This is a genomic window from Quadrisphaera sp. INWT6, assembly GCF_015390235.1.
Taxonomy (GTDB): Bacteria; Actinomycetota; Actinomycetes; order Actinomycetales; family Quadrisphaeraceae; genus Quadrisphaera.
The window spans coordinates 1-110,976 of the sequence record NZ_VUOH01000006.1; the positions used below are offsets into that span (position 1 = coordinate 1).

Below are 110,976 nucleotides of genomic sequence, written 5' to 3' on the forward strand. Positions count from 1 at the left end.
CACCGGGGAGCACCCCGGGATCGGCGGCTCGACCGGCCGGCCGATCCGCACGCGCGACTCGGTGGTCGCGCTGTGGGAGGACGCGCGCCGCCGCCTGGAGGCGGCCGGCGCCACCACCGTCGTCGTGGACCTCCCCGTGGTCTCGAACTACGAGGGAGACCGCCCCGGCGCCCCCACGATCGCCACCCGCGGCCTGGTCTCCCCCGCCTACCTGCGCCAGGAGATCGTCGACCTGTGCGCCTGGGCGTGGGACGAGTTCCTGCGCGCCAACGGCGACCCGGCGCTGGGCACGCTCGCCGACGTCGACGGCGCGACGGTCTTCCCCCACCCCGAGGGCGCCCTGCCCGACCGCTACAACCGGCTTCGACGACGACGTCGCCGAGTACCCCGAGTGGGTGCGCACCCACCCCGGCACGCGCCTCGAGGACCTCACCGAGCTGCCCGCCGGGCTGCGGGGCCTGGACGAGACGCGCCGCCTCGACCTCGACGAGTGGATGGCGGCCCACGACCTCGACGCCGTCGTCATGCCGACCGTCGCCGACGTCGGGCCCGCCGACGCCGACGTCGACCCGGCCTCGGCCGACGCCGCGTGGCGCAACGGGGTGTGGGTGGCCAACGGCAACCTCGCGGTCCGGCACCTGGGCATCCCGACCGTCACCGTGCCGATGGGCGTCATGGCCGACACCGGCGTGCCGGTGGGCCTGACGTTCGCGGGGCGCGCGCACGACGACGCCGCGCTTGCTCGTCCTCGGCTCGGCCTTCGAGGCGCTCGGACCGCTCCGCGTCGCCCCGCCCCGCACCCCGCGCCTGGGCTGAGGCTCCCGCGTCGTCGCGGGCCCGACGGCCTGAGGGGTCGCGGGCGTCGCCCCAGCACCGCTCACCGGGTGCGACGGACCCGGCGACCCCAGACTCGACCGGTGAGCGTCCCGGGAGACACCGCCCCGCCCGAGCCCACCTCGCGCCTGGGCGGCGCCCTCTTCCGCTTCGGACGCGCACGGCGCGACGTCCTCGCCTCCGTCCTGCAGCGCTGGGGCTGGAGCTGCGCCGTCCTCCCGTACCCGGGGTACGGCGCGGGCGGGAGCACGCGGGTGCTGGCCCGCGTCGTCCTCGCCCCGCCCGGGCGCGAGCCGAGCGAGGTCCGGGGCGTCGCCGCGTGGCGCCGCCTGGTGACGCTGCAGCGCTCCCGCGTCGACGTCGAGGTCACCGCTGCGGGCCAGGGCGAGGGGCACCGGGTCCGCAGCGGCCCGGGCGGGTTCGTCGACGCGACCCTCCCCTGGGCCCTGGAGCCCGGCGAGCGCACCGTGCTCCTGCGGGTCGGCCGCAGGCCCCCCGTGGAGGCGACCGTGCACGTCGCCGACCCGGCGGCCCGCACGGGGATCGTCTGCGACGTCGACGACACCGCCCTGGTCACGGGCCTGGCGCACCCGCTGCGCGCGGCCTGGCAGACGATGAGCCGCGCCTTCGCCCAGCGGGTCCCCGTGGAGGGGATGGCCGACCTGCTCAGCGCCGCGCACGCGCAGCTGGGCGGGACCGGCACCCCGGTCGTCTACCTGAGCAACGGTCCGTGGAACTTCAACGGCCCGCTGGTCCGCTTCCTCGCGCGCTGCGGGTTCCCCGCCGGCCCGCTGCTGCTGACGCAGTGGAGCCCCACCGACCAGGGGTTCTTCCGCGACGGCCGCGCCCACAAGCGCCGCAGCCTGCGGCGGCTGCACGCGGACCTCCCCGACGTCCGCTGGCTCCTCGTGGGCGACGACGGCGAGCACGACCCCGCGATCTATGAGGAGTTCGCCCGCGAGCACCCGGACCACGTGGTCGCCGTCGCCCTGCGGCAGGTCGCCGTCGGAGCGGCCTCAGCCCCGGTGGCCGAGCACCACGGCCCGGTGCCGGTCGTGCGCGGACCCGACGGGCACGCGCTGCTGGAGCGCCTCCGCCCCGTCCTCCCGTCGCCCGCCCCCTGAGGGACCACCCGCGCGGGGCTGCTCGAGCGCTGCGACGTCGTCGACGCCCCGCGCGGCTCGTCCGGTGGCCGCCGTCCAGCGCAGGTGCAGGAAGTTCGCGGCCCCGACCAGCGCGGTGACCGCCCACGACAGCACGAGCTGGGTGGTGGTCGAGGTCCCCGGCGCGAGCACGTCCGCCAGGGCCAGGACCGCCGCCGTCAGCGCGGTGCCGACCACCGCGGAGGCCGCCCCGGACAGGTGCGCGTCGCGCAGCGACGGGCGCCCCGTGCCCCGGAACGTCCAGAGGCGGTGGGTCTCGTTGACCGCGAGGGTCGAGACGGCGCTGGCCACGACGCTGGGGACGACGACGGCGCCGCCCGACTGCGCCAGCGCCAGGTACACGAGGGAGTAGACGGCGTTGCCCGCGCCGCCCGCGGCGACGAACCTCACGAGGGCCACCACGTCCCGCCGGGCCGGCGCCGTCTGCATCACGGTCCGAGCGTGGGGTCGGGGCCGGCGCCGCCCCTGGACGGACCCTGTGCGCCGCTCGTGGACCGCGACGGTCACGACCGACCCGTGCACCTCGGGGCCGGTGGCGCGCAGGCGCGTGGTCGTCGAGGGGGTGCAGGGCGGGTCGTACCGTCGTGAGGTGCCCGCCTCCTCCCCCAGCACCACCGGCCGGGCCGTCGACAGCTCCGTGCGGGGGCTGCGGGCCCTGCTGCGGTGGACGCCGCAGACCGGGACCGGCCCCGCGGCGGTCCGCGCCGGCGTCACGGTCGCCGTCCCGCTGGTGCTGCTCGCCGCGGCGGGGGCGCGTCGACCTGGCGCTCTACGCCACCTTCGGCGCCTTCACCGCGGTGTACGGGCGCCGGCCCGACGGCAGCGCCGACGTCCGCGTGCAGGCGCGTCACGCCGTGGTGCTGGTCGCGGCGGTGGCCACCGGGTGCGCCGTCGCCCTCAGCGACCACCGCGCCCTGCTCGCGGTGCCCGTCGCGGCGGCGTGGGCGGCGGGCGCTGCGGCGCTCTCGGAGCGCCAGCACTGGCGCCCGCCGGGCCCGCTGTTCCCGGTGTTCGCGGTGGGTGCCTGCTCGGCGGTGGCCCGGGCCGACCCGGGCCAGGCGGCCGCGTCGGTGGGCGTCGGCGTCGGGGCCGCGGTCCTCGCGCTGGTGGTCAGCGCGGTGAGCGGGGTGGTTCCCGTCCGGCGCGCAGCACCGGCCCGCCCGACGACGGCGCACGCCGCCCCGGCGCCCGCGTCGCGGCAGCGGGTCCAGGCCCTGCGGTGCGGCGTCGCCGTGCTGGTCGCGGGGGCGCTGGCCACGGCCGCCCCCGGGCAGCACCCGTACTGGGCGATGGTCGCCGCCGTCGTGCCGATGGCCGCCGCCACCCTCGGCGGGCAGCTGCTGCGGGCCGCGCACCGCGTGGTCGGCACCCTGGGCGGCCTGGTGCTGGCCGGGGCGCTGCTGGCCCTGCCGCTGGGCACCTGGGCGGTGGTCGCCGTCGCCGTCGCGCTGCAGGTAGCGGCCGAGCTGCTCGTCACCCGCCACTACGGCGCGGCGATGCTCGCGATCACCCCGCTGGCGCTGCTGGTCGGCCAGCTCGCGCACCCCGTGCCGGTGGGTGCGCGGCTGGCCGACCGCGGCCTGGAGACGCTGCTCGGCGTGCTGGTGGGGGCCGCCGTCGTCGTCCTGACGCGCCAGCGCCGCGGTCGCCTCCCGGTCAGCGACCCGCGCTGACCAGCGGCCCGAGGGCGGCGGTGCGGACGTCGAGGAGGTCGGCCCAGGCACCCAGGTAGTCACCCGTGCAGACGACGGCGCCCTCGGGGCGCAGCGCCCCGTCGTCGAGGGCCACGGCAGCGCTGCTGACGGCGTCGACGGCCGCCGCCACCTCCGCGGCGACGACCTCGGTGCGCACCAGGGCCGCGGCGGTCGCCCGCACCAGCGCCTCGTGCTCGGCGGCGCTGACCCACGGGCTGCGGCCGTCCGGCCGGTACCCGCAGGGGGCGTCGCTGACCGCCGAGCTCACGGCCACCAGGCCGCGCAGCATCCGCTGGAGGTCGAGCAGGGCGACGACGAGGAGCTCGCTGCCCACCAGGCCCCCGCCCGAGCGCTGGGCGACCGCGGGGTCGCCGGCGCGGTCCGCCACAGCGCCCGCCGCCGTCAGGAGGCGCCCCAGCCCGACGGCGTGGGAGGTGTGGGTGCTCACCGCCCTGACGGTGCGGCGCCGTCAGCGCCGTCGGGCCAGGTGATGCCGACCTTGCCGCCCTGGGCGGCGTCGGCCACCGCGTACGCGCGCTCGGCGTCCTCGATCGAGAAGGTGTCGCTGACCAGGCGCTCGGGGTGCAGGTCCCAGAGCACCAGGTTGCGCAGCAGCTCGCTCATCCGCCCGTGGAGGTGACCCACGAGCCGTGCACCGTCAGCTGGCGGTGGATCAGCACCTCCGAGACGTCGACCGTGAGCTGGCCGCCCTCGCCGACCAGCGCCGCGCGGCCCCACCGGCGGGTGTGGCGCAGCGCCGTCAGCTGCCCGCGGCCGTTGCCGGAGCAGTCCACGGCCACCTCCGCGCCCCCGCCGCCCGGGCCGGGCAGCAGGGCGTCGAGCTCCTCGTCGGAGCCGGCCACCGCGTGGTCGACGGCGCCGAGCTCCAGGGCCAGCGCGCGGCGCTCCGGGCTCGGGTCGGTGCCCACCACCAGCGGTGAGCCCATCGCCCCGGCCAGCAGGCCCACGGCGCAGCCGACCGGGCCGAGCCCGGTGACCAGCACCCGGTCGCGCCCGGAGACGTCGACGCGGCACAGCGCCTCGTAGGCGGTGCCGAAGCCGCAGGCGACCACCGCTCCGTCGAGGAAGGTGAGCTCGTCGGCAGCACGAGCAGGTCGCGCTCCTCGGCCAGGAGCAGGTCGGCGTGGCCGCCGTCGCGCTGCCAGCCGTAGGCCGCGCGCCCCGCGCCGGTGCAGGAGATCTGGTAGCCGCCGCGGCACTCGTCGCACTGGCCGCAGCCGGAGATGTGGTAGACGACCACGCGGTCTCCGACAGCGATCCGCTCGACCCCGGAGCCCACCGCGACGACGCGCCCCGCGGGCTCGTGGCCGCCGACGACGCCCTGGTAGGCCTCGGGCCCCTCGCCCAGGTGCTCGCGGTAGATCGCGCGCAGGTCGGAGCCGCAGATGGTCGAGGCGCGGGTGGCCACGAGCACCTGGCCGTGGCCGACCTCGGGGTCGGGGACCTCCCGCAGGTCGACCTGGCTGCCTCCGGGCAGGAACGCTGCGCGCATCGGGGACCTCTCCCTGGGTGAAGACCGCTCATCTGAGCGGCATCGCTCAGATGAGTGAAGTCTGGGGCTGCGCAGCGGCGGCTGTCAACGGCTGTGGCAGGCTCCCGGCGTGGCGCAGACCAGGGGCGGTGCCCGAGCAGCGGGCCTGGGCACCGGTGGCCTCGCCCTCGCCGTCGAGGCGGCCCGCCGCTTCCACCTCGAGGGCGCCTCCAAGGTGCAGATCGCCGCCGACCTCGGCGTCAGCCGCTTCAAGGTGGCGCGGCTGCTCGAGGCCGCGCGCGCGGCCGGGGTGGTGCAGATCCGCATCGGTGCGCCCCCGCAGCTCGACGGCGCCCTGGGCGACGCCCTGCGCGAGCGGTACGGCCTGCGGCAGGCCCTCGTGCTCACGGGTGAGCACGACGCCGACGACGACACCGAGGCCGGGCCCCTGGGCGGCGCCGTGGGCCGGCTGGCAGCGGACTACGCGCAGCAGCTGGTCTCCCCCGACGACGTCGTCGGGCTGGCCTGGGGCCACGCGATGTCGGCCGTGAGCGCCGGCTGGACCGAGCACACCCCGGCGCGGTTCGTGCAGCTGGCCGGCACCATCGGCAGGCCCGACGTCCGCCTCGACGCCCCCGGCCTGGTGAGGACCGCGGCGGCGGCTGCGGGCGGCACCCCCGCCTACTACTACGCGCCCCTGCTCATGCCCGACGCCGCGAGCGCCGCGGCGCTGCGCGACCAGGCCGGGGTCCGCGAGGCGCTCGCCGAGCTCGACGAGCTGACGCTGGCGGTCGTCAGCATCGGCGCCTGGGCGCCGGGCGAGTCGACGGTGTTCGACAACCTCGGACAGGCGGACCGCGAGGTCGCCGCGGGCGCCGGCGTCGTCGCGGAGACCACCGGGCTCCTGCTCGACGCCGGGGGGCGCGTGGTCGACGTCCTCGCCGACCGGGTGCTGGCCGTCAGCGCCGAGCAGCTGCGCCGCACGCCGCGGGTGGTGGCGCTGGGGGTCGGCGCCGGGCGGGCCGGCGCCGTGGCCGCCGTGGCCCGCAGCGGGCTGGTCGACACGCTGGTCACGCACTCCGGGCTGGCGCGGGCGCTCCTCGAGGTCTGAGGCCCGGACTCAGAGGTCCTTGCGGGCGAAGGCGGTGGTCGCCACCCACAGGACCATCGCCACCCACACCGCCGACCAGAGCAGGTACAGCGGGGTCGGCGAGCTGACGGACAGGAACGGGAATGCCTCGGCGCCCTGCCCCATCGCGGCCAGGGCCGTCGGGTCCTGGAAGGCGTGCATCGCCCCGCGCCACAGCCCGTCGGTGGGCAGGACGACGCGGCTGACCTCACCGACGCGCGCCACGCCCTCGTTGCCGAGCGCCGAGCCGACCCCGCCGACCACCCCGGAGATCCAGGTGGCCCCGAAGAGCCCGACGGCCACGACGCCGGAGGCCATCGGCGAGACCGCCGTCGACAGCAGCAGCGCCAGCGTCAGGAGCACCACCGTCTGGCCGGCGAGCAGCAGCAGGCCCGCCACCGGGTCCGGCGGCCAGTAGCCCACCGCCCACAGCACCACGAGGCACAGCGCGAACGCCGCGACCACGACGTAGGTGCCGCCGAACACCGCCAGCCCGAGCCACTTGCCGAGCAGGTACGCGGAGCGGCGCACCGGCCGGGCGAGGACGGCGAGCGCCGCCCCCGACTCGGTCTCCCCCGCCACGGTGGGGCCGGTGAGGAACGCCGTGCCCAGCGCCGCGATGAGGCTGAGGCCGAAGAGGACGAGGTTGAGCACCTGGGAGGCGGCCACCCGCGCCTCGCCGCTGGTCAGCTCGGCGCCCAGGCGCCAGAAGCCCCAGCCCGCGAGGCCCAGCAGCAGCACGGTCAGGGCGGCGAGGGCCAGCACCACCTTGCGGCGGGCCGCCTCGCGCAGGGTCAGCAGGGCGATGACGCCGGTGCTGCGCAGCTGGTGGCTCACCGCGAGGCCTCCTGGTGCTGTGGCTGGGCGTCGGGGTGGCCGTCGGGGTGGCGCAGGATGCCGAGCAGGCGCTCCTCGAGGCTGACCCGCACCGGCTCGACGGCGTGGACGGCCACGCCGAGGGCGGCGAGGTCGCGCACGAGGGCGGGCACCCGACCGCCGTCGTCGCCCTGGTCGCCCTCCGGCAGGGCGGTGAGCGCGACGGTCCAGGTGTCGCCCTCGCGCTCGACGGGGCCGGTGGCGGCCAGCCGCTGCTCGGCGGCGGCGGTGACGCCGGACAGCTCCAGGCGCAGGCGGCGCTGGCCGAGCAGCTCGGCGAGGGTCCCGGCGGCGGCGACCCGGCCCCGGTCGAGGATCACCACGCGGTCGCAGACGCGCTCCACCTCGCCGATGAGGTGGGAGTTCAGCAGCACCGCCGTCCCCTGCTCGCGCAGGCCGAGCACCACGTCGCGCACGTCGGCGCGGCCGACGGGGTCGAGGGCGCTGGTCGGCTCGTCGAGGACGACGAACGCCGGGCGGGCCACCAGCGCCACGGCCAGGCCCAGCCGCTGCTGCATCCCCTTGGAGAACCCGCCGACGCGGTCGTCGCCGCGCTGGCCGAGCCCGACGAGGGCGAGCCGGTCGCGCTGCTCCGCGGCGGGCACGGACGCCCCCGACAGGCGGGCGTGCAGCGCCACGACCTCGGCGGCGGTGAGCCAGGGCTGGTAGCGGAAGAGCTCGGGCAGGTAGCCGACGCCGGCGCGGGCGGCCGGGTCGTCGACGGGACGGCCGAGCAGCAGCACCTCCCCGGAGTCCGGGCGGACCAGGCCCAGCAGCATCTTGATGACGGTGGTCTTGCCGGCGCCGTTGGGCCCGAGCAGCCCGACCACCTCACCGCGCCCGACCTGCAGCGACACGTCGTGCACGGCCTGGTGGCGGCGGAAGCGCTTGCGCAGGTGGGAGCACCACACCGCCGGGGAGGTCGCTGGGGACCCCTCAGCGGTGGGGTGCTCCCCCGGGCTCATCAGCGCAGGCCCCGGGCCACCGCGAGGAGCTCGTCGGTGCCGAGGGTCCCGGCGACCGCCGTCAGCTCGCCGTCCTGCGTCCAGACCACGGCCGCCGTGCTGCCGTCACGGGCGGTGATGGTGGTGGCGGGCACGCCGTCGACGTCAGCGGTCCCCGTGGTCGCCCGGTCGCTCGGGACGGGGAGCGGCAGGGTCGACCCGGTGGAACCGTCACCCGTGAAGGTCGCGAGCTGCGCCGCGACGTCGGCGGGCAGGCCCGGCAGCGAGAGCAGGTAGTCGCGGACCTCGCTGAAGGGCGCGCCGGTGGAGTCGGCGGTCGGAGCGACGCCGCGGGCCACGGCGAGGGCGGGCAGGCCCGTCGACGACGACCAGGTGGCGAGCACCCCGGGGCCGGCGGTGAGCCGCACGGTGGTGCCGTCGAGGCCGGCGGGCACCGGCGGCAGGTCCTCACCGGCCGCCGCTGCCGAGGCCGCGGCGCGGGCGGCGGAGAAGGTGAAGCTCGAGCTGCCCCGGTCGCCCACCTGGTAGGTCGGCTGGCCGGTGACCCCGCGGGGCAGCTCGGCCACCCGCGGCACGGCGATGCCGGTCGCCGCCTCGGCGGCGGCGGCGCTGTCGACGGCGCGGACCTGCACCTCCTGCTCGGTGGACGAGGTGGAGACCTCGCCGAACGCGCTGGGGTCGGGCAGGTCCACGAGGTCGGTGGAGGTGAAGCTCACCGGCTGCACGCTCTCGGCCTCGAAGATGCGGAACCAGTCCGAGGCGGCGGCGGTGCTGGCACCGGCCACCACGACGGCGACGCCGAGCGCCACGGCTCCCGGGCGGCGCAGCCAGCCGCGCGAGCGCCCCGACGGTCCCGCGGCGGCGGCCCGCGACCCGCCGTCGGCCGCCGCGGTCTGCAGGCGGTGCCACGCGGCGTCGGTGCGCGCCTCCGGCACGGTGCGGTGGCCGCCCAGGGCCCCCGCAGCTGCGTCGGCGTCGGCCCGGACCCCGCTCAGCACGCGCTGGCAGCGCGCGCAGGCGGCGACGTGCCGGTGGTCGGGGTCGCTGACGCCGGCGGGCTCGTCGACGACGCGGCGCAGGACGCCCTCAGCGGGGTGACGCATGGTTCCTCAGCTCCTCGCGCAGTGCGCTCTCGGCGCGCCGGACCGTGGTCCCGACGCTGGTGGGTGACAGGTGCAGGGCCGAGGCGACCTCGGCGTAGCTCAGGCCGCTGTGCCGCAGCACCAGGGCCGTGGCCTGCTTGCGGGGCAGGCGGGCCAGCGCCTCGCGCACGCCGCGGCGCTCCTCGGCGGCGACGACGTCGTCGGCGACGTCCCCCGCGACGGCCTCGTCGTCAGCGCGCCCGGCCACGACGGCGTCCTCGCGGGCCGTCCGGCGGCGGCGGGTGCGCAGCGCGTTGAGGGCGGTGTGCGTCGCGGCGACGCACAGCCAGCCGCGGGCCTGGTCGGCGGGGACCCGGGAGCGGGCGAAGGACAGGAAGACCTCCTGCGCGACGTCCTCGGCCTGGCCGCGCGCGTCCGCGCTGGTGCCGAGCACCCGCGCCGCCACGCCGACGACGAGGGCGTGGTCGCGGCGGAACACCGCCTCCAGGTCCGGCCTCAGCTCCAGCACGCCACCTCCCGAGGGCGCGCGGGTGCGGCCCGCCCCCAGGGTGCGCGCCGGCGCGGCGAGGGCGAGCGGCGGCCCCGGGGGTCCGGCGCTGGTCCGGTCTGCGGCGTCCACACCTCCTCAGCACCGCGGCGGGCCGGGATGTGACACCGGTGCGAGAAACCCGTCGCCGAGGCAACAGGTCCGGCCCCCGTCTGCCGATGGGGACACCACGAACGTGTTCCACACCGGGGAGGCACCACCATGAAGATCCTCGTCGCCGACGACAGCCGCGTCATGCGGCAGATCGTCATCCGCACCCTGCGCCAGGCCGGGTACGACTCCCACGAGGTGGTCGAGGCCGAGAACGGCCGCGAGGCCCTGGAGAAGGTCGCCTCCGAGGCCCCCGACCTGGTCCTGTCGGACTGGAACATGCCCGAGATGACCGGCATCGAGTGCCTGCGGGCGCTGCGCGCCTCCGGCTCGCAGGTGCCCTTCGGGTTCGTCACCTCCGAGGGCTCCGACGACATGCGCTCCACCGCCTCGGCGGCCGGTGCGCTGTTCCTCATCGCCAAGCCGTTCACGGCCGAGACGTTCGAGGACGAGCTGGCTCCGGTGATCGGCTGATGCCCCCCTCGCTCGCCGCCCTGCTGGCGCCCGCCGGCACCTCCGCCGGCCCCTCCGCCGGCCCCAGCCTCCACGTCGACGCCGAGGGCCAGCTCGCCCTGGAGCTCCAGGCGTGGATGCTCACCTGGGACGTCGCTCCCGCCGCGCTGCAGCACCTCGTCGAGGGCGCGGTCACCGGCGCTCCCGTCGAGACGGCCATCGGCGCTGACGCCCGCGCCGACCTGGCCCGCATCGTCGAGCGGGCGGGGAGGGCCCTGCTCGCGGAGTGAGCCGCACCCGAACCGCTCGAGGTCGCGGGGGGCCGTGCGACCGGAGCCGACCTACGCTCCGGAGCATGGCTCCCCGCCGCCGTCCCCTCGACGACCTGCGCCAGGCCGCCGGCCGCCTCGGCGAGAGGGTCGGCGACCACCTCCCCCGCCCGGGCCAGGGCGGTGAGGACCGCCTCGGCGACCTGTTCCGCCCCCGCCTGCCCCCGGCCCGCCCGCTCGCCCTGGTGCAGGCCGACCTCGACGCCCTCGTCGGGCTCGACAGCGTCAAGGAGCAGGTGCGGGCGCTGGTCGCGTTCCTGCAGGTGCAGGCGCGCCGCAAGGAGCACGGGCTGCCGGAGGTCGCCACCTCCCAGCACCTGGTCTTCCTCGGCAACCCCGGCACCGGCAAGACGACCGTGGCCCGGCTGCTCGCGGAGATGTACCGCGCCATCGGCCTGCTGCAGCGGGGCCACCTCGTCGAGGTCGACAGGGCGGCGCTGGTCGGCCAGTACGTCGGCGCGACGGCCATCAAGACCGACCGCGTCATCCGCCAGGCCCTCGACGGCGTGCTCTTCATCGACGAGGCGTACTCGCTGGCGCCCGAGGGCGAGGGCAGGCTCGACTTCGGCCCCGAGGCCATCGAGGTGCTGCTCAAGCGCATGGAGGACCACCGCCACCGCCTCGTCGTGGTGGTGGCCGGCTACCCGCGGCTCATGGACGCGTTCCTCGCCTCCAACCCCGGGCTGCGCTCCCGGTTCGCGCGCGAGGTCCACTTCCCCGACTACTCCGTCGACGAGCTGCTGGCCATCTTCGGCGGCACCGCGGAGCAGCACGAGTACGTCCTCGACGACGAGGCCCGCGCGGTGCTCCGCCGCGTCTTCGCGGGCGCCGCAGCCGGTGGAGGCTCCGGCGGCGGCACGGGCAACGCGCGCTTCGCCCGGACCCTCTTCGAGCAGGCCCTGAACCGCCAGGCGCTGCGGCTGGTCCGCGACGGCGCGGCCCCCGACGCCCTCGAGCGCGACGACGTCGTGACCCTCACCGCCGGCGACGTCACGGAGGCGGCCCGGACCCTGGGCGAGGAGCCGCTGGTCGACGTCGAGCCGTCGCGCTGGCGGCGCTGGCTGGCCTGAGCACCGGTCCCCGGGCGGCCACCAGGGCCGCCCTCAGGGCGACGCGGTCGTCGAAGCCGTCGGTCCTCGTCCCCGTCGTCATCTCGCGCCCGGCGCCGCGCCCGAGGACCACCACGACGTCCCCGGGCCGGGCACCGGCCACGGCGGCGGCGAACGCGTCGGCCCGGTCGGGCACCTCGCGGACGACGGCGCGACCGCCGCTGCGGGCACCGGCGGCGACGAGGGCCCGCAGGAGCGCCGGGTCCTGGTCGTGGGCGCCCTCGTCGGTGACCACCACGACGTCGGCCAGGCGTCCCACCGCCGCCCCGAGCGGTCCGGGCTTGCCGGGGTCCCTGCCCCCGCGCTGCCCGACGACCACGTGCAGGCGCCCCGCGGTCAGCGTGCGCAGGTGCGCCAGAGCGCGCTCGACGCCGTGCGCGTTGTGGGCGAAGTCGACCAGCGCCAGGAAGGGCTGCCCGGCGTCGACGACCTCCATGCGGCCCGGCACGAGCGCCAGCCGCTCGACGCCGAGGACCGCGGCGTCGAGGTCGGCCCCCGTGGCGGCGAGCGCCGCGAGCGCCGACAGGGCGTTGTCGGCCTGGTGGGCTCCGAGCAGGCGCAGGTGGACGGCGCGGTCGGCGGTGGGGCCCCGCAGGCGGAAGCGGGTGCCGGTGGCCGTGGCCTCCACGCGGGTGGCGGTCCAGTCGGCGGGCTGCCCGCGGGCCGAGGTGGTGACCAGGGGCACGCGCCCGTCGTCGGCGACCCGGCGGGCCAGGCGGTGGCCCCAGCGGTCGTCGACGGACACCACCGCGAGCGCGCAGCGCCCGGGCTCGAACAGGCGCGCCTTGGCCTCGAAGTAGCCGTCCATGTCGCGGTGCAGGTCGAGGTGGTCGGCGGCGAGGTTGGTGAAGACGGCGGCGCGGAAGCGGGTGCCGTCGACGCGGTGCAGCGCGAGAGCGTGGCTGGAGACCTCCAGCGCGGCGGTGGCCACGCCGGCGTCGCGGAAGACGGCGAGGTCGCGCTGCAGGTCGGCGGCCTCGGCCGTGGTGAGGACGGCGGGCCGGTCGACGCCGGGGCCCCGGGTGACGACGCCGCTGAGCAGTCCCGCGGGTCGCCCGCCGGCGCCGAGCGCCCCAGCGGCAGCGGCGGCGGCGCCCGCGTGGAGCAGGTGGGTGGTGCTGGTCTTGCCGTTGGTCCCGGTCACGCCGATCACGTCGAGCTCGGCCGAGGGGTGGTCGTAGAGCCAGTCGGCCAGGGGGCCGGCGCGGGCGCGCGGGTCGCTGACCAGCAGCGTCGTCAGCCCGGGGCACGGGCGGTCGCTGACGGCCGCGACGGCGCCCCGGGCGAGGGCCGCCGGCGCGAAGCCCGCTCCGTGGCGCCCCGCCCCGGGCAGGGCCAGCCAGAGGTCACCGGGTCCGACGCGGCGCGAGTCGTGGTGGAGCCCGGTGACGACGGGGCCGTCGCCGGGACCCGGCTGACCCGGTGGCGGTGCGGCCCCCAGGAAGGAGGCGACCTCCGCGAGGGTCTTCGGCCGGTGGCCACGAGGCGCGCGGGGCCGGCTCATCCCCCGAGGGTCGGCGCCGCGGCCCTCGATCACCAGTGCGGGACTCCGCCGAGGGGGCGTGCGGTGTCCGCCCACGGGCGGAGACCGGGCGGGGCGGGCCCAGCTGCCGGGCTGATCCGCCGGGCGCCCCCACCGGCGCAGGCTCGGGGGACCACCGCCGACGGAGGAGCCCCCGATGTCCACCACCACCGACCGGACCACCGACCGGCACGACGACCGGCACGACGACCGCGCCCTGACGACGCCCGAGGGCGTCCGCCGCTACAAGCGCCGCACGGCCCGCCTGCAGCTCGCGATGGTGCTCGCCGCCGCTGCCGTGCTCGTGCTGGCCCTCCTGTTCCCGCAGGTCTGAGTCCCGCCAGCGGACCTGTGGCGCGTGCGGTGGCGCGCGTCACAGGCCGCTGCGACAGTGGGAGCACCCCCTCGGTTCAACCCCAGCCGACTCGTCCCCTGGACTCGACGGGACATCGCCATGGCCGAGAACGCCACTTCCCCCACCCCCCGCGCCGACGGCGCCACCACCCCCGACTGGCACGACCGGCACGACGACCGGCGCGCCGGCAAGGCCGGCCTCGGGGTCGCGGCGCTCGGCGTCGTCGTCCTCAACGTCGCCCCGTTCATGGACTGGGTCGACCCGGCCGGTGACGGGGACCCCCGCACCGGCTACGCCACCGACTCCCTCGTCCCCTTCACCGCCTACCTGGCCCTGGGCCTGCTGCTGGCGATGCTCTACGCCGCCTCGCGCGCCCGCCGCGGGCAGCACCGCGGCCTCACGCTCGTGTCCATGGCGGCCGGCCTCGCCGCGACCGTGCAGTTCGTGGCCTTCGCCGTCCAGCCGATGGGCGGCCTCGAGCGCGGCGACGACCTCGCCGCGCAGGTCGGCGTCTACGTGGCCATCGTCGGCTCCGCCCTGTGGGCGCTCGGCTCGGGGCTGCTGGCCCGCGAGGTCGAGGGCGACGACGAGCACACCGGCGCGTTCCTCGCCGCGCGCTGACACCCGGCGCCCCCGGGGCCGCCCCCACCACCCGCAGCACTCCGGCGCCGAGCCAGCGCGCCCGAACACCCCCGACCGACGGAGGTCACCCGTGTTCCGCTACGACCCGCACCTGCAGTTCACCAGCAAGCCCGACAAGCCCGACGCGGTCCTCGCCATGAAGATGCAGGAGCTCATCGGCGGCCAGTTCGGCGAGATGACCGTGATGATGCAGTACCTGTTCCAGGGCTTCAACTGCCGCATGCCCGGCAAGTACAAGGACATGATCATGGACATCGGGACCGAGGAGATCGGTCACGTCGAGATGCTCTCCACCATGGTCGCCCGCCTCCTGGAGGGCGCTCCCGCCGAGACCACCGAGAAGGCCGTGGCCGCCAACCCGGTGCTCGGCGCGATCATCGGCGGCATGAACCCCCAGCACGCCATCATCGGCGGCGGCGGCGCACTGCCCTTCAACAGCCAGGGCATCCCCTGGCAGGCCGGCTACATCGTCGCGTCGGGCAACCTGCTGGCCGACTTCCGGTCCAACGTCTCCGCCGAGGCCCAGAGCCGCCTGCAGACCTCCCGGATCTACGGCATGACCGACGACCCGGGCGTGAAGGCGATGCTGCAGTTCAACCTGGCCCGCGACACCTTCCACCAGCAGCAGTGGCTGCTCGGCATCCAGAACCTCATCGACGACGGCCTCTCGGACTCACCGCTGGAGGACTCCCGCTCCGCCGAGGAGGACAAGGTCCACGACCACACCTTCTGGTCCTTCCGCACCGAGCCGAGCCGTGCCGCCGAGGGCCGCTGGGCCAGCGGTCCCGCGCTCGTCGGCGACCAGCAGATCCAGTACCTGCCCGAGCCCGCCGCCCTCACCGACGACGACGGACTGCTGCCCCCGCCGGACCCGGAGCTGTTCGCCACCTACGACGGCGACCAGGGCCCCGGTGCCCCCGGCACCGCGGGCGGGGCCGCCGCCACCGGCGCCAAGACCGTCGCCGGCAAGATCAAGGACGCGCTGACCTGATCTGACCTCGACCTGACCGCACAGCCCCGCTCCGGTGCCGCGAGCACCGGAGCGGGGCTGCGCCATCGGCTGCCAGCGGCTGCCGATGGAGGTCAGCGGCCGTCGACGACCGTGTCGACGGTCCACTCCCCGCGGGCCTGCGCGTGCAGCGCCCAGTACTCCTCCGCGAGCGCGTCGGGGTCGAGCGCCGTGCCCGGGTCGATGACGCCGACGACGGTGACGCTGGCGACGTGCACGCCGTCGTCGGCCAGCTCCTCGTGCAGCACGGTGACGGCGGAGCGCAGCGCGGACTTGCCGATCGTCAGCGTGCCGTGCTCGGGGTCCGGGTACAGGGCCGGGCCACCGCCGGTGACCAGGAAGGTGCCGCGTCCGTCCGCGCGCATCGCGGGGGTGAGGACCTGCGCCGCGGTGAGGGCACCGACCACGTCGACGGTGAGGGCGTGCACGAGGTGGTCCTCGTCGCTGGTCAGGAGCCCGTCGCTGACCACCAGCCCGATGTTGTAGACGACGACGCCGGGAGCCGCCTGCTCGGCGAGGGCCGCGAGCGCCGCCCGGAACGCGGCGGGGTCGCCCGCGTCGGCCGTCGCGGTGTCGACGGACGCTCCCGCGGCGCGCAGCTCGACGGCGACGGCGTCGAGGGTCTCCTGGCTGCGGGCGACGAGGGTGAGGGCGAACCCCTCGCGCGCGAAGCGCCGGGCGATGCCCGCACCCAGCCCTGGGCCGGCGCCGATGACGACGGCGCGGCGGTGGTCGACCGGGACGTGGTGGGTGCTCACGGAGATCATGCCTACCCGCGCTGGCGCTGCGGTGCCCGTCGACCGCCTCGGTCAGGACCGAGGCTCCGCAGGTGCGCCCCTTCAGCGTGACCGGGCGCTCACGACGAAGGGGCGCACCTGCGGAGCACAAGGAACACCGCCCAGCAGGCCCAGCAGGCCCAGCAGGCCCAGCAGGCCCAGCAGGTCCAGGCGACCAGGTGGCGGCGCTCCGGAGATGCGCCCCATCAGCGTGACCGCGCGCTCACGACGAAGGGGCGCACCAGCGGAGCACTCCACGTCGCCACCCCCGTCAGGCACAGTGACGACCATGACGACGCCGCCACGACCGCCACGACGGGCTGTGCTCTTCGACGCCGACGGCGTGCTGGTCGACTCCCATGCCGGGTACGCCAGTGTCTGGGAGCGGTGGTCGCGCCGACACGGGCTCGACCCGGTGGCCGTGCTGGAGGCGACGCACGCTCGGCGGCCGGTCGACACCATCGCGGAGGTCGCACCCCACCTCGATCCCGTGGCCGAGCACGCGTGGCTGACCCGGCTGGTCGACGAGACCCCCGAGGCCTTCCTCGTGTTCGCGGACGCTGCCCCCCTGCTCGCTCAGCTGCCACCGGACCGGTGGGCGGTGGTCACCTCGGGAGATGCGGACCGCGTCCGCGCCCGGCTGGCTGCCGGCGCACTCCCGCTGCCGACCGTGCTGGTCGACGGCGCGAGCGTGGACCGCGGCAAGCCCGACCCAGAGGGCTACCTGCTGGCCGCGGAGCGCCTCGGCGTGGAGCCCGCGGGCTGCGTCGTGGTCGAGGACGCCCCCGCCGGGGTCCGCGCCGGCCGCAGCGCAGGGATGCGGGTGGTGGGACTGACGTCGTCACACCCGCGCGCCGACCTGGTGGCGGCGGGGGCCGACGTCGTCGTCACCTCGTTGGCTGGGGCGGCCCCCGGGCTCCGCGCGTGGGCGGTGGGTCAGGACAGGTGGCGCTCGGCAGGGCCGTCGTAGGCCGACAGCGGCCTGATCAGGGAGTTCGCCGCGCGCTGCTCCATGACGTGCGCGGTCCACCCGACCACGCGGGCAGCCACGAAGATCGGCGTGAACAGCGCCGTGTCGAAGCCCATGAGGTGGTACGCCGGGCCGGAGGGGTAGTCGAGGTTGGGCTGGATCTGCTTGGCGGAGGTCATCGCCGCCTCGAGGGCGTCGTAGAGGTCGAGGACGTCCCGGCGGCCGAGCTGCCCGGCGAGCTCGACCAGCGCCGCGTGCATCGTGGGAACGCGCGAGTCGCCCGAGCGGTACACCCGGTGGCCGAAGCCCATGATCTTGCGGTGCTCCGCGAGCGCCCGGTCGAGCCAGGCCCGCGCCCGCTCCGGTGAGCCCTCCCCCAGCCCGATCTCCTCGAAGACCTCCCACACCGCCTCGTTGGCACCGCCGTGCAGCGGCCCCTTCAGCGCCCCGACCGCCGCGGTGACGGCCGAGTGCAGGTCCGACAGCGTGGAGGTCACCACCCGCGCGGTGAACGTCGAGGCGTTGAAGGAGTGCTCGGCGTACAGCACCAGCGACACCTCGAACGCCCGCGCCACACCGGCGTCGGGCTCCTCTCCGAACGTCATCCACAAGAAGTTGGCGGCGTGCCCCAGGTCGTCTCGCGGGGCGACGACGTCGAGGCCGCGGGCCCGCCGCTGGGCCAGGGCGACCACGGCGGGCAGGGCCGCGAACAGGCGCTCGGCCTTGGCCGCCTCCACCTGCGGGGTGCTCGCCCCGGCGTCGGGGTCCAGGGCCCCCAGCACGCTGACGGCCGTCCGCACGACGTCCATGGGGTGCGCGGACAGCGGCAGCTGGTCGATGACGGCGCGGACCCGCTCGTCCAGGGCGCGCCCGGCCCTCTCGGCGGCGGTGAAGGCGGCGAGCTGGGCGTCGTCGGGCAGCTCGCCGTGCCACAGCAGCCAGGCGACCTGCTCGAACGAGCACCGCTGGGCGAGCTCCTGCACCGGGTAGCCGCGGTAGAGCAGGGAGTTCGAGGCCGGGTCGACCTTGGAGATCGCGGTGGTGTCGGCGACGACGCCGGCCAGCCCCCGGCGCACCTCGGGCTCCGGCGCAGCGCCCCCCGACGTGCTGGTGGGGGTGCCGGTGGGGGTGCCGGTGGGGGTGCTCGTGGGGGTGCCGGGGGTCGTGCTCGCCATGGTCCGCTCCTTCGCGACGACGTCCGGCGATCGTGTCCCACGACCGCCGCGCGCGCCACGCCGGGCGGCGGCGCCTCAGCCCCCGGGCCGCCAGAGCACGCGGCGCTCCCCGGCCCGCACCGGAGCCGCGATGCGGTTCTCCGCCGGCGGCAGCGGGCACGAGTACCAGTCCGAGAAGCCGCAGGGCGGGACGAAGGCGCGGTTGAGGTCGAGCTCGACCTCGCTGCCCACGGGGCGGTCCAGGCGCAGGAACCGCCCCGGCGCGTACGACTCGGCGCCCGTCGTCCCGTCGGCGAAGACGAGCACGAGGGCCTCCCCGTCGAGGAAGGCGACCAGGTCGAGGTGCTGGCCGTCCACCTCCACGGCGAGGGTCCCGGGGACCTTCTTCGCGTGCCCGGTGTCGGCCGCGCGGCTGAAGCCCCACGGGACGGCGCTCACCGAAGGAGCCGGTGACCAGCGCGCGGGCAGGACCCACGCCGGGTCGTAGGGGTAGGCGTCGATGCCGGCGAAGCGCTCCAGCGCCGGCGCCCTCTCGTCGTAGACGCGCAGCTCGGCGTCGGCGCCGTCGAGGCTGAAGACGTCGACGGCGTACCGCCCCAGCCGGAGCACCGGGGCGCCGTCGGCCCCCAGCAGGGCCACGTCCACCTCACCGGAGACGGGGCGTCCGTCCAGGTGCGCGACCCCCTCGGGGAGCACGAAGCGCGCTCCCCGAGCGGAGCGGCGCACCAGCGCTCCTGCCGCCGGCCCGCCGGCGAGGACGTCGACGGGCGCGCCGTGAGCGGTGAGCGGCTGGTACGACACCAGCGCGAGGTTCCCCGGGACCGTGCGGACCGAGGCCTCCCGGCCGGCGCGCCACCGCTCCCACTCCGCGGCGCGCCCGTCGACGGCGGTCACCGGACCGCGCCCGCGCCGGCCACGCGCACGGGGTCGGTGTCGTAGCCGAAGTAGCGCGGTCCGACCAGGGCGACCCCGGCCTCGGAGTGCCAGCGCGGGTCGGCGGGGATGGCGATGACGCGCACCCGCTGGCCGTAGCGCAGCTTCTCGGTGGTGACGGCCTGGCCGGTGTCTGCCTCGAGCACGCAGATGAGGTCGGGCACGGTGACCAGCAGCTGCTCGCCCTCACCGGTGGTGTCAGCCGCCTCGCGGAGGGCGACCAGCAGGTGCTCGTTCTGGAACTCCAGCCGCGCGGAGTGCGTCCGCGCGGCCGGGTCGCCACCGGTCGGTGCCCCGGCGACCGTGGCGGTGCCGCGGGCGAAGCCGGTCTCGGTGCGCCGGGCGACGTCGACGACGGTGCCCGCGAACAGCTCGCGGCCACCCACCTCGTCGACGACCTCGGCGACCGGGTCGAGGTGCTCGGCGCGGGCCGTGCGCAGGCGCCGGCCGATCCGCGCGCACAGGGAGACGGTCCCCGGGATCAGCGACGTGCGGGCCTGCTGCCCGGTCATGGGGTACAGCGAGATCGTCGCGGAGCAGCCCATCTCCACCGTCGCGGTGCGGGCCAGGCGCTCGGCCCACAGCGGGGTCGCGGTGTCGAAGATCCCGCCGTTGCCCTTCTCGTCGGTGATGGACATCGGGGTGGTCGCCACGCCGTACGTGGTCGGCAGCACCATCTGCACCTCGGGGAAGGCGCGCCCCATGCCGTCGCCGTCGAGCACCGGCAGGCCCAGCTGGGCGGCGGCGACGAACGGCAGCAGGGCGTTGAGCCCACCGATCTCCAGGCACGCGACGTGCGACGGCTCCAGGCCGCGGTACCGGGCGAGCACCCGGATCGCCTGGGCCGGCTGCTCGGCGGGCGGCAGCTTCTCGACCATCACGGTCGGCGCTCCCATCATCCCCACCGAGTACACCGCGGCGTCGTCGGCCAGAGCGCCCCGCTCCAGCGGGACGATCGGCACCGGGCCGTGCTCGAGGAGGGCCGCTCGGGCGAGGAGGGCCGCGATGTACGGGTCGCCACCGCCGCCGGTGCCCAGCACCGCTGCTCCCGCGGCGACGTCGGGGACGTCCTCGGCGCGCAGCTCGGCCAGCACCGCGGGGGCACTCACCGCGGGGCTCACCGACGGGCTCATCGGGCACCCGCCAGGGCGTCGAGCACGAGGTCGCCGACGGCGCGGACGCGGATGCGCGTCGCGCCCCCCGGCAGGTACGCCATGGGGACCTCGTCGACGTCGACCACCTGCGTGCTGGCGCGGTCCGCGCCTGCGGCGACGGCGCGGTCGACGGCCTCGGACTTGGCGGCGTCCAGCACGGCGTCGCGCTGGCCCGGTGCTACGGCGAACACGCGGTCCACCTCTCCTCCCACCTGGGCGATGGCGGCGCCGATGGCGTTGGCGACCGCGTGGTTCTCGGGCCTCTCGACGGCCCCGATGCCGGGCAGCTCCTCCGGCAGGAGGATCGACCCGCCGCCGACGGCGACGACGCGCACGGGCTCGGCGCTGAGGCGCATCCTGTCGACCACCTCCGCGACGTCGGCGCCGATGCGCGCGAGCGCCGCGTCCACGAGGGACCGGTCGAGGTGGGCCACCAGCGAGGCGTCGCCGACGTCCGCCAGACCCGCCGCGACCGCCACGTCGGTGGCGGTCAGGACGTCGCCCCCGAAGACGAGGGCCCTCTGGGTCAGGCGGAAGCCGACCGAGTCGGGGCCCACGGTGACCGGACCGCCCGAGCCGCCGGAGCCGGCGCCGCGGACCAGGGACCCGCCGCCGATGCCGATGCTCAGCACGTCGGGCATGCGGAAGTTGGTGCGGATGCCCGCGACCTCGACCTCGGTGGTCGCCTCCCGGGGGAAGCCGTGCACGAGCATGCCGATGTCGGCGGTGGTGCCGCCGACGTCGACGACGGCGCACGTGCCGTGGCCCGAGAGGAAGGCGGCCCCGCGCATGGAGTTCGTCGGCCCGGAGGCGAAGGTGGCCACCGGGTAGGCGCGTGCCCGCTCGACGTCCATCAGCGTGCCGTCGTTCTGGGAGAGGTAGAGCGGGGCGGAGATGCCGGCCCGGCGCACGGAGGCGTCCAGGCCGGCGACCACGCCGTCGGCCAGCAGCCGCAGGGCGGCGTTGATGACGGTCGCGTTCTCGCGCTCGAGCAGCCCGACCCTGCCCACCTGGCTGGACAGCGAGATCGGCACGCCGGGCAGCTCGCGGGCGATGATCGCCGCCGCCTGCTCCTCGAACTCGGCGCTGACCGGCGAGAAGACGCTGCTGACGGCGATGCTGGCGATGCCGCGCTCGGCCATGTCGTGGGCCGCGGCCACCACCTCGGCCTCGCGCAGGTCGGAGATGCGGCGACCGTCGAACTCGTGGCCGCCGTGCACCAGGTACGGCGTGCCCGAGCACGCCGCGACGAGGCGCTCGGGCCAGTCGACCAGCGGCGGGAGCGACGCCGTGGCGGGCAGGCCCAGCCGCAGAGCCGCCGTCGGCGCCAGGTGGCGCCCCTCGACCAGGGCGTTGATGAAGTGGGTGGTGCCGATCATCACCGCGCGCACGTCGGCGGGTCCGAAGCGGTGCGCTGCGGCCAGCGCCGCCAGCACCGCGTCGATGCCGGAGGAGACGTCCTCGGTGGTGGACGTCTTCACGGCCGCCAGGACGCGGGAGCCCTCCACCAGGACGGCGTCGGTGTTGGTGCCCCCGACGTCGATGCCGATGTGCACGTCAGGCGCCCACGGTCTGGCGCTCGTCGCCGGTGAGCCCACCCGAGCGCGCGGCGTCGTAGGTCTCTGTGCGGCCCTCGCCGTAGCCGCGCACGAGACCGGCCTTGCCCGCCACGACGTACAGGACGAACGCCACGACCAGGCTGTTGATGCTGGGCAGGCCCCAGGTGACGAAGTAGCCGACCACCGCGGAGACCAGCCAGATCACGAGCGTGGCGGGGACCCACTGGGGCGCCACCGGCGGCACGTCCGTGCCGTGGCGGGTGGCCTCGAGGTCGGCGCGCCAGCGCTTCACCACGAAGTACTCGGCCACGAAGATGCCGGCGATGGGCGGGAAGACCGACCCCAGCACGATCAGGAAGGGGATGAAGACGCCGAGGATGCCGACGGCGGCCGCCACGCTGCCGACCACGCCGATGACGGCGGTGACGACGGCGCGGTTGACGCGCCGGTCGAAGACGGTGCCCGCGAAGTTCACGATGCCGAGGCCCGAGGAGTACAGGTTCCAGTCGTTGATCTTCAGCACGCCGACGATGGTGATGAGGATGCCGACCCAGCCGACGCTGGAGGTCACGATGGTGATGATGTCGGCGGAGCGCACGGCGTGGGCCAGCAGGACGCCGATCAGGCCGATGAGGTACTCGCCGAGGGAGACCGAGATGACGGTCTGCTTCACCACGTCCGCGGCGGAGCGGTTGTAGCGGGTCAGGTCGGGGCTGATGATCGCGCCGACGATGAAGCCGCCGGCCACCAGGGTGGTGCCCTGCAGCAGGGTCAGCTCCGGGCCGGCGGGGGCGGAGGCGACGAGCTCGCTGAGGCTGTGGCGCTGCAGCTCGGCCACGATGGCCCAGCCCACGAGCACCAGGAAGATCGGGACGGTGATGTAGGCCGTCCACGCCATCGACTTGAAGCCGTAGACGCAGATGGCCGTGACGCCCAGGCCGGCGACGATCGACCAGACCCACACCGGCACCGAGGGCACCAGGGCGCCCAGGCCCGCCGCGGCGACGCCCGACTGCACGCCGAACCAGCCGATGAGGCTCACGCCGATGGCCAGCCCGATGATCGCCGACCCGGCGCGGCCGAAGCCGCACCAGCGCGACAGCATCGAGGTCTGCATGCCCTCGCGCATGCCCATGATGCCGAGGAAGATCGAGACGACCTCGAGGATCACCGCGCCGAGGGTGATGGACCAGAACGCCGTCCAGAAGCTCTGGCCGAAGCCCAGCGTGGCGCCGAGGAGGAACTGCCCGAAGGCGGAGAGCATCCCGAAGCGCTGGATGGCCACCGACCACCACGGGTAGCGGGCCTCGGTGGGGACGCGCACCTGCGCGTAGTCGTCGTGCGCCGTGGCAGCACTCATGGTCGTCTCCTGGGCTGGCTGGGGTGTGGCTGGGCGTGGTGGGGCTGGGGCGTGGGACGCCGAGAGGACGGACGGGAGGGTTGCCCCATTTGATGGCGTAATGGGGCGAGACGTGTCCCGTGCTGCTCCTCCTGCGGGTTCGCGCTGACGGGCCCTGGTCGGGACCCGCCCGGTCTTCACCTGGAGCACCCCACCGCGAGAGGGGGTTGCTGGGCAGCGAGCCAGGGCTCGGTGCTGCCGCTCATGACCGTCCGGGGCAGAGGGTAGGGACGGCCGCCCCCCTCGTCAACGACCCGCCGCCGGAGGCCCGGCACCCGCGCCGCGCCGGGGCGGATGACACCCGGAGCGTTGACAGGGCTGCGCGGGGTCGGTAGACATTCGGTCAACCCATCCAGAGCGGCCGAGAGATCTGGCTCGTCGACGCCGCAGCAACCAGCCTCCGGGCAGGTGCTCCCGCCAGGACCGATGGAGGCAGTTCCTGTGATGCACCCCTGTTCCGCCCGTTCCGGGCTCTCGTGCTGCGCGCCCGTCCCCGGGCTGCGCTGTCGGCCGTCGGCCGTCTGACCGGTCCGCCCCTGCACCTGCCCGACGCGCTCGTGCGCTGACGGAGCGCTGCGCACCGGTCGCCGAGGCGACCCCCGCAGCGCCGCGACCCGCCTGACGCGGGTCGGCAGCCAGCGGTACCCCACCCCGCACCACCCCGCGCCTCCACCGGGGCGGAGCCGTCACGTCGACGGCCCGCCGCGGCGATGACGCACACCCAGAACACCCCCCAGCACCCCCATCCCAGCGCTGACGCGCGCCCACACCGAGGGACAGCCATGTCTGACAACAGCACCCCCCAGCAGCCGAGCGACCTGCGCGCCGCCGTCGCCGCCCGCGGCCAGGAGCGCCGGAGGGGCGTCATCGCCGCCGTCGTCGGGGCCCTGGCCGTGGCCGGCGTCGTCGCGGGCGTCGTCGTCGCCAACACCTCGGGCGGGTCGGCGGAGGCCGCCGGCGCGGGCGGCTCCAGTGGTGACGGTGCGCCGCAGGAGCGGCTCAGCCTCAACCTCGCCGTGGCGGAGGACACCCAGTTCCAGGACGCCATCACGGAGGTCTCGGCGGAGAAGGGCCTCGACGTGACCTGGACCAACGTCGACGACTGGGTGCTCCCCAACACCGAGCTGGTGGCCGGCAGCGTCGACGGCAACGCCTTCCAGCACGTGCTGTACCTGTCGGCGTTCAACCGCGAGAACGGCGCGGACATCACCCCCGTCTTCTCGACCGTCATCACGCAGTGGGGGATCTTCTCCTCGACGCTGGACGACGTCGCGGCCATCCCCGACGGCGGCCGGATCGCCATCCCGGACGACCCGTCCAACGGGGGCCGCGCCCTCGGCATCCTCGACGCCGCGGGGCTGATCACCGTGGACGACGCCGCCGGGGTCTTCCCCACCACCGAGGACGTCACCGGCAACCCGAAGGACCTGCAGTTCGTCGAGGTCCCGGCCCGCAACATGCCGCAGAACTTCACCGACCCGAGCCTGTCGGCCGTGGTGGTCGGCACGTCGTACTTCGACCCCTCCCAGGGCGTGACCAAGGACGACGCGCTGTACCTCGACGACTCGCTCGCCGACAAGAACCTGCCGTACGTCAACGTGGTCGCGACCACCGCCGAGAAGGCCGACGACCCGGCCTGGGCCGTGCTCGAGGAGGCCTACACCGACCCGCGCGTCGCGCAGGCGCTCGAGGCCGAGAACTTCGGCAGCACCGTGCTGGTCGACGTCCCCGTGCAGCAGCTGCGCGACACCCTCGCCGAGCTCCAGGCCCAGGGCGCAGCCGCATGAGCACCGCGATCGAGTTCGACCGCGTCTCGAAGGTCTTCGGCAGCGGCACCTCCCGCGTGGAGGCGCTGAGGGAGGTGTCGCTGTCGGTGCAGGCGGGGCAGATCCACGCCGTCGTCGGGTGCTCGGGTGCGGGCAAGTCGACCCTGCTGCGCACGGTCAACGGGCTGGAGAGGCCGACCAGCGGCCGCGTCGTGGTCGCGGGGAGGGACACCACCGCGCTGAGCGGCAAAGAGCTGTACGCGGCCCGCCAGCAGACCGGGATGATCTTCCAGCAGTTCAACCTGCTGAGCGCCCGCACCGTCTACGGCAACATCGCCTACCCGCTGAGGCTGGCGGGGCTCTCGAAGGACGCGGTGCTCGACAGGGTCGAGGAGCTGCTCGCCTTCGTCGGGCTCACCGACAAGGCGCTCTCCTACCCGTCGCAGCTGTCCGGCGGGCAGAAGCAGCGGGTCGGCATCGCGCGGGCGCTGGCCACCGAGCCGCAGATCATCCTGTCCGACGAGGCCACCAGCGCCCTCGACCCGGCCACCACGGCCGAGGTCGCGGGGCTGCTGCAGCGCACCAACGAGGAGTACGGGGTCACCGTGCTGCTGGTCACCCACGAGATCGACGTGGTGCGCGACATCGCCCACCGGGTCACCGTGATGGACGCCGGCGGGGTGGTGGAGGACGGCACCACCTACGACGTCTTCTCCCGCCCCCAGCACGCGGTGACCCGGCGCTTCGTCTCCTCGGTGCTGCGCTCGGTGCCCGACGAGGGCGCGCTCGCCACCATCCGCCGCGTGCACCGCGGCCGCCTGGTGCAGCTGCACGTGGAGGACCGCGAGACCGACCAGCCGTTCCTCTCGGAGGTGGCGCGGCGCACCGGCGTCGACTTCGACGTGGTCTACGGCGGCGTCGAGGAGCTGCAGGACCGCCTCTTCGGCAGTCTCACCCTGGAGCTGCTGGGCGAGCCGGCGGCCGTCGAGGCCGCCGTCGCCCAGCTCCGGGTGAGCACCACCGTGGTGGATCTCGACGCCGCGGCTCCGCCGGCGCCGTCGCGAGCGCTGCGCCTGGCCGAGGAGGTGGCCGTCGGTGCGTGAGTTCGACCTGGAGACGTTCCTGCCCCGGTTCTGGCAGGCCCTCGGCGACACCGCCGTCATGACCGCCGTCTCGTTCGTGGTGGCGGGGGTGCTGGGCGTGCTGCTCGCGCTGTGGCTCTACGCCTCGCGGCCGGGCAACATCCTCGAGAACCGCGTGGTGTTCGCGGTGCTCAACTTCGTGATCAACCTCGTCCGGCCGGTGCCGTTCCTCATCGTCGCCATCGCGGTGGTGGGCCTGACGCGGCTGGTCTTCGGCACGGGCCTGGGCCCGCTGCCGCAGACCCTGCCGCTGTCGATCGTCGCGAGCGTCGCGATCGCGCGGGTGGTCGAGTCCAACCTGGTGGCCGTCGCGCCCGGGGCGGTGGAGGCGGGCACGGCCATGGGCGCCAGCCCGGCGCGCGTGCTGTTCACCGTCGTGGTCCCCGAAGCGCTGGGGCCGGTGGTGCTGGGGCTGACCTACATCCTGGTGGCGCTGCTCGACGCCACGGCCGTGGCCGGAGCGCTGGGCGGCGGCGGCCTGGGGTACCTGGCCCTCAACTACGGCTGGGCGCGCTTCGACTACACGGTCATCGTCATCGTGGTGGTCACCCTCGTGGTGCTGGTGCAGGCCGTGCAGGCCGGCGGCAACCTCGTCGCGAGGAGGGTGATGCACTGATGGCCGTCGCCACCCTCCGCCGGCAGGTCGCCGCTCCGTTCGACGAGGCCGCCTTCGCCGCGCTGCTGGTCCGCGCCGCCGAGGACGCCGTGCAGCGCGAGCAGACGCGCACGCTGCTCCACGACCAGCTCCGTGCGCTGCGCGGCCTCGGCTTCGGGGCGCTGGCGGTCCCCGTCGAGCACGGCGGGGGCGGCGCGTCGTTCCGCGAGGTGCTCGCGCACGTCGTCCGGCTCTCCACCGCCGACGCGAGCCTCGGCCACGTGTGGCGCGGCCACGTCGCCTTCGTCGAGGCCCTGCGCCTCGACCACGACGCTGGTGGCTCTGGCCCCGCTGACCACGCCCGGCGCTGGTACCCGCGGCTGGTGCGCGGCGGCTTCGTCGGCAACGCGCAGTCCGAGCGGCAGCCCACCGCGAAGCTCGAGGCGCGCCTGGCGCGCGGCGCCGACGGCGTCCTGCGGCTGACGGGCCGCAAGTACTACACGACGGGCAGCCTCTACGCGGACTGGGTGCACGTCGCCGCGCTGGACGACGACGGCGAGCGCGTGGCCCTCACCGTCGACGCGTCGCACCCCGGTGTGACCAGCACCGACGACTGGGACGGCTTCGGCCAGCTGCTCACCGGCAGCGGCACCACCGCGTTCGACGGGGTGCCGGTGGACCCCGCCGACGTGCGCGCCCCGAGCGACGAGCCCGAGCGGTGGCACCACCTGGGCTCGGTGTTCCAGCTGTGCCTGCTGGCGGTCGTGGCCGGCGTCGCCCAGCGGGCCCTCGACGACACGACGGCCTTCGTGCGCGGGCGGCGGCGCACCTTCGGGTTCGCCGGCGAGACCCTCCCCCGCGAGGACCCGCTGGTGCAGCTGGTGGTCGGCGAGCTGAGCTCGGCGGCCTCCGCCGCGCGCCGGCTCGTGCTGTCGCTGGCCGACGACGTCGACGCCGCCGTCGCCGCCCCGCCGCCCGAGCGCCGCGAGGCCCTGGCGGTGGTGCAGCGGGAGGTCTTCAAGGCGCAGGAGGTGGTGCCGCGGCTCGTGCTCGACGCGTCCACGCGGCTGTTCGAGGTGGGCGGCGCGTCGGCGCTGTCGCTGAGCGCCGGGCTCGACCGCCACTGGCGCAACGTGCGGACCGTCGCCTCGCACAACCCCGCGCTGCAGCGCACCCGCGCCGTCGGCCTGTGGGAGCTGAGCGGCGAGCTGCCCGACTGGAAGGCGCCCGGTCGATGACGACGACCACCCCGCCCCGCACGGCGCCGACGACCCCGCCGCCGTCCACCCCGCCGCCAACGACTCCGGAGCTGCTCGACCGCTACGCCGGCGTCCTCGAGGCCGTCGGCGCCGAGGCGGTGCAGCGCGAGCGGGAGCGGCGCCTGCCGCTGGCCGAGGTGGAGCTGCTGCGCGCCTCCGGGTTCACCCGCACCGCGCTGCCGCCCGAGCACGGCGGTGACGGCGCGGGGTACGAGGCGCTGTTCGAGCTGCTCACCGAGCTCGCGCGGCGCGACTCCAACCTCGCGCAGGCGCTGCGGTCGCACTTCTCGTTCGTCGACAGGACGGTGCTCGCGCCGCCGTCCCGGGCGAGGTCGTCGCGGCTGGAGCTGCTGGCGGGCGGCGCCGTCCACGGCAACGCCACGTTCGAGCGCTCCGGCGGCGCACCGGGCGCGGCGCTCACCCGCGACGAGCACGGCCTGCGGCTTGACGGCACGAAGTACTACAGCACCGGGACGCTCTACGCCGACCTGGTCTCCGTCGCGGTCCCCACGCCCACCGGCAGCGTCAGCGCGCTGGTCCGCACCGACGCGCCCGGCGTGCACCGCCTGGACGACTGGGACGGCTTCGGCCAGCGCCTCACCGGCAGCGGCACGACCGTCTTCGAGGGCGTCCGGGTGCACGACGACGACGTGGTCGAGCGCGGAGCGCCCGGGCACGGCGGGGCGTTCGTGCAGCTGGTGCTCCTCGCGGTGCTCGCGGGGATCGCCCGCGCCGTCGTCGACGACGCCGTCACGTACGTGAGGGCTCGCACCCGGCGCTTCAGCCACGGCGGCGGCACCAGCGCCGCGGACGACCCGCTCGTCCAGGAGGTCGTCGGTGACCTGTCCGCGCGGTCGGCCGCGGCGACGGCGTGCGTGCGCCAGGGCGCGGCAGCCCTGACGGCGTCCGGAGAGGCGCTGCGCGCCGGAGCACCGGAGGCTGAGGTGGTGGCACTCGTCGCGGCGTCGGACCTGGCGGTGGCGCAGGCGCAGCTCGTCGTCCTGCCCCAGGTGCTCACCGCCGCCACCGACCTGTTCGAGGTGGGCGGCGCGTCCGCGCTGGCCACCGACCTGGCGCTCGACCGCCACTGGCGCAACGCCAGGACGGTCGCGTCCCACAACCCCGCCCGCTACAAGGCCCGGGCCCTCGGTGACCACCTCGTCAACGGCACCCCGCTGCCGTCGTGGTGGACCGTGGGCGAGGGCTGACCTGGAGACCCCCGTGCCCCGCACCCCCGCGGACGAGCCCAAGAAGCTGGTCCTCAACCTGTTCGAGATGAACACGGTCAGCCACATCACCCACGGCCTGTGGCGGCTGCCCGGCAACAACCGCCACCGCTTCGGCGACCTCGACTACTGGACCGAGCTGGCCCAGCTCGCCGAGGACGGCGGCTTCCACGCCGTGTTCCTCGCCGACGTCGTCGGCGCCTACGACACCTTCCGCGGCGGGCCGGAGACCGCGATCCGCGAGGGGCTGCAGATCCCCTCCAACGACCCCCTGCTCGTGGTCCCCGCGATGGCCGCCGTGACGCGCCACCTGGGGTTCGGCATCACCTTCTCCACCACGTACGAGCCGCCGTTCGCGTTCGCGCGGCGCATGTCGACGCTCGACCACCTCACCCGCGGCCGCGTCGGGTGGAACGTGGTGACCTCCTACCTGCCCAACGCCGCCCGCAACTTCGGGCTGGCCGGCGAGGTGCCGCACGACCGGCGCTACGAGATCGCCGACGAGTTCCTCGACGTCACCTACAAGCTGTGGGAGGGCTCCTGGGACGACGACGCCGTGGTGGCGGACGCCGACGGCGGCGTGTGGAGCGACCCCTCGAAGGTGCGCCGCATCGACCACGTCGGGGAGCACTACAGCGTGCAGGGGCCTCACCTGTCGGCCCCGTCGCCGCAGCGCACCCCGGTGGTGTTCCAGGCGACCGGCTCCCCCGCCGGCACGCGGTTCGCCGGCCGTCACGCCGAGGTGGTCTTCACCGGCGGTCGCACCGCCACCGACTTCCGCGCGAACGCGCAGCGGATGCGCGACGCCGCGGCCCTGCACGGGCGCAGCGGGGACGAGCTGAAGTTCGTCGTGCAGGCCGGGGTCGTGGTCGGGCGCACCGAGGAGGAGGCGAGGCGGACCTGGGACGAGTACCGGAAGCACTCCAGCGTCGAGGGGATCCTCGCCCACCGGGGCTACCCGATCGACCTGCCCAACCTGCCTCCGCAGCTGCGGGTGGTCGACGCGCTCGACCAGGCGGGCCTCCCGCCGAGCGCGCTGCCCGGCGTGACGCCCGAGACGACCGTCGGGGAGGCCCTGCGGGCAGCGGCCGAGCAGCGGGAGGACCGCTACTTCGTCGTCGGCACACCGACGGTGGTGGCCGACGAGATCGAGCGCTGGCTCGACGAGGACGGCGTCGACGGCATCAACCTGCGGCAGTACCACTCCTTCGACACCCTGACCCGGTTCGCCGAGCTGGTGGTGCCCGAGCTGCGCCGCCGCGGGCGCCTGGCCGAGCGGCCGGAGTCGCCGCAGACGCTGCGGGAGACCCTGTTCGGGCGGGGGCCGCGGCTGCCGGAGACCCACCCCGCGACGCGCTACCGGGGCGGGGCGAACCTCGACGGCTCGCTCGCGCCGCTGCGCTTCGGGGAGACCTCCGGGCCGCCCCCGTCCCTGCTCGACCGATGATGAGGTCATGACGACCGCAGTCATCATCGGAGCCGGACCGGGCCTGGGGGCCGCTGCCGCGCGGCGCTTCGGGGCCCAGGGCTTCGACGTCGCCCTGGTGTCCCGGACCCAGGCGAACGTCGACGCCCTCGCCGAGCAGCTGCGCGACCGGGGCGTCACCGCGCGCGGCTACGCGGCGAGCGTGCGCGACCTGGACTCGCTGCGCACGGCGCTGCGCCGGGCCGCCGGGGACCTCGGGCCCGTCGAGGTGGTGCAGTACAGCCCCATCCCCCAGCGCGAGTTCCTGCGCCCGGTGCTGGAGACCGACGCCGCCGACCTGCGCGCCGCCGTCGAGTTCTCGATCCTCGGTCCGCAGGCCGTCGTCAGCGAGGTGCTCCCCGGCATGCGGACCCTCGGGCGGGGCACCCTGCTCTTCGTCAACGGCGGCAGCGGCGCGCGCCCGAACCCGGCGGTCGCCGGGACGTCGGTCGCCTTCGCCGGTGAGAGCGCCTACGCGCGGATGCTGCACGACGTGCTCGCCGACGACGGCGTGCACGTGGGCCAGCTGATCGTCCCCGGGGGAATCGCCGTGGGTCACCCCACCCACGACCCCGACGTGCTCGCCGGTCACCTGTGGCGGATGCACGCCGAGCGGGCGGGGTTCCGCGTCTTCGCCGAGCCGATGCCCGACGTCGTCTGACGCCCCACCAGCTCAGCCGAGCGCCCGGGTCTCCGGCGGCGCGAGGGGGCGGAACCGCTGGCAGGTGCAGGCGTCGCAGCCCGTCCGCACGTGCGGGTGCTCGTGCAGGTGCCACATGTGGCCGCAGGTGCACAGGGTCATCGCGACGGCCGCCTGCCGGTCGACGTCGGCCAGCTCGGGCAGCCACTCCTCACGAGGGGCGGTCCACCGCGCCACGAGGCGGCGCAGCGCGTCGACGAGCACGCTCCCAGGGTGGGTCTGTCGCGCGGACCGCACAAGACGCATCCGCTGACCGCAGCGGCAGATTCATGATCGTCCAGGGCTCCAGCCAGCCGCCGCCGTGCCGGAGCAGGAGGTGGACGCCGCGAGGGACGGCGCCCGGGAGAGGGGTCGCGAGCTCGTGCGCACGACTGCCAGCAGGAGGTGCGCCCTGGTCCAGTGGGCGCTCTGCTCCGCCGCGCTCACCGCCGCGGCGCTGCTGACCCGCGCGGTGCTGCACCCCGCCGGTGTGGACCTGCCGCTGGACGCCACGCTCACCCTGGCGCTCGTGCTGGGCCTGGTCGGGAGCCCCGCGGCGCGCCTGCGCATCGAGGCCCTAGCGAGCGGGCGCTCCGCCGTCCCCGTCCTCTTCGCGTGGTGCGCCGGCCTGGCCGCGCTGCTCACGTGGCTGGGGATCGGGGTGCTCGTGCCGGCGGCGGCGACGGGGGCGGCCATGCACGCCGTCGTCGTCGCCCCGCAGCGGCGCCGCGCGGTCCAGAGCTTCGTCATCACGGCCGTGGTGACGGCGGGCTCGCTCACCGCCGAGGGCCTCGGCCTGGCCGCGGGCCTGCTCCCGGTGCCCGCGTCCACGGCCCTCTCGCTCGCCTTCCTCGCCATCACCTGGCCCAGCGTCATGAACGCCTTCGAGGCCTCCGAGCGGGCCTCCCGCGAGCGGCTGGAGCACGTCGCGGAGCTGGAGCACGCCAGCCAGCACGACGCCCTCACCGGGCTCCTGAGCCGCCGCGGCCTCGAGGCGCGGCTGGAGGCGGCGTGCGCGCAGGCCGCCCCGGACCGCGCCTGCGCCGTCCTGTTCGTGGACCTCGACGGGTTCAAGGCCGTCAACGACGCGCACGGCCACGCCGCCGGTGACGCGCTGCTGGTGGAGGTGGCGTCGCGGCTGCGCAGCTGCGTGCGGGACGGCGACGCCGTGGCCCGCGTCGGCGGTGACGAGTTCGTGCTGGTGCTCACCCGCGTCGCCGGTGAGGCCGAGGTCGGGGCGGTCGCCGGACGGGTCGGCGCGCGGGTCGCGGCCGAAGTGGTGCTGGACGGCGGCGCGCGCGTCCGCGTGGGCGCCAGCACGGGGACGGCGCTCGCCACGAGCCCCTGCTCGGCCGACGAGCTGCTCACCGCGGCAGACGCCCGCACGTACGCGCAGAAGCGCACCCGCCGGACCGACCGACCAGCTCCGGCGGCCCCGGTCCCCTGACGCCGAAGGGCCCCTGACCAGAAGATCTGGTCAGGGGCCCTTCGATGACTCGGTGTCCGGAGGGGGACTTGAACCCCCACCCCCTCTCGGGGACTAGCACCTCAAGCTAGCGCGTCTGCCTATTCCGCCACCCGGACGAGTGCGGGAGTGACACTAGCACCCGGGTCAGGTCGCCCCTGCGGCCCCTTCCCCCGGCGCGTCCGGAGGCCTACCGTCGCGAGCCAGCTCGCACCGGAGGGAGCAGGGGAATGACCAGCGCGACGCACGACGGCGAGGCGGGCCCGGGGCCCGTGGTGGTCGGGTACGACGGGTCGGACGGGGCCCGGCGGGCCCTGTCCTGGGCGGCTGAGGAGGCCCAGCGCCGCAGCGCGGTGCTGCAGGTGACGGTCTGCACCGACTGGCACCCGGTGAGCTCTCCGGAGGCCGCCGGCGTGCTGGTCAGCGCGCCCGACCTGGAGGTCGTGGGGCAGGAGCTGGCCGACGACGCCGTCGGCCGCCTGCGCGCCGACCACCCGGGGCTCCGGGTGCGCACCGAGGTGCGGGCGTGGGCGCCGCCGGTGCCGTCGCTGCTGGCCGAGAGCGAGCGCGCCCAGCTCGTGGTGCTCGGCTCGCGGGGGCGCGGCGCGTTCGCCGACCTGATGCTCGGCTCGACGAGCGCGCAGGTGGCGGTGCACGCGCACTGCCCCGTCGTCGTCGTGCGGCCCCCCGGCCCCGCCGGCGGCGGAGCTGCGCCGGGAGCGACGGGTGGCGTGGTCGTCGGGGTCGACGGCTCCCCCGCCGCCCGGGCGGCGCTGGCCTTCGCCGTGGAGACCGCCGCCCAGCGCGGCGCCGCGCTCAAGGCCGTGAGGGTCTGGCAGGTGCCCTCGCTGTGGGGCTCCGGCCAGCACCCAGCCCCGGGGGCGCGCGTCGCCGACCTGGAGCGCGCCGAGCAGGAGCTGCTCGACGCCGACGTCACCGCCGCGCTCGACGCCGCCGGGCCCCGGCCCGCCCTGGAGGTGAGCGCCGTCGTCGTCCAGGGACACCCCGTCGACGCGCTGCTGCAGTCCGCGCGCGGAGCGGACCTGCTGGTCGTGGGCTCGCGGGGCTCCGGCGGGTTCCGCGGGCTGCTGCTCGGCTCGGTCAGCCGAGCGGTGCTGCACCACGCCCGCTGCCCGGTGGGGATGGTGCACTCGCAGAGCGCCCAGGAGCGCTGAGCCGCAGCCGCCACGGGAGCACCAGCCACAGCCCGGCGAAGACGACGGCGGCGACCCCGCCCGCCACCAGCCCCGCGCCGCCGCCGAGCAGCACCGACACCACGAGCAGGACGACGGCGACCAGCGCTCCCGCCAGGCACGCCAGCCCGGCCACGGCGCAGCGGTGCCCCACCTGCACCAGCTCGGCGCGGGCGCGGCGGCGGAACAGGGCGCGGTGGGTGCTGACGGGTGCGGCGAACAGGGCCGTCGCCAGCACCGCCAGCCCGACGGCCACGAGGTAGACGGCCACCTGCCAGGTGGGCGCGGCCTCGAAGCGCGGCTGGAACGGCAGCGTCAGCAGGAACCCGGTGAGCACCTGCACCCCGGTCTGCACCACGCGGAGCTCCTGCAGCAGCTCGGCCCAGTGGCGGTCGAGCTGGGTCAGGGCCTCGCCGCGGGGCGCGAGGTCGGCGTCGTCCACCGGGCCATGCTCGTGGCGGGCGCCGCGGGGCGCACGGGATGATCCCCGGCCCCTGGGTGCCCCGGACGACGAGCGGGCCCCCGGCGCCGGTGACGGCGCGGGGGGCCCGCTCGGCTCCCTGGGAGGGGTCAGCTGGTGATCAGCCGCTGGTCAGCTGGTGGCGGTGAGCGCGGCGACGACGTCCTGCTCGGACAGCGCGATGGACAGGTCGAGCAGGTCGTCCATGGTGAGCGCGGGGCCCGCGTGGACCTCCATCGCCTCCATCGGGAGGCTCGAGACGCGCACGCCCCGGGCCGACAGCCCCGTGACCACGCGCTCGGAGGCCTGCTTGGTGACCAGGCCGGAGCACGTCGGGCACGTGAACTGGTAGAAGCTGCGGCTCGGGTCCGACGCGCAGACCACGAGGTCGAACGCGTCGGCCGGCAGGGTCATGGCCCCGCAGACCGGGCACGAGCAGGTGATGCGCGCGGGCTCACCGGCGCGGGGTGCTGGCGTGGTCGGGTCGGGCACGGCGGCCTCCTCGGGTCTGCTGTCCGTAGCACGACGCTAGGGGCGCCCGGTCCCGGATCCGGGGAGGCGCGCCGCACGGACCTGCACCTCAGCGCACTCCTGTCGACAGGTGCATAAGCGAGTGATACAAATAGTGCATGCCCTCAGCAACCACCTCGGACGCCGACGGCGCTCCGCGGGCTGAGCTCGCCGCCGCCCTGGAGGACCTGCTCGCCTGGGCCCGCCGCCTCGTGCCGCCCGGCGAGCTCAGCCTCGCCTCGACGGCGCTGCTGGCCCGGCTGGCGCGCAGCGGCGGCGCCGGCGTCTCCGCCCTCGCCGTCGCCGAGGGCGTCAGCCAGCCCGCGATGAGCCAGATGGTCGCCCGCCTCGAGCGGGACGGCCTGCTCACCCGCGAGCGCCACCCCGACGACGGGCGCGCGCTCGTCGTCGTCCTCACCGAGGCCGGCCGCGAGGTGGTCACCCAGCGGCGCGCGCAGCGGGCCCGGGCGCTGTCGGCGCTGGTCGACGCGGCCGGCCCCGAGGACGCCGCCGCGCTCGACGGCGCGACGCCGGCCCTGGTGCGCCTCGGGCGCGCCGCCTCCACCGCTCAGGCCAGCCAGACCGGTCACACCACCCAGAACACCGGAAGGACCCCGCTCTCGTGAGCTCCACCCGTTCGACCGCTGCAGCACCGGCTGCCGCGCAGCACTCGCCGACCTCGCTGAAGGCGCTGCGCGAGCAGCCCCGCGCCGTGTGGGCGGTCGCCTTCGCCTGCGTGATCTCGTTCATGGGGATCGGGCTGGTCGACCCGATCCTGCCCGTCATCAAGGACGAGCTCGGCGCCACGCCCGGCCAGGTGTCGCTGCTGTTCACCAGCTACCTGGTGGTGACGGCGGTCGCGATGCTGTTCGTCGGCGCGGTCTCCAGCCGCATCGGCGCCAAGAAGACGCTGGTCGCGGGCCTCGCCATCATCGTCGTGTTCTCGGCGCTGGCCGGGGCCGCCGGCGGCGTCGACGCCATCGTCGGCTTCCGCGCCGGCTGGGGGCTGGGCAACGCCCTGTTCATCGCCACGTCGCTGGCGGTCATCGTCGCGAGCGCCACCGGCGGCTTCGCCGGCGCGATCATCCTGTACGAGGCGGCGCTCGGCCTGGGCATCGCCGTCGGGCCGCTCGTGGGCGGCCTGCTCGGCGGCATCTCGTGGCGGGGCCCGTTCTTCGGCGTCGCGGTGCTCATGACCCTCGCGCTGGCCCTGACCGTCCTGCTGGTGCCGTCGGCCCCGAAGCCCGCGCGCCCCACCCCCGTGCTCGCGTCGCTGAAGGCGCTGCGGCACCGCTCGCTGCTGACGATGGCGCTGGCGGCCCTGGCCTACAACTGGGGCTTCTTCACCCTGCTCGCTACGCGCCGTACCCGATGGAGCTCGGCGTGCACCAGCTCGGGCTGGTCTTCTTCGCCTGGGGCCTGCTGGTCGCCGCGTTCAGCGTCTGGGTGGCCCCGCGCCTGCAGGCCCGCTTCGGCACCGCGCCCACCATGTACGCCGTCTTCGCGGCCCTCGCGGTGCTCCTCGGCGTCATCGCCGCCGGGATCGACCACCCCGCCGTCGTCATCGCCGCGACCATCGCCTCGGGCGCCTTCATCGGCATCAACAACACGCTGATGACGCAGGCCGTGATGCTGGTGTCGCCGGTGGAGCGGCCCGTCGCGTCGTCGTCGTACGGCTTCCTGCGCTTCATCGGCGGCGGGCTCGCGCCGTTCGTCGCCGGGCAGCTGACCGCCGCCAGCGGTGGGTTCGCGCTGGCGTTCTGGGTCGGCGCCGGGGCGCTCGTGGTGGCCATCGCGATCCTCGCGACCGGGCACCGGATGCTCGCCAGCGCGGAGGCCGCGGCCCCCGCCGCCCACGGCGACACCCCCGAGCAGGCGCTGGCCGTGCCGGAGCCGGCGGGCGAGGGCCTCGACCTGGACCGCCTGGCCCAGGAGGCCCCCACCGCCCGCCGCTGACCCCCACCTCCCCTCCGTGATCATGGGCGTCCGCCACCCCGGGGGTGGCGGACGCCCATGATCACGGAGGGGTGGCGCCTACTTGCGGGTGCTGCGCAGGACGGCGAGGCGGGCGCGGTAGCCCTCCTCGTCGACCTCCCCGCGGGCTAAGGACTCGCGGAGCACGGTCTCGGCGCCGCGGCGGTGACGACGCCGCACGGCGAACACCACCGCCCCGATGACGAGCACCCAGAAGAGCAGCGGCACGAGGACCCACGGGCCGGGGCCACCGCCGTGCCAGGGACCGGAGCCCCAGCGCGGGTCGGCGGCGGTGCCGGTGACGGTGCTGGTCAGGAGTGCGTCCATGCCGACCACGGTGCTCGGGCCGAGCCGCCCGCCGCGTCGGCCTGCGCGCGTCACCTGCGCTGCGCCCCACGGCGTACACGGGCGGCCCGGCGGGTCGCCAGGACCCGCTCAGCCCTGCCAGCCGGGGCGGACCAGCCCCGTCTCGTCGGCGAGCACCACCAGCTGGGTGCGGTCGCGGGCACCGAGCTTCGCGAGGACCCGCCCGACGTGCGTGCGCGCCGTCGCGGGGCTCAGCACCAGCCGGGCGGCGACCTCCTCGTTCGACAGCCCCTCGGCCACCAGCGCCATCACCTCGCGCTCCCGGTCGGTGAGCGCGTCCAGGCGGTGGTCGTGGGGCGGCGGGGCCGAGCGCGCCGCGAACTCCGCGACCAGGCGCCGCGTGGCCCCCGGGCTCAGCAGCGACTCCCCCGCCGCCGCCACCCGCACCGCCCGCACCAGGTCGGCGGGCTCGGTGTGCTTCACCAGGAACCCGGTGGCGCCGGCGCGCAGCGCGTCGAAGACGTACTCGTCGAGCTCGAAGGTGGTCAGGACGACGACGCGCACCCCCGCCAGCGCCGGGTCGCCCGTGATGCGCCGGGTCGCCTCGATGCCGTCGAGCCGGGGCATCCGGACGTCCATCAGGACCACGTCCGGGCGCAGCTCGCGGGCCAGGGCGAGGGCCTGCTCGCCGTCGTCGGCCTGGCCGACCACCTCGACGTCGTCCTGGGCGTCGAGCAGGGCGGCGAAGCCCGCGCGGACCAGCAGCTGGTCGTCGGCGACCACGACCCGGACCGGCTCGCTCACAGCGGCAGCACCCCCTCCACGCGCCAGCCTCCCCCGGGCCTCGGCCCCGCCTCCAGGCGGCCGCCGAGGGCGTGGGCGCGCTCGCGCATGCCGGGCAGGCCGCCACCGCCGGAGGGCGGGCCTGCGGCGGGGCTCGCCGCCGGAGGCGCCGGGGCGGCCCCGCCGTCGTCGTCGACCCTCACCAGCAGCTCGCCCTCGCTCCGTCGCAGCAGCAGGCGCGCCCCCGAGCCGGGCGCGTGGCGCGCGACGTTGGTCAGGGCCTCCTGCACCACGCGGACCGCGGCCAGGTCGACGGCGACGGGCAGCCCGCCCAGGTCGCCCTCGACGTCGGCGGTGACCGGCAGCCCGGCGCTGCGGGCGCGGGCCAGGAGCGCGTCGACGTCGGCCAGGGCGGGTGCTGGCGAGCGCGGGGCGCGGAGCGGCTCGTCGTCGGAACCGCGGAGGGAGGCGAGCACGCCGTGCACCTCCACCAGGGCGTCGCGGCTGGCGGAGCGGATGGCGGTGAGGGCCTCGCGGGCGACCTCGGGCCTGCGGTCCATGAGCTCCAGGGCCACCCCGGACTGCACGGTGATCATCGACAGGCTGTGGCCGATGACGTCGTGCAGCTCGCGGGCCACGGCCAGGCGCTCGTCGCTGGCGCGGCGCCGCCGCTCCTGCTCGGCGCGCAGGCGGCGGTCGGCGGCGGCGGCCCGGCGGCTGCGCGCGGCCTCGGCCACCGCGACGACGACCAGCAGCCACGCCAGCGACCCGAGCACCGACGACCAGGGGTCGAACACCGGCAGCCACGCCGGCAGCACGAACCACGTCGCGGCCCGCGTCACCGCCAGCAGCGCGTACGCACGCCGTCGCTGCACGAGGCCCGTGCGGCCGGGTGGCGAGCCGGCGACGGCGAGTGCCGCCGTCACCGCAGCGGCCAGCCACACCGGTCCGCTGGTGCCGACGACGCCGACCCAGACCAGGACGGCTGCACCGGCCACCACCTGGGCCGCGTGCGGGTGGCGGCGCCAGAGCAGGGCCAGGGGCCCGGCGAGTAGCACCGGCAGCAGCGCCGCGAACGGCTCGACGGACTCCCCGAGGACCCGCGTGACGGCCCGCGACCCCACCACCTGGACCACGGCGACCACCACCGCCGGGGCCACCAGCCGCAGCCGGCTCCGCTGGCGGTCGGCGGCGTCAGCCGGGTCGGGCTCGTCAGCCGGGTCGGGCTCGTCAGCCGGGTCGGCCGGGGTCGCCGGGTGGGGCGCGTCGGGGTCCGGCTCCGGTGACCGTCCGTGCGCGGCGGGGGGCCCGGCGCTCGAGCGGTCGGAGGTCACCGCTCGACGCTAGCCACCGGAGCCGCTGGCGTCGTCGTCCTGCTGGCTGAGCCGCCCGTACGCAGCGCTGCGTACGCCCCCGAAGCCCCCGTGGGGGGATCTGCGCCACTCAAGAACGGCGCAGGGCCACCCCGTGCCGTCGAGAGGAGGCTGCCGGGGGTGGCGGACGCCCATGATCACGAGGGGTGGGTGGGCGGCCCCGGTCGGGTGCGGATCTTGGCGATCGGTGGGTCGCGGGGCCCTCAACGAGCCACCGATCGCCAAGATCTGCAGGCCGGTACCCACCGAGAGCCGCCGAGAGCCGCTGAGACCCCGACGAACGGGGCGGAACGGCGCGGCGCCACCACCTCCGCCGCCCGCGGTGACTAGCGTGTGACGCCGGGTGGCGAGCCGTCACCCGGTCGGACAGCCGGTCGAACAGCGGGGAGGCGAGCGCGGTGCTGGGTCACTCGCACGCGATGTCGGGGCTGGCTGCCGGTGCGGCGACGCTGCCGTGGGCCGGGCAGGTCGGTGTCAGCGGACCCGTCGAGCAGCTCGCGTGGGTGGCCGCCTGGGGCGGCTTCGCGATGCTGCCGGACCTCGACCAGGGCGGCATCCACTGGCGCGGCGTCATGCCGAGCTCCACCGGCTCCACCGTGGCCCGCATGTGGGGCCCGGTGACCACGACGCTGGCCAGCGCGGTGGGCAAGATCGCCGGCGGTCACCGCCAGGGCACCCACGACCTGCTGCTCGCACCCGCCATCTTCGGCCTGCTCACGGCCCTCGCCGCGCACAACACCTACGCGTCGATGGCGGTCATCGCCCTCGGCATCGGGCTGGCGCTGCAGGCGCTCCACGTCGTCATCCCCGGCAGGGTCGAGCAGACCGTCATCGGCAACGTCGTCATCTCGGCGCTGGGCGCCTGGTGGGTGACCGGGACGGCCAACCACGCCCTGGAGTGGCTGCCGTGGGCGGTGGCCGGCGGCGTCGTCGTCCACATCCTCGGCGACTGGCTCACCGTGGGCGGCGTCCCCGTACCGCTGACGTGGGTCGGCGGGCACTCGGTGCGCCTGTCGGCGGGCCTGTTCAAGACGGGGGCCAAGACCGAGCACGTGGTGGCCACGATGTTCGCGGTGGCCGCCGTCGTCGGGGTCGTCGCCTTCAGCCCGCTGCAGGGCTACCTGGCGCCCGTCATCGACCCCGTGATGACGAGCGCCCCGCTCAGCCCCTGAGACCAGGGGCCGGGCGGGGCGCGTCGCCAGCCGTGAGACCGGCCAGGCGGCTCAGTAGTGGTCGGGGCGCTCCGGGCGCACCCGGGGCTTGCGGCCCCGGATGAGGCTGCCCGACAGCGCCTGCACGACGTCGTCCGCGGCACCCGCGGGCACCTCGACGAGGCTGTAGCGCTCGTGCACGGTGATCGTGCCGACGTCGCCACCGCCCAGGCGCGACTCGCCGGTGATGGCGCCGACCAGGTCCTGCGGGCGCACGCCGGCCTGGCGGCCGAGGCTCACCCAGACCCGGGAGACGTCGCCGGACAGGCGGGGCTTGCGCGCCCGCGGCGGGCCGGCGGCCGACAGCGGCGCGCGCCGCCCCTCGCCGCGCGAGCCGCCGACGGGCGAGCGGCCCAGCGAGCGCTCCTGCCCGGCGCGGGGGCCGGACCGGGGAGCGCGCACCGAGGCGTCGGGGACGTCGGGCTCGTCGGTGTCCTCGCCGCGCACCTGCGCGAGCAGCGCCAGGGCCGCCGCGGCGACCTCCAGCGGCTCCCGCTCGGCGGACAGCTGCGCCGCGAGCTCGCGCGCCGCGGCGATCCGACGGCGGCCGGCGGGGCCGTCGTCGTCACCGGTCAGCGCGGCGTCGACCGCGAGGGCCGTCCGCTCGGCGCGCTTGGCGGCGAGGTCGGCGGCCGTCGGCACCGGGAGCACCGCGATGGAGGCGCGGGCGGCGCGCTCCAGGCCGTTGATGTACCGGGCCTCCCGGGGCTCGGCGATGGTGATGGCGACGCCGGTGCGCCCGCCGCGGCCCACACGGCCGATGCGGTGCACGTACGCCTCGGAGGAGGCGGGCACGTCGTAGTTGATGACGTGCGTGAGCTGCTCCACGTCGAGGCCGCGGGCCGCGACGTCGGTGGCGATCAGCAGCTGGGCGACGCCGGAGCGCAGGCGCCCCATCACGCGGTCGCGCTGGTCCTGGCTCATGCCGCCGTGCAGCGCCTCGGCGCGCGCGCCGCGGCCGTTGAGGGCCTCGGTGAGCTCGTCGACCTCGCCGCGGCTGCGGCAGAAGATGATCGCCGCGGCCGGGGCCTCGACGTCGAGCACGCGGCGCAGCGCCGGGAGCTTCCACGCGCGCTGGACGACGTGGGCGCGCTGCTCCACCAGCGGCGCACCGCTGGCGGGGACCTCGCGCTGCAGGACGACGCGCACCGGGTCGGTCTGGTGCGTGCGGGCGATGCGCTCGATGCGGCCGGCCATCGTGGCGCTGAAGAGCACCGTCTGCCGCTCGCGCGGGGCCTTCTCGAGGATGCCCTCGATCTCCTCCTGGAACCCGGCGTCGAGCATCTCGTCGGCCTCGTCGAGGACGACGGTGCGCACGCCGGACAGGTCCAGGCTGCCGCGGGAGAGGTGGTCGAGCACGCGGCCCGGGGTGCCGACGACGACGTCGACGCCGCGCTGCAGCTCCCGCAGCTGGACGCCGATCGGGGCGCCGCCGTAGACGGCGAGCACGCGGACGCCCAGGCCGGAGCCGTACGACGTCGTGGCCGCGGCCACCTGCAGGGCCAGCTCGCGGGTCGGGGCGAGCACCAGCGCGGACGGGCCGCGGCCGGTGGGCTCGCCGGCGCGGCTCGCGTCGGCGAGGCGCTGCAGCAGCGGCAGCGCGAACGCCGCGGTCTTGCCGGTGCCGGTGGCGGCCCGGCCGAGCAGGTCGCGCCCGGCGAGCAGGTGCGGCACCGCCTCGGCCTGGACCGGGGTGGGCTCCTCGTAGCCGAGGTCGTTCAGGGCCGCCAGCAGCTCCGGGCCGAGACCGAGGTCGGCGAAGCGCACGGCCTCGGGCTGGCGGGGGCGCTGCGGGGCGCGGGCAGGGGCCTCGTCGGCCGGCTGCTCGTCGGCCGGCTCGTCGGCCGGCTCAGCAGGCTGCTCAGCCGGCTGCTCGGCGGCCGGCTGGGGCTCGTCGTCGGCGTCAGCGGCCGGCGCGGACGGCTGGTCGGCTGCCTGCTCGGCAGGCTCCTCGGACGACGCGTCGGCGGCCTGGGCCGTCGGCTGGTCGGTGGACTGCTCGACGACCTCCACGGCCTGCTCCTGGGGAGCGGCTCCGGGGGTCTCGTCGGGCTGGGGGGTGGCGGGCGCGTCGGCGCTCGGCGGCATCTGGGGACTCCTCTTGCGGGCGGCGACGCGCCGACCCGCTCCCCCATGGTCCCGCAGGTCTCGAGCGGACGCGACCACCCTCCCCCGGAGCGGCCGCAGGGAGGGCCTCAGGCGGTGGGCAGGTCGCCCCGCTCCATGGCCCGCTCGACCACCACGAGCATGTCCTCGGCGGTCGGCGCCGTCTCCCAGCCCTCGGCGTCGTCCCCCGGGTGCACCAGCACGCCGACGACGGTGCGCAGCGGGAACAGGCCGGCCGTGGTCGAGACCGGCTCGGCGAGCGCGTCGCGGACCGCGGTCACCACGCGCGCCGCGGCGGCCTCGCCGGAGTCCAGCGGCAGCTCGGACATCACCGCCACGAACCGCCCGCCGCCGAGGTGGGCGACCGCGTCGCTGCGCCGCACGTGGCGCCGCAGGCGGCTGGCGACGACGCCGAGCACGGTCCCGTCGGGCGTGCGGTCACCGGTGGCGCAGAACAGCAGCCCGGTGGTGGTGCCGGGCCGCTGGCGGCCCAGCTCGCGGGTGAGGGAGGCCAGCAGGTCGCCCCGCAGCGGCAGCGACGCGCGCGCCTCGGGGCGCAGGTCGGGCCGCAGGTCGAGCGGCACCGGACCCAGGGGGCGGGCGTCCCGCACCTCGGAGGCCTCGGCGGTCGGGTCGGCGGTCTCCGCAGCCAGGTCGGCGGCCGGGCCGTCGACGGGCTCGAGCCCCTCGAGGCGCTCGGGGGCCGAGCGGACCTCCAGCGACGGGTCCGACGGCGCGGGTGCGGGCAGACCGGCCACGGGCAGCGCCCCGACGGCGGCCAGCAGCAGCGCGCCGACGTCCCCGGTGACGCACGACGTCGACGGGCCCGTCGCCACCACCTCCACCTCCAGCGGCGAGGCGAGCGCGCGCAGCGCGGCGTGGGCGCGCGGGTCGGGCGTGGTCAGCACCAGCTGGGGCGCGTCGGCGCCGGGGGCGACGTCAGCGGCGGCGGGGGCGCAGGAGCAGTGGCGGGCGCCGTCTCGGTGGCAGGTCACGCCCCCGCATCGGCAGGGGTGCGGCACCCCTTGACGACCGCCCGGCGCAGGGAGGGAGCGTCACCCGGACGCCCGGGCCCACAGGCCCCGGCCCGGCCAGGCCCGGCCCGGCCCGGCGCCGTCAGGCGCGCTGGGCCGCCCGGTGCTTGCGCACGCGACGCACCACGAGGAGCGCGACGGCCACGACGACGGCGCCGATGACCACCTTGTCGAGGACGTCGGCGTAGCCGGAGACGCGGTCCCACTGGGAGCCGAGGTAGAACCCCCCGCCGATGAGCAGCGCGTTCCACAGCGCCGTCCCGGCCGTCGTGTAGATGAGGAACTGCCCGATCGGCATCTCCGCGGCACCGGCCGGCAGGGAGATCAGGCTGCGGACGCCGGGGATGAGGCGCCCGAAGAAGACGGCGGAGCGCCCGTGGCGGCGGAACCACCGGGTGGCGGCGTCGGCGTCGTCGGCGTCGACCAGGGGCATCTTCGCCAGCAGGGCCACCGCGCGGCGCTGGCCGATCCGGCGGGCCAGCTCGTACAGCAGCACCGCCCCCAGCACCCCGCCGGCGGTGGCGGCGAGGAAGACCGCGACCAGGCCCATGCGCCCCTGGTAGGCCAGGAACCCGCCGAGCGGCAGCACCACCTCGCTGGGGATCGGCGGGAACACCGTCTCCAGCAGCGTCAGCAGGAACACCCCGGGCCACCCCAGGGCGTCCATGACGTCGGCGACCCACCCGGACAGCCCGGTGAGGCCGTGGGAGCTCGAGGTGGTCGCAGAGGCGAGCAGGGGCATCATCACCGGCGAGCGTAGGTGAGGACGCCCCCCTCCACCCGCCGGCGATCACCCGGCCGCGCCCCCGCCGCTGCCCCGCCGCTGCCCCCGCCGCTGCCCCCGCGGGGGACGGCGCCCACCGGTCGCGCGCGCCCCCCGCCCCCGGCACAGTGGCGCTCGTGACCTTCGAAGGAACGCCCGGCTCGTCGTCCGTCGAGATCCCGCTCGACGACCCGCTCGGCGTCGCGAGCCCCCTCGACGCCGGCGAGGAGGACCCGGACGCGGCCGCGACGGCCGAGCTGCCCGGCCACGGCGTCGACGAGGTGGTCGACACCGCCCCCGGAAGCCCCGTGCAGGAGCCCGCCATCGGCTCCCCCGCGCAGGACCACTGACCCACCCCGCCCCGCCCCTGACGCGCTGACCGAGGAGATCCCGTGGACCTCGACCGCCCCACCGCCCCCGAGCCCTACGGCCAGCTGCCGAAGGTGCCCGCGTTCACCGTGACGAGCACCGACGTCGCCGACGGCGAGCCCATGGCCGACCGCCACTCCGCCGAGGGCGGCAGCACCTCCCCGCAGCTGGCGTGGAGCGGGTTCCCTGAGGGCACGAAGTCGTTCGTGGTGAGCTGCTTCGACCCCGACGCCCCCACCCCGGCGGGCTTCTGGCACTGGACCGTCTTCGGCATCCCCGCCTCGGTGACCGAGCTGCCCACCGGCGCCGGTGACGAGGGCTCGCTGGCGCTGCAGGGCGGGACCGCCGTCCGCAACGACGTCGGCGGGGCCGGCTTCACCGGCGCCGCGCCGCCTCCCGGCGACCGCCCGCACCGCTACGCCTTCGCCGTCCACGCCCTGGACACCGACGACCTGGGCCTCGACGCCTCCGCCACCCCGACCGTCGTGGCGTTCACGGCCCTGTTCCACACGATCGGCCGGGCCGTGGTCACGCCGACATACCAGGTGCCGGCTTGACGGCAGGGCAGGGCCCGGGCGGCGGTCCTGGCGGGCTGACCTGGGTCCCGGCGCTGGAGCGCCCGGACCTGCTGGCCCCGCCCGTGGCCGAGGCGCTGCGGGGCTGGGAGCACGCCAGCGCCGTCCGCGTCGCCGAGATCGACCCCGAGCTCGCCGACACCGCGGCGCTGGTCGAGGCCACCGGGGCACCCGCTGGCGTCATGGCCAACTGCGTCGTGGTCGCGGGGCGCCGCGGCGAGGTCGAGCGGGTCGCCGCGTGCGTGGTCCTGGCGACCACCCGCGCCGACGTCAACGGCCTGGTCCGGCGCCGCCTCGACGCCCGCAAGGCGTCGTTCCTCGGCCACGACGCCGCCGTGACGGGCTCCGGCATGGAGTTCGGCGGCATCACCCCGGTGGGGCTGCCGCGCGCGTGGCAGGTGCTGGTCGACGTCGCCGTCCTCGACGTCGACGACGCGGTCATCGGCTCCGGCCTGCGCCGCTCGAAGCTGGCCCTCCCGGCTGGCTCGTCGCCCAGCTGCCCGGGGCCGAGGTGTCCGAGGGCCTCGGCGTCCCCCTGCCCGCCACCGCCCCGTGATCATGGGCCTCCGCCACCCGTGAGGCGGCACCTGGCCGCGGCAGGGCCCGCGAGCGCCGACGTCGCGTGGGAGCGGTACGCCGACCCGCAGCTGTGGCCGACGTGGTCGCCGCAGATCGCGTCGGTGCGGACGAGCACTCCGCGCCTGGCCAGCGGGACCACCGGGGTGGTCCGCGGGCACGGCGGCCTGCTGCTCGACTTCCTCGTGGAGGAGGTGGACGACGCCGCGCGCCGCTGGTCGTGGTCGGTGGTCCCCCGGCGCGCCGGGGGCCTGCCGCTGCCGGAGCCGCTCCAGCGCCTGGGGCGGCTGCACCTGGTGCACGCCGTGCTCGACAGCGGGCTCGACAGCGGGCTCGACAGCGGGCTCGGCGACAGGGGGCTCGGCGCCAGGGCCGGCAGCGCCACGACGCTGCTGGTCACCGGCTCGGCGCCCGTCGTCGTCGCCTACGCGCCCCTCGCGGGGCTGGCCCTGGGCCGCCTGGTCCGCTGACGGGCCCCGACCGGCTGCTCAGGTCCGGTCGAGCGCGCGCAGGGCGGGTCCGTCGAGGGGCCGACGGCCGACCTCGACCCCGTCGAGCGCACCGGTGCGCCGCAGCCCGTCCAGCGCGGTGGTCTTGCCCGCAGCCGCGGAGCCGGCGGGGAGGACTCGCCCACGGGCAGGTCCACCCGGTCCGGCACAGAGGGGGTGGAGTCCTCCCCGCCGGTCCGTGCCTCCGTGAGCTCAGCGCTGGCGGTCGGCCTGGAGGCGGAGCCCGGCGAGCAGGAGGTCGAGGCCGGCGCGGAACTGCTCGGCGTCCTCGTGGACGGCGAACTCCTCCACGACGTGGCGGATGAAGGGGAACTGCTCGGGGTCGAGCCCGCGCCAGTGCGCCACCAGGTCGTCGAGGCCCCGCTCGGGCTCGGCGGCGTCGCCACCGGCTGCCTCGGGGCGGCGGCCCAGGTCGGCAGCGGTGCCGATGACGTAGCCCATGACGGCGGAGACGGCGTGGAAGGTCTCCCGCGGGGGCAGGTGCAGGCGCAGGACCTGCTGGCCCAGGCGCTCGTAGAGGAGCACCGCGTTCGGCTGCAGGTCGACGTCGCGCAGGAAGTACGCGCCCAGCCACGGCCTGCTGGAGACCGCCTCGAAGAAGGCGACGGCGACGGCGCGGAGGTCGTCCACGGGGTCCGGTGAGCCGGTGGCGCCCTCGGTGTCGGCGAGCACGCCGGCGAGCACGTGGTCGCTGGCGCGGGCGACGAGCTCGTCCTTGCCGGAGACGTACCAGTAGATGCTGCCGACGCCCCCGCCGAGCCGGGCGGCCAGCGCGCGGAAGGTCAGCGCGGCCTCGCCGTCCTCGTCGAGCAGCGCGACCGCCTCGCCGACGACGGCCTCCAGGGAGTGCGAGGCGCGCTGCCGCGACCCGCCGGTCCGAGCGGTGCTCCGGGTCTCGGCCATGACGCCATCCCACCACATGCTTGCGCGCGGACCGAACAGCGTTCTAGAGTTACCGAACCGCGTTCGATACAGCGCGGACCGCTTCTCGAGAGGAGGGACGCCATGAGCACCAGCACGTCGTCGCAGACCGCCCAGACGCCCACGACCACCCCAGGCACCGACCCGACCCCGCACACGCACACCTCGCTGGGAGCCGCGTGGGTCCCGCTGCTCGCGCTGTGCCTGGCCTTCTTCGTCGAGATGGTCGACAACACCCTGCTGACCATCGCGCTGCGACCATCGGCCGTGACCTCGGCAGCGGCACCACCGCCCTGCAGTGGGTGACCGGCGCCTACTCCCTCACCTTCGGCGGCCTGCTCCTCACGGCGGGCTCCGCCGCCGACCGGCTCGGCCGCCGCCGGGTGCTGCTGGTCGGGCTGAGCGCCTTCGGCCTCATCAGCCTGCTCGCGGCGCTGGTCACGACGGCGGGCGAGCTCATCGCGCTGCGCGCCGCCCTGGGCGTGGCCGCCGCGATGATGGCGCCGATCACCAACTCGCTGGTGTTCCGCCTCTTCGACGACGAGGCGCTCCGCATGCGCGCCATGACGGTGATGATCGTCGTCGGCATGAGCGGCTTCGTGCTCGGACCGCTGCTGGGCGGCACCGCCCTGGCGCACGTGGGCTGGGAGTGGCTGCTGGTGGTCAACGCGCCGATCGCGCTCGTCGCCTGGCTCGGCGTGCGCTTCGGCGTGGCGGCCGACCGCCGCGAGGACCTCACCGACGACCGCCTCGACCTGCCCGGCGCCGTCCTGTCGACGGCCACGATCGGCCTGGCCTGCTACACGCTGACCAGCGGCATCGAGCACGGGTGGCTCTCGCTGGCCACCACCGGCTCGGCCCTCGGGGCGGTGCTCGCCCTGGTGGCGTTCGTCCGGCACGAGCGCCGCACCGCTCAGCCCATGCTCGACCTGGACGTCTTCCGCAGCGGCACCGTCCGCGGCGCCGCCCTGGCGCAGGTCGGCACGTCGATCGCGATGGCCGCGGTGATGTTCTCGCTGGTCCTGCACTTCCAGTACGCCTACGGCTGGAGCCCGGTGCGCGCGGGCCTGGCCAACCTGCCGATCATCCTGACGATGCTCGCGGCGTCGCCGGTCTCCGAGCAGCTCGCGAAGCGCCTCGGGCACCGCACCGCCTGCCTCGTCGGCGCCGGCCTCCTCGCCGCGTCGCTGGCGGGCCTGGCCGTCGGCGTCGACCACGGCTACCCGGCCATCGCCGCCTGCATGGTGGTCATGACCGTCGGGCTGCGCACCGTGATGACGATCTGCGCCGTCGCCCTCGTCAGCGCCGCGCCGGAGAACCGCACCTCGCTGGCCACCTCGCTGAACGACACCGCCCAGGAGGTCGGCACCAGCGTCGGCACCGCCGTGGTCGGCACGCTCATCGCCGCGCTGGTGACGGCGTCGCTGCCCGCGGGCACCTGGAGCAGCGAGCTGGTGACCTCGTTCTTCCACGGCGAGCGGGTCGCGTTCACGGCGCTGGCCGTCGTCGTCGGGGTCGTCGCCGGCCTCGGCGCGATGACGCTCACCGACTCGCGCAGCACCGACGAGCACGCCCCCGCCGACGCCTGAGCACTCCGGCGACCACCGCAGGTGCGGCCCCTAGGATCTTCTGGGGCCGCACCTGCGGTCGCATGACGGGCACCGGCACCGAGGAGCCAGACGTGAGACGCCTCCACCCCCTGGCCGTGACGGCCGCCGCGGCACTCCTCCTCGCGGCGTGCGGCAGCACCGGCGGCGGGTCCGCCCCGGCGTCGTCCACCACCGGCACCACCGCGGGCGGCGAGCGGACCCTCACGGTCTTCGCCGCCGCCTCGCTCAAGAGCACCTTCACCGAGATCGGCGAGCAGTTCGAGGCGGCCAACCCCGGCGTCACCGTCACCTTCAGCTTCGCCGGCTCCTCCGACCTGGTCACCCAGATCACCTCCGGAGCCCCCGCGGACGTCTTCGCCTCCGCCGACGAGGGCACCATGCAGGAGGTCACCGACGCGGGCCTGGTCGCCGGCACCCCGGTCGACTTCGCGACCAACACCCTGGAGATCGCCACCCCGCCGGGCAACCCCGCGGGCATCACCTCCTTCGCCGACCTCGCCCGCCCGGGCACCTCCGTGGTCGTGTGCGCGCCCCAGGTCCCCTGCGGCGCTGCGGCCGCGAAGGTCGAGGCGGCCACCGGCGTCGACCTCACCCCGGTCAGCGAGGAGGGCTCCGTGACCGACGTCCTCGGCAAGGTCACCTCCGGGGAGGCCGACGCCGGGCTGGTCTACGTCACCGACGTCACCGGCGCCGGTGACCAGGTCACCGGCGTGGCCTTCCCGGAGTCCTCCCGGGCGGTGAACACCTACCCCGTCACGGCGCTCACCGGCGCCGGTGACGCCGGGCTGGCGACGGCGTTCGTGGACTTCGTCACCGGCCCCCGGGGCGAGGCGGTGCTGTCCGCGGCGGGCTTCGGCGCCCCGCCCGGCTGACGGCGGTGCAAGGGCGTCCGGGCGGGCTCGGGGGTAGAACCCGCCCGGACTACGCCGCTGGTGGAGCCCGGGCTCGACCTGGCGCACCTCCACGGTGGCACCGCCGCGGCCGCGGTGCACCAGACCCGCCCGGGACGCTGCGCCCAGCGTCCCGGCTCTGCGTAACCTGTCCCGAGGTGGAGCCGTCGCCGTCGCCGTCCGCTGCGAGGAGCCCGCTGTGACGGAACCGCTCCGGTCCCAGGACCCGGCGCCGCCGGCGGGCGTGCACCGCGCGTCGTTCGCCTCCGCGGACGCCGAGGAGGTCACCTCCTTCATCCGGCAGACGTACGCGGAGAGCACGACCCGGTTCGCCCCGGTGACCGGTGGCGCCCGCTTCACGGCGCTCCTGCACGACGTCCCCTCGCTCGGCAGCGACCGCGTGCGCACGTCGATCGACTACGACGGCACGAGCGAGGAGGGGTTCGACGACCTCGTGGCCTTCATCGTCCACGCGGGCACCGTCGGCGTGGCCAGCCGCGGCGACGAGGTCGTCACCGGTCCGGGGGGAGCCGCCTGCTACCCCCTCGGCGTCCCGGTCGCGTTCCGGATGCGCCACTTCGACGTCACCACCGTGCGGCTCCCGGTCGAGCGCCTCCGGCAGGCCGCCGAGGAGGAGGTCGGCCGGCCGGTCGAGGTGCGCCTGCGGGGCACGGCTCCGGTCTCCCCGGCGATGCTGCGGTACTGGCGCTCGCTGACGTCGCTCGTCGCCGGGGCGCTGACCGACCCCGACCCGCCGCTGGGGCAGCCGCTGCTGGCCGCGGAGACGGCCCGCACCGTCGCGCACGCGGCGCTGCACGTCTTCCCGGTGGTGACGACGGCGGACCGGCTCCCCCGGGACCCGAGGACCCCGGCCCCCGCCGCGGTGCGGCGCGCGGTCGCCCACATGGAGGCCCACGCCGGCGAGCCGCTGCCGCTGGCCGAGATCGCGGCGGCGGCGGGCACGAGCGTCCGCTCGCTGCAGGTGGGCTTCCGCACGCACCTCGACACGACCCCGCTGGGCCACCTGCGACGGGTCCGCCTCGAGCGGGCCCGGGAGGAGCTGCGCGCGGCGCCCCCCGAGGGCGACGGCGGGCGGACCACCGTGGCCGGGGTGGCGGCCCGCTGGGGGTTCTCCAACGCCGGGCGCTTCGCCACCGCCTACCGCGGCGCCTTCGGCGAGCCCCCGGGCGCGACCCTGCGCCGCTGACCCCTCACCGACCCGACCTGGAACCCGCGCGGGTGCCCCTCGGCGGGGACTCGCGCCGGTCACCCACGGCCACTACCGTCGACACCGGTCGATGCCCCGGCCCCACCCGGCCCCGGCGGTCCCCGACCGCGGTCCCGGTCCGGCAGCGCTGCGGACGGGCCCGACCGGCAGACCGCGGTGGCTGCTCCAGCGAAGGACGCCCCCGATGGACGCCGAGCACCACAGCGCCACCCCCTCCCCCACCCCCTCCGGACCCGGCCGCGCCTCCGCGGACGACAGCGGCGGCGCCGAGGGGCTGGACGTCCTGGCCCGCGAGCTGGCGGACCTCGCCCGGGCCCTCCAGAGCGCCTCCTCGCCGCAGGAGGTCCTCGACCGCGCCGTCGCGACGGCGGTCGACCTCGTCCCCGGGGCGGCGGAGGGCACGATCTCCCTGGTGCGGTCGCGGCGCACCGTCACCTCGGCCGCGGCGACCAGCGCCGCCGCACGCCACCTGGACGAGCTGCAGACCGAGCTCGGCGAGGGCCCCTGCCTCGACGCCGTCTACACCCAGCGCAGCACCCGCGTCGACCACCTCGCCCGCGAGACGGAGCGCTGGCCGGCCCTCGCGGCGCGCGCCGACGAGATCGGCCTGCCGAGCATGCTGTGCCTGCAGCTCTTCGTCGACGGCGACAACCTCGGGGCGCTGAACCTCCTCGGCGCGGAGCCGGCGGCCTTCGGAGACACCTCGGAGCACGTCGGGCTGCTGCTGGCCGCGCACGCCGCGGTCGCCGTCGCCGACGCCCGCGACCTCGAGCACACCCACCTCGGCCTCGCACACCGCGACGTCATCGGCCAGGCCAAGGGCATCCTCATGGAGCGCCACAGGCTGAGCGCCGACCAGGCCTTCGCGCTGCTGGCGAGCATCAGCCAGGACCTCAACCGCAAGCTGTACGACATCGCCGCCGACCTGGCCGCCACCGGAGAGCTGCCGCAGCGCCCCCAGCACCGGCCGCAGCAGCGCCCCCAGCAGCGCCCCCAGCACCGCTCACCGCGCCCCGGCGACCGCTGAGCGCCGGGTGAGCGCCGAGCCGCAGGACCCCTCGCCCGAGCTCCGCCTCTGCGGCCTGGCCCGCGAGGCCGTCGGCTGGGACCGGGTGGTGGTGGTCGTGGCCCGGGACGTCGACACGCGCGCGGCCCTGCGCGGCTCGGACCCGGTGCTGGAGGGCTACTGCGACCTCCAGCAGACGCTCCTGCAGGGGCCGAGCCTGGACGCCTTCACCGCGGGGACGCCCGTGGTGGTCGACGACCTGCACGCCCGGCTGCCGTGGCCCCTGCTGGCCTCGGTCACGCCCGCGGACCTGCCGGTGCGCTCGATGGCCGTGGTGCCGCTGCTGGTCCCCGCCACCTGCAGCTCCGCGGTGACGCGGCGGGCCGCCCCGCCGAGACCGGCCCTGGGGGTGCTCATCGCGGGGCGCGACGACGTCGACCCCTTCACACCGGCGCAGGTGGCCGTCCTGGCGCACCTGGCAGCGGTGGTCGCCGCGGTGCTCGTGCACCGCGCGGGCACCGGCGAGCTGATCGCCGTCGACGCCGACCCGAACGACGACCTGGCGGTGGTGGGCGGGATGCTGGCCGAGCACCTGGGCGCCAGCGCCGGCGAGGCGCTGAGCCGCATGCGGGCGCACGCCTTCACCAGCGGCCGCACCCTCAACGAGCTCGCACGCGCCGTGCTCGCCGGCGAGGTCGCCGTGGAGGACGTCGCCCACCCCCGGTGAGCGCCGCCTCACCCCTGGTGCCGAGCCAGCCCGGTCGCTACCCTCGGCGGAGGTCGATGGTCCGGCCCAGAGCCTCCTCCCCCGCGAGGTCACCGTGACGGACTCCCGAGCCGCCCTCCCCCTCCAGAACCGCTCCCGGCGCGCGGAGCTGCGTGCTCCCGCGGGCGCCGCCGACGCCGCGACCCGCGACTCCGAGGGCGCATCGCTGCTCGTCAGGTGGTCGGCCGGCAGCGCCGTCGTCGTCCTCTCCGGCGAGCTCGACATGACCTGCGCCCAGCGGCTCGCGAACGCGGGCCGCCTGCTGGGCGAGTGGGCGCAGCCACCGGTCGTCGACGCCGCCGGCGTGACCTTCATCGACCTCGCGGGCCTCAGCGCCCTGTGCTCCCTGTCGCGCACCGGGGAGCCCGTGCTCGTGCTCCAGCCGAGCGCGAGCCTCCTGAGGCTGCTGCACGTGCTCGCGCTCGCCGGGTGGGGCCCGTCGGTGCAGGCCCTCGGCGACCGCGAGCAGGGCGTCGTGCTCCTGGCACCCACCCCGCCGGGCCCCGCCCCCGCCTGACCGGCCACCTGGCCCGCCGCTCCTCCGGGGCTGCACCTCCCAGCGGGGCGTGACAGCCTGCCCGACGGCCGCACCCCGTCACAGCCGGTGACGGGCGCAGCCGTGGAGGACCATGAGCACCGCCGCGCCGCGCCCCGGCCCGCCCCACCGCGCTGACCGGACCGACCACACCGGGCGCACCGACCGCACCGGCGGCGGGGTGGAGACCACCCCCCTCGACGAGGGCGCTGACACCGACAGGATCGGCGACCGCGACCTGACCCGCTGGCCCAGCGCCGGCGGGCAGGTGGTGCTCCGCGGGGCGCACGCCGTCAGCCCGTGGCTCTCCCCCGCGCGGCTGTGGGCGGCGGTGCTCGGCCTGGGGCTGGTGCTCGACGCGCTGCTCGTCGTCGTCGGGGCCTGGCTCTACCGGACCGTCGTCGAGGGCGACGGCGTCGACGCGGTGGACCACCCCGTGCTGCAGGCGGCGGTCGATCACCGCACCCCCGACCTCACGGCGGTCGCGCAGGTGGTCAGCGACGTCGCCGACGTGGTCGGCATGACGCTGCTGGCCCTCGCCACCGCGGTGGTCCTGGCGCTGGTGCGGCGGCGCTGGACCCCGTTCGTGCTCGTCGTGACGGCGATGCTCGGGTCCGTGGCGCTCACGGTGGCCGGCAAGGTGGTGGTGGGGCGCAGCCGCCCGCCGCTCGCCGACGCCGTCCCGCCGTACGAGACGAGCGCGTCGTTCCCGAGCGGGCACACGCTCAACGCGACGGTGTTCGTCGGGGTGGTCGTCTACGTGGTGCTGCGCCACCTCGCGGCGCGGTGGGCCCGCGTGCTGGTGGTGGTCGCCGCGGTGGCCTTCGCGCTCGCCGTCGGGGCCAGCCGGGTCTACCTGGGCCACCACTGGCTGACCGACGTGCTGGTCGCCTACCTGCTGGGGCTGCTGTGGGTGGGCTTCGTGGTCACGGGGCACCGGCTGTACCTGACGCTGCGACGGCACCCTCCCGCGCGGGCCCGACCGGGCTCGTGACGCCCCCGGACGGGCCGGCCAGCGGGTAGGTTCCGATCATGGTCCCCTGGGAGCACCTCGCCGCGTTCGTGGTCGCGAGCACCGTGCTCGTGGTGGTCCCCGGGCCGAGCGTGCTGTTCGTGCTGGGGCGCTCGATCGCGCACGGCCGCCGCGCCGGCGTGCTGAGCGTGCTCGGCAACGCCCTCGGCACCGTGCCGGCGGTGCTCGCCGTCGCCTTCGGGGTGGGGGCGCTGGTCGCGGCGTCCGTCGTGGCCTTCACCGTGCTCAAGCTGGCCGGGGCTGCGTACCTGGTGTGGCTGGGCGTGCAGGCGGTCCGCCACCGCCACGACCACACCGCGGTGACCACCGCGGCGCCGACCAGCACGGGCCGGCTCCTGCGGCAGGGCTTCGTGGTCGGGGCCACCAACCCGAAGACGATCGCCTTCTTCGTCGCCGTGCTGCCGCAGTTCGTCGACCCGGCCGCCGGGCCGGTGTGGGCCCAGCTGCTCGTGCTCGGGGTCGTCTTCCAGCTCCTGGCGCTCGTGTGCGACAGCACGTGGGCCCTGGCCGCGGGGACGGCGCGGGCGTGGTTCGCCCGCTCGCCGCGGCGCATCTCGACGCTCAGCGCCACCGGCGGCGTGATGATGGTCGGCCTCGGGGGCACCCTGCCGCTGTCGGGCTCGAAGGCCTGACGCAGCAGGGGTCGGCAGCGGGACCGTGACGCGCGGTGGTCGGTGGCTCTAGGGTCCGCGGGGTGACGATCACCGGGGCACCTGACGTCGCACCACCGCCCGCCGCCCGACGGGTGGGGCCCATCGGGGCGGCGAGGGTGCTCCTGCTGCTGGGCTGGGCGGCGATCGCCGTGGCGGTCCTGGTCACCGGGTCACTCACGACCTCGTTCACGGAGCTGCAGCGAGCCGTGGAGAGCGGAGCGGTCACCAGGGTCTCCGCCGAGCGGGGGTTCGACGACTCGTCGGTGACCGGGTACGGCGTCCAGGAGGTCCGCTGGCGCGACGGGCTGGTGGAGCGCCGCACCGAGGTCGCGGTCGCCAGCCCCGGGGAGCGCACCACCGACACCGATCTGCCGTTCGCCGGGCTCGACGTCGTCCCGCAGCTGCGAGCCCTCGCCCCGGTGACTTCGCGGTCAGCGCCTTCGAGTCCCCGTACTCGTCGTCGTCGGCCTTCGGGTTCCAGGTGCCCACGGCGCTCGGGCTCCTGGCGGCGGCGTGGTGGATCTGCTCGATCACGCTGCTCGCGGGGGACCCGAGCCGTTCTGGGCCACGCGGTGGGCGTGGTCCTGGCTCTCGCTGCTGCCCGGTGGCGTCGTCGCGTGCCTGCTGCTGTCGGGCCCCGCCCCGCTGCTCCCGTCGCAGCGCCCCGGCTCGCGGCGGCTGACCGGCGGGTGGGCGCTGCTGGCCGTCGTCGCCGTCCTCTGGCTGCGCTGAGGCGCCGCCCTGCTGCACCAGCCCAGCGGCCGGGCGGGACCATGTCGCGTGACCACTGACGACTGGCCCTCGCTGGAGCTGCCCGAGAGGCTCGGCGTCGTCGCCCACGGGCCGGCGCTGCTCGCGCAGGCGCCCGACATCGCCGCCGGGCTGCGCTGCGTGTGGGCGCGGCCCGAGGGCCTGCTGCTCCCGGTGGTCGTCCAGGCGCGCGGCGTCCACGCCGACGCGGCGTCGCGCCAGACGTTCGGCGGCAGCGACCCCGTCCACCCCGACGGCGACGCCGCCGACGTCTTCGGGTCCGCGGTGCGCGTGGTCGCCCGCGCCGGTGACCGCGAGGTGGAGCTCGACTCTGCGCACGGCACCGCCTCCGCCGGCGACGACGACTTCACCGCCGAGGCCGCCTACTGGCTGCCCGGCGTCCCCGACGACGGGCTGCTCCACCTCACCGTCGCCTGGCCCGAGGCGGGGCTGCCGGAGACCACCACGACGCTGCGGCTCGAGGGCCTGCACGACCTGGAGACCCGGGCCCTGCGCCTGCTGGGCTGAGCCGGGCTCCGCTGGGCCGGGCTCGGCTGGGCCGGGCTCAGGCGGGGCGGACGGCCCGCTCCGGCGCCAGCGAGGCGTCGACCACCAGGGGGTCGTCGGGGGTCAGCTCCCCGAGGTCGGTGGCGCACAGGTCGACGTCGTCGCGCGCGAGGACGTCCTGCTCCACCACCTGGTCGCCGTCGAGCAGGACCACCACCTGCACGTCGTCGCGGGAGGTCAGGTCGGGCCCGGGGTACGGGAGCCCGTGGACGGTCGAGAAGGTCTCGGGGGTCTCGTACGGGCACGCGACGAGGGCGCGGTCCCAGCCGCCGCCGTAGACGTCGGCGAGGGTCCACGGGGTCCCGGGCGCCGGGAGGTCCGACCAGCCGCCGGCGGTGCAGCCGGCCAGGGCCGCCCCCAGGACGACGACGGCGGCGCCCCCGCTCACCGCGCGCACGGGCCGGGGCGGGGTCACCCCTCCAGCGTGGGGGCTGACGGCCGCGGGCGCGTCCGCCCGGAGGACCACGGCGGCGCACCGGCCCCTCCCCCGTCGGCGGGAGGCTGCATCGATCTCCGGCGGTGGTGGGTGCGCGGCTCGTAGCCTGACGAGGACCGAGGCGCTCCGCCCGGCGCGGCTCCGCGGAGGACCAGTGACCCACCTGCAGCACGAGCCCGTCGAGGGGCCTGCGGCCGGCCCGAGGTCGACGCCGGGTCGGCGCGCCCTGGCCGCGGCGCGCGAGGTCGGCATCGTCGTCGTGTCGGCGCTGGTGCTCTCGCTGCTGGTGAAGACGTTCCTGGTGCAGGCGTTCGTCATCCCGTCGGCGTCCATGCACGACACGCTGCTCGAGGGCGACCGGATCCTCGTCAGCAAGCTGACGCCGGGACCGTTCGACCTGCAGCGCGGTGACGTCGTCGTCTTCGCCGACCCGGGTGGCTGGCTCGAGCCCGAGGCGCAGGAGTCGCGCGGACCGGTGGTCGACGGCCTCGTGGCGGCGCTCACGTTCGTCGGCGTGCTGCCGCAGGACTCCGGGCAGCACCTGGTGAAGCGGCTCATCGGGCTCCCTGGTGACCACGTGGCGTGCGCCGTCGGCGGTCCCACCACGGTCAACGGGGTGGCGCTCGACGAGAGTTACCTCGCCGCCGGGGCGGTGCCGTGCGAGTTCGACTTCGACGTCACCGTGCCGGCGGGGGCGCTGTGGGTGGAGGGCGACAACCGCCAGGACTCGAGGGACTCCCGCCTGCACCAGGGCGAGCCGGGCGGCGGGACGGTCCCGGTCACCGACGTCGTGGGTCGCGCCGTCGTCACCGTCTGGTCGCTGGACCGCCTCACGTGGCTGTCGCGGTACGGCGACGTGTTCGCCGGCGTGCCCGCCGCCGGCTGACCAGCCCGGTCGGTCGGGAGCCGCAGGGCCGCGCGGGAACGGTCATCTCCGAGCCCCCGGGGGGACGGGTCGCGGGTGCGTCAGCAGGCGAGCCCGGCCTCCAGGGCGGCCAGGTTCTCCTGCGCCGTCGCCAGGAGGTCACCGCCCTCGGCGGGGCTGGTCTCCATCGGGTCGAGCACCGCGGTGCCGGTGCCGAGGGCCGCCGCCAGGGCGCTGGCGACTGCGTCGGTCGCCTCGGTCTCGAAGTAGACGGTGCGCACCCCGGAGTCCTGCACCGCGGCCGTCGCTGCGCGCAGCCGCGCCGGGGTGGGCTCCACCGAGGGGTCGAGCCCGCTGATGCCGACCTGCTCCAGGCCGTAGCGGTCCGCGAGGTAGCCGAAGGCCTCGTGCGAGGTGACCAGGACCGCCCCGCGGCACGGGGCCAGGACCCGCGCGTACTGCTCGTCGAGCGCGGCGAGGTCGGCGCGCAGGGCGTCCGCGCGGGCGCGGTAGCCGTCGGCACCGTCCGGGTCGGCCGCGGCCAGGCCCTCGGCGACCTCGTCACCGACGGCCGCGAGGCGCAGCGGGTCCATCCAGAAGTGCAGGTCGTCGTCGACCACCGCGGCGGCCCCGGTGACGTCGACCACGCGCTCGGGCGGGGTGCTGCTGAGCGCGGCGTCGACCCCGGCCTGCAGGCCGGGGAGAGTCACCACGAGGTCGGCGTCCGACAGCGCGAGCGCCTGCGACGGCGCCAGCTCGGCCTCGTGGACGTCCGAGCCGGGCGGGAGCGCGCTGCTCACCCGGGCCGCGTCACCGGCGACCCGCTCGCTCACCCACTGCAGCGGGTAGGCGCTGGTGACGACGGCGGGGCCGCCGTCGTCCTGCGCGGCGGTGGTCCCCGCCGGGGCTGAGCACGCGGCGAGCAGCAGCGCCGCCGCCACCGAGGTGGCGGCGGCGGCACTGCGAGGGGTGTGCGGGCAGGTCACGCCGAGGCGGTCTCGTGCTCGTGCTCGCCGTGCTGGTGCGGGGCCTCCCCGGTGGCGACGGCCAGCTCGTCGGGCACCGCGCTGAGGGTCGTCGTGGCGAAGACCTCGCCCGTGGCGATGTCGACGGCGTGCACCTCGCGGGTGGCGGGCTCGGTGACGTAGGCGGTGCCGTCGTGGACCCGCACCGCGGGCCGCGGCTCCTGCCACTCCTCGGGCTCCTCCCACGGCGCGACGATCGGGACCGAGCGGACCACGGTGGCGCTGGCCGGGTCGATGACGTGCAGCGATCCGTCGGTGCCGAGGACGAGCCCCTCGCCGTCCTCGCCCCGGGCCAGCGAGCGGAAGGTGTACGACGCGGGCAGGTCGACCAGGCGCAGCGACGCGTCGCGGGTGTCGATGATGCTGACGCGCGTCGGGCGCTCGAGGGTCTCCGCCGCGGCGGCGGCGCCGTCGGACTTGTAGTCGCCCAGCACGAACGGCGAGTCCTCGTCACCGGCCTGGTTGCCGATGCGCCCGTACTCGGTGGGGGCCTGCACCTTGGTGGTGGTGCCGTCCAGGCCGCCGGTGTGCACGAGGACGCCGTCCTTGCAGCCGATCACGAGGGCCTCGTCGGCAGCGACGGCCTCGCCGTGCACGCCGGGGCACTGGTCGTTGCGGCTGACCTCGGTGCCGTCCGCGTCGAGGACGCGGATGCCGGTGCGGGCGTCGGGGGTGCCCTCGGAGACCACGACGGCGCCGTCGGTGAGCTGGACGGCGACGCCGTGGTGGGCCGCGGGCGTCTGCAGGTCGAGGCGCTGCGCCGCGGGGTCGGCGACGTCGGCCGCGTCGACGGTCGTGAACTTCCCGGTGCCGTCGTCGAAGAACGTCGTGCGGCCCTCGTGGACGACCACGTGCCCGGGCTCGGTCGCCGCGTAGGTCACGTCGGTCAGGGCGGGGTCGGTGGTCCAGTAGTGGTCGTGGTCGCCGTGGGGCTCGGCCCAGGTGCCGGTGTCGAGCAGGCGGAAGCCGCCGGTGGAGCTGACGGCCACGTGGCGGCCGTCGCCCGCGGCGTTCAGCCGCAGGTAGCCGGGCAGCTCGGCCTCGCCGACCTGCTCCAGGGTCGTGGCGTCCAGCACGGTGACGCCGCCGTCGTGGGTGACCGCCAGGCGCGGGGTCGAGGCGGCCTGCTCGGTCGCCGCTTCCTGCGTCGCTGGCGCCGACGTCGTCGCACCGGCACCGGTGCTGCTCGGGGAGCCCGTGCCGCAGCCGGCCAGCACGAGCGGGAGGAGGGTCAGGGGGGTGAGGGCGAGCAGGCGCTGACGCCCGCCCGACCGGGTGGGGGTGCTCATGGCAGCCACCCAACCATAATGAGAACAGTTCTCACAACGGCGGTCACGAGCGACGTCTCCGCGCCGCCGCCGGTCAGCGGTGCGACAGGGCGACCCTCACGCCGAGCCCGATGAGGACGACACCGGCGACCCTGTCGACAGCGGTGCGCACCCGCTCCCGCGAGAGGAGGGCGCCCAGCGCGCCCACAGCCAGGGAGAAGGCGCGCCACCACACCACCGCGACGGCGAGGAACACCGCAGCGAGCACCCCGGTGGTCCACACGGGCTCCCCCGGCGTGACGAACTGCGGGATGAGCGTCAGGAACAGCAGCGCGATCTTGGGGTTCAGGAGGTTGCTCAGCAGGCCCTGGCGGAAGGCGGTCGCGCGGCGCAGCGCAGATGCGTCGACGCCGGGGTCGCCAGCCTCCCGGTCAGCGGCACGGGCGGCGGCGGCACCGGCCGCGGAGGCAGCACCGGCCGCACCGGCCGCACCGGCCGCGGGGGCCGCCGGGCGGCGCCGCGAGTGCCACAGCGCCATGACGCCCAGGTAGACGAGGTAGGCCGCCCCCACCAGCTTGAGCGCGGTGAACGCGGTCGCCGACGCCGCCAGCAGCGCCGCCAGCCCGACCGCCGACGCCGCCGCGTACCCCGCGATACCGGTGCAGCAGCCGAGGCCCGTCCACCAGGCGGCGGAGGAGCCGCCGCGCACGCCGTTGCGCAGCACGAGCGCCATGTCGGGACCGGGGGTCAGTGTGAGCACGGCCACGACCACGAGGAAGGGCAGCAGCTGGTCGGGCACCGGGTCATCGAAGCAGCCCCGGCGCGCCGCCGGGAGACAGGAGGACGGGCGCCACTGACCCGCTGACGGGCGCGCCGGAGCGACTGGCGTCAGCAGGCACAGGTGCCGCGCGGTGAGGGGATGTCCGGCGCTTCAGGCGGATCCCCCGGTGGTCCGTCGAGGTCCAGGCCCAGCCTCATCTGCCGCGCCGCCCGCGCGGTGCGCGCCCGCAACCCCCGGCGGGGGTTGAGCACCCAGCGCCGCAGCGGGTCCACCGTGCGCGGGGGCCGCACCTGCGGCACTCCGTCCACCATCCGCACCTGCCAGATCCCCAGGGTGACCAGGATGTGGTGGCGAGTGCACACCAGCACCCCCGAGGCCACGTCGGTGGGTCCGCCGGCGGCCCACTCGTGCACGTGGTGGGCCTCCCACCACCCCGGTGGGGAGGTGCACCCCGGGATCACGCAGCCCCCGTCACGAGCGAGCATCGCCCGGCGCTGGGTGGCGGTGAAGAGGCGCACCGTGCGCCCCAGCGACAGCACCGCCGCGTCCGCGCCGTCACACGACAGCCGTACCGCCTGCAACGAGGCCGAGCAGGCGATGGTGCGCAGCGCCGCGGTGGTCAGGGGTCGCCCGGTGGTCTCGCAGTGGGCCGGGGCGGCGCCGGTGCCTCCGGTGAGGGCTTCGGCGGTGGTGGTGACGATGACGCGGGCGCCCAGCCCACCAGGGGCAGCGGTGCCAGCAGCGTTGGGTCCGTGGTCGCCCGCGGCGCCGCTCTTCAGCAGTGCCGCCAGGGCGTCGGCGCGTCGCTGGGGGGCGGTGCGCTCATCACGCACCCGCACCCCACCGGGCGCGCCCTGAGCAGCACCCCCGTCGCTGCCGGCAGCCGCGTCCGCGTCGTCCTGAGCACCGCTCAGCCCGTCGAGCTCGCCCTGGCCGTCGTCGGGGGTGTCGGCCAGGGGGGCGGTCACGGTGGGGGCGGGCTTGGAGGCGGCGTCCAGGGTGGCCTTGACCCAGGCGCCGGTGACGGGGTCGAAGCGGGCGCGCACGTCGACCCAGCCGTCGGAGTGGACGGTGACGTGGGTGGAGCGGCGCTCGAGGTCGTCGGGGTCGAAGCCGCGGTCGGCACGGTCGGGGTCCAGGGTGTGGGCCAAAGTGGTGCACACCAGCTGGGCCTGTGTGTGGCTCAGGCCGGGCAGCGCCTCGGCGAGGTAGGCGTCGGCGGTGGGCATGCAGGCGCGCCGAATGCGGGCGGGCAGGTCTGCCAGGGTGCGCTGGGCCAGGGCGGCGATGTCGGTGGAGACGGTGCCGGCGGCGTGGGCGGCGCCGAGCAGCCCCAGGGCGACCCGGGAGGAACCAGCACCCGGTCCGGCGTCGACCCCAGGAGTGGTGGCCGCGCCGTCCGGGTCGTCGCCGCCCTCGTCAGCGCCGTCAGCGTCCTCGTCGGTGTGCGCAGCGGGGGGCTGGACGGGTGGGGCTGTCAGGGCGGTGGCGAGCTTGAGGGTGGCGGCGGCGTTCCTGGGGTCGGCACCGGTGTGGGTGGCGAGCAGGTCCACGGGGTCTGTGGCGCCCAGGGCGCGGACGTCGTCGGGGGTGAAGGAGGTGGCCAGGCGGGCGATGGCTGCGTCGGTGGTGTGACGGGTGGTGGCGAGCTGGCGCAGGGCGTCCAGGCGCTGGGTGGGTCCGAGCGAGGTCAGGTGGGTCGTAGCGGTGACGGCCTGGTCCAGGGCGGTGCGGGCGGTGGTGAGGGCGTCGGCCAGGGGCCCGGTCAGGGGCAGGGGTGGGAGGTCGCCGAAGAGTGCGCCCGGAAGCTCGCCGACGGCTGCAGGTCGGGGGGCGGCGCCCAGGGCGCCGGGGGCCAGGGGTTCCCAGGTGGGGCCAGCACCTAGACCGCCGTCGTCGCCCTCTTCGCGAGGCGCGTCGGCGGCGGTCCAGGTCATGTGGAGGACGCTAGGGGTGACCTCCGACAGTCGAATGCACGTTCAAAGACCCTGCACAGAGGCATGATCGACGCAAGTCGAGATTCACTCGAACAGAGCACCGAGCAGACTCGGGAGGATCAGCCCACGAGCGTCTCGGCCCCTGTCACCACCGGCAAGTCCGGGGCGCGCGTGTGGTGCGGCCCCGGGGTCCACCGCACGCAGGACGACCCCGCGAGGCCCGTCGACGAGGCGGCCCGCCCGACGCGGCTCGGCCAGCACGGCATCGCGTGCCCCACCGTCGCCAGCACCGCCGCGCCCGGGGCACGAGCTAGGAGCGCGTGAGCTCCGCGGGCAGGACGACGTCGAGCGCGGCCCGGGCCTCGGCCGGGGTGCAACCCAGGCGGTGCGCCACCGCCGCGTGGCCAGCCGCAGCAGCGGCCAGCGCCCGCGAGCGCTCGATGCCGCGGGGGTCGAGGTCGCCGCCGTCGTCACCGCCCCCCGGGCTGGCCGAGGTGCCCGGCGAGCTGGGGGATCGGCGTGCGCCGCAGCGTCGGCGCTGCGCCAGCGGAGCAGCCCGTCGCGGTGCCTACCCTCGGTCCGTGAGCACCCGCCCCCGCCCGCGGCCGTGGCTGGTCCTGTGGCTGTGGCTCGCGGTGCCGTTCCTCCTGGTCGCCGCGGCCGTCACCGCCCTGCCGATGGCGTTCGAGGAGACCCGTGCCGACCGCGCCGACGCCGTCGCCTCCCTGTGGCCGCCCGTGGTGGCGCTCCTCGCGCTCGCCGCCCTCGCCGCCGCAGCCGGCTGGCGCGTCTCACGCCGGCACGGCGCAGAAACCGCTGGCCTCCCGCCCAGCTGACGATGACCATGGGCGCCGTGTCCCGCCGCGCTGCTGCACCCGCCGCACCCGCCGGACCCGGTGACCACTTCGGCCACCCGCTGGAGCTCGATGCCCCGTCGTGGACCGACGACGGCCGCTTCTGGGACGGCCAGCGCCTCCACGCGCTGGACGACGACGACGTCCGCCGCCACCAGGCCGCACTCCTCGCGGAGGCCGACGTCGTGGTGGAGGCCCTGGACGACTGCACCCCCGGCAGCCCCGAGGTCGGCGGGCTGCGCGTGCTGTCGGAGGCGTCGCGGGCGCGCCTCGCCAGCGCGGGCTTCGTGCGCCTCGCCCGAGGTGCCGTGCAGTCGTGGCGCGCCGCGGACGGCACCCGCCTCGTCCTGCTGACCGGTCCCGTCACCCGCCCCCGGCTGGACGAGCCGTGAGCCGCCGCCGGCAGAGCAGCCAACTGCCCGCGGGACCGGCGGTCGACGTCGTCGTCCACCTGGGCGGCTGGGAGCACTCCTGCTGCGGTGACGCCGTGGAGCGCGACCAGCTCGTGGAGTGGGGCTGCCTGCGCACCACCGGCGACGACGGCGCGAGCGGCACAGGCGGTCTGCGGCTCACGAGGACCCACCACCACCTCGAGCCGGAGGTCGACGTCCGCGGCCGGGTCGTCGACCTGCTCGTGGTCCGCGCGAGCGGCGAGCCCGAGCCCGTCCACCGGGTGCCGAGCGGACGGGCCCTGCGGGGGTTCGACCCCGACGACGACGGCCACCTCGAGCAGCTCTGGACCGGCGTCGACCTCCCCTCCGGCGAGGAGTTCTTCGTCGTCGTCAGGTCACCCGTCCGACCCGCGCCGAGCCCTCAGGTGAAGTAGAGCAACCTCGCCGCGGGCACCCGCGCGGCCAGCTCGCGCTGGAACCAGGTGCGGACGTCGACCATCACGTCCTTCGGGTAGACGTGCTTCACCGACCCGTACTTGCCGCGCTTGGTGGTCCGCTGCTCCGGGTCCATCTCGAGCTTCGTGCCGGGGTACCAGCCGAGCAGCACGTCGCGGCTCTTCGGGGTGAACCGGTGGGTGATCACCTCGGCGGTCAGGTCGAGGTCCGGCGCGCCGGCCACCGCGGCGGCGACGTCGTCGAGCAGCTGCCCGTACGCCTCCTGCCAGCCGGGCGCGGGGATGACGGGCGCGATCGTCAGCCCCACCGGGTACCCGGCGAGCGCCAGGCGGCGCAGCGCGCCGAGCCGCTCGCGCACGCGGGCGGTGCCGCCCTCGAACCGCTCACCGCCGCTGGGCCCGGCGCTGTTGACGCTGAAGCGCACGCGGGTGCGGCGCCCGTGCGGGAGGGCGAGCAGCGGCTCGACGTCGTCGAACTTGGTGGTGAACCGCAGGCCCACCGGGCTCGGCCACTCCGTGGTGCCGACGTGGGCGATGGTCGCGGCCAGCGAGCCGGTGAGGTGCTCGATGCCGAGGGGGTCGGTGTAGCAGGACGCCTCGAAGGTGGTGCCCTCGCCGTGGCGCTCGGTGCCGGTGGTGACGCCGCCGCGGCCGACGTGCGCGTCGATGGCGGAGAGCACCTCGGGCAGGTCGGCGTAGACGCGCGTGACCGGCGGGCCCGCGAGCGACCCGGCGAGGTAGCAGTACTGGCAGTGCGCGGGGCAGCCGACGGCGAGGTCGAGGCGCCAGTCGGCGCTGGGCGGGATCGGCACCAGCTTCCGGGCCGACGGCGGCGAGGTCACCACCGCCATCGTCGACTTGGCGAGGGCGTAGGTGGCGCGCTCGTCGTCGCCGCGCAGCGAGGGAAGGCGGTCGGCGCGCAGCAGCTGCACGTCCTCGACGCCGGCGGCGGTGACCCGCTCGACGATTTGCCGCCCGTGCGGCGTCTCAGCGGCGGACGCCGTCACCAGGACGCGCTTCGGGAGCCAGCGGCGGGGCGCCCGGCCGGCGGTGGGAGCGGTGGGCAGGGCCTCCGAGACGTCGGGGGAGACGTCAGGGGTGGCGGCGGGGGGTGCGGCGGTGGGCATCGCGGTCGGCATCACCTGGTGCAACACCCGTGCTCGGGGTCGCGTTCCGCAGACGGGGCTGACCACTAGCGTCAGCCGTGTGACGCTGCCCACGCCCGCCCCCGCCGAGGCTGCGCCCGACGCCGGGCTCGACGCCGGGCTGGCCGCAGCGCTCACCGAGCTCCCCCTCAAGGACATGGAGGGCGCCCTGCTCGCGACCGCGCTGCTGCGCGCGGTGGACCCCCTCGACGGCCAGCACGTGGTGCGCCGCGCCGTCGAGCTGGCCGGCTACCTGCACCGCGACGCCACCCGCGCCCGCCGCGGCCCCCTCCCCCGCGACAGCTACATCACCCACCCGCTGCGCGGCGCCCTGCGGCTGCACCGCTGGGGCGTGACCGACCTCGACGTCCTGGTCGCCGCGGTGCTGCACGACGTCGTGGAGGACGCCGCGCCCGAGCTGCTGGCCCTGGCCGGGCTCCCGGTGCCCGACGACGACGCCACCGCAGCCGCCAGCGCGCTCCACGACGTCATCGCCCCCGCGTTCGGCTCACGCGTCGCGCACCTCGTGTCCGCGGTGAGCAACCCCGCCGGCCCGCGCCGGCCGACCCCGAGGAGCGCCGCCGGGCCTACCGCGAGCACGTGCTCGAGGCGGTCCGCAGCGACCCCGCGGTGCTGCTGGTGAAGACGACGGACCTCTACGACAACGCCGGCTCCCTGCACCACCACGCAGGGGAGCACCCCGACCAGGTGCGCCGCCTGGCCCGCAAGTACGCGCCGCTGCTGGCCCCGGTGCGCGCCGAGCTGGCGCGGCAGCGCCCGCTGGACGACGACGCGCTCGACGTCCTGCTCACCGACCTGGCGACCATCGAGTCCGGCCTCACCGACCTCCTCAGCGCACCGGCGGGGCGACCACCAGCTCCTCGCTGACAGCTCGTGACACGCACGGCATGACGGCGCCGGCGCGCTCGCCCTCGTCGAGGACGACGTCGCGGTGGTGCGCCTCCCCCGCCACGAGCCGGAGCCGGCACGTGCCGCAGGTCCCGGCCTCGCAGTCGCCGTCGACGGGCAGCCCGGCACCGCGCAGCGCCGCCAGCAGGGACCGGTCGGCCGGCACCTCGACGCGCTCGCCGGTCGGCTCCCACACGGCGGTGAACGGCTCGGCGCCGATGCCGGTGGCGTCGACCCCCGCGAACTCCTCCACGTGCACGCGGCTCGGCCGCCAGTGCACGGTCAGGGCGCGCACCTCGTCGAGCAGCGCCGTCGGGCCGCAGCAGTACACGCGCGCGTCGTCGTCGGGCTCGGCCAGCCACGGCCACAGGTCGAGCCGGCCCCTCCCCGCGCCGCCGGAGCTCCCCGTGCTGCCGGCGCTGTGGTGCACCACCGCGCCGTCGGCCGTCATCTCCTCCAGGAACGGCGTGCTCGCGGCGTCGCGCGTCAGGTACAGCACCTCCACGGCGGCGTCTCCGCGGGCGCGCAGCTCCTGCGCCATCGCCCGGACCGGGGTGATGCCGATCCCGCCCGCGATGAGCACGTACCGCCGCGCCGGCAGCAGCGCGAAGGCGTTGCGGGGCGGGGTCACCTCGAGCTGGTGGCCGACGCGCACGTCGTCGTGCAGGCTCACCGAGCCCCCGCGCCCGCCCAGCGCCACCTCGGAGCGCCGCACCGCGATGACGTAGCGCCGCGGGGCCGTGCTGCCGGCCTCGGCGAGGCTGTAGCTGGGCCGCCGGCCGCTCGGCGCGGTGACCGTGACGTGCGCCCCGGCGTCGTACCCGGGCAGGGCCGAGCCGTCGGGTGCGGCGAGGGCGAGCAGGACGACGTCGCGGGTGAGCTCCCGGCGCTCCTCGACCACCAGGCGCAGCAGCTCAGGCAGCGAACCCACCCCGCTCCAGCACGTCGCCGCGGGCCAGCCGGCCGCCGTCGACCACCTCGGCGTACACGCCCATGTAGGCGTGGCCGTAGTGCTCCACGAGGAGCCGCGGCACCGGCAGGTCGCGGACGGGGCTGCCGGGCCGCACCTCGGTGGCGGCGCAGCGCTCGGTGACCGCCATCCCCCGCAGGCGCACGCCGCCCAGGGTGAACTCGCGGCCCACGAGGCCGAGCTCCTCCCACGCCGGCAGGCCGGCCAGGTGCACGTTGCCGCGGAAGCGCAGCGGGTCGACCTCGGCGCCGACGCGCCGGGCGAGGTCGGCCACCGACGCGAGGTTGATGACCGAGACGAACTCCATGGCCCGGTCGGAGTCGGGGGCGCAGTCGGTGAAGCGCCGTCCGGCGTCGCGGGCGAGCACCGGGCGCACGCCGTCGGGCAGGTCGAGCACGCGGGCGAAGAAGGACAGTGCGTCCTCCCGGCCGGCCTCCCGGGAGAGGTCGGCGGTCAGCACGCGGTGGCCGCGGACGTCGGCGGTGAGCACCTGCGTCGCGGGGTCGAGGTGGGTGTCGAGCCCGGCCAAGCGCGCCTCGGCGACGAGCACGTAGAACGACCGCTTGGAGATGCCGTGGTCGAGCCCCGGCGCGTACGGACCGTCGGGGCGGGCGAGCGCGAGCACCCTGTCGGAGGGGAACGCGCGTCCCGGTTCCAGGAGCACGTCGTCGAGCGGCTGCGGCGTCAGCCCCTTGACCGGGTAGACGAACAGCCCGTCGACGCGCGCGCTCACCGCCGCATCATCGCGCGCCGCCGCCCACCGCCGGTCAGCGGATCGTGTAACCGCCGTCGACCACGAGGTCGGCGCCGTTGACCATGTCGGCCGCACCGCTGGCCAGGAACAGCGCCGCTCCCGCGATCTCGCGCGGCAGCGCGAAGCGCCCCACGGGGATCTCCACCCTGGCCGCCTCGCCCTTCTCCCCCGCCCACGCCTTCCTGCCGAGCTCGGTGAGCACCACCGTCGGGGAGATGGCGTTGGCGGTGACGCCGCGCCCCGCCCACTCGGCGGCCAGCACGCGCGTCAGCCCGAGCACGCCGCCTTGGAGGCGCAGTACGCGGCGTGCTCCAGCAGCCCGACGCTGGCCGCCTGGCTCGCGAGGTTGATGACCTTGCCCCGGCCCGCGGCGAGCATGTGCTGGCCCACCGCCTGGCTCATGAGGAACGTGCCGGTGAGGTTGACCGCGATGGTGCGGTCCCACGCCCGGGTGGTGAGCTCCTCGGCGGGGGCGAGGTCGACGATGCCGGCGCAGTTCACCAGCACGTCGACGTGCTCGGCGCGCTCGACCGCGGCGTCGGCGGCCGCCTGCGCGGAGTCCGCGTCGGAGACGTCGCACCCGAGCCCGAACGCGCCCCCGCCCAGCTCAGCAGCGCGGCGCCCAGCGGCCTCCGCGTCGAGGTCGACGACGACGACGCGGGCGCCCGCCTGCCGCGAACGCACCGGCGATGGCGCTGCCGATCCCCGAGACGCCGCCCGTCACCAGGGCGACCTTCCCGTCGAGGCGGAAGGAGAGGTCGACGTCGGCGTCGCTGAGCTCGCTCATGGGCCCACCCAACCCCCTCGAGGCTCCGGCGGCGAGCGCCGGGACCTGGAGGGGGTCGGGCGGCAGTCTCAGGTGGCGCGCCCCGCCCCGACCCGCGGGGCCGCCGGCGAGGACGGCTCGGTCGCCGGCACGTCGAACCTGTCGGCCATCATGACCTCGTCCCAGACCCTGACGAAGTCGCGCACGAACCGCTCCTGGCCGTCGCGGGCGGCGTAGACCTCGGCCACCGCGCGCAGCTGGGCGTTCGCCCGAACACCAGGTCGTTGCGGGTCGCGGTGTGCACCGCCACCCCGGTGTCGCGGTCGTCGAGGGTGAAGCGGGTCCCGGCCTCGTCGACCCTGGTCCACACCAGGTCCGTGCTGGTGAGCGTGGTGAAGAAGTCGGTCGTGAGCGCGCCCACCCGGTCGGTGAAGACGCCCGTGGCGGACCCGTCGTGGTTGCAGCCCAGCACGCGCAGACCGCCCGTCAGCACCACCCAGTCCGGCGCGCTCAGACCGAGCAGGGCCGCCTTGTCGAGGAAGAACCGCTCGGGGGCGACGTCGGTGACGGTCGCGAGGTCGGGCTGCTCGTAGCTGCGGAACCCGTCGACCACCGGCGCGAGCCAGGAGAACTGGGCGACGTCGGTCTGGTCCTGCGTCGCGTCGACCCGTCCGGGGGTGAACGGCACCTCGACGGTGCACCCCGCCGCCGCCGCGGCGTCCTCCACCGCCACGCAGCCGGCCAGCACGATGACGTCGGCGAGGCTGACGCGCGCGCTCCCGCCGGCACCCGAGGCGTTGAAGTCCTCGACCACGTCGCGCAGCGCAGCTACCACCGGGACGGTGCGGCGGTTCACCGTCCAGCTCCTCTGCGGCTCCAGCGCGATCCGGGCCCCGTTGGCCCCGCCGCGCTTGTCCGAGCCGCGGTGGGTGACCGCGGAGGAGAAGGCGGTGAAGGCCAGGTCGGAGGCCGGCAGGCCCGTGTCGCGCACGGCCCGCTTGAGCCGGTCGACGTCCGCGCCGGTGACCAGCGGGTGCTCGCGCGCCGGCAGCGGGTCCTGCAGATGAAGTCCTCCGCGGCCACGTCGGGCCCGAGGTAGCGCGACTTCGGCCCCATGTCGCGGTGCGTCAGCTTGTGCCAGGCCTTGGCGAACTCGCGGGTGAACAGGTCGAAGTCGGCCAGGAAGCGCTGGCAGACCTCGCGGTAGACCGGGTCGACCTTGAGCGCGATGTCGCTGGTCATCATCATCAGCGCGTGGTCGACGCCGTCGCGGTGCGCGTCGGGGGTCCTCGGCGCCGAGGGGTCCTTCGGCGTCCACTGCAGCGCGCCGGCGGGCTGCGGGTCTGCTCCCACTCGTACGCGAAGAGGTTCTCCAGGTAGTCGTTGTCCCACTGCGTGGGGTTGGGCGTCCAAGAGCCCTCGATGCCGTTGGTCATCGTGTGCTCGGCGTTCCCGCTGCCCACCGGGTTGTGCCAGCCGAGGCCCATCGCCTCCATGGGGGCGATCTCCGGCGGGGCGCCGATCTGGTCGGCCGGCACCGCGCCGTGGCTCTTGCCGAAGGCGTGGCCACCCGCGATGAGCGCGACGGTCTCGACGTCGTCCATCGCCATGCGGCCGAAGGTGATGCGGATGTCGACCGCGGAGGCAGCAGGGTCCCCGTTGGCGTTCGGGCCCTCGGGGTTGACGTAGATCAGCGCCTGGTGCGAGGCGGCCAGCGGCTGCTGCAGCTCGTAGCCGGGCTCACCGGGCTCCGCCGTCCACCGGCCGGAGCGGTCGACCATGTCGTCGTAGGAGCCGGGGTCGGTCATGTCGAGGTGCTCGGGCCCCCAGTAGGTGGCGTCGTCCGCCTCCCACGCGTCGCGGCGGCCCCCGCCGAAGCCGATGGTCGGGAAGCCCATGACCTCCAGCGCGCAGTTGCCGGTCAGGACGATCAGGTCGGCCCACGACAGGGCCGCGCCGTACTCCTGCTTGATCGGCCACAGCAGGCGCCGCGACTTGTCGGTGTTGCCGTTGTCCCACCAGCTGCTGACGGGCGCGAAGCGCTGCATCGCCTGACCGGCGCCGCCGCGGCCGTCGGCGATGCGGTACGTGCCGGCCGAGTGCCAGGCCATCCGGATCATCTGCGGCGCGTAGTTCCCGTAGTCCGAGGGCCACCACGAGACCGACGTCGTGAGGAGCCGGGTGATGTCGGCCTTGAGCTCGGCGAGGTCGATGGTGGCGAAGGCGGCGGGGTGGTCGAGGTCCGCCAGCGGGTCGGCGGCCGGTCCGTCGCGGTGCAGCTGCTCGACGCGCAGCCGGTCGGGGTACCAGTCGGAGAGCGTGGGCGGGGTCGCCTGCGCGCCGCCGACGGTGTTCCCGCCGAAGGGGCACCTCCCCTCGAGGACGTCGTCGTAGGTGGAGTACGCGGTGCTGTCGGCTGCGGGGTTCGCGGTCATGGCTGGGGCCTCTCGGAGAGCGGGGCGGCAGGGCCTCTGCTCACGGGGTCGCGGTGCCCGCGGGGGCTGCGCGCCGGCAGGGACACGACTGCGTCACCGCGCCCGCTGCTGCCCCGCAGGGTCACCCGCCCCGTCCTCCGACAGGACCGCTCGACGCTCCCCGACCTACCGCCGCGGTGATCGTAGGTCGGCGCCCGCCACCCCGCCCCCTGTGACGATCTTCGCTGGCCAGCGCCCTCCCCGTGGTCTGTTCCGGGGCCCGGTCCGAGCCCTGCCCTGGCTCCCCCGGGGCTCGGCGGGTCGGAGGCGGATAGCGTCGCGGCGCCGGCTCGCGCAGCGGGCCCCCACGACAGCCCCCGGCCAGGAGCACCCGAGCACCGTGATCCACCTCACCGACCCCACCGACGAGCGCCTGCACGACTACACGGGCCTGACCGACGTCGCTCTCCGGCGCGTCCGCGAGCCCGCCGAGGGCCTCTTCATCGCCGAGTCGAGCCAGGTGATCCGCCGGGCCCTGCGCGCCGGGCACCGCCCGCGCTCGCTGCTCACCGCCCCGCGCTGGCTCCCCGACCTCGCCCGACGTCCTCGCCGCCTGCGAGGAGGCCGGGGCCGAGGTGTTCGTGGCGGAGGAGGACGTGCTGGAGGCCATCACCGGCTTCCACGTGCACCGCGGGGCCATCGCCTCGATGCACCGCCCCGTGCTCGCCCCCGTCGCCGACCTGCTCCGCGGCGCGCGCACGGTAGCCGTGCTGGAGGACGTCGTCGACCACACCAACACGGGTGCCGTCTTCAGGTCGGCCGCGGGCCTCGGTGTGGACGCGGTGCTCGTGACCCCGCGCTGCGCCGACCCGCTCTACCGCCGCAGCGTGCGCGTCAGCATGGGCACCGTCTTCCAGGTGCCCTGGACCCGCATCGAGCCGTGGCCGGCCGGCGTCGACCAGCTCAAGGACGCCGGCTTCCACGTCGCGGCCCTCGCCCTGTCCGACGACTCCGTGCCCCTGCAGGACTTCGCCCGCCACCGCCCCGACAGGCTCGCCCTGCTGCTCGGCACCGAGGGAGCGGGCCTGACCCCCGCCAGCGTCGCCGCCGCCGACACCGTCGTGCGCATCCCCATGCACGGCGGAGTGGACTCCCTCAACGTCGCCGCCGCCAGCGCCGTCGCCTTCTGGGCCCTGGGGGCCGACGCCACTCCCCCACCGGCATAGCCCGACACCGCTGGGCCCGGCCAGGCGCGCGGACAGGCCGAGCCATGACCACGACCCGGTGACCTCGAGTCGCGGCAGCACGGGGGACGACCTGCCCCGACGATGGCAGTGGACGCGAGGGCTGGCCGACCTGCACGAGTCGTCGCCATGCTGGCCAGGCCAGCTGACGATCCAGCTGTTCAAGGTCGATTCGCCTCGCACTGGCCCGCGACCCGGGGCCATGGCCCACCGGGAACCAGCACCGGATCTTCGTAGGGCGCCCGCTGGGTGAGACGGACCACCGAGCGGGGTATCCGGGCACCGGAGGTCAGGGGCTCGAACGTGGTGACGCACCGTCATGGGGTGCCCGGTCAGCGGTCGCTGTCCGGGCCGTCCGACGGGTCGGAAGGCGCTCACTCGCCACGCCGACGACGGCGTGCCGCTGCAACAGAGGCCTGCTGGTCGACGTCATCATGACGAAGTCGCCGATGACGCACAGGAGGCACCGTGAGCAGCACCGGGAAGCCCTCGAGGGCAAGATTGGCTGTCGGCGCCGCCCTGCTCGCCCTCGCCCTCGCCTCTCTAGGGGGCTGCGCACACGGCGAAGGCCTCGGCGGTGGAGACCTCCCTCATCTGTCCGCCGAGGAGCACGTCGACGCTGAGTCGGTGCCCTTCCAGGGAGTCCTTCACATCGGACCGCAGGGCTGTCTGATGGTCCGCCTCACAGACCCCGCTGGGAACACCGCTGACCGCTGGACGGTCTGGCCCACCGGTGCTGAGTTGGTGCTGTCAGCCACCCAGTCCGGCAACGGCGCACGCGTGCACGGTGAGGTCTACGCCGACCAGGAACGCGTCACGGGCAGCGGCCGTCTCGTGCAGCTGGCAGATCTCCCCTCAGGAGACAGCCCCGGCAGTTACTTCGAGGGCAAGGGCCGCTACTGCGACGCGCTGGTTGGCGGCGTACTCGTCATCGACGACGTTCAGCACGCCTGAGAGCCGGTCTACCCGTCAGACATCGGCGATCATGCCGGTAGCGGCTCCTGAGCTGACGGCCGGCGGCTCTCGCCGTCGGCGTTCGCAACGAGTTCCATAGCGTGCCTTCAACCGTCGTCCGCGAAGCAGCCCGGAGAGCGGTCCTCCAAGGAGCAGTGCGCTACGACCTCTGAGCGTGGCGGCCGGGGCCCGACGTGCACTCATACTGATGTGGACGTTCGTACACTCCGCCGCCTAGCCTGGGTCCGTGACCGACTACTTCGCCGGAGACACCCGCACCAACCGGGAACGCATGCTCGCCGGCGACCCCTACGTCGCGGACGACCCCGACAACGAGCAGCGCTCCCGCCGCGGCGCACAGCTGGCCGACGCCTACCACCGCGCCTGCCGGGTCGACCCGGTGGCCGCGATGCCGCTGCTGGAGGCACTGGTCGGCCACCTCGGCGAAGGCGCCTTCGTCAAGCCGCCGCTGTTCGTGGACTACGGCGAGCACATCAGCATCGGCGCGCGCACCTTCGCCAACTACGGCCTGGTCGCCCTCGACGTCGCGCCCATCACCATTGGGCAGGACTGCCAGATCGGCCCCAACGTGCAGCTGCTCACCCCCACCCATCCACTGGAGGCCCAGCCCCGGCGTGACAAGCTCGAGGCGGCCGAGCCCATCACCATCGGCGACAACGTCTGGATCGGTGGCGGCGCCATCATCTGCCCCGGCGTGACCATCGGCGCCGACAGCGTCATCGGAGCCGGCGCGGTGGTCACCAAGGACGTCCCGCCCGGCGTGGTCGCGGTGGGCAACCCCGCCCGGGTCATCAAGGAGGTGCCGGGCGCCCCCAGCACGCCGCCCGACTCCTCAACGGGCTTGACGGGCGCCCCGGCCGAGCCGGCGGTGCAGGAGTGAGCACCCGCCGCCTGGACCCCCAGCGGCGCGACCGCATCATCGACGCCGCCCTGGAGTGCATCGCCACCGACGGCGTCGCCGGGACCTCCCACCGCAGGGTGGCTGCGCGCGCCGACGTGCCGCTGGGATCGATGACCTACCACTTCGAGGGCATGGACGACCTGCTCGTGGCGGCCTTCACGCGCTTCGCCGAGACCATCGCCGCCGCCTTCAAGGATCGCCTGGCGGGGGCCGCTGACGCCGAGGCCGTGCTCGAGGCGCTGGTGGCACTGGTGCACGAGGACCTGCAGCGCTCGGCGGCGGAACACGTGCTGACCTACGAGCTGTACACGCTGGCCGCTCGGCGCCCGCAGTTCCGCGAGCTCACGCAGGCCTGGATGCAGGCGAGTCGCCGCGCCCTGGAGCGCCACCTGCCCGCCGAGGTCGCGCGCCGGGTGGATGCCTACGTCGAGGGCGCCGCGCTGCACATCGCCTTGAGCCCCGACCCGCAGGCGCCCGCCGAGACGCGCGGCGCCCTTCAGAGGCTGATGGCGACGTAGCGAGGCACCATGCATGTGTACAGTCGTACACATGACGTCCGAGGTGCTGACGCGCCCCACCACGACCGAGCGACGGGCCCGCGCCGCGGTCGCCGCCCTCTTCCTGACCAACGGGGCCCTGTTCGCCAACCTCGTGCCCCGCTACCCCGGCATCAAGGCCGACCTGGGCCTGTCGAACACCGCCTACGGCCTGACGGTGATCGCCTACCCCGCAGCGGCCCTGCTCGCGGGCCTGGCGGCCGCGACCCTGATCCGCCGCTTCGGCTCCGCACGCGCCGCCGTCACCGGGACGGCCGTCACCGCGGTCGGGATCCTGCTGGCGGGGCTGTCCCCCTCCATCGCGGCGCTGGTGGCCGCGCTGCTGCTGGCCGGGGCCGCTGACGCCATCACCGACGTCGCCCAGAACGCCCACGGGCTGCGGGTCCAGCGCCGCTACGGCCGCTCGATCATCAACTCCTTCCACGCCGTGTGGTCGATCGGTGCGGTCATCGGTGGGGGGATGGCAGCTGCGGCCATCGCCCTGGGCGTCTCGCGCGGGGTGCACCTGGCTGTGGCCGGGGTGGTCTTCGCCGTCGTGGCGGTGACGGCGCTGCGGTTCTGCCTGCCCGGTCCTGACACCCGCGAGGAGGTCCTGCCCGACGGCTCCGCCGTGCCCGGCGACAGCCCCCCAGGCACCACTCAGCTCGTGCGGGCGGTGCTCACCCGACGCACGGCCGTGGTGACCGCAGCCCTGGTGGCGATCGCGATCGCCGGGGTCCTGGTCGAGGACGCCGGCAGCACCTGGGCCGCGGTCTACCTCTCGGGTCCCCTGGGGGCGCCGGCGGCACTGGCCGCGCTGGGGTTCGTGGCGCTCGTGGGCGCTCAGACCGTGGGCCGCCTGGTGGGTGACCGCCTGGTGGACCGCTTCGGGCAGCGCGCGGTCGCCCGCACCGGAGGTTTGCTCGCCGCCGTGGGGATGGGCGTGGCGCTGGCCGCTCCCAGCGTGCCGGGGACCATCGCGGGGTTCGCCGCGGCGGGCCTGGGCGTGGCCACCCTGGTGCCCGCGGCGATGCACGAGGCGGACGAGCTGCCGGGCCTGCGTCCGGGGACCGGTCTGACGCTGGTGTCGTGGCTGATGCGGCTGGGGTTCCTGGTCTCCCCGCCCGTGGTGGGTCTGGTCGCTGACGAGGTCGGCCTGCGGGCTGGGCTGCTGGTGGTGCCGCTGGCGGGGCTGGTGGCGTTTGGGCTGGCCGGGGCGCTACGCACCCAGAGGGCCTGCTCGTGGTGAGCCTGCCGGCCCTGTCCACCGCCGACGTCCGGATGCAGCAACTGGTGGGCGCCTCGTCATGGCGCCCGGATGGCAATCCTCTTTGCGACGGCGCCAACGCCAGCCATCACCGTCCGCGAGGAGCTTCGGGACGTCCAGCAGCGGTCGGCGCGCGAGGCTTGCCGAGGTGGCTACGCGTGGTAGCAGACCGAGGCGCCTCAAGGGCCCGATCCCGGGCAGACTGCTGCTCGTGCGCTTCGTCCGCTACCAGGCCGCCACGGCCAACCACCGCGGCCACCACGTGGGCGTCTTCGGCTTGGCGAACGGTCTGGCTGCCGAAGGTCGTCTCAGCGAGCAGGAACACCGCTGGTGGTCCGCCAGCAACGCTTGGCTCGACCAGGCGTACCCCGACCCCGCCATCTCCGACCCGGAGGTTTTCAACCGCAGGGTCCACCCGCTGGTGAGTTGTTGGTTCAAGCGTGATGCGCTGCACCTCATCGAGCGTGTGCCCGGGTACCTGCAGCTGCTCGATGCCCACTGCGTCCCTTGGCGTCGTGTGCTGAGTGACGACCCGGGCCGAGTGCTCTATGAGGACGAGGTGCAGGTCGTCGTGGCGCCCGGGTAGCGATCCGTCGTGAGACGGATCCAGGCCCGCATCGCTGAGGAGCGACAGGGCGTCTGGAGCGCCCGGTCATCGGTCCCATCTGGGATGGCCGCGGACCTGTCAGCGCTGTGCCGGCGGAGTCACCGTGTCGATGTACACCGGGTAGACCCCCCGGCCCTCAAGACAGTCCGGCAGCGCAGAGCGCCACTGCTCCTCACGTCCGGTCCCGCGCACGCCGCCCCCGGACCCGCCTAACACCTCATCGCCCACCGCGATCCTCATCCCGTTGGGCGTCACGACCGACAGCCCATCGCTGCCGACCGTAGAGCCGTGATCGACGGCAAGTGCGTGGACGCCTCGTTCATCCTCGAATCCCCAGCAAGACGTTCCGATCGAGACGATCTTTCCGCTGATCCGGGCCAAGGTGACCCCGCCGCGCTCGGACGCGCCGACCAGCACCCTGGAACCGTCGGCGAGCTCCAACGCGTTGGGGGTGTCCGCGGCCCCGGCGAGCGATCCCTCGTCCTGCGCCGCAGAAGGCGAGGACAGCACGGGTTGCGGCGCGGCGATGGTGCAGCCCACCAGGGCGAGCGCGAGGAGAGCGGCCGATGCCGCAGCTGCCGTGGCCTTGTTCATCGTGACGCTCCTGCTCGACGTCAGGTCTTCCCATGCAGGACGGCTGTGCCTGGCGGCGCGTTGCAGCGGTGAGGTGTCGAGGTCGTCGACGCGTCCTGTCCTCAGGAGTCCAGCACGGCATCACCGTCGCAGGGGGCAACGCCACGCGCGCAACCCTGTCGACCGCCGGGCAGTCCGGAAGACGGTCGTGAGCGTGCAACTAAGGACATGGACATCGTCCGCGGAACTGACCGCCCAGTGACCTCTCGCGACGCGTGAGCGCCCGGGTGACGCTGGTCCTATGACACCAGCGACGGATCCCGGCGAGGCGATGAGCCTGCCGCCCAGCTACTTCGAGGACCTGTACGCCACCCACCAGGACCCGTGGGGCTTCACCGACCGCTGGTACGAGCAGCGCAAGCGCGCCCTGACCCTGGCTGCCCTCCCAGCGCGGCGCTACCGACGAGGGTTCGAGCCCGGGTGCTCCCTGGGGGTGCTCAGCGCGGAGCTGGCCCAGCGCTGCGACGTCCTCATCTCCACCGACGTCTCCCAAGCAGCGCTGGACAGAGCCGCCTCCAGGGTCCCCGACAACGTGGAGCTGCGCAGGTGGGGCCTGGGCGAGCCGTGGCCCGAGGACGCCTTTGACCTCGTCGTCCTGTCAGAGGTCGGCTACTACCTCAGCGCCGCGGACCTGCCCGAGGTGGTCAGTGCCGTAGTCGCCTCCCTGCAGGAAGGCGGCACGCTGCTGGCCGCCCACTGGCGCCACGGCCGTGGCGGATTACCCCCAAGGCGGTGACGCGGTGCACGCCACGATCCAGGCCGCTGCTGAGCTGCAGCGCCTGGGTGGTTGGCGAGACGAGGACGTCGTCGTCGAGGTGTGGGAGAAGTCTTCCCGCGCCGTCGTCTCGCTAGCGAGGCGAGAAGGTCTCCTCTGAGGTGCCAGTCAGGGCGTCAGGTGACGGCCAAGGCGCCCGGTCAGCGGTCCTTGACCGGACCACGCACAGCGCCCTCAGCCGTAGACCTCGTCGAAGGCCGTCATGAGGTGACCGATCTGCCATGCAAGCACCGCGGTAGTGACGACGGACACGCCCCACAGCGCGATGACCCCCACCGCCGCCCACCCTGGCTGCCTGCGCACGATGATCACCAAGATGCCCGCGATGCAGGCAGCGTTGACGACCAGAAGCAGCATCACGGCGATGGATCCTCCGGCAGCCATGCGCCATGTTCTCGTGGCCAGCGGACGTGACACCCCCAAGCCGCGCCGCTGCGGTGTCGCCCCCCCCCCCCCGGGACCGGTCGCCGATGGTCAGGGAGACGAACCGCGGCGCCTCCTGCCGATGCCCGGGACACCGACGAGGGTGCCCGCTCAACGGTCGCTGAGCGGGCACCAAAAATCGCAGCGCATCTGCGGATGACGTCTGCGTGCTCGTCAACTCTCCAAGCGGAAGGCCAGGGGGAGGCAGGCTGTCGACGGACAGCCGACATGCCGAAGCTTTGGCGAACGGCACGACGGTTGGAGGTCAAGGATGCGCCCCAGATGGCGCCGCAGTCCGCTCTCGGTGGGCCTCTTGAGCTTCGTGGCGCTCTCAATCGCCACCGTCGTACTCGGGCTTGTGCGTGACGTTCCGATCCAGAACTGGGGTGGCGGCGCGGGCCTCATCTTCTGGACGCTGCTGTGGGTGCTCAACGACCGGCAACATCAGCACGCCGCCGAGTAGCCGTCCGCTGCGGTAGGCGAGGTTGAGGTCGGGCGGCCGGTCTGGACGTCGCCGTACTCCGGCCAGCCCAGGCATCCGCGGGTGAGACGGCTTGCGTCGTCGAGACGAGTAGTCCTGGAACCTAAGAAGCGGCCAGTCGGCGGTGGTCAGCGAGACGCTGACCGGACAGCGGTGGCCAGCCGGCAACCGGCAGGCGATGCAGCGGCGTGTCCCAGTGAGTGCTGGTCATACTCACTTCCGGATGTCACAGTGCGGCAGTGCTACTCGCAGTGCCTCTATGGGTCCTAGGGGCCCTAGCGATCGTCGCATCAGTCAGAACCACCTCCCGCGCCCACCCAGATGCAGCCCTTACCTTCGCCTGGCGAGGTCGTCCGCTAGCTCAGCCACGCAGGGCATCGGCTCTCTACGTGATAGGCCTCATCAGCGTCTTCGCCGGTACCACCATCGGACGCTCAGAAATCGGCCTTCTGGCGGCCATAGGGATCATGGCGGTGTGCATCCTCGGGCCGGTGCTCGTCGTCGTAGCGCTGCACAATCACCGTTCCCGAGCGAACTGACCGCACAAGAGGGGCGAGACGCTGACCGGGTAGCGGTCGACCACCGGGCACCTTGGGATCGCTGTCGGCGGCTGAAGTTCGCCTACCAGGGCTGTCACTTCGTGGACGGGATCTCATCGCGCACGTCTGGCTGTCGCGAGGACTGGGTACGAGCGAGTTTCCTTCGGAGAGTCCTCTGCCTCAGCGCGTCCTTCCGCGGCAGACTCGGGCCCACGGCGTCGCCGTCGTCTCCTAAGGGGGTCGAGCCGGTGACCTGTCCGCGAAGGGGCGCCAGATGGCCAGTGCTGGACATGACGATCGAACACCTGCCGGTGAGGACGCGCCCCGCATGACTTCGCCCCTGTCCGGGGATCCAGGCGGTGCCCATTCTCCCCGGCGGCAGCGCAAGCTCGGCACGATCGCGCTGGGGGTGTCTGCTGTTGGTGTGGTGCTGAGCGCATGTGCCGTCGGTGTGCCCTTCGCGCAGGGACTCACCGGGTACACCGCAAGCTCCGCCTCGCCTTCGGCGACGCCCTCTGTCCAAGGCGCGGCGATGTCCACGCCAACGCCTGCGCCGCTGGTCCTGACTGCGCTGCCGCCCTCGGATGCGCCTGACCCTGAAGTCACCGAGCCCCGGCAGTTCCCGGAGATGACGCCGGTCGCGGGCGCGGACGGTTCGGCTGCCCCCACCACCTCAGGCGGGCAGTACTCGGGGGTCCCCGTGGGGACAGGCGTGGCTTACTCCATCCCCGACCTCGTCACCGCCGTCGCTGCTGTCCCGCCGGCCCCGGTGGGCAGCTGGCAGCTGCAGGACTCGGGGCAGTACCGCCTGCAGCCGGTCGTGCCGGGGCAGGCGTGCTCCAGCAGGGCGCCGTTCAACGTCGCCGGTCGTCAGTGGAGCTGGTACCGCGAGGGGTTCGCCAGCGTCAGCGTCACGGTGACGGGGTGGCGTGCTGGACGCGGCCCAGCGGCCTTCGACGACGTCGTCCGCGACGCCGGTATCTGTCGCTTCATGGAGGAGCAGACACCGGTGGAGGTTGACGTGCCCGGCACGGCGAACGCCTGGGCGGCGACGTCGTCGCTGCAGAACGGTGTGCCGGTGGTGCACGGGGCGGCCCAGGTCGGTGACGTCGTGGTCGGGGTGGAGATCACTGGCGCGGGAAGCCAGGGCGTGCACCAGGTGGAGCAGCTACTGGGGGCAGTCGCCTCGGGCATGGTCACGGCGAGACTTCCCGCAGCCACTGGGACCTGACCTCGTGGCCGACGCGGAGGCGGCACGGCGGTGGGGGCTCGTCCTGCCCGCGGTGGTCTGAATCTTCGAGAGGGCACTGTGCCTGCTGCTGGCCTTGCCGCTGACCGCACCCCGCGTCGGCGTCCGGTAGGCGCCGGCGGGTCCAGTCGCCGGCCGTTGCAGAGGGGGATCCGCGATCGAGACGGCTGCATCATCCCGACGGGGGCATTCGAGTAACGAGAGCGCCCTTTCATCGATGGTCGGCGTTCCGCTGACCGGTCGGGGATCCCCGAGTGCGACCGGGCTCGAGTTGTCGGTCGAGCCGGCCCGAATGGCCGCAGGTGCCCGGTCGCCGGTTCTCATTTGAAGCGGCCACGGTTCCCGAGCTCACGACTGCTCTTCCAAGACCTCCAGGTCGATGTCCGCGATGAGGACATCGACCTGGATGACGCGCAGCTGGGTCATGCGACTGACAGCTGTAGCCACCTCACGACGGACGTTCTCGGCCACCACAGGCAAGGCGACACCGTCCACCGCGACGAGAGCCACGCCCACCACGACCTGCTGACCGGCGATGTCGATGCACACACTGCCGGCACCCACCGCGCCGGTCCGAGCGCGATGCGCAAGGTGGATGCCGGAGCGAGGCTCACGAGCGAGCGCATGTACGCCCTCCACCCGCAGCGCAGCGATGGAGACGAGCTGGCGAACCACGTCGTCTGACATGGTCGTCGTACCCGCCGTGCCACGCTGAGCGGCTTCGCCAGCCTCGCGCGGTTGCTCCCGTTGAGAGGCTGCTGACCTGACTTGCGCCTCCTCGTGGCGGCGCTGCGTACAGGAGTCTGCGGGTGCAGGGGTGGTGCTCACCGCTCAGTGGGCCAGGGTGGCTCGGTCCACGCGACGGTGGAAGCGCATCCCGGTCAGTCCGCCCAGCAGCGCACCGAGCAGTGCGACCAGTGCCGCGGCCACGACGGTGATGATTGCTCCTGTGGACAGGGTCCCCTCGTCGATGGGGATGCGGGGGAAGCTGTTGAGCTGGCCGAGGATGTTGAACTGCGAGCCGGCGACCGCGCCCAGGACCGCGACGAGCACGGCGATGACCACGGCCCACAACCACACCGCTAGGCCCTGCTTGAGCCCGTTGAAGCGGGCCATGCGACCGGCGACGTAGCCGCCGCAGAAGTAGGCCACCAGCAGAACGACGAGCACCGCGATCCCGCCGACCACGCCGATGGTGCCTGGAGCGGCGACCGCGTCGTCGGTGACCTGGCTCGGGTCAGCGTTGGTGGCCAAGCCCACCGCGGTGCCGGCAGCGGCCAGCAGTGCGGTGAGCAGGACGGCGGTGCCGGTGGCGGTCAGCCACCCGAAGAAGGCGCTGCCGACCTTGATGCCCCCGAACTGCTCCTTCTGGGCCTCGACGACGCGTCGGTGCTCAGGGCGCGGGTCGATCTGCGAGGCGCCGTGATGGCCGTTCGTGGCGGCCGTGCCCCGGGCGTGGGGCGGGTGGTCGTTCGCGGAGGTGCTCATGGGTTCCTCATCAGTCGTTGGTCGTGGCGGAGGTGGTGGTGGACGGCTCGTCGAACTCGGTCGCTGTGGCAGGCGCCGCGGGCGTGAAGGTGAGGTCGAGGACCTCACGGGCCACCGTGGTGTCCACCTGTGATGTGGACGGCACGACGTCCACGCCGATCCGCACCCGCTCGTAGGGCACGACCTCGACCCCGACCACCGGCCGCTCTTCGAGCAGCACGAAGTCCAGGGACGGCTCGGTGGGAGCGGTGGTCCCTGCGGTGGGACCGACAACACCACCGTCTTCCACCGGCGAGCGCTCGATGCGCAGCACCTCGCGCCGCACAGTCACTCTCACCTCGACCTCGCGGGTGTGGATCTCCCGGCGCAGCCGCATTCGCTCACGAGGCAGCCGGTGCACGGCGATGTCGATCCGCTCGGCCGACAGCGCCACCTCCACCCCTGCGGGCGCCCCAGCCCCTTCCGGGAAGGTGCTGGGACGCTCAGCGAGCAGCGGGGTCGTGGCGTCGTCGCCCGTCGTAGTGCTCACGGGTGGACCCGTCCCGGTGCCTCAGCTGTGCCGGCCGCGCCGGTCGCCGCCGCCGTGCCCGGTGGTCACCGTGCTGTCGGTGTCGAGCTCGATCTCCTCCTTGCGCACATCGGCGGGCCACGGTCTGGGTGTCGTGCTCGGTCTGGGTGCCCAGGCGCACGCGCTCGACGGGCTCGACGGTCTTGGAGACCACCGGGACCTCCTCGTGCAGGACGATCTCGTGCTCCTCCTCCGACAGCTGCGCCCCGGAGGTGGCCGCGCCGCGGTTGGCCTCGGTGATCGGCTCGCGCTCGATGGTGAGCTCCTCGTGCGAGGTGGCCACCTGGGCGGTCTGGGACTCGGTGACGATGTGCTTGCGCAGCCGGGCGCGTCCGGCCTCGCGGACCTCGGTCCCGACGTGCAGGCGCTCCTCCGAGCGGGTCATCGCATCATCCGTGGTGGGCCCTGAGGTGTCATGGCCCTGGACGCCGGCCCGGCCGGTGAGGTCGCGGCGCTGCACAGAGGTCTGGTCAGTGGTCTGGTCGTAGGGAAGGTCCCCCGTCTCGCCGCGGTGGCGTGCATCGCTGCCGCCCAGACCGGCGGCGCCGGCGGTGCTAGTCGTCCCCGTCGCGCTCGAGCCCTTCAGGCCGTAGTAGTCGAAGAGGCGGTCCTCCTCGGCCTCGCTGATCTGGCCGTCGGCGTCAGTGCGAGGGGCGTCCTTGACCTGGTCCTTGGAGTAGGGGACGCGGACCTCGTCACCGCTCAGCGAAGCCTCGGCCAGGGGGACGAAGGACTCCGAGGTGCCGAACAGGCCGGTCTTGACCGTGACCCACTCGGGCTGGTCGGAGTGGTCGCCGAGGTAGACGTCGCCGACCCGGCCGATCTTGTCCCCGTCGGAGGAGTAGACGGTGGCGGCGCGCAGAGCGTCGATGGAGGTGGTGTCGATGGGCATGGTGCTCCCCGTCAGAAGCCGCCAGCCCGGTGTCAGGGGCCTTCGGCGGCAGGAGTGGGCCGGCGCGCTGCAGCCCAACGGACCTGGGTTACCCCTTGCTCTTACGACGTAAACCGCCTCCGTGGACACGGATCTGGCAAGAGTCCAGCGTGTGACATCCGCGGGGTGATCCACGTCGCGGTGAGTCGGAGCCGCCCCTAGCGTCCTCCGAGCACGTCCCCCTCACACCAAGGCGGTCACCATGCTCGGCACGATCATCGGCCTCATCATCATCGGCATCATCGCCGGCTACATCGCTCGCCTCGTCGTGCCCGGTCACTCTGGCCTTGGTGTCGGCGGGACCTTGCTGCTAGGCATCCTGGGGTCTTTCGTCGGCGGCTTCCTCGGCTACTTCCTGCTCGGGCGCAACAGCAGCGGTGAGGGCTTCGTCCAGCCTTCGAGCTGGATCGGCTCGATCATCGGCGCCATCATCGTGCTGGCCATCTACCAGGCCACCCGCGGACGACGCCGCGCCTGACGTCCGTCGAGGCCTGCGCCGGTGGGCTCCCGCCGGCGCAGGCCTGCGGGCCACCTGCGGGAGGCCACAGCCGAGGCGGCTGCTGGGTGAGGCCGGCGGGGCTCGTCCAGACCGAGTTGCCGCACGCCCGGGTAGCGATCGGTCAACGAACACCTGCAACGGCCCTTCAACGACCAAGTGCGGCCCACACGGTGGTGGGGTGTGATCTGACGACGCACACGAACACGGGTGCCGTGTTCCGCTCAGCTGCGGGCCTCGGCGTCGACGCTGTCCTGGTCACCCCGCGCTGCGCCGACCCGCTCTACCGCCGCAGCGTGCGCGTCAGCATGGGCACCGTCTTCCAGGTGCCCTGGACCCGCATCGAGCCGTGGCCTGCCGGCATCACCCAGCTCAAGGACGCCGGCTTCCACGTCGCCGCCGCGAGCGCCGTCGCCTTCTGGGCCCTCGGAGCAGGCGCGACCACTCCCCCACCGCCTGCGCAGCCAGCGACCCGCTCGTGAGCGGGTCGCTCCGGGGACGGCGACCCGCCGCTCGCCGTCGCCGGAGCGACACCTCATGCACCAGCTCGACCTCGCCACCCGGGAAGCGCCTCCACCGCTTCCCGGGTGGCGAGGCCGGTGGGTGGTCCGTCAGACGTAGAGGTCGCTGGAGGGGACGGTCCGCTCACCCGCGGCGGTGCGGATGACGACGCGCACCGCCCCGACCTCCCCGCCCTCGCTGCCGGGCCACCACGCCACCCAGCGCCCGCCGGCCACCGACGCCGTGATCGTCTTGCCCCCGGCGAGGACCTCGATGCCGGTGACGCCGGACCCGACCTGGCCGGAGATGGTCGAGCGGCGCAGGGGCCACGTCCCTCCGTCACCGGAGGACTCCACCGTCACCTCCTCCGCACCCAGCGCCCGCGTGGGCGCCAGCGCCTCCCACCCGGTGGGGGTGGCGCTGCCGATGGCCGTGCACAGCACCGCTCCGTCGTCCTTGCGCACCACCGTGACCGAGGACGACCCGCGCCGTTCGGCGATCAGCACGTCCGCAGCGCTGATGCCACCGACGGGCTGCTGCTGCCAGGTGGCCGCGCACCCACGGGCCTGCGCGAGACCCGCGGCGGCGCCCGCCTCGCTGGGGACGGCGCTCCACGAGCCGGCGTAGGCGACGGTCGGGGCAGAGGGCAGGACCGCCCCGAGGCCCGTGATGGCCACCGCGGCGGCGGCCGCGGACAGTGCCAGCACCACCCCGCGCCGCCCGCGCGCCACCGGTGCCGCGCCGGCACGGCCGCTCCTCCGGGTGCCCGCCTGAGGCGCCCCCTCCGTGTGCGTCGGGGCGGCCATGAGCTGCTGGAGGTGAGCGCGGGAGCGCGCCCACTGCGCGGGGGTGGGTTCGGCGCCCCGCTGGGGGTCCAGGCGCCCGAGGCCGCGCAGCAGCTCGTCGTCGGCGGCGTCGTCGGGGTGGGAGGTCAGGTGCTGGGCCATGTCATCTCCTGGAGGTGGTCGAGGCTCGCCGCGGTGTGGGCGCGGCGGTCGCCGGGCGCACGGGTCGCTGCGCGGGGCGGGTCGCTGGCCGGGTCGCTGGCCGGGTCGCTGGCCGGGTCGGTGCTGGACGCGCTCGGACCGCCACCCGCACCCCTGCGGCTGTCAGGGACGTGCGCGGAGTCCGCGGGATCTGCCCGGAGGGCGCCGGCCAGCCGCTGGCGGGCGCGCTGCAGCCGCATCGCGAAGGCCGACCGGGTGATGCCCAGCACCTGAGCGGCCTGCTCACCGCGCAGGCCGTCGAAGGCGACGAGGGACAGCACCTCCTGGTCGGCCTCGGCGAGGGTGCGCCAGGCGCGCACCAGGTCGATGCGGGCGCCGACCCCCTCGTGGTCGTCGCTGTGCACGTCCGCGTCCGCGGTCGTCGCGGCGGCCAGCCGCACCGCCAGACCGCTCCGCCGCGCAGCGGCGCGGTGGTGGTTGGCCATCACGTTCCGGGCGACCCCGAACAGCCACGGACGGGCGTCTGCGGGTACCTCGTCCACGCGCGCCCACGCGGTCTCGAAGGTGGCGGCGACCACGTCCTCGGCTTCAGGACCCGGCAGGCGGCGGTGCACGAAGCGCAGCAGGTCGGCGTAGGACGCCTCGTGCAGCTCGGTCAGGCGGGCTCGGGGGTCGGCGCCACCGGACGCGTCCGGGGTCGTCGGCCCGGCGGGGCGGGAGGGGCGGGAGGGGCGCGGCGAGGACCACAGGTGCCGCGTGCGCCCGGCGCTCACGCTGGTCTCCGACGGTGGGCTGTTCGTCTCACACCCCTACATGTCCGGCGCAGCACCGGGTGTCACACCCCGGTCGCCGCTGTGCTCGTGCGGCGCACGGAGTGCGACCGCCGGGTCCGGCCGACCCCCCGGGGACGATCCTCTCCGGGTCAGCCGAGGTCGGTGATGAGGCTGACCGCGACGGCGACCAGCACGGTGCCGAACAGGTACGACAGCAGGGCGTGGCCCAGGGCCACCTTGCGGAGCGAGGTGTCGGTGATCTGGACGTCCGGCACCGCGTAGCTCATGCCGACGCCGAGCGCGGCGTAGGCGAAGTCGCTGTACGCCGGAGACTCCTTCTGTCCGAAGTCGATGCCCCCGTCACCCCCGGAGTAGTACCGGCGCGCGTACTCGAAGGCGAAGACGGTGCTGACCAGCCCCCAGGACAGGACCACGACGACGACGCTGAGCACGACGACGGCGACCCCGACCGCGTCCGACGACCCGGACCGCACGAGCCCCTCGACGACGGCTCCGAGGCTGATGACCGTGGCCCACAGCACCGCGGCGTCCGTCGACCGGGTCCGGCCCTCCTCCTCGGCCACCTGCTTGGTCGCCGAGGCGTCGCGCGGCCAGCACGCCCGCCACACCCACGCCAGCAGACCGCCGGCGGCGACGCACCACCCGAGCAGGAGCGCCAGGCCAGGGGCCCCGGTGACCGCCGTGACCCCGCCCACCACCGCGCCCGCTCCCAGGCAGGTCAGGAGGCGCCGCCAGGACAGCACCTGCTGTCCGCCGGTCGAGTCCGCCACGTCCCCTCCTCGCACGCACCGGGGCCACCGCGCTGGACCCCACCTCCTCCATCGAAGCGGGCCACCGCTCCTCCGGACATCGGCAGATCTGCCGATGCGCCAGCGGTGGCCGGGGGCGTGACATGGAGGAGCGCGACGTCGAGCACGGGCGCCGGTGCAGCAGCTGGAGAGGAGCCAGGCCATGAAGGCGGTCGTCTACGAGGGCCCGCACCAGGTGAGCGTGAAGGAGGTGCCCGACGCGCGCATCGAGCGCCCCACCGACGTCCTGGTCCGCATCACCACCACCAACATCTGCGGCTCCGACCTGCACATGTACGAAGGCCGCACCGACTTCGAGACCGGGCGGTGGTTCGGGCACGAGAACATGGGCGAGGTGGTCGAGGTCGGCGCCGGCGTCGACAAGGTCAGGGTGGGTGACCGCGTCGTCCTGCCGTTCAACGTCGCGTGCGGGCACTGCAAGAACTGCGAGCACGGGCTCACCAACTACTGCCTGACCGCCCAGCCGGAACCGAGCATGGCGGGGGCCGCCTACGGCTTCGCCGACATGGGCCCGTGGGCCGGCGGGCAGGCCGAGCTGCTGCGGGTGCCCTGGGGGGACTTCAACTGCCTGCGCCTGGGCGAGGACGCCGACGAGAAGGCCTCCGACTACGTGATGCTCGCCGACATCTGGCCCACCGGCTACCACGCGACCGAGCTGGCCGGCGTCTCGCCGGGCGACCAGACGGTCATCTACGGCGCCGGCCCGGTCGGGCTGATGGCGGCGCTCTCGGCCACGGTCCGCGGCGCCAGCACGGTGATGGTCGTCGACCGCCACCCGGACCGGCTGCGGCTGGCGGAGTCGATCGGCGCCATCGCGATCGACGACTCGAAGGTCGACCCGGTGCAGGCCGTCCTGGAGCAGACGCTGGGTCTGGGGGCCGACAACGGCTGCGAGTGCGTGGGCTACCAGGCGCACGACCCCTCCGGGCAGGAGCAGCCCGACGACACCATGAACAAGCTGGTGGCCTCGGTGCGCTTCACCGGCAAGATCGGCTCGATCGGCGTCTTCGTCCCCCAGGACCCGGGCGGTCCCGACGAGCTGGCGAAGGAGGGTCAGATCGCCTTCGACTACGGCCAGTTCTGGTTCCGGGGGCAGCACATCGGCAGCGGCCAGGCGCCGGTGAAGAAGTACAACCGGCAGCTGCGCGACCTCATCGCCGCGGGCAAGGCCGAGCCGTCGTTCATCGTCAGCCACGAGCTGCCGCTGGAGCAGGCCCCGGAGGCCTACCAGCACTTCGACGCGCGCGACGAGGGCTGGACCAAGGTCGTCCTCAAGCCGGCTGGGGCCTGACGTGGCTCCCCGGGTCCAGAGCGTCCTCCACGCGGTGCGGTCGGCGAGGTCCGCTGTGCCCAGACCGGGCGGGGGCGCCCGGCGGTCGCGGGGCCTCTCGGGGTGGCTGGCCGTGACCGTGCTGCGCCCGGTCGACGAGGTCGACGTCAACAACCTGCCCGCACCGCTGGCCGCCCTCCACGACCGGATCGAGGTCCGCACCTCACCGGCCAGCCGGGACCGGGGCACCGAGCTCGCCGCGCGCCTGCTCGACGCACCGCGGGGCAGCAGCAGGGCCGCCCGCCTGGGCGGCAAGGACCCCGAGGCCGAGCTGCGGGTCGCCCTGCGGCAGGCCAAGCAGCTGCTCGAGGTCGGTGAGGTGCTAGTGGTCGACCCGGTCCCCCACGGCGAGCGCACGCGCTCGCGCGGCGGGGCGCTCATCGAGCGGTGGACGACGGCGGCTCCGAAGGCGGGTGTGCGGTGAAGGCGCTCACGTGGCGCGGCGTCAACGAGGTCGCGGTGGAGGACGTCCCCGAGCCGACCCTCCTCAACGAGCACGACGCGATCATCGAGGTGGCGCTCAGCGCCACCTGCGGCTCCGACCTCCACCTGCTGGGCGGCTACATCCCGGCCATGCGCGCCGGTGACGTGCTCGGTCACGAGTTCATGGGCACGGTCGTGGAGGTGGGCCGCGGGGTCCGCGAGCGCCGGGTCGGGGAGCGCGTGGTGGTGGTCTCCTTCACCAGCTGCGGGCGCTGCTGGTACTGCCAGCAGGGGTTGTTCTCCCTGTGCGACAACGGCAACCCGAACCCCGGCATCACCGAGGCGCTGTGGGGCCAGGCGATCGGCGGCTGCTACGGCTACTCCCACGCCATGGGCGGCTACGCCGGCAGCCACGCCCGCTACATCCGGGTGCCCTACGCGGACCAGGGCACCTTCGTGGTCCCCGACGGGGTCTCCGACGAGCGGGCGCTGTTCGCCTCCGACGCAGCACCGACGGGCTGGACCGGGGCGGACCAGGCCGGGGTCACCCCCGGCGACACCGTGGCGGTGTGGGGCGCGGGCGGCGTGGGCCAGATGGCGGCGCGCGCGGCGATGCTCAGGGGCGCGGAGCGCGTCGTCGTCATCGACAGGCTGCCGAACCGGCTCGAGCAGGCCCGCACGCACATCGGTGCGGAGACCCTGGACCACTCCCGGGTCGACGTGCCGGCGGCGCTGCGCGAGATGACCGGCGGCCGCGGACCCGACGTCTGCATCGAGGCCGTCGGCATGGAGGCGCACAGCAAGGGCGTGGTGCACCTGGTCGACCAGGTGAAGCAGCAGCTGCGCCTGCAGACCGACCGCCCCGGGGCCGTGCGCGAGGCGATCTACGCGTGCCGCAAGGGCGGGACGGTGTTCACGCTCGGCGTCTTCGGCGGGTTCGTGGACTCCTTCCCCCTGGGGGCGGTGATGAACAAGGCGCTGACCCTGCGCGGTGCCCAGCAGCACGGGCACCGCTACATCCCGGAGATCCTCGAGCGGATGAGCCGGGACGAGGTGAGGACCGAGCACCTGGCCACCCACGTCATGCCCCTGGAGGAGGGGCCGGCCGGGTACCGGATGTTCAAGGAGAAGGAGGACGGGTGCGTGCGCTCGGTGTTCCGCCTCGACGGGTGAGGCGCCGGACCTGACGTCCGAGGTGGGCGGTCGACGGGGCGTCCTCGTCGACCGCCCCCTGCGCGCCCGGCACGACCTCGGGCTGGCGGCGCTGCGGTCGTGGGGGTAGGAACGTGCCGGGACGCGCCGGCCGGTCCACGGAGGGGCGGGACCCGGCGCTGCAGCCCGGAGGTCCGGAGGACCTGGTGCTGGAGACAGCGATCGCGGAGCTGGCGGAGGCGGGCACCGACGCCGCACCGGTGCAGGAGCGCGCGAAGGACGTCCTCGACGTGCTGGTGCGGCACGTGCCGTGCGACGCCGCGTGGATGGAGGTCCTCGAGCCGAGCGGCGGAGACTGCACCACGGCCGCCAGCGCGGACCTCAGCCGCAGCACCGTGGCCCACCTCTGCGGGCCCCAGACGGCCCGCGACACCGAGCTCACCCGGGCCGACCGGCCCCGCCCACCCCTGCGCCCGTCGGGCGTCCCCCACCCGGCGGCTGACACGCCGACGCGGGCGGGGTGCCTCCTCCCGGCGGGCGTCCGCGAGGCGCTCTCCGTGGTCCTGGCCCACCACGAGCGCCACATCGGGTTCCTCACGCTGCTGCACGGCTCCTGCAGACCACCCGAGGTGAGCGCACGGCGGACGCTGCAGCACCTCGTGCCCGTGGTCGCGCGCGCCGTCGACCCCCTGCAGCACCTGTCGGTGGCGGCCCAGCTCCTCGACGGCGCCACCGCGGGCGCCGTGCTCTACCGACGGGGGGTGTGCGGTGGGCTGCCGGGCCTGGACGACGACGGGCTGCTGGCCGCCGGCTCGCCGGTCCTGGCGGTGGCACGGACCTTCCTCAGCACGGGACGCCCCTTCCGCTCCTTCCTGTGGCCGAGAGGGACTCGCCAGGCACCCGACGGGTACGCCCGGGTGACGGTGCTGGCTGACGAGCAGCGCTCCTCGGCGTCGGTGCTCGGTGCGGTGGTCCTGTCCGCCGTCCCCTCCTGCAGGGGGCTCACCCCTCGTGAGCTGGAGGTGCTCGGTCTGCTCGTGGAGGGGTGGTCCAACGCCCAGATCGCCCGCCAGCTGGTGCTGACGCCGCGGACGGTCGCCACGCACCTGGAGCACGTCCTGCGCAAGCTGGACGCGCCGACCCGGACGCTGGCCGCTGTGCGGGCTGACCGCGAGGGGCTGTACGTGCCGTCGACCCCGGACGCAGCACCGGGCGCCAGTCCTCGTGCGTGAGAGCCGGTCCAGCATCCGTCCGGTGCCACCGCTCGCCGGAGGGCCTGGAGACCCCACCACCCGTCCTGCTGCCTCGACCGGACGCGCAGCTCGCCGACACCGGCCTGACCGGTCTGCGGCTGCTCGGATCCGCCTGGGTCCTGGTCTTCGTCCCGCAGACCGCACCGGGGCGCGGTGACCGCCGCGCGGCGGGTCGGGTGACCTGGTCACATCGCCGCGCGGCGGGTGCCTGCACCGGCCCGTCTCGAACGGGCAGCTCCCCTCCACAGCGGACACCGACGCCCAGGCGGGGCGACGTCGACGACGAGGCAGCGGCCGAGCTCGGCGGTCACCACTCCACCGAGACGGCGACTGTGCCGTCCCGCGCGGCGCCTGTCCACGTGGTTCTTCCGGGTCTGGACCCCGTACCAGTCGTGTCCGCTAGGCGCTGAGCGCCGGCTGCCGGTCCCCCAGCACCGCGTCGACGACCTCGGCGACCTCGTCTTCGAGGACGTCAGCGGCTCCGCGCCCGTGGACGGGCTGGCCGCCTGCACCGCCGGTGTCAGGGAGGTGTGCACGGCCTTCCCCGACGACCACTGGGACGTGGAGGACCGCCTCGTCCAGGGCGACACCATCGCGGTCCGGCTGACTGGTCGAGGGCCCCACACCGGTCCCTCCAGCGGCGTCGCGCCGACCGGACGGCGGATCGAGGTCCAGGAGCTGGTCGTCTACCGCGTCACGGACGGCAAGATCGTCAGGTGCTGGGGAGACCTCTTCCCGGTCGTCCGCGGCGTGCAGCGCGTCGGCCTGAGGCCGACCGCGGCGTCCGCCACCGGGGGCCGTGAGACGGCCGGCACCAGGTGGGGCGTCCTGGTCGACACGGCCCTCCCGGCACCGCGGACCGCGCAAGCCCCCCGTTCGGGTGCTCGTTCCGCGTGCGTCCAGGGGGCGTGGAGATCAACACGAGCGTCATGCTGCACGGGTGTGCGCAGAGACCCCGACCGCTTCGCTGACCCTGCCGATGGACGCGGCCGCACCCGCCAGGTCGCGGGCCTTCCTGGCGCAGGCGCACTGCCACCACCACGCGGCCTCCGTGCTCGACGAGGCCCAGCTCCTGGTCAGCGAGCTCGTCACGAACGCGGTCCGCCACGGCAGCCCCCCGATCACCACCGAGGTCGGGTGCCGCGGTCAGGCGGGTCTGCACGTGCGCGTCACCGACGGCGCCACGAGCGAGCCGCTGGTGCGCACGCCGGCGGTCGACGACGTCGGTGGCCGGGGCATGCTCCTGGTGGACCTGCTGTCCTCGGCCTGGGGCGTCGAGCCGGGCAGCACCGGCAAGGCCGTGTGGTTCGAGCTGGCGCCGGGTGACCCGTCGGCCCGGTGACGCCGGGTCACCACCAGCCGGCCTGCGCCCCGATGATGCGCAGCAGTGCGACGGTGCCGAGCACCACGATGACGGCGCGCAGCGCCACCGGCGGCAGCCTGCGGCCGTAGCGGGCGCCGAGCGCGCCGCCCACCAGCGACGACACCGCGATCAGCCCGGCGACGGCCCAGTCGATCCTGTCAGCGCCGAACAGCACGTACGACGTCGCGGCCACGAGGTTGACCACCAGCGTCAGCACGTTCTTGAGGCCGTTGAGGCGCTGCATCCCCTCGTCGAGGAGGCTGCCGAGCACCGCGACCAGCAGGATCCCCTGCGCCGCGGTGAAGTAGCCGCCGTACACGCTGATGAGCAGGGTCGAGAGGACGACGGCGACGAGCACGCGCCGCGAGGGCCGCAGCGGGCCGGTGCCGGCCGGGCTGTCCGTGGCGCCGCCCGTGGTGCCGGCCCGCTCCTCCGCGCGGCGCCGCAGCCGGCGCTGCAGGCGCGGCTGGACGACCACGAGCACCAGCGCCAGCACGATGAGCACGGGCACCACGGCCTCGAACGCGCTCTCGGGCAGGTGCAGCAGCAGCGAGGCGCCGATGACGCCGCCCACCACCGAGGCGGGCACGAGGAGCGCCAGGCGGCGGCCCTGGCCGCGCAGCTCGCGCCGGTAGCCCCACGCGCCCGACACCCCGCCGGCCACCAGCCCGATGGCGTTGCTGACGGTCGCGGTCAGCGGCGGGTACCCCAGCGCCACGAGGGTGGGGAAGGTGACGAGGGTGCCGGACCCGACGACGGCGTTGATGGTGCCGGCCCACAGGCCCGCCACGAGGATCAGGGACACCTCGAGCCAGGTCACGGGCGGTGACCCTACGTCGTCGTGGGCGTCGTCACCGTCGTCGGCTCCGCCGTCGTCGCCGTGCGCCGAGCCGGAGGAGGGAGGACGGTGGGCCCGTGGCAGCCGTTCCGCCCGTGACCGCGGGCGCCCACCGGGTGCCGACGCGGGGGTGGTCGGTGTGGAGCCGGTGCGGAACGCGGCCGTCGAGGACCAGCTGCGCCACCTCGCCGTCGAGGCCGCCCGCGTCGGGACGTTCGTGTGGGAGCCCGCCGCCGACGTCCTGAGCACCGACGAGCGCTTCCGCGAGTCCCTGGCCCTGACCCGCCAGGAGACCGCCGCGGGCATCAGCGCGGTGGTCGGCCGCGTCCACCCCGACGACCGCGAGCGCCTGCTCGGTGCGGTGGGGGCCGCGGTCGAGGACCGCGCGGAGTTCTCCGACGCGCACCGGGTGGTGCGGCCCGACGGGTCGGTGGCGCACTTCTCGCTGCGCGGGTGCGCCGTCCAGGGCGAGGACGGCGTGCTGCGGGTCCTCGGGGCCGCGGTGGAGACGACGGAGGTGCACCGGGCCCTCGAGGAGGCCGAGGAGCGGGCGCGGCTGGAGGCGCAGCGCGCGGCGCTGCGGGCGCGGGCGGCCGACGACCTGGGGAGCCGCTCGGACGTCGGGGTGCTGGGAACCCAGCTCGCCACGCTGGTGGTGCCGCAGCTGGCCGACTGGTGCGTGGTGAGCGTGGTGGAGGGCGACGGCCCGGCCTCGCGGGCGACGATGACGAGCGCGGGGTGGTGGCACGCCGACGCGGGGCTGCTGCCGCTGGTGGCGCGGGCGGCGGCGCTGCCGCCGGAGCAGCTGGTGCAGGCGGGGCCCGCGCCGGAGGAGGTCGCGGCCGGTCCGTTCGGGCTGCTGCTGCGGGGCCGGGTGGTGGTCCTGGGCGAGGGCGCGGCGGAGCAGGTGGCGGCGCAGCTGCCAGAGGGCGGGGCCCGCGACGCCGTGCTGGAGCTCGACCCGGAGGGCGCCGTGCTGCTGCCGCTGCTCGGGCGGGAGGAGGTGGTCGGCGTGCTGTCGTGCTTCACGGGGCGGGGGCGCCCGGTGCCCTGCGGGGAGGACCTGGAGCTGCTGGTCGACCTGGCCGCCCGCGCCGGGCTCGCCGTGGAGTCGGCGCGGGTGGTCACGTCGCAGCAGCAGATCGCCGAGGCGCTGCAGCGGGCGCTGCTCACCGCTCCCCCGCAGCCCGACGACCTGGAGGTGGTGGTCAGGTACACCCCCGCGGCGCACTCCGCGCAGGTCGGGGGCGACTGGTACGACGCCTTCGTGCAGCCGGGAGGGTCGACGGTGCTGGTCATCGGTGACGTCGTCGGCCACGACACGGCCGCGGCCGCCGCCATGGGGCAGCTGCGCGGCATGCTCCGGGGCCTGGGGGTGGTGGAGGACGTGCCCCCCGCGCAGCTGCTCGCGCGCCTCGACACCGCCATGCGCCGCCTCGACATCGACACCACCGCCACCGCCGTCGTCGCCAGGCTCGAGCAGACCCCCGCGCAGCGCCGCGCCGGGACGACGACGCTGCGCTGGTCGAGCGCGGGGCACCTGCCGCCGGTGGTGCTCACCCCCGACGGCCGCGCCCGGCTGCTGGACGGCGCGACGGGCCTGCTGCTGGGGCTGGAGGGCATCACGGGAGGGTCGTGGCGGCACGAGCACACCGAGTCGGTGCCGCGCGGGAGCACGGTGCTGCTGTGCACCGACGGTCTCGTGGAGCGCCGCGACGCCCCCCTCGACGTCGGGGTGGAGCGCTTCCTGCGCGCCGTGGAGGCCGCCCGCGACCACGACCTGGACGACCTGTGCGACGCGGTGCTGCTGCAGCTGGTGCCGCGCCAGGCCCCCGACGACGTCGCCCTGCTCGGCGTGCGGATGCACCCGCAGCACCACGCGCTGCACCGCGCCGACGGCCCACCCGACCAGCCCCGGCCGGCAGGCTGATCAGGGAGCCGAGGAGCCCCGGTCGGCCTCCTGCGCGACGACGGCGTCGGCGTCGGGCAGCCGGTGCAGGCCGGAGACCGCCCGCGAGGTGCGCCGGTTGGCCGCCAGCCGCTCCTCGTGCCGGGCGGTGAAGGCCCAGTAGCCGCCGGTGAAGGGGCAGGCGTCCTCGCCCAGGCGCTTCTTCGGGTCGTACGGGCAGCGCTTGCAGTAGTCGCTCATCCTGTCGACGTAGGCCCCGCCCGACCAGTACGGCTTGGTGGCCACGACCCCGCCGTCGGCGTGCTGGCTCATGCCGATGGTGTTGGCGGCCATCACCCAGGCGTACCCGTCGACGAAGCGGGTGTGGAACCACGCGGTGAGCTCCTGCGGGTCCCACCCGCGGGCGAGGGCGTACCCGCCCAGCACCATCAGGCGCGGGATGTGGTGGGCCCAGCCCTCCTCGCGCACCGTGCCGAGCACGTCGGACAGGCACGCGGCGCGGACCTCGCCGTCGGCGTCGAGGTCGGTGAACCACCGCGGCAGCGGCTCGCGGGCACCGAGCTCGTTGGCCCGCTCGAAGTCCTCCCCGAGGTGCCAGTACAGGTGCCAGACGTACTCGCGCCAGCCGACCACCTGGCGCACGAACCCCTCGGCGCTGGCCAGGCGCACGCCCTGCTCCCGGTGCGCGGCCTCGGCGCGCTCGGCCACCTCCACCGGGTGCACCAGCCCGAGGTTGAGCGGCACGGACATGAGGGAGTGCGCCATCCAGCGGTCCTGGGCGAGCATCGCGTCCTCGTAGGGGCCGAACGCCTCCAGCCGGTGCGTCAGGAAGTGGCGCAGGTTGGCCAGCGCCTCGCGGCGGGTGACGGCGAAGCGCCGCGGCCCGTCCTCGCCGACGAAGGTGACGCCCTCGTCGCGGACCATGCGGTCGAGGTCCTCACGGACCTGGGCGTCGACGTCGTCCTCGTGCGGCCACCACGGCTCGGCGACGCCCGCGGCCTCCTCCAGCGTCGGCGCCTTGGGGGCGGGCTCGCGGTTGTCGTGGTCGTAGTTCCAGGTGCCGCCCAGCGGTGAGCCGTCGCCCTCCAGCAGCAGGTGGTGGTGCTTGCGGACCTCGCGGTAGAAGTCCTCCATGAGCAGCCGCGGCTGCCCCGGCTGCCCCTTGCGGCCCGCCCAGTGGGCGAACTGCGCCTCGGTCACCGCCCAGCCGCGCGCCGGGAGCACCTCCACGCCGTCGAGCCCGCGCACGAAGCGCCGTGCGGCGCGCGACGTCGGGTCGCACACGCTGAGGCCCGCCGCGCGCTCCGCGTCGGTGAGCTGCTCGCGGGCGAGGGCGAGCCCCTCGCGGTAGGTGGCCGCCTGGACGAGCACGGCGCGCTCGCCCAGCTCGGCGGCGCGGTGGCGCATCGCCGAGAGCACCAGGTGGGCCTTGCGGCGGTGGTAGGTGCGGCGCGCGAAGACCCGCGTCGACTCCACCAGCACCGCCCGCTGGGAGGTGCTGTCGAGGAAGTGCGGTCCCAGCTGGTCGGCGAAGAGCCACCGCACGCCGTCGCCGGATCCCGCTGCTGCCCCGCCGGCGGTGTCGTCTGCCACGGGGTGAGCCGATCAGACGAAGAGCACGACCGCCAGCCCGAGCGCGCAGCACGCGAGCACGACACCCGTGAGGGCCAGCAGGGCCACGAGCCCGACGAGCCCCGCGACGACGGCGGCGTCGGCCGGCCCGGGGGCGCGCACGAGCGCGTCGGGGGCCCCCTGGGTCCGGGCGGCGCGCAGGCCCCCGACGAGGAGCACGAGCGACAGCAGCGGGTTCACCCGAACGACCCTCCCGACGACGCCCCCACCCCGACCAGCGCGAAGAGCGCCGCGGCGTAGAGGAACAGGCCCGCGGCGTACAGCGCGTACAGGCTGGCGATGGCGATGCCGATGCCCAGCCCCCACGCGGCCAGGCCCGCCCCCGCCTCACCGGTCCGGGCGATCTCCCGGCGGGCGAGGACGGCGAAGACGATGGAGGCGACCGGGACCCACAGCAGCGCCACGGACAGCACGGCCTTGGTGTTGGTCGGGCGCACGTGCGCCCACGGCGGCGCCCCCGCCGGCGGGCCGTAGCCCGCCAGCGGCGGGTACGGGTCCTGCGCCTCCTGGGTCACCGCTGCTCGTCAGCCGGGGGCCGGGGCGCCGCGGGAGGCTGCTGGGCGGGCTGCTGCTGCGCAGGATGCTCGGCGACCCGCGCGGGGGCCTGCTGGGACGCAGCGCGACCGGCGCCGGCGTCGGGGGTGCTGCGCTCGGCCTCGCGGGTGGCGCCGGCGGCCTCCTCGCGGGCGGCCCGCAGCGCCTCGGCCGGGTCCTGCAGCCGGGCGTCGCCGAACACGTCGTCGGCGGGGGTGCCCGGCTCGGCCAGCGGCCGCTCGCGCTTCGGGCGGACCTGCGCGGCCCAGCCGGAGTCAGGGGCGCCGTCACGGCCGCCGAGCGCGGAGCCGATGCCGCGCAGCGCCTCGGTGAGCTCGGCGGGGATGACCCAGGTGGTGTTGCCCTGGCCCTCGGCGAGCTTGGGCAGCGTCTGCAGGTACATGTAGGCCAGCAGGCCCGGGTCGGGCTCGCCGCGGTGGATGGCGTCGAAGACCTGCTGGATGGCGCGGGCCTCGCCCTGCGCCTTCAGGATCGCGGCCTGCGCCGCGCCCTCGGCGCGCAGCACCGCGGACTGCTTCTCGCCCTCGGCGGTGAGGATCTGGCTCTGCTTGGAGCCCTCGGCGGTGAGGATGGCCGCGCGGCGGTTCCGCTCGGCGCGCATCTGCTGCTCCATGGAGTCCTGCACGGACGCGGGCGGGTCGATCGCCTTCAGCTCGACGCGGTTCACGCGGATGCCCCAGCGGCCGGTGGCCTCGTCGAGCACCCCGCGCAGCTGGCCGTTGATCTGGTCGCGGCTGGTCAGGGTCTGCTCGAGGTCGAGCGAGCCGATGACGTTGCGCAGCGTGGTGACGGTCAGCTGCTCGATGCCCTGGATGTAGTTGGCGATCTCGTACGTGGCCGCGCGCGGGTCCGTCGGCTGGAAGTAGATGACCGTGTCGATGCTCACCACGAGGTTGTCGGAGGTGATCACCGGCTGCGGCGGGAACGTGACGACCTGCTCGCGCAGGTCGACGCGGGCGCGGACCCTGTCGAAGAACGGCACGAGGATGTGCAGGCCGGCCTCGAGCGTGCGCGAGTAGCGGCCCAGGCGCTCGACGATGAGCGAGGAGGCCTGCGGGACGATCCGCACCGCCCTCACCACCGTGATGACCACGAAGACGAGCAGCAGGACGAGCACGACGGTCAGCAGGAAGCTCGTGGGGTCCACGGGTCAGCCCTCCGGGTGTCGGGGCGGGGCCGGCGGGGAGCCGGCCTGGGGTCCGGCGCCGGGTTCGGCCGGGTGGTTCGACGGGGCCGCCGAGGGGGCCGCGGTGACGACGGCGGTGGCCCCGTCGATCGAGACGACGCTCACCTGCGCCCCGACGGCGAAGACCGCACCGGGCTCGAGGGTGCGCGCCGACCACTCCTCGCCGGCGAGCTTCACGCGCCCGCCGTCCTCGGTGACCTCGGCCAGCACGCGCGCGGGCCGCCCGACGTGGGCAGCGGTGCCGGTGGGCGAGAAGCGCCCCTCCACCCGGAACCGCTTCACCAGCAGCGGGCGCACGAGGAACAGGCCGAGCACGGAGACGGCGCTGGCGGTGATGGCCTGGGCGGTGAAGCCGCCGCCCAGCAGGGCGACGAGCGAGCCGCTGAGCGCCCCGACCACGAGCGTGCCGAACACCAGGTTCAGCGCGAAGACCTCGAGACCGGCCAGCACGAAGGCCGCGATCACCCACCACAGCGCAGCCATGTTCCGACCCTATGCGCCGCGGCTGACAGCCGCCCCGGTCCCGGGGGCCGTCACCCGGTGGGGCTCAGCCGATCGCCCGAGCGGTCCACCGCTTGCCGACCCGCTCCACGGCCAGGGGCAGGCCGAACGCCGTCGACAGCGGCCCGTCGCGCAGCACCTCGCCGACCGGCCCGGCGGCCACGACGCGGCCCTGGCGCAGCAGCAGCGCGTGGGTGGTGCCCACGGGCACCTCCTCCACGTGGTGCGTGACGAGCACGCTGGTGGGCGCCAGGGGGTCGGAGGCGAAGCGCGCCAGGCGGCGCAGCAGGTCCTCGCGGGCGCCGAGGTCCAGGCCGGCGGCGGGCTCGTCGAGGAGCAGCAGCTCGGGGTCGGTCATGAGGGCGCGGGCGATGAGCACCCGGCCCCGCTCGCCGCTGGAGAGGGTGCCGAAGCGCCGGTCGGCCAGGGCGTGCGCGCCCATCACCGACAGCAGCGCGCCGGCGCGGGCGTGGTCGGCGGCGTCGTACTGCTCGCGCCAGCGGCCCACCACGCCGTACGCAGCGGTGACGACCACGTCGCGCACCTTCTCGGAGCGCGAGACCTGCTCGGAGAGGTTGCCGCTGGCCAGGCCGATGCGGGGGCGCAGCTCGAAGACGTCGACCCGGCCCAGCTGCTCGCCGAGCACGCGGACGGTGCCCCGGGTGGGGTGCATCCGGGTCGCGGCGATCTGCAGCAGGGTGGTCTTGCCGGCGCCGTTGGGGCCGAGCACCACCCAGCGCTCGCCCTCGCGGACCGTCCAGTCGACCTCGGAGACCAGCTCCTTGCCGCCGCGGACGACGGTCACCGCCTCCATGCCGAGGACCTCGTCGACCCCGCCGGACACCGCGCTCACCACGCCGACGACCCTAGCGGCGCCCCGCCGGGGGCCGCCTAGGGTGGGTCGGTGCTGGTCCTCCCCCGCTCCGCGCGCCTGGCCGCCTGGGGCAGCGCCGCGATCGCCGGTCGCGCGACCCCCGCCGACGCCGTCCGCGCCGTGACCGGTGACGACGAGCCCCACGCCGTCGAGGGGCACCTCGCGCCGCCGGACGACGACGCCGCGTCGTCGTCGTCGCTCGAGCGGCTCCTCGCGGCGCTGGTCGCCTCGGGGGCCACCGGGATGCGCGTGGCCCTGCCGGCCCCCGGCGACGCGGGCGGCCTGCCCGGCCCGGCCGCGTTCACCGCCGAGGCCGTCGACGCCGGCGAGGCCGTGCTCGTCGAGGGCGAGCTGCTCCTGGCCGACGGCGTCGGCCGCCTCGGCCTGGTGCCCGAGCTGACGCTGTTCGGCTCCGCCCACGAGCCCGGGACGCACGTGCTGTGGCGCAGCGAGCCCGTCTGGTCGCCGCGGGCGCCCGACGGCACGACCCTGTCCGACGCCGAGCGCCAGCTGCGCGCCGGGCTCGCCGAGGCCACCGCCGTCCTCGCCGGCCTCGACGTGGCCCGCTGGCGCGACGACGCCGCCGACCGGATCACCAGCGTCCGCGACGGCGCCCTCGGCCTGCGCGAGCTGCCGCCCGGGACCCCGGCGCGGGCCGCGCGGGTGGCGGCGTCGGCGGCGCGGGTGCGGGCCATCGTCGAGCTCGCCACCGAGGACGACGGCGCCGCCGTCTCCAGCGGGGAGGCGCTCGCCCGGGCGCGCTCGCTGCGCGAGGTCGACGCGAGCGCCCGCCGCGCGCTGGCGGTGGCCGTCAACGCCGCGGCCGACCCCGGAGCGCCCGGGGCCGACCGCTAGCCGGTCAGCCGGTCAGCCGGTCAGCCGGTCAGCCGCTCAGCCGGTCAGGGGCGCAGCGGGTCCGCGAGCGCGGCGCGGTAGACGTCGAGGGTGCGCTCGCCGATGGCGTGCCAGCCGAACTCGGCGACGGCGCGGGCGCGCCCGGCCTCACCGCGGCGGCGGGCCTCCGCGGGGTCGGAGGTCGCCTCCGTCAGGGCCGCCGCGAGGTCGGCCTCGTAGCGCGCCGGGTCGACGGGGCGGCCGGTGCCGTCCTGCACCTGGTCGATGGGGACCAGCCAGCCGGTGCGGCCGTCGTCGACGACCTCGGGGATGCCGCCCGTGGCGCTGGCGACGACGGCGGCGCCGCACGCCATCGCCTCGAGGTTCACGATGCCGAGCGGCTCGTAGACCGACGGGCACACGAAGACCGTGGCCGCCGAGAGCAGCCGGATGACGTCGGTGCGCGGCAGCATCCTGTCGATCAGGACGACGCCGCGGCGGGTGGCCTTGAGCTCCTGCACCAGCCCGGCGACCTCGGCGGCGATCTCGGGGGTGTCCGGTGCGCCCGCGGCGAGCACGAGCTGCACGTCGGGGGGCAGCTGGGCGGCGGCGCGCAGCAGGTGCGGCAGGCCCTTCTGGCGGGTGGTGCGCCCGACGAAGACCACGCTGGGGGCGTCGGGGTCGACCCCGAGGGCGCGCACGGCCTCGTGGGCCTCGGGCGAGTCGTCGCGGGCCCACGCGTCGGGGTCGATGCCGTTGTGCACCACGTGCACGCGGGCCGGGTCGAGGTCGGGGTAGCAGCGCAGGATGTCGCGGCGCATGCCCGCGGAGACGGCGATGACGGCGGAGGCGGCCTCGTAGGCGGTCTTCTCGGCCCAGCTCGAGAGGGCGTACCCGCCACCGAGCTGCTCGGCCTTCCAGGGGCGCAGCGGCTCCAGGCTGTGGGCGCTGACCACGTGCGGCACCCCGGCCAGCAGGCCCGAGAGGTGGCCGGCGAGGTTGGCGTACCAGGTGTGGGAGTGCACCAGGTCGGTCCCGCCCGCGGCACCGGCGTCGGAGGTCACGGCGGCGACCATCGACAGGTCGACCCCCAGCACGCGCAGCGCGGCGTTGGCGCCGGCCAGCTCGGCCAGCTCGGCGTGGTCGGTGGTGCCCGCCTCGTCGCGGGAGCCCTCCGCGGGCGCCCAGGCGCGCACGCGCACGTCCAGCGGGTCACCGCCCGGCCCGTCGGCGCGGAGCTGGCGGAGCACGGCCACCAGCTCGGCGACGTGCACCCCCGCGCCGCCGTAGATGTCCGGCGGGTACTCACGGGTGAGGACGTCGACGCGCATGGGCGGAACCTAGACCCCGGCGCGCGCCGCCCACCACCGCGTCCCCGTCCGGGGGACCACCACCGGGCACCGGGTCCCCCAGAACGGGGCAGGAGGGGCGAAGGGGGCTGCCGAGGGGGCCTGCGGCGTCCAGCGGGCGTCCGCGGGGCGCCCAGCGGGTGAGAAGTCGCGCACCCGCCTGTGCGGGCGGTGACCAGCGGTCCTAGGGTTCGCCGCATGGCACCGAAGGTGATGGCCATCGTCCTGGCCGGCGGCGAGGGGAAGCGGCTCATGCCGCTGACCGCAGACCGCGCGAAGCCGGCCGTCCCGTTCGGCGGGACGTACCGGCTGGTGGACTTCGCCCTGTCCAACCTCGTGAACTCGCGCTACCTCAAGTCGGTGGTGCTCACGCAGTACAAGAGCCACAGCCTCGACCGCCACATCACCATGACGTGGCGCATGTCGACGATGCTGGGCAACTACGTCACGCCGGTCCCGGCCCAGCAGCGGCGCGGCCCGCACTGGTACCTGGGCTCGGCCGACGCCATCCACCAGAACAGCAACCTCATCAACGACGAGCGGCCGGACATCGTCGTCGTCGTCGGCGCGGACAACATCTACCGGATGGACTTCGCGGCGATGGTGCAGTCGCACATCGACTCCGGGGCCGCCGCGACCGTCGCGGCGATCCGGCAGCCGATCGCGCTGGCCGACCAGTTCGGCGTCATCGACGTCGACCCGACCGACCGCCGCAAGATCCGCGCCTTCCTCGAGAAGCCGACCGACCCCGAGGGCCTGCCCGACTCCCCCGGCGAGGTCCTGGCCTCGATGGGCAACTACGTCTTCGACGCGAAGGCGCTCATGGAGGCGGTGAGCAAGGACGCCGACCGCGAGGGCTCGCGCCACGACATGGGCGGCGACATCGTCCCGTGGTTCGTGGAGCAGGGGCGCGCCGGCGTCTACGACTTCAAGGACAACGACGTGCCCGGCTCGACCGAGCGCGACAAGGACTACTGGCGCGACGTCGGGACGCTCGACAGCTACTACGAGGCCCACATGGACCTCATCTCGGTGCACCCGGTGTTCAACCTCTACAACTACGAGTGGCCGATCTACAGCCAGCAGCCCCCGCTGCCGCCGGCGAAGTTCGTGCACGGGTGGCAGGGCCGCATCGGCCACGCCATCAACTCGGTGGTCGGCCCCGGCTCGGTCGTGTCCGGCTCGCTGGTCGAGGACTCCGTGCTCGCCACCGGCGTGCAGGTGCACTCGTGGGCGTCGGTCGACAGGTCGGTGCTCATGGACGGGGTGCAGGTGGCCCGCCACGCGGTGGTGCGCCGGGCGATCATCGACAAGAACGTCGTGGTCCCCGAGGGCGCGACCGTCGGCGTCGACCCGGACCGCGACCGCGAGCGCGGCTTCACGGTGACGGAGTCGGGCATCACGATCGTCGGCAAGCACCAGACCGTGGAGCCCTGACCTCCGCTCGTGGTCCCCGTGGACGTCCCCCACGCCCCCGGCCCGGACGCCGACCCCGCGGTCGCGTCCGGGCCGGGGGCGTCTCCGCTCCCGGGCGGCACCTCCCCCGACGCCCCAGGCGGTGATCATGGGCGCTAGCCACCCCCGTCGCCGCACGCCTCGGCTGGCGGCACCCCGTCCTCCGGACGTCGTGCTGCCCGACCTCGAGGTGCTGCCAGAGGGCGAGCTGCTGCGCGGCCGCTGGGACAGCGTCCTGGTCGACGGCGCGGAGCTGTCCGGCGCCCGGCTCGAGGGCCTGGTCGTGCTGGAGTGCGCCGTCGAGGACGCCGTGCTCGACGGCGCGCTCCTCGCCGCGCTGCGGTGCTCGAGCAGCCGGTGGGAGCGGGTCTCCGCCGTCGCGGCCGACGCGGCGCGCTCGCAGTGGGCCGACGTCGAGGTCACCGGGGCGCGGCTGTCCGCGCTGCGCCTGCCGGCGGCGCGCCTCGACCGGGTGGCGCTGCGGGGGTGCCGCCTCGACGGCGCGGTGCTCCGCGACGCGGCGCTGGTCGACGTCGTCCTCGACGGCTGCGACCTGAGGGGCGCCGACCTGACGGGGGCGCGGCTGCAGCGGGTGTCGTTCACGGGGTGCGACCTCTCGGGCGCCGATCTGGCGGGGGCTCGCTGCGACGACGTCGACCTGCGCGGCGCGACCCTGGACGACCTGCGCGGTGTCGACGGGCTGCGCGGGTGCGCCGTCGACACCGCCGAGCTCGTGGGCCTGGCGCCCCAGCTCGCCGCCCACCTGGGCCTGCGCCTCCTCTGACCCGCCCCCGCGACCGCACCCTCCGCGGAGAGCGCGCACGACGGAGCCGGGTGGTTAGGGGGTCAGGGGGTCAGGGCCGCGGCGAGGACCTGCTCGGCCGACGCCCGGTCGCCCGTCAGCCGCAGCCGCGCCGACGCCAGCTCGCGCTCGAGCGAGGTGCGCCGCCACAGCAGCAGGAGCAGCACCGGGAACGGTCCGACGACGGTGGCGTCCGGGCTCCCGCCCGCAGGACCGGGCGCCCCGAGGAGCACCGCGCCGCCGTCAGCGTCCTGCAGCGACACGGTGCCCGGCAGCGGCGGCGTGCGCCCGAGCCTCACCTGCCGCGGCGCCACCACCTCGGCCACCTCCGCCACGCCCTCAGCGGCGACGTCGGCCGCCAGCCACGTCGCCGGGTCGGGCTCCGCGCCGAGGCCGGCCGCCGCGAGCGCCGCCTCGGCGTCCCAGCGGTGCAGCGCCGTCTCCAGCGCCTGGCGCCGGGCCCAGAACGCCGCGGTGGCGGGAGCCTCGGGAACGGCGAAGGTCCAGCAGGGCTGCGACGCCGGGGTGGAGCGCAGCGCCGCAGCGAGCGCCTCGGCACCGCGGGCGAACCACTCGCGGACCGCGGTGTCGTCGTCGGGACCTGCGGGCTCGCCCCCGGGGTCGCCGTCGGGCGGTGCGGCCAGGGCGGCGGTGGCCCAGCGGTGCACCCCGCCGGTGTGGCGGGCCAGGTCGACGAGCCGCCACCCGGGGCAGCCCGGCACGTGCGCCTGCAGCGCTCCAGGAGCGAGCAGGGCCGCCAGAGCGGTGGCCTCTCGCTGGACCAGGTCGGCGGCGCGGCTCGTCTCCACGCGCGGACGCTAGCCGCCGGCGCGGCGCGGGCGGCAGGCGCGGACCTGCCACCGGCCGTGGAGATCCCGCCACGGGGCGGACCGGAGCGGCTCGGGCGGTCCGTCCAGCATGCACAAGACCCCGCACGACGTCGTTGCGGGCCTCACGGCGGGTCGTGTGCATGCTCGGCGGGACGCCCTCGCTCCCGCGGTGCGAGCACGAGGGCCGCCGGAGCAGGCACTGACACGCGAGTCGTGACAGAGCGTTGACTCGCGGACGATCGACCCGCTACGGTCCTGCCCAGGTCATGAGCGCCAGCGCGAAGCCCCGGCTCGCTGGCCGGCAACCCTGCTCGTCATGGGGTGCTCCGGGTGAGGACCAGGCACGTGCCCTCCGGCACGAGCAAGGACGACTTCGAGGAGCCGACGTGCGCACGCACGCCCTGACCAGCGACGCCTGTCGCTGGCGACGCGCCTGACCGCAGCCCGCTGAGCCGCCGGCACCCCCGGCCCAGCACCTCCGCAGGTCCCGACCCCGCCGCCTCCGGCGTCCGGTCGGTGCCTGGCTGCCCCGCGCGTCGCCACTCCCCACCGCTGCCCGCCGACCCTGCGCAGCGCCCCCGCACCCACCGCTCACCGTCACCGTGCGTGACTGCCGAGCGGCGATGCCCCCTGCCCACCCGACCCCGAGAGACCCGGTGACCCCGCCGTGACCCAGCCGTGATCGAGCTCCGCCAGCTCACCAAAACCTACGGGGAGGGCCAGCACGCCACCACCGTGCTGGACTCCCTCGACCTGACCGTCTCCCCCGGGGAGATCACCGCCGTCGTCGGCCCGTCCGGCGCCGGCAAGTCGACGCTCGCCGCCTGCACCACGCTGCTGGAGCGCCCGACGTCGGGCGCGGTGCTCGTCGGCGGCCGCGACCTCACCGCCCTGGGCGAGAGGGAGCTGCGCGAGGCGCGCCGCGGCATCGGCACCGTCTTCCAGGCCGACGGCCTGCTGACCCGCCGGACCGCCGCGCAGAACGTCGAGCTGCCGCTCAGGCACCTCGGCGTGGTGCCCGCTCAGCGCAGGGCGCGCGTGGTCGAGCTGCTCGAGCGGGTCGGCCTGGCCGACAAGGCCCACCGCTACCCGCACGAGCTGTCCGGCGGCCAGCGCCAGCGCGTCGGCATCGCCCGCGCCCTCGCGCTGCGCCCGGGCGTGCTGCTGTCCGACGAGGCGACCTCGGGCCTCGACCCGCAGGCCACCGCGAGCATCGTCGGGCTGCTCAAGGAGCTCCGCGACGACCTCCAGCTCGCCGTCCTGTTCATCACCCACGAGATGGACACCGTGGTCGCGGTGGCCGACACCGTGGCCCGTCTCGAGGCCGGTCGGATCGTCGAGCACGGCGCCCTGGTCGACCTGCTCCACACGCCGGCCTCACCGCTGGGTCGCGCCCTGCTGCCGCGGCGCTCGCACGCGGGCGCCAGCGCCGGCGAGCACGACGACGCCGCCCGCCCGCCGCTGTCGGTCTGGGTGGTCAGCCACGCCGGCAACCGGGTCCCGGGCGACTGGCTGGTCCGCGCCTCCCGGGCGCTGGGCACCGACCTGGAGCTGCTCGGCGCCTCGCTGAGCACCGTGGCCGGGTGCAGGTGGGGCACGCCGTCGTCGGCGCGGCCCCGCACCTCGACGACGCCGACGTCGAGGCCGCCCTCATCGGCCTCGGGCTGCACGCCCAGCGCGAGGAGTCGGACAGCCGCGAGCAGCGGCGGGCCGCCGAGGCGCTGGAGGTCGTCGCATGAGCACGCCCCCCGCCGGCGGGGTGCTGACCAGCGGCGTGCTCGCCGCCACCAGCACCGACCTCAGCTGGGGCGAGATCCCGGCGCTGGTGCTCCCGGCCCTCGGCGACACGCTGGTCATGGTCGGGGTGACGATGCTCGTCGTCGTCGCGCTCGGCGTCCCGCTCGGGGTGGCCCTCGACGCCCTGAGCCCCGACGGCCTCACCCCGCGGCCCGTGCTGCACAAGGTGCTGTCGGCCGTCGTCAGCACGGGGCGGTCGCTGCCGTTCCTCATCCTCATGGCGGCGCTGGTGCCGTTCACGCGGTTCGTCACCGGCACCAACATCGGCATCCCCGCCGCGGTGGTGCCGATGGCGCTGGCCGGCACGGCGTTCTTCAGCCGCATCGTGGAGAACTCGCTGCGGTCGGTGCCGCCGTCGCTGGTGCGCGTCGCCCGGGCGTCCGGCGCCTCGCCGCTGCAGGTGCTGACCAGCGTGAAGCTGTCCGAGGCGGTCCCGTCGATCCTCGGCGGCCTGACCATCAACACCATCGCGATGATCGAGTACTCGGCCATCGCGGGGACCATCGGCGCCGGCGGCATCGGCTACGTCGCCGTGACCTACGGCTACCAGCGGTTCGACCACGGCGTGATGGTCACGACGATCGTCGTGCTGGTCGCCCTGGTCGCCGCGGTCCAGGCGCTCGGCGACGCCGCCGTGCGCGCCACCACCCCCCACTCCCGCGGCGGCTCGCGCCCCCGCGCCCCCCGCCTCCACCGGCTCCCCCGGCTGGACGGCCAGTCCCCCCTGACGACCACCCCGCGCAGCAAGGAGCTCACCGATGTCCACCACTGAGACCCGCCCCACCCCGACCTCCGGCGACCACGGCTTCGAGGTCAGGCAGCGCAGGCGGTGGCCGTGGGTCGCCGGTGGCGCGGTGGCCGTGCTGGCCGTCGCGGCCGCCGTCGTCGTCCCGCGCCTGGGCGGCGAGGAGACGGCCAACACGACGCCGGGCGCCACGCTCTACGTGGCGACCGCCGAGGGCAACGCGCGCGAGCAGGCGCTCATCGAGTACATCGCGAAGGACGTCGCGCCCGACCACGGCATCAAGGTCGCCTTCAAGGCGCTCGCCGACAGCAACACCATCAACCGCGCCGTGAGCGACGGCGAGGTGGCGGGGACGATCTACCAGCACGAGCTGTGGCTGGGGCAGGTGCTCGAGGCGAACCCCGACTTCAAGGAGGAGGCGGCGACGCCGGTGTTCCGCTGGGGCTTCGGGCTGTGGTCGGCCAAGTGGAAGACGCCCCAGGAGATCCCCCAGGGCGGCACGGTCTCGCTGTACTCCGACCCCGCCAACGAGGCGCAGGGCCTGTACGTGCTGCAGCAGGCGGGCCTGATCACGCTGAAGGACGGCGTGGACGTCGGCTCCGCGACCGTCGACGACATCGCCAGCAACCCGAAGGACCTGCAGTTCACGCTGCTGGACTTCGGCGCGCAGAGCCGGGCCCTGCCCGACCTCGACGCGGCCGTCGGCTACACCGAGTACTACCTCGCGGCCAAGATCCCGCTGGAGCAGCAGATCTTCGCGCCGACGCCGCCCGACGAGTTCGCCGGCCAGCTGACCATCGGCTCCACCTGGAAGGACTCGGACAACATCAAGGCGCTCGTCGAGACCTTCCAGGACCCGAAGGTCCAGGAGTACCTCGCCACGGACCCCGACGTGCAGGGCGTGCTGCTCCCGCTGGCCAGCTGACCCCTCTCGCAGCCGAGCGCCCGGCTGCGGTTCCCGGACCCTCCGGAACCGCAGCCGGGCGCTCGGCTGCGTGCAGTGGCATCGGTGCCTAGGCTCGACGCGTGAGCGAGCAGACTCCCGAGCCCACCCCGATCGACACCGAGGCCGTGAGCGCCCTGCGCGAGCGGTACCCCGTGAGGATCGGCGTGCAGGTCCAGCCGCAGCACTCCGACTACGCCGGCATCCGCCGCACCGTGGCCGCCGTGGAGGAGGCCGGCGTGGACGTCGCCTTCAACTGGGACCACTTCTACCCGCTGTACGGCGAGCCCGACGGCCTGCACTTCGAGTGCTGGAGCCTGCTCGCCGCCTGGGCGGAGGCCACCGAGCGCGTCGAGATCGGCGCCCTGGTGACCTGCAACAGCTACCGCAACCCCGAGCTGCTGGCCGACATGGCCCGCACGGTCGACCACATCTCCGCCAAGGGCGGCGAGGGCCGTCTCATCCTCGGCATCGGCTCCGGCTGGTTCGAGAAGGACTACGACCAGTACGGCTACGAGTTCGGCACCGCCGGCGGTCGCCTGGACCAGCTCGGCGAGGCGCTCCCCCGCATCGAGCGCCGCCTGGGCGAGCTCAACCCGGCGCCCACCCGCCACATCCCCGTGCTCATCGGTGGCGGTGGCGAGAAGAAGACGCTGCGCATGGTCGGCGCCCACGCCGACGCGTGGCACTCCTTCGGCGACGCCGAGACCTTCACCCGCAAGAGCGGGATCCTCGACCGCTGGGCCCGCGAGGCCGGCCGCGAGCCGGTGGCCGTCGAGCGCAGCATCGGCGTCGAGGGCACCGCCGACCCGGCCGAGCAGGGCGAGGAGCTGCTGCGCCGCGGCGCCACGCTGTTCACCATCGGCGCCGGCGGCCCCGACTACGACTTCGGCCGCCTGCGCGACTGGCTCGCCTGGCGCGACGAGAAGAACGCCTGACGCCCGACCCCCGTGACCGTGGGCGCTCGGCCACCGCCCCGCGAGGTGGCTGGCCGTCCACGACCACGGGGGTGGGTAGCGTTCGGCCGTGCCCCAGGACGCCTCGCAGAGCACCCTGCTCGCCACCATCACCGGTACCGACCGCCCCGGGGTGACCGCCGCCGTCGTCGGCGCGCTGGCGGGCCGCGGCCTGGAGGTGCTCGACGTCGAGCAGCACGTGGTCCGCGGACACCTGACGCTGGCGGTGCTGGTCACCGCCGGCGCCGACTCCACCGCCGACGAGGCGGCCCTGCGCGAGGCGGCCGCACCGTTCGACCTCGAGGTGCGGACGGCGACCAGCCGCGCCGACGACGCCGCGGGGGACACCACCGCCGAGGCGCTCCCCGCGTCCCCCCGCTCCCACGTCGCCGTCCTGGCCGCCCCCCTGCGCCCCGAGCAGCTCTCGCAGGTGGCGGGGGCCGTGGCGAGGGCCGGCGCCTCCATCGACGCCATCCGCCGCCTGGCCACCGCGACCCCCGAGCACCCGGTGACGTGCCTGGAGCTCGACGTCCGCGGC

At 75.4% G+C, this 110,976-nt stretch carries 114 protein-coding genes, 1 tRNA gene, 10 pseudogenes and 3 riboswitches (1 of these 128 only partly in view); of the genes and pseudogenes, 69 read left to right on the forward strand and 56 right to left on the reverse strand.

The window, feature by feature from the left end; translation table 11 throughout:
* Both F1641_RS24030 and F1641_RS24035 read left to right on the forward strand, forming a co-directional pair.
* Positions 1–816 (forward strand): annotated as a pseudogene (locus F1641_RS24030) (amidase family protein); the annotation flags it as partial.
* Positions 817–1,343: 527 nt separating this feature from the next.
* The gene (locus tag F1641_RS24035) at positions 1,344–1,958 is read left to right on the forward strand and encodes a phosphatase domain-containing protein (protein ID WP_375541510.1); all 615 of its coding nucleotides are present in this window, start codon (positions 1,344–1,346) and stop codon (positions 1,956–1,958) included.
* Here the strand turns inward: F1641_RS24035 and F1641_RS17335 are convergent.
* Positions 1,851–2,711 carry a GtrA family protein gene (locus tag F1641_RS17335; RefSeq protein WP_194907658.1) on the reverse strand — a complete coding sequence of 287 codons (861 nt, stop codon included), beginning with the start codon at positions 2,709–2,711 and terminating at the stop codon, positions 1,851–1,853. The genes F1641_RS24035 and F1641_RS17335 overlap by 108 nt on opposite strands.
* Before the next feature lie 83 nt (positions 2,712–2,794).
* Here F1641_RS17335 and F1641_RS23490 point away from each other — a divergent pair, with 83 nt between their 5' ends.
* Positions 2,795–3,670, forward strand: a complete 876-nt coding sequence (locus F1641_RS23490) for an FUSC family protein (protein WP_194907659.1) — start codon at positions 2,795–2,797, stop codon at positions 3,668–3,670.
* On the opposite strand, the gene F1641_RS17345 is transcribed toward F1641_RS23490, so the two are convergent.
* The 4 genes and pseudogenes from F1641_RS17345 to F1641_RS22590 all read right to left on the reverse strand — a co-directional run.
* A complete protein-coding gene (locus F1641_RS17345; RefSeq protein ID WP_194907661.1) occupies positions 3,654–4,139 on the reverse strand; it encodes a hypothetical protein in 486 nt (161 codons plus the stop codon). The two genes, F1641_RS23490 and F1641_RS17345, sit on opposite strands and share 17 nt — an antisense overlap.
* Entirely contained in the window at positions 4,136–4,315 is a 180-nt protein-coding gene (locus F1641_RS20195) for a hypothetical protein (protein ID WP_206691422.1), read from the reverse strand. Before F1641_RS20195 ends, F1641_RS17345 begins: the two co-directional genes overlap by 4 nt.
* A complete protein-coding gene (locus F1641_RS20490) occupies positions 4,312–4,764 on the reverse strand; it encodes a zinc-binding dehydrogenase (protein WP_309225690.1) in 453 nt (150 codons plus the stop codon). The genes F1641_RS20195 and F1641_RS20490 overlap by 4 nt, the downstream gene beginning before the upstream one ends.
* Positions 4,765–4,850: 86 nt before the next feature.
* Positions 4,851–5,204 (reverse strand): annotated as a pseudogene (locus F1641_RS22590) (alcohol dehydrogenase catalytic domain-containing protein); the annotation flags it as partial.
* Between the two features lie 109 nt (positions 5,205–5,313).
* On the opposite strand from F1641_RS22590, the gene F1641_RS17355 reads away from it, so the two are divergent.
* Positions 5,314–6,294, forward strand: coding sequence for a sugar-binding domain-containing protein (locus tag F1641_RS17355; protein ID WP_194907663.1), 981 nt, complete (start codon positions 5,314–5,316; stop codon positions 6,292–6,294).
* Between the two features lie 9 nt (positions 6,295–6,303).
* Here the strand turns inward: F1641_RS17355 and F1641_RS17360 are convergent, their stop codons facing one another.
* From F1641_RS17360 to F1641_RS17375, 4 genes are read right to left on the reverse strand one after another with little or no spacing between them, the layout of a single operon-like run.
* Complete coding sequence (locus tag F1641_RS17360; RefSeq protein WP_206691425.1) at positions 6,304–7,149, reverse strand: ABC transporter permease; 846 nt, start codon at positions 7,147–7,149, stop codon at positions 6,304–6,306.
* Positions 7,146–8,153, reverse strand: a complete 1,008-nt coding sequence (locus tag F1641_RS17365) for an ABC transporter ATP-binding protein (RefSeq protein ID WP_194907666.1) — start codon at positions 8,151–8,153, stop codon at positions 7,146–7,148. Before F1641_RS17365 ends, F1641_RS17360 begins: the two co-directional genes overlap by 4 nt.
* Positions 8,153–9,256 (reverse strand): hypothetical protein, encoded by a 1,104-nt coding sequence (locus F1641_RS17370; protein WP_194907668.1) that lies wholly within the window; start codon positions 9,254–9,256, stop codon positions 8,153–8,155. Before F1641_RS17370 ends, F1641_RS17365 begins: the two co-directional genes overlap by 1 nt.
* Positions 9,240–9,875, reverse strand: coding sequence for a sigma-70 family RNA polymerase sigma factor (locus F1641_RS17375; RefSeq protein WP_206691426.1), 636 nt, complete (start codon positions 9,873–9,875; stop codon positions 9,240–9,242). Before F1641_RS17375 ends, F1641_RS17370 begins: the two co-directional genes overlap by 17 nt.
* A 129-nt stretch (positions 9,876–10,004) precedes the next feature.
* On the opposite strand from F1641_RS17375, the gene F1641_RS17380 reads away from it, so the two are divergent.
* The 3 genes from F1641_RS17380 (at position 10,005) to F1641_RS17390 (ending at position 11,745) form a co-directional block, all read left to right on the forward strand.
* Positions 10,005–10,367 carry a response regulator gene (locus tag F1641_RS17380; RefSeq protein ID WP_194907670.1) on the forward strand — a complete coding sequence of 121 codons (363 nt, stop codon included), beginning with the start codon at positions 10,005–10,007 and terminating at the stop codon, positions 10,365–10,367.
* Positions 10,367–10,636 (forward strand): hypothetical protein, encoded by a 270-nt coding sequence (locus F1641_RS17385; RefSeq protein ID WP_194907673.1) that lies wholly within the window; start codon positions 10,367–10,369, stop codon positions 10,634–10,636. The genes F1641_RS17380 and F1641_RS17385 overlap by 1 nt, the downstream gene beginning before the upstream one ends.
* Before the next feature lie 65 nt (positions 10,637–10,701).
* Positions 10,702–11,745: an AAA family ATPase gene (locus F1641_RS17390; RefSeq protein ID WP_194907674.1), complete on the forward strand. Its 1,044-nt coding sequence runs from the start codon at positions 10,702–10,704 to the stop codon at positions 11,743–11,745.
* On the opposite strand, the gene F1641_RS17395 is transcribed toward F1641_RS17390, so the two are convergent.
* Positions 11,666–13,288, reverse strand: a complete 1,623-nt coding sequence (locus F1641_RS17395; protein WP_194907676.1) for a Mur ligase family protein — start codon at positions 13,286–13,288, stop codon at positions 11,666–11,668. The genes F1641_RS17390 and F1641_RS17395 overlap by 80 nt on opposite strands.
* Before the next feature lie 175 nt (positions 13,289–13,463).
* Here F1641_RS17395 and F1641_RS17400 point away from each other — a divergent pair, with 175 nt between their 5' ends.
* The 3 genes from F1641_RS17400 (at position 13,464) to F1641_RS22145 (ending at position 15,294) form a co-directional block, all read left to right on the forward strand.
* Positions 13,464–13,640, forward strand: a complete 177-nt coding sequence (locus tag F1641_RS17400; RefSeq protein ID WP_194907678.1) for a hypothetical protein — start codon at positions 13,464–13,466, stop codon at positions 13,638–13,640.
* Between the two features lie 120 nt (positions 13,641–13,760).
* A complete protein-coding gene (locus F1641_RS22140; RefSeq protein WP_194907680.1) occupies positions 13,761–14,282 on the forward strand; it encodes a hypothetical protein in 522 nt (173 codons plus the stop codon).
* Positions 14,283–14,373: 91 nt separating this feature from the next.
* Positions 14,374–15,294: a manganese catalase family protein gene (locus F1641_RS22145; RefSeq protein ID WP_194907682.1), complete on the forward strand. Its 921-nt coding sequence runs from the start codon at positions 14,374–14,376 to the stop codon at positions 15,292–15,294.
* Between the two features lie 92 nt (positions 15,295–15,386).
* Here F1641_RS22145 and F1641_RS17415 read toward each other — a convergent pair whose 3' ends face one another.
* Together F1641_RS17415 and F1641_RS17420 are read right to left on the reverse strand one after the other, a co-directional pair.
* Positions 15,387–16,070, reverse strand: a complete 684-nt coding sequence (locus F1641_RS17415; protein WP_206691427.1) for an SDR family NAD(P)-dependent oxidoreductase — start codon at positions 16,068–16,070, stop codon at positions 15,387–15,389.
* 81 nt (positions 16,071–16,151) lie between these two features.
* Complete coding sequence (locus tag F1641_RS17420; protein ID WP_194907686.1) at positions 16,152–16,367, reverse strand: hypothetical protein; 216 nt, start codon at positions 16,365–16,367, stop codon at positions 16,152–16,154.
* Between the two features lie 43 nt (positions 16,368–16,410).
* Here F1641_RS17420 and F1641_RS17425 point away from each other — a divergent pair, with 43 nt between their 5' ends.
* On the forward strand, positions 16,411–17,058 hold the full coding sequence (locus F1641_RS17425; protein WP_206691428.1) for an HAD-IA family hydrolase: 648 nt from the start codon (positions 16,411–16,413) through the stop codon (positions 17,056–17,058).
* On the opposite strand, the gene F1641_RS17430 is transcribed toward F1641_RS17425, so the two are convergent.
* From F1641_RS17430 to F1641_RS17450, 5 genes are all read right to left on the reverse strand, one after another.
* Entirely contained in the window at positions 17,025–18,233 is a 1,209-nt protein-coding gene (locus F1641_RS17430; RefSeq protein WP_194907691.1) for a bifunctional 2-methylcitrate synthase/citrate synthase, read from the reverse strand. The genes F1641_RS17425 and F1641_RS17430 overlap by 34 nt on opposite strands.
* Before the next feature lie 75 nt (positions 18,234–18,308).
* On the reverse strand, positions 18,309–19,127 hold the full coding sequence (locus F1641_RS23495; protein ID WP_194907693.1) for a DUF1684 domain-containing protein: 819 nt from the start codon (positions 19,125–19,127) through the stop codon (positions 18,309–18,311).
* On the reverse strand, positions 19,124–20,287 hold the full coding sequence (locus F1641_RS17440) for a DUF917 domain-containing protein (RefSeq protein WP_219729607.1): 1,164 nt from the start codon (positions 20,285–20,287) through the stop codon (positions 19,124–19,126). Before F1641_RS17440 ends, F1641_RS23495 begins: the two co-directional genes overlap by 4 nt.
* Before the next feature lie 8 nt (positions 20,288–20,295).
* A complete protein-coding gene (locus F1641_RS17445; RefSeq protein ID WP_194907697.1) occupies positions 20,296–21,876 on the reverse strand; it encodes a hydantoinase/oxoprolinase N-terminal domain-containing protein in 1,581 nt (526 codons plus the stop codon).
* A 1-nt stretch (position 21,877) separates the two neighbouring features.
* A complete protein-coding gene (locus tag F1641_RS17450) occupies positions 21,878–23,239 on the reverse strand; it encodes a cytosine permease (RefSeq protein ID WP_194907699.1) in 1,362 nt (453 codons plus the stop codon).
* A gap of 136 nt (positions 23,240–23,375) precedes the next feature.
* A riboswitch (SAM riboswitch) is annotated at positions 23,376–23,488 on the reverse strand.
* Positions 23,489–23,623: 135 nt separating this feature from the next.
* Positions 23,624–23,711, forward strand: a riboswitch (SAM riboswitch).
* Between the two features lie 349 nt (positions 23,712–24,060).
* Here F1641_RS17450 and F1641_RS17455 point away from each other — a divergent pair.
* Genes F1641_RS17455 through F1641_RS17485 form a run of 7 tightly spaced genes read left to right on the forward strand, consistent with a single transcriptional unit; the run spans position 24,061 to position 31,392 of the window.
* A complete protein-coding gene (locus tag F1641_RS17455; protein ID WP_194907701.1) occupies positions 24,061–25,065 on the forward strand; it encodes a MetQ/NlpA family ABC transporter substrate-binding protein in 1,005 nt (334 codons plus the stop codon).
* Positions 25,062–26,147, forward strand: coding sequence for a methionine ABC transporter ATP-binding protein (locus F1641_RS17460; protein ID WP_194907702.1), 1,086 nt, complete (start codon positions 25,062–25,064; stop codon positions 26,145–26,147). The genes F1641_RS17455 and F1641_RS17460 overlap by 4 nt, the downstream gene beginning before the upstream one ends.
* A complete protein-coding gene (locus tag F1641_RS17465) occupies positions 26,140–26,802 on the forward strand; it encodes a methionine ABC transporter permease (protein ID WP_194907704.1) in 663 nt (220 codons plus the stop codon). Before F1641_RS17460 ends, F1641_RS17465 begins: the two co-directional genes overlap by 8 nt.
* A complete protein-coding gene (locus tag F1641_RS17470) occupies positions 26,802–28,019 on the forward strand; it encodes an acyl-CoA dehydrogenase family protein (RefSeq protein WP_194907706.1) in 1,218 nt (405 codons plus the stop codon). The genes F1641_RS17465 and F1641_RS17470 overlap by 1 nt, the downstream gene beginning before the upstream one ends.
* The gene (locus tag F1641_RS17475) at positions 28,016–29,248 is read left to right on the forward strand and encodes an acyl-CoA dehydrogenase family protein (RefSeq protein WP_194907708.1); all 1,233 of its coding nucleotides are present in this window, start codon (positions 28,016–28,018) and stop codon (positions 29,246–29,248) included. The genes F1641_RS17470 and F1641_RS17475 overlap by 4 nt, the downstream gene beginning before the upstream one ends.
* Before the next feature lie 13 nt (positions 29,249–29,261).
* Positions 29,262–30,713, forward strand: a complete 1,452-nt coding sequence (locus F1641_RS17480) for an NtaA/DmoA family FMN-dependent monooxygenase (RefSeq protein ID WP_206691429.1) — start codon at positions 29,262–29,264, stop codon at positions 30,711–30,713.
* 7 nt (positions 30,714–30,720) lie between these two features.
* Positions 30,721–31,392: an SDR family NAD(P)-dependent oxidoreductase gene (locus F1641_RS17485; RefSeq protein WP_194907710.1), complete on the forward strand. Its 672-nt coding sequence runs from the start codon at positions 30,721–30,723 to the stop codon at positions 31,390–31,392.
* 12 nt (positions 31,393–31,404) lie between these two features.
* Here the strand turns inward: F1641_RS17485 and F1641_RS17490 are convergent, their stop codons facing one another.
* Complete coding sequence (locus F1641_RS17490) at positions 31,405–31,635, reverse strand: hypothetical protein (protein ID WP_194907712.1); 231 nt, start codon at positions 31,633–31,635, stop codon at positions 31,405–31,407.
* Between the two features lie 112 nt (positions 31,636–31,747).
* Between F1641_RS17490 and F1641_RS23500 the strand changes: the two genes are divergently transcribed.
* On the forward strand, positions 31,748–32,857 hold the full coding sequence (locus tag F1641_RS23500) for a GGDEF domain-containing protein (protein ID WP_194907714.1): 1,110 nt from the start codon (positions 31,748–31,750) through the stop codon (positions 32,855–32,857).
* 53 nt (positions 32,858–32,910) lie between these two features.
* Here the strand turns inward: F1641_RS23500 and F1641_RS17500 are convergent.
* Positions 32,911–32,994: transfer RNA gene (locus F1641_RS17500), tRNA-Leu, on the reverse strand.
* Positions 32,995–33,105: 111 nt separating this feature from the next.
* On the opposite strand from F1641_RS17500, the gene F1641_RS17505 reads away from it, so the two are divergent.
* On the forward strand, positions 33,106–34,050 hold the full coding sequence (locus F1641_RS17505) for a universal stress protein (protein WP_194907716.1): 945 nt from the start codon (positions 33,106–33,108) through the stop codon (positions 34,048–34,050).
* Here the strand turns inward: F1641_RS17505 and F1641_RS17510 are convergent.
* On the reverse strand, positions 33,977–34,510 hold the full coding sequence (locus F1641_RS17510; protein WP_194907717.1) for a DUF6328 family protein: 534 nt from the start codon (positions 34,508–34,510) through the stop codon (positions 33,977–33,979). The two genes, F1641_RS17505 and F1641_RS17510, sit on opposite strands and share 74 nt — an antisense overlap.
* A 150-nt stretch (positions 34,511–34,660) precedes the next feature.
* Complete coding sequence (locus tag F1641_RS17515; RefSeq protein WP_194907718.1) at positions 34,661–35,020, reverse strand: hypothetical protein; 360 nt, start codon at positions 35,018–35,020, stop codon at positions 34,661–34,663.
* Between the two features lie 137 nt (positions 35,021–35,157).
* On the opposite strand from F1641_RS17515, the gene F1641_RS17520 reads away from it, so the two are divergent.
* Positions 35,158–35,664, forward strand: a complete 507-nt coding sequence (locus tag F1641_RS17520; protein ID WP_194907719.1) for a MarR family transcriptional regulator — start codon at positions 35,158–35,160, stop codon at positions 35,662–35,664.
* Between the two features lie 56 nt (positions 35,665–35,720).
* A pseudogene (locus tag F1641_RS24040) lies at positions 35,721–36,994 on the forward strand (MFS transporter).
* 78 nt (positions 36,995–37,072) lie between these two features.
* Here the strand turns inward: F1641_RS24040 and F1641_RS17530 are convergent.
* From F1641_RS17530 to F1641_RS23505, 3 genes are all read right to left on the reverse strand, one after another.
* Positions 37,073–37,339, reverse strand: coding sequence for an SHOCT domain-containing protein (locus tag F1641_RS17530; RefSeq protein WP_194908235.1), 267 nt, complete (start codon positions 37,337–37,339; stop codon positions 37,073–37,075).
* 108 nt (positions 37,340–37,447) lie between these two features.
* Complete coding sequence (locus tag F1641_RS17535; RefSeq protein ID WP_194907720.1) at positions 37,448–38,122, reverse strand: response regulator transcription factor; 675 nt, start codon at positions 38,120–38,122, stop codon at positions 37,448–37,450.
* On the reverse strand, positions 38,119–39,435 hold the full coding sequence (locus tag F1641_RS23505) for a histidine kinase (RefSeq protein ID WP_194907721.1): 1,317 nt from the start codon (positions 39,433–39,435) through the stop codon (positions 38,119–38,121). The genes F1641_RS17535 and F1641_RS23505 overlap by 4 nt, the downstream gene beginning before the upstream one ends.
* A gap of 437 nt (positions 39,436–39,872) precedes the next feature.
* Here F1641_RS23505 and F1641_RS17545 point away from each other — a divergent pair, with 437 nt between their 5' ends.
* The gene (locus F1641_RS17545; protein WP_194907722.1) at positions 39,873–40,646 is read left to right on the forward strand and encodes a metal-dependent hydrolase; all 774 of its coding nucleotides are present in this window, start codon (positions 39,873–39,875) and stop codon (positions 40,644–40,646) included.
* A 51-nt stretch (positions 40,647–40,697) separates the two neighbouring features.
* Here F1641_RS17545 and F1641_RS17550 read toward each other — a convergent pair whose 3' ends face one another.
* The 3 genes from F1641_RS17550 to F1641_RS17560 all read right to left on the reverse strand — a co-directional run bounded on the left by F1641_RS17550 (position 40,698) and on the right by F1641_RS17560 (position 44,570).
* The gene (locus tag F1641_RS17550; protein WP_194907723.1) at positions 40,698–42,773 is read right to left on the reverse strand and encodes a DEAD/DEAH box helicase; all 2,076 of its coding nucleotides are present in this window, start codon (positions 42,771–42,773) and stop codon (positions 40,698–40,700) included.
* A gap of 107 nt (positions 42,774–42,880) precedes the next feature.
* On the reverse strand, positions 42,881–43,786 hold the full coding sequence (locus F1641_RS23510; protein WP_194907731.1) for a diguanylate cyclase domain-containing protein: 906 nt from the start codon (positions 43,784–43,786) through the stop codon (positions 42,881–42,883).
* A gap of 121 nt (positions 43,787–43,907) precedes the next feature.
* On the reverse strand, positions 43,908–44,570 hold the full coding sequence (locus F1641_RS17560; RefSeq protein ID WP_206691431.1) for a DedA family protein: 663 nt from the start codon (positions 44,568–44,570) through the stop codon (positions 43,908–43,910).
* 155 nt (positions 44,571–44,725) lie between these two features.
* Between F1641_RS17560 and F1641_RS17565 the strand changes: the two genes are divergently transcribed.
* From F1641_RS17565 to F1641_RS22180, 3 genes are read left to right on the forward strand one after another with little or no spacing between them, the layout of a single operon-like run.
* Positions 44,726–44,938, forward strand: a complete 213-nt coding sequence (locus tag F1641_RS17565) for a hypothetical protein (protein ID WP_194907732.1) — start codon at positions 44,726–44,728, stop codon at positions 44,936–44,938.
* 42 nt (positions 44,939–44,980) lie between these two features.
* Positions 44,981–45,514, forward strand: coding sequence for a YbhB/YbcL family Raf kinase inhibitor-like protein (locus F1641_RS17570; RefSeq protein WP_194907734.1), 534 nt, complete (start codon positions 44,981–44,983; stop codon positions 45,512–45,514).
* On the forward strand, positions 45,511–46,578 hold the full coding sequence (locus F1641_RS22180; RefSeq protein WP_255515045.1) for a YbaK/EbsC family protein: 1,068 nt from the start codon (positions 45,511–45,513) through the stop codon (positions 46,576–46,578). Before F1641_RS17570 ends, F1641_RS22180 begins: the two co-directional genes overlap by 4 nt.
* A 231-nt stretch (positions 46,579–46,809) precedes the next feature.
* Here F1641_RS22180 and F1641_RS17585 read toward each other — a convergent pair whose 3' ends face one another.
* The gene (locus tag F1641_RS17585) at positions 46,810–47,520 is read right to left on the reverse strand and encodes a TetR/AcrR family transcriptional regulator (RefSeq protein ID WP_194907736.1); all 711 of its coding nucleotides are present in this window, start codon (positions 47,518–47,520) and stop codon (positions 46,810–46,812) included.
* Positions 47,521–47,622: 102 nt separating this feature from the next.
* Between F1641_RS17585 and F1641_RS17590 the strand changes: the two are divergent.
* From F1641_RS17590 to F1641_RS17635, 10 genes and pseudogenes are all read left to right on the forward strand, one after another.
* Positions 47,623–49,127: pseudogene (locus tag F1641_RS17590) on the forward strand (MFS transporter).
* Positions 49,128–49,219: 92 nt separating this feature from the next.
* Positions 49,220–50,020 (forward strand): molybdate ABC transporter substrate-binding protein, encoded by an 801-nt coding sequence (gene modA, locus F1641_RS17595; protein ID WP_309225692.1) that lies wholly within the window; start codon positions 49,220–49,222, stop codon positions 50,018–50,020.
* Between the two features lie 217 nt (positions 50,021–50,237).
* Positions 50,238–51,245 (forward strand): helix-turn-helix transcriptional regulator, encoded by a 1,008-nt coding sequence (locus tag F1641_RS20215; RefSeq protein WP_206691434.1) that lies wholly within the window; start codon positions 50,238–50,240, stop codon positions 51,243–51,245.
* Between the two features lie 205 nt (positions 51,246–51,450).
* Entirely contained in the window at positions 51,451–52,293 is an 843-nt protein-coding gene (locus tag F1641_RS17605) for a GAF and ANTAR domain-containing protein (protein WP_194907738.1), read from the forward strand.
* 7 nt (positions 52,294–52,300) lie between these two features.
* Complete coding sequence (locus F1641_RS17610) at positions 52,301–52,999, forward strand: ANTAR domain-containing protein (protein WP_194907739.1); 699 nt, start codon at positions 52,301–52,303, stop codon at positions 52,997–52,999.
* 94 nt (positions 53,000–53,093) lie between these two features.
* Complete coding sequence (locus tag F1641_RS17615) at positions 53,094–53,555, forward strand: STAS domain-containing protein (RefSeq protein WP_194907740.1); 462 nt, start codon at positions 53,094–53,096, stop codon at positions 53,553–53,555.
* A gap of 112 nt (positions 53,556–53,667) precedes the next feature.
* Positions 53,668–54,567, forward strand: coding sequence for a phosphatase PAP2 family protein (locus F1641_RS17620; protein ID WP_194907741.1), 900 nt, complete (start codon positions 53,668–53,670; stop codon positions 54,565–54,567).
* 38 nt (positions 54,568–54,605) lie between these two features.
* Positions 54,606–55,238, forward strand: a complete 633-nt coding sequence (locus F1641_RS17625; protein WP_194907742.1) for a LysE family translocator — start codon at positions 54,606–54,608, stop codon at positions 55,236–55,238.
* 537 nt (positions 55,239–55,775) lie between these two features.
* A complete protein-coding gene (locus F1641_RS17630) occupies positions 55,776–55,991 on the forward strand; it encodes a hypothetical protein (RefSeq protein ID WP_194907744.1) in 216 nt (71 codons plus the stop codon).
* Between the two features lie 48 nt (positions 55,992–56,039).
* Positions 56,040–56,537, forward strand: coding sequence for a hypothetical protein (locus F1641_RS17635; RefSeq protein WP_194907746.1), 498 nt, complete (start codon positions 56,040–56,042; stop codon positions 56,535–56,537).
* Positions 56,538–56,574: 37 nt separating this feature from the next.
* Here F1641_RS17635 and F1641_RS17640 read toward each other — a convergent pair whose 3' ends face one another.
* Complete coding sequence (locus F1641_RS17640) at positions 56,575–56,991, reverse strand: hypothetical protein (protein WP_194908237.1); 417 nt, start codon at positions 56,989–56,991, stop codon at positions 56,575–56,577.
* A gap of 175 nt (positions 56,992–57,166) precedes the next feature.
* On the opposite strand from F1641_RS17640, the gene lepB reads away from it, so the two are divergent.
* Positions 57,167–57,898, forward strand: coding sequence for a signal peptidase I (gene lepB / locus F1641_RS17645; protein ID WP_309225693.1), 732 nt, complete (start codon positions 57,167–57,169; stop codon positions 57,896–57,898).
* Positions 57,899–57,978: 80 nt separating this feature from the next.
* On the opposite strand, the gene F1641_RS17650 is transcribed toward lepB, so the two are convergent.
* From F1641_RS17650 to F1641_RS17665, 4 genes are all read right to left on the reverse strand, one after another.
* Entirely contained in the window at positions 57,979–58,863 is an 885-nt protein-coding gene (locus F1641_RS17650; protein WP_194907748.1) for a metal ABC transporter substrate-binding protein, read from the reverse strand.
* Positions 58,860–60,191: a zinc metallochaperone AztD gene (gene aztD, locus F1641_RS17655; protein ID WP_194907750.1), complete on the reverse strand. Its 1,332-nt coding sequence runs from the start codon at positions 60,189–60,191 to the stop codon at positions 58,860–58,862. The genes F1641_RS17650 and aztD overlap by 4 nt, the downstream gene beginning before the upstream one ends.
* A 73-nt stretch (positions 60,192–60,264) precedes the next feature.
* Complete coding sequence (locus F1641_RS17660) at positions 60,265–60,969, reverse strand: LysE family translocator (RefSeq protein WP_194907753.1); 705 nt, start codon at positions 60,967–60,969, stop codon at positions 60,265–60,267.
* An 89-nt stretch (positions 60,970–61,058) separates the two neighbouring features.
* Positions 61,059–62,888, reverse strand: coding sequence for an HNH endonuclease signature motif containing protein (locus F1641_RS17665; protein WP_194907755.1), 1,830 nt, complete (start codon positions 62,886–62,888; stop codon positions 61,059–61,061).
* A 581-nt stretch (positions 62,889–63,469) separates the two neighbouring features.
* Here F1641_RS17665 and F1641_RS17670 point away from each other — a divergent pair.
* The 3 genes from F1641_RS17670 to F1641_RS17680 are packed head-to-tail and all read left to right on the forward strand — an operon-like array spanning position 63,470 to position 64,568.
* The gene (locus F1641_RS17670) at positions 63,470–63,724 is read left to right on the forward strand and encodes a hypothetical protein (RefSeq protein WP_194907757.1); all 255 of its coding nucleotides are present in this window, start codon (positions 63,470–63,472) and stop codon (positions 63,722–63,724) included.
* 8 nt (positions 63,725–63,732) lie between these two features.
* Positions 63,733–64,134 carry a hypothetical protein gene (locus F1641_RS17675; RefSeq protein WP_194907759.1) on the forward strand — a complete coding sequence of 134 codons (402 nt, stop codon included), beginning with the start codon at positions 63,733–63,735 and terminating at the stop codon, positions 64,132–64,134.
* Positions 64,131–64,568, forward strand: coding sequence for a hypothetical protein (locus tag F1641_RS17680; protein ID WP_206691435.1), 438 nt, complete (start codon positions 64,131–64,133; stop codon positions 64,566–64,568). Before F1641_RS17675 ends, F1641_RS17680 begins: the two co-directional genes overlap by 4 nt.
* On the opposite strand, the gene F1641_RS17685 is transcribed toward F1641_RS17680, so the two are convergent.
* Positions 64,556–65,716 carry a spore photoproduct lyase family protein gene (locus F1641_RS17685; RefSeq protein ID WP_255515046.1) on the reverse strand — a complete coding sequence of 387 codons (1,161 nt, stop codon included), beginning with the start codon at positions 65,714–65,716 and terminating at the stop codon, positions 64,556–64,558. The two genes, F1641_RS17680 and F1641_RS17685, sit on opposite strands and share 13 nt — an antisense overlap.
* A gap of 79 nt (positions 65,717–65,795) precedes the next feature.
* On the opposite strand from F1641_RS17685, the gene F1641_RS17690 reads away from it, so the two are divergent.
* Positions 65,796–66,377 (forward strand): HD domain-containing protein, encoded by a 582-nt coding sequence (locus F1641_RS17690; RefSeq protein ID WP_194907761.1) that lies wholly within the window; start codon positions 65,796–65,798, stop codon positions 66,375–66,377.
* Positions 66,335–66,622 (forward strand): hypothetical protein, encoded by a 288-nt coding sequence (locus F1641_RS17695; protein ID WP_194907763.1) that lies wholly within the window; start codon positions 66,335–66,337, stop codon positions 66,620–66,622. Before F1641_RS17690 ends, F1641_RS17695 begins: the two co-directional genes overlap by 43 nt.
* Here F1641_RS17695 and F1641_RS17700 read toward each other — a convergent pair.
* The 4 genes and pseudogenes from F1641_RS17700 to katG all read right to left on the reverse strand — a co-directional run bounded on the left by F1641_RS17700 (position 66,585) and on the right by katG (position 71,568).
* The gene (locus tag F1641_RS17700; RefSeq protein ID WP_194907765.1) at positions 66,585–67,574 is read right to left on the reverse strand and encodes a PDR/VanB family oxidoreductase; all 990 of its coding nucleotides are present in this window, start codon (positions 67,572–67,574) and stop codon (positions 66,585–66,587) included. The genes F1641_RS17695 and F1641_RS17700 overlap by 38 nt on opposite strands.
* On the reverse strand, positions 67,558–68,346 hold the full coding sequence (locus tag F1641_RS23515) for an MOSC domain-containing protein (protein WP_194907766.1): 789 nt from the start codon (positions 68,344–68,346) through the stop codon (positions 67,558–67,560). Before F1641_RS23515 ends, F1641_RS17700 begins: the two co-directional genes overlap by 17 nt.
* A gap of 34 nt (positions 68,347–68,380) precedes the next feature.
* A pseudogene (locus F1641_RS24045) lies at positions 68,381–69,154 on the reverse strand (GolD/DthD family dehydrogenase).
* A 68-nt stretch (positions 69,155–69,222) separates the two neighbouring features.
* A pseudogene (gene katG, locus F1641_RS24050) lies at positions 69,223–71,568 on the reverse strand (catalase/peroxidase HPI).
* Between the two features lie 379 nt (positions 71,569–71,947).
* On the opposite strand from katG, the pseudogene F1641_RS20230 reads away from it, so the two are divergent.
* The 6 genes and pseudogenes from F1641_RS20230 to F1641_RS17745 all read left to right on the forward strand — a co-directional run bounded on the left by F1641_RS20230 (position 71,948) and on the right by F1641_RS17745 (position 77,056).
* Positions 71,948–72,773, forward strand: a pseudogene (locus F1641_RS20230) (TrmH family RNA methyltransferase).
* Positions 72,774–73,259: 486 nt separating this feature from the next.
* Positions 73,260–73,745 (forward strand): hypothetical protein, encoded by a 486-nt coding sequence (locus tag F1641_RS17725; RefSeq protein ID WP_194907769.1) that lies wholly within the window; start codon positions 73,260–73,262, stop codon positions 73,743–73,745.
* Between the two features lie 292 nt (positions 73,746–74,037).
* On the forward strand, positions 74,038–74,646 hold the full coding sequence (locus tag F1641_RS17730) for a sugar O-acetyltransferase (RefSeq protein WP_194908153.1): 609 nt from the start codon (positions 74,038–74,040) through the stop codon (positions 74,644–74,646).
* Positions 74,643–75,185, forward strand: a complete 543-nt coding sequence (locus F1641_RS17735) for a TetR family transcriptional regulator (RefSeq protein ID WP_194907771.1) — start codon at positions 74,643–74,645, stop codon at positions 75,183–75,185. Before F1641_RS17730 ends, F1641_RS17735 begins: the two co-directional genes overlap by 4 nt.
* A gap of 31 nt (positions 75,186–75,216) precedes the next feature.
* Positions 75,217–76,452: an MFS transporter gene (locus F1641_RS17740; RefSeq protein ID WP_194907773.1), complete on the forward strand. Its 1,236-nt coding sequence runs from the start codon at positions 75,217–75,219 to the stop codon at positions 76,450–76,452.
* A 229-nt stretch (positions 76,453–76,681) separates the two neighbouring features.
* Complete coding sequence (locus F1641_RS17745; protein WP_194907776.1) at positions 76,682–77,056, forward strand: hypothetical protein; 375 nt, start codon at positions 76,682–76,684, stop codon at positions 77,054–77,056.
* Positions 77,057–77,155: 99 nt separating this feature from the next.
* On the opposite strand, the gene F1641_RS17750 is transcribed toward F1641_RS17745, so the two are convergent.
* On the reverse strand, positions 77,156–77,671 hold the full coding sequence (locus tag F1641_RS17750) for a hypothetical protein (RefSeq protein WP_194907777.1): 516 nt from the start codon (positions 77,669–77,671) through the stop codon (positions 77,156–77,158).
* A 280-nt stretch (positions 77,672–77,951) separates the two neighbouring features.
* Here F1641_RS17750 and F1641_RS17755 point away from each other — a divergent pair, with 280 nt between their 5' ends.
* On the forward strand, positions 77,952–78,446 hold the full coding sequence (locus F1641_RS17755) for a class I SAM-dependent methyltransferase (protein WP_206691439.1): 495 nt from the start codon (positions 77,952–77,954) through the stop codon (positions 78,444–78,446).
* A 213-nt stretch (positions 78,447–78,659) separates the two neighbouring features.
* Here F1641_RS17755 and F1641_RS17760 read toward each other — a convergent pair whose 3' ends face one another.
* On the reverse strand, positions 78,660–78,845 hold the full coding sequence (locus F1641_RS17760; RefSeq protein WP_194907778.1) for a hypothetical protein: 186 nt from the start codon (positions 78,843–78,845) through the stop codon (positions 78,660–78,662).
* Positions 78,846–79,778: 933 nt separating this feature from the next.
* On the opposite strand from F1641_RS17760, the gene F1641_RS17765 reads away from it, so the two are divergent.
* Together F1641_RS17765 and F1641_RS17770 are read left to right on the forward strand one after the other, a co-directional pair.
* Positions 79,779–79,928 (forward strand): hypothetical protein, encoded by a 150-nt coding sequence (locus tag F1641_RS17765; protein ID WP_194907779.1) that lies wholly within the window; start codon positions 79,779–79,781, stop codon positions 79,926–79,928.
* A 712-nt stretch (positions 79,929–80,640) separates the two neighbouring features.
* The gene (locus tag F1641_RS17770; RefSeq protein WP_194907780.1) at positions 80,641–81,159 is read left to right on the forward strand and encodes a hypothetical protein; all 519 of its coding nucleotides are present in this window, start codon (positions 80,641–80,643) and stop codon (positions 81,157–81,159) included.
* A 366-nt stretch (positions 81,160–81,525) separates the two neighbouring features.
* Here F1641_RS17770 and F1641_RS17775 read toward each other — a convergent pair whose 3' ends face one another.
* From F1641_RS17775 to F1641_RS17790, 4 genes are all read right to left on the reverse strand, one after another.
* Positions 81,526–81,864, reverse strand: coding sequence for an Asp23/Gls24 family envelope stress response protein (locus F1641_RS17775; protein ID WP_194907781.1), 339 nt, complete (start codon positions 81,862–81,864; stop codon positions 81,526–81,528).
* Between the two features lie 144 nt (positions 81,865–82,008).
* The gene (locus F1641_RS17780) at positions 82,009–82,665 is read right to left on the reverse strand and encodes a hypothetical protein (protein ID WP_206691440.1); all 657 of its coding nucleotides are present in this window, start codon (positions 82,663–82,665) and stop codon (positions 82,009–82,011) included.
* 10 nt (positions 82,666–82,675) lie between these two features.
* A complete protein-coding gene (locus tag F1641_RS17785; protein WP_194907783.1) occupies positions 82,676–83,098 on the reverse strand; it encodes a YsnF/AvaK domain-containing protein in 423 nt (140 codons plus the stop codon).
* A 49-nt stretch (positions 83,099–83,147) separates the two neighbouring features.
* Positions 83,148–84,125, reverse strand: coding sequence for a DUF2382 domain-containing protein (locus tag F1641_RS17790; protein ID WP_255515047.1), 978 nt, complete (start codon positions 84,123–84,125; stop codon positions 83,148–83,150).
* A gap of 241 nt (positions 84,126–84,366) precedes the next feature.
* On the opposite strand from F1641_RS17790, the gene F1641_RS17795 reads away from it, so the two are divergent.
* Together F1641_RS17795 and F1641_RS20235 are read left to right on the forward strand one after the other, a co-directional pair.
* Positions 84,367–84,642 carry a GlsB/YeaQ/YmgE family stress response membrane protein gene (locus F1641_RS17795; RefSeq protein WP_194907784.1) on the forward strand — a complete coding sequence of 92 codons (276 nt, stop codon included), beginning with the start codon at positions 84,367–84,369 and terminating at the stop codon, positions 84,640–84,642.
* Between the two features lie 203 nt (positions 84,643–84,845).
* A pseudogene (locus tag F1641_RS20235) lies at positions 84,846–85,112 on the forward strand (TrmH family RNA methyltransferase); the annotation flags it as partial.
* A 159-nt stretch (positions 85,113–85,271) separates the two neighbouring features.
* Here the strand turns inward: F1641_RS20235 and F1641_RS17805 are convergent.
* From F1641_RS17805 to F1641_RS17815, 3 genes are all read right to left on the reverse strand, one after another.
* Positions 85,272–86,108 (reverse strand): hypothetical protein, encoded by an 837-nt coding sequence (locus F1641_RS17805; protein WP_194907785.1) that lies wholly within the window; start codon positions 86,106–86,108, stop codon positions 85,272–85,274.
* A complete protein-coding gene (locus F1641_RS17810) occupies positions 86,093–86,881 on the reverse strand; it encodes an RNA polymerase sigma factor (RefSeq protein WP_206691441.1) in 789 nt (262 codons plus the stop codon). Before F1641_RS17810 ends, F1641_RS17805 begins: the two co-directional genes overlap by 16 nt.
* Positions 86,882–87,030: 149 nt before the next feature.
* A complete protein-coding gene (locus F1641_RS17815) occupies positions 87,031–87,672 on the reverse strand; it encodes a DUF1345 domain-containing protein (RefSeq protein ID WP_206691442.1) in 642 nt (213 codons plus the stop codon).
* A 181-nt stretch (positions 87,673–87,853) separates the two neighbouring features.
* On the opposite strand from F1641_RS17815, the gene F1641_RS17820 reads away from it, so the two are divergent.
* The 6 genes and pseudogenes from F1641_RS17820 to F1641_RS17845 all read left to right on the forward strand — a co-directional run bounded on the left by F1641_RS17820 (position 87,854) and on the right by F1641_RS17845 (position 93,211).
* Positions 87,854–89,002: a glutathione-independent formaldehyde dehydrogenase gene (locus F1641_RS17820; protein ID WP_194907788.1), complete on the forward strand. Its 1,149-nt coding sequence runs from the start codon at positions 87,854–87,856 to the stop codon at positions 89,000–89,002.
* A gap of 112 nt (positions 89,003–89,114) precedes the next feature.
* Positions 89,115–89,465: a hypothetical protein gene (locus tag F1641_RS17825; RefSeq protein ID WP_194907789.1), complete on the forward strand. Its 351-nt coding sequence runs from the start codon at positions 89,115–89,117 to the stop codon at positions 89,463–89,465.
* The gene (locus F1641_RS23520; RefSeq protein ID WP_194907790.1) at positions 89,462–90,637 is read left to right on the forward strand and encodes a zinc-dependent alcohol dehydrogenase; all 1,176 of its coding nucleotides are present in this window, start codon (positions 89,462–89,464) and stop codon (positions 90,635–90,637) included. Before F1641_RS17825 ends, F1641_RS23520 begins: the two co-directional genes overlap by 4 nt.
* Positions 90,638–90,822: 185 nt before the next feature.
* Positions 90,823–91,848, forward strand: coding sequence for a LuxR C-terminal-related transcriptional regulator (locus F1641_RS17835; protein WP_309225696.1), 1,026 nt, complete (start codon positions 90,823–90,825; stop codon positions 91,846–91,848).
* Between the two features lie 225 nt (positions 91,849–92,073).
* Positions 92,074–92,580, forward strand: a pseudogene (locus tag F1641_RS23525) (ester cyclase); the annotation flags it as partial.
* A gap of 229 nt (positions 92,581–92,809) precedes the next feature.
* On the forward strand, positions 92,810–93,211 hold the full coding sequence (locus tag F1641_RS17845) for an ATP-binding protein (RefSeq protein WP_309225697.1): 402 nt from the start codon (positions 92,810–92,812) through the stop codon (positions 93,209–93,211).
* A gap of 7 nt (positions 93,212–93,218) precedes the next feature.
* Here the strand turns inward: F1641_RS17845 and F1641_RS17850 are convergent, their stop codons facing one another.
* A complete protein-coding gene (locus F1641_RS17850; protein WP_194907791.1) occupies positions 93,219–94,052 on the reverse strand; it encodes a sulfite exporter TauE/SafE family protein in 834 nt (277 codons plus the stop codon).
* A 157-nt stretch (positions 94,053–94,209) separates the two neighbouring features.
* Between F1641_RS17850 and F1641_RS17855 the strand changes: the two genes are divergently transcribed.
* A complete protein-coding gene (locus F1641_RS17855) occupies positions 94,210–96,000 on the forward strand; it encodes a SpoIIE family protein phosphatase (RefSeq protein ID WP_194907792.1) in 1,791 nt (596 codons plus the stop codon).
* Here the strand turns inward: F1641_RS17855 and F1641_RS17860 are convergent, their stop codons facing one another.
* The 6 genes from F1641_RS17860 to F1641_RS17885 all read right to left on the reverse strand — a co-directional run bounded on the left by F1641_RS17860 (position 96,001) and on the right by F1641_RS17885 (position 100,667).
* Positions 96,001–97,572 carry a cryptochrome/photolyase family protein gene (locus F1641_RS17860; protein WP_309225698.1) on the reverse strand — a complete coding sequence of 524 codons (1,572 nt, stop codon included), beginning with the start codon at positions 97,570–97,572 and terminating at the stop codon, positions 96,001–96,003.
* A gap of 12 nt (positions 97,573–97,584) precedes the next feature.
* Positions 97,585–97,791: a hypothetical protein gene (locus F1641_RS17865; protein WP_194907793.1), complete on the reverse strand. Its 207-nt coding sequence runs from the start codon at positions 97,789–97,791 to the stop codon at positions 97,585–97,587.
* Positions 97,788–98,126: a DUF4190 domain-containing protein gene (locus F1641_RS17870; RefSeq protein ID WP_194907794.1), complete on the reverse strand. Its 339-nt coding sequence runs from the start codon at positions 98,124–98,126 to the stop codon at positions 97,788–97,790. Before F1641_RS17870 ends, F1641_RS17865 begins: the two co-directional genes overlap by 4 nt.
* Positions 98,123–99,313 carry an SPFH domain-containing protein gene (locus F1641_RS22610; RefSeq protein ID WP_194907795.1) on the reverse strand — a complete coding sequence of 397 codons (1,191 nt, stop codon included), beginning with the start codon at positions 99,311–99,313 and terminating at the stop codon, positions 98,123–98,125. Before F1641_RS22610 ends, F1641_RS17870 begins: the two co-directional genes overlap by 4 nt.
* Before the next feature lie 3 nt (positions 99,314–99,316).
* Complete coding sequence (locus F1641_RS17880) at positions 99,317–99,835, reverse strand: NfeD family protein (RefSeq protein WP_194907796.1); 519 nt, start codon at positions 99,833–99,835, stop codon at positions 99,317–99,319.
* Between the two features lie 64 nt (positions 99,836–99,899).
* A complete protein-coding gene (locus tag F1641_RS17885) occupies positions 99,900–100,667 on the reverse strand; it encodes an ABC transporter ATP-binding protein (RefSeq protein WP_194908163.1) in 768 nt (255 codons plus the stop codon).
* A 90-nt stretch (positions 100,668–100,757) separates the two neighbouring features.
* Here F1641_RS17885 and F1641_RS17890 point away from each other — a divergent pair, with 90 nt between their 5' ends.
* Positions 100,758–101,582 (forward strand): hypothetical protein, encoded by an 825-nt coding sequence (locus F1641_RS17890; protein WP_194907798.1) that lies wholly within the window; start codon positions 100,758–100,760, stop codon positions 101,580–101,582.
* 44 nt (positions 101,583–101,626) lie between these two features.
* On the opposite strand, the gene glgA is transcribed toward F1641_RS17890, so the two are convergent.
* A complete protein-coding gene (gene glgA / locus F1641_RS17895) occupies positions 101,627–102,892 on the reverse strand; it encodes a glycogen synthase (RefSeq protein WP_194907800.1) in 1,266 nt (421 codons plus the stop codon).
* 216 nt (positions 102,893–103,108) lie between these two features.
* Here glgA and glgC point away from each other — a divergent pair, with 216 nt between their 5' ends.
* A complete protein-coding gene (gene glgC / locus F1641_RS17900) occupies positions 103,109–104,347 on the forward strand; it encodes a glucose-1-phosphate adenylyltransferase (protein WP_194907802.1) in 1,239 nt (412 codons plus the stop codon).
* Positions 104,348–104,474: 127 nt separating this feature from the next.
* Positions 104,475–105,149: a pentapeptide repeat-containing protein gene (locus F1641_RS17905; RefSeq protein WP_194907804.1), complete on the forward strand. Its 675-nt coding sequence runs from the start codon at positions 104,475–104,477 to the stop codon at positions 105,147–105,149.
* A gap of 62 nt (positions 105,150–105,211) precedes the next feature.
* Here F1641_RS17905 and F1641_RS17910 read toward each other — a convergent pair whose 3' ends face one another.
* Positions 105,212–105,976 (reverse strand): maleylpyruvate isomerase N-terminal domain-containing protein, encoded by a 765-nt coding sequence (locus F1641_RS17910; protein ID WP_194907806.1) that lies wholly within the window; start codon positions 105,974–105,976, stop codon positions 105,212–105,214.
* Between the two features lie 283 nt (positions 105,977–106,259).
* Positions 106,260–106,371, forward strand: a riboswitch (SAM riboswitch).
* Between the two features lie 361 nt (positions 106,372–106,732).
* Here F1641_RS17910 and F1641_RS24055 point away from each other — a divergent pair.
* From F1641_RS24055 to serB, 6 genes and pseudogenes are all read left to right on the forward strand, one after another.
* Positions 106,733–107,122, forward strand: a pseudogene (locus F1641_RS24055) (ATP-binding cassette domain-containing protein); the annotation flags it as partial.
* A 458-nt stretch (positions 107,123–107,580) separates the two neighbouring features.
* The gene (locus tag F1641_RS17920; RefSeq protein ID WP_194907808.1) at positions 107,581–107,736 is read left to right on the forward strand and encodes a hypothetical protein; all 156 of its coding nucleotides are present in this window, start codon (positions 107,581–107,583) and stop codon (positions 107,734–107,736) included.
* A complete protein-coding gene (locus tag F1641_RS17925) occupies positions 107,733–108,566 on the forward strand; it encodes a methionine ABC transporter permease (RefSeq protein ID WP_194907810.1) in 834 nt (277 codons plus the stop codon). Before F1641_RS17920 ends, F1641_RS17925 begins: the two co-directional genes overlap by 4 nt.
* On the forward strand, positions 108,553–109,464 hold the full coding sequence (locus F1641_RS17930) for a MetQ/NlpA family ABC transporter substrate-binding protein (protein WP_194907812.1): 912 nt from the start codon (positions 108,553–108,555) through the stop codon (positions 109,462–109,464). The genes F1641_RS17925 and F1641_RS17930 overlap by 14 nt, the downstream gene beginning before the upstream one ends.
* 155 nt (positions 109,465–109,619) lie before the next feature.
* On the forward strand, positions 109,620–110,420 hold the full coding sequence (locus F1641_RS17935; RefSeq protein WP_194908164.1) for an LLM class F420-dependent oxidoreductase: 801 nt from the start codon (positions 109,620–109,622) through the stop codon (positions 110,418–110,420).
* An 88-nt stretch (positions 110,421–110,508) separates the two neighbouring features.
* On the forward strand, positions 110,509–110,976 hold the beginning of the coding sequence (serB, locus tag F1641_RS17940) for a phosphoserine phosphatase SerB (RefSeq protein ID WP_194907814.1). Its footprint extends 1,395 nt past the window's final position; only the first 468 of its 1,863 coding nucleotides appear in the window; the start codon lies at positions 110,509–110,511; its stop codon lies off the right edge, out of view.

Excerpts from the sequence above, each read along its gene's own strand:
- F1641_RS20195 (WP_206691422.1), bottom strand. The coding sequence starts at position 4,315 with ATGAGCGAGCTGCTGCGCAACCTGGTGCTCTGGGACCTGCACCCCGAG.
- F1641_RS17365 (WP_194907666.1), bottom strand. The coding sequence starts at position 8,153 with ATGAGCCCGGGGGAGCACCCCACCGCTGAGGGGTCCCCAGCGACCTCC.
- F1641_RS17370 (WP_194907668.1), bottom strand. The coding sequence starts at position 9,256 with ATGCGTCACCCCGCTGAGGGCGTCCTGCGCCGCGTCGTCGACGAGCCC.
- F1641_RS17380 (WP_194907670.1), top strand. The coding sequence starts at position 10,005 with ATGAAGATCCTCGTCGCCGACGACAGCCGCGTCATGCGGCAGATCGTC.
- F1641_RS17385 (WP_194907673.1), top strand. The coding sequence starts at position 10,367 with ATGCCCCCCTCGCTCGCCGCCCTGCTGGCGCCCGCCGGCACCTCCGCC.
- F1641_RS17390 (WP_194907674.1), top strand. The coding sequence starts at position 10,702 with ATGGCTCCCCGCCGCCGTCCCCTCGACGACCTGCGCCAGGCCGCCGGC.
- F1641_RS17395 (WP_194907676.1), bottom strand. The coding sequence starts at position 13,288 with ATGAGCCGGCCCCGCGCGCCTCGTGGCCACCGGCCGAAGACCCTCGCG.
- F1641_RS17400 (WP_194907678.1), top strand. The coding sequence starts at position 13,464 with ATGTCCACCACCACCGACCGGACCACCGACCGGCACGACGACCGGCAC.
- F1641_RS22140 (WP_194907680.1), top strand. The coding sequence starts at position 13,761 with ATGGCCGAGAACGCCACTTCCCCCACCCCCCGCGCCGACGGCGCCACC.
- F1641_RS17430 (WP_194907691.1), bottom strand. The coding sequence starts at position 18,233 with ATGGCGAGCACGACCCCCGGCACCCCCACGAGCACCCCCACCGGCACC.
- F1641_RS17450 (WP_194907699.1), bottom strand. The coding sequence starts at position 23,239 with ATGAGTGCTGCCACGGCGCACGACGACTACGCGCAGGTGCGCGTCCCC.
- F1641_RS17455 (WP_194907701.1), top strand. The coding sequence starts at position 24,061 with ATGTCTGACAACAGCACCCCCCAGCAGCCGAGCGACCTGCGCGCCGCC.
- F1641_RS17460 (WP_194907702.1), top strand. The coding sequence starts at position 25,062 with ATGAGCACCGCGATCGAGTTCGACCGCGTCTCGAAGGTCTTCGGCAGC.
- F1641_RS17470 (WP_194907706.1), top strand. The coding sequence starts at position 26,802 with ATGGCCGTCGCCACCCTCCGCCGGCAGGTCGCCGCTCCGTTCGACGAG.
- F1641_RS17475 (WP_194907708.1), top strand. The coding sequence starts at position 28,016 with ATGACGACGACCACCCCGCCCCGCACGGCGCCGACGACCCCGCCGCCG.
- F1641_RS17485 (WP_194907710.1), top strand. The coding sequence starts at position 30,721 with ATGACGACCGCAGTCATCATCGGAGCCGGACCGGGCCTGGGGGCCGCT.
- F1641_RS17505 (WP_194907716.1), top strand. The coding sequence starts at position 33,106 with ATGACCAGCGCGACGCACGACGGCGAGGCGGGCCCGGGGCCCGTGGTG.
- F1641_RS17520 (WP_194907719.1), top strand. The coding sequence starts at position 35,158 with ATGCCCTCAGCAACCACCTCGGACGCCGACGGCGCTCCGCGGGCTGAG.
- F1641_RS17530 (WP_194908235.1), bottom strand. The coding sequence starts at position 37,339 with ATGGACGCACTCCTGACCAGCACCGTCACCGGCACCGCCGCCGACCCG.
- F1641_RS17550 (WP_194907723.1), bottom strand. The coding sequence starts at position 42,773 with ATGCCGCCGAGCGCCGACGCGCCCGCCACCCCCCAGCCCGACGAGACC.
- F1641_RS17560 (WP_206691431.1), bottom strand. The coding sequence starts at position 44,570 with ATGATGCCCCTGCTCGCCTCTGCGACCACCTCGAGCTCCCACGGCCTC.
- F1641_RS17585 (WP_194907736.1), bottom strand. The coding sequence starts at position 47,520 with ATGGCCGAGACCCGGAGCACCGCTCGGACCGGCGGGTCGCGGCAGCGC.
- F1641_RS17605 (WP_194907738.1), top strand. The coding sequence starts at position 51,451 with ATGGACGCCGAGCACCACAGCGCCACCCCCTCCCCCACCCCCTCCGGA.
- F1641_RS17620 (WP_194907741.1), top strand. The coding sequence starts at position 53,668 with ATGAGCACCGCCGCGCCGCGCCCCGGCCCGCCCCACCGCGCTGACCGG.
- F1641_RS17625 (WP_194907742.1), top strand. The coding sequence starts at position 54,606 with ATGGTCCCCTGGGAGCACCTCGCCGCGTTCGTGGTCGCGAGCACCGTG.
- aztD (WP_194907750.1), bottom strand. The coding sequence starts at position 60,191 with ATGAGCACCCCCACCCGGTCGGGCGGGCGTCAGCGCCTGCTCGCCCTC.
- F1641_RS17665 (WP_194907755.1), bottom strand. The coding sequence starts at position 62,888 with ATGACCTGGACCGCCGCCGACGCGCCTCGCGAAGAGGGCGACGACGGC.
- F1641_RS17675 (WP_194907759.1), top strand. The coding sequence starts at position 63,733 with ATGGGCGCCGTGTCCCGCCGCGCTGCTGCACCCGCCGCACCCGCCGGA.
- F1641_RS17685 (WP_255515046.1), bottom strand. The coding sequence starts at position 65,716 with ATGCCCACCGCCGCACCCCCCGCCGCCACCCCTGACGTCTCCCCCGAC.
- F1641_RS17730 (WP_194908153.1), top strand. The coding sequence starts at position 74,038 with ATGCTCGCCGGCGACCCCTACGTCGCGGACGACCCCGACAACGAGCAG.
- F1641_RS17740 (WP_194907773.1), top strand. The coding sequence starts at position 75,217 with ATGACGTCCGAGGTGCTGACGCGCCCCACCACGACCGAGCGACGGGCC.
- F1641_RS17750 (WP_194907777.1), bottom strand. The coding sequence starts at position 77,671 with ATGAACAAGGCCACGGCAGCTGCGGCATCGGCCGCTCTCCTCGCGCTC.
- F1641_RS17755 (WP_206691439.1), top strand. The coding sequence starts at position 77,952 with ATGACACCAGCGACGGATCCCGGCGAGGCGATGAGCCTGCCGCCCAGC.
- F1641_RS17775 (WP_194907781.1), bottom strand. The coding sequence starts at position 81,864 with ATGTCAGACGACGTGGTTCGCCAGCTCGTCTCCATCGCTGCGCTGCGG.
- F1641_RS17780 (WP_206691440.1), bottom strand. The coding sequence starts at position 82,665 with ATGAGCACCTCCGCGAACGACCACCCGCCCCACGCCCGGGGCACGGCC.
- F1641_RS17790 (WP_255515047.1), bottom strand. The coding sequence starts at position 84,125 with ATGCCCATCGACACCACCTCCATCGACGCTCTGCGCGCCGCCACCGTC.
- F1641_RS17795 (WP_194907784.1), top strand. The coding sequence starts at position 84,367 with ATGCTCGGCACGATCATCGGCCTCATCATCATCGGCATCATCGCCGGC.
- F1641_RS17805 (WP_194907785.1), bottom strand. The coding sequence starts at position 86,108 with ATGGCCCAGCACCTGACCTCCCACCCCGACGACGCCGCCGACGACGAG.
- F1641_RS17820 (WP_194907788.1), top strand. The coding sequence starts at position 87,854 with ATGAAGGCGGTCGTCTACGAGGGCCCGCACCAGGTGAGCGTGAAGGAG.
- F1641_RS17880 (WP_194907796.1), bottom strand. The coding sequence starts at position 99,835 with ATGGCTGCGCTGTGGTGGGTGATCGCGGCCTTCGTGCTGGCCGGTCTC.
- F1641_RS17885 (WP_194908163.1), bottom strand. The coding sequence starts at position 100,667 with ATGGAGGCGGTGACCGTCGTCCGCGGCGGCAAGGAGCTGGTCTCCGAG.
- glgA (WP_194907800.1), bottom strand. The coding sequence starts at position 102,892 with ATGCGCGTCGACGTCCTCACCCGTGAGTACCCGCCGGACATCTACGGC.
- glgC (WP_194907802.1), top strand. The coding sequence starts at position 103,109 with ATGGCACCGAAGGTGATGGCCATCGTCCTGGCCGGCGGCGAGGGGAAG.
- F1641_RS17905 (WP_194907804.1), top strand. The coding sequence starts at position 104,475 with ATGGGCGCTAGCCACCCCCGTCGCCGCACGCCTCGGCTGGCGGCACCC.
- F1641_RS17925 (WP_194907810.1), top strand. The coding sequence starts at position 107,733 with ATGAGCACGCCCCCCGCCGGCGGGGTGCTGACCAGCGGCGTGCTCGCC.
- F1641_RS17930 (WP_194907812.1), top strand. The coding sequence starts at position 108,553 with ATGTCCACCACTGAGACCCGCCCCACCCCGACCTCCGGCGACCACGGC.